This window comes from Providencia sp. PROV200 (assembly GCF_049901995.1).
GTDB classification, from domain to species: Bacteria; Pseudomonadota; Gammaproteobacteria; order Enterobacterales; family Enterobacteriaceae; genus Providencia; species Providencia rettgeri_E.
The window spans coordinates 3,451,817-3,567,159 of sequence record NZ_CP096307.1; the positions used below are offsets into that span (position 1 = coordinate 3,451,817).

112 protein-coding genes, 1 tRNA gene, 1 other RNA gene and 6 pseudogenes (2 of these 120 running past the window's edge) are annotated in these 115,343 nt (G+C 42.4%); 55 read left to right on the top strand and 65 right to left on the bottom strand.

Features of this window, described 5'->3' with window-relative positions:
* Together dnaG and rpoD are read left to right on the top strand one after the other, a co-directional pair.
* A protein-coding gene (gene dnaG / locus M1E86_RS15770) for a DNA primase (protein ID WP_213913065.1) crosses the window boundary here: on the top strand, positions 1-808 show its 3' end. 938 nt of this gene lie to the left of the window's left edge; 808 of the gene's 1,746 nt are visible here — the last part of the coding sequence; its start codon lies beyond the left edge, outside the window; the stop codon is at positions 806-808.
* Between the two features lie 105 nt (positions 809-913).
* Complete coding sequence (rpoD, locus tag M1E86_RS15775) at positions 914-2,842, top strand: RNA polymerase sigma factor RpoD (RefSeq protein WP_272679647.1); 1,929 nt, start codon at positions 914-916, stop codon at positions 2,840-2,842.
* Positions 2,843-2,912: 70 nt separating this feature from the next.
* Here the strand turns inward: rpoD and M1E86_RS15780 are convergent, their stop codons facing one another.
* Both M1E86_RS15780 and M1E86_RS15785 read right to left on the bottom strand, forming a co-directional pair.
* Complete coding sequence (locus M1E86_RS15780) at positions 2,913-3,305, bottom strand: hypothetical protein (protein WP_213913067.1); 393 nt, start codon at positions 3,303-3,305, stop codon at positions 2,913-2,915.
* Positions 3,306-4,637 (bottom strand): MFS transporter, encoded by a 1,332-nt coding sequence (locus tag M1E86_RS15785; RefSeq protein ID WP_213913068.1) that lies wholly within the window; start codon positions 4,635-4,637, stop codon positions 3,306-3,308.
* Between the two features lie 99 nt (positions 4,638-4,736).
* Between M1E86_RS15785 and M1E86_RS15790 the strand changes: the two genes are divergently transcribed.
* Complete coding sequence (locus tag M1E86_RS15790; protein WP_125890352.1) at positions 4,737-5,636, top strand: LysR family transcriptional regulator; 900 nt, start codon at positions 4,737-4,739, stop codon at positions 5,634-5,636.
* A 112-nt stretch (positions 5,637-5,748) separates the two neighbouring features.
* Here M1E86_RS15790 and M1E86_RS15795 read toward each other — a convergent pair whose 3' ends face one another.
* The 8 genes from M1E86_RS15795 to M1E86_RS15830 all read right to left on the bottom strand — a co-directional run bounded on the left by M1E86_RS15795 (position 5,749) and on the right by M1E86_RS15830 (position 14,091).
* Positions 5,749-6,048 (bottom strand): HdeA/HdeB family chaperone, encoded by a 300-nt coding sequence (locus M1E86_RS15795; protein ID WP_125890353.1) that lies wholly within the window; start codon positions 6,046-6,048, stop codon positions 5,749-5,751.
* 420 nt (positions 6,049-6,468) lie between these two features.
* Positions 6,469-7,569 (bottom strand): ABC transporter substrate-binding protein, encoded by a 1,101-nt coding sequence (locus tag M1E86_RS15800; RefSeq protein WP_213913069.1) that lies wholly within the window; start codon positions 7,567-7,569, stop codon positions 6,469-6,471.
* 83 nt (positions 7,570-7,652) lie between these two features.
* Positions 7,653-9,854 carry a TonB-dependent siderophore receptor gene (locus tag M1E86_RS15805; protein WP_213913070.1) on the bottom strand — a complete coding sequence of 734 codons (2,202 nt, stop codon included), beginning with the start codon at positions 9,852-9,854 and terminating at the stop codon, positions 7,653-7,655.
* Positions 9,855-10,067: 213 nt separating this feature from the next.
* Complete coding sequence (locus M1E86_RS15810) at positions 10,068-10,838, bottom strand: class I SAM-dependent methyltransferase (RefSeq protein WP_213913071.1); 771 nt, start codon at positions 10,836-10,838, stop codon at positions 10,068-10,070.
* Positions 10,839-10,851: 13 nt separating this feature from the next.
* Positions 10,852-11,217 (bottom strand): cupin domain-containing protein, encoded by a 366-nt coding sequence (locus tag M1E86_RS15815; protein ID WP_102137856.1) that lies wholly within the window; start codon positions 11,215-11,217, stop codon positions 10,852-10,854.
* Between the two features lie 36 nt (positions 11,218-11,253).
* The gene (locus tag M1E86_RS15820) at positions 11,254-11,994 is read right to left on the bottom strand and encodes an ABC transporter ATP-binding protein (protein ID WP_213913072.1); all 741 of its coding nucleotides are present in this window, start codon (positions 11,992-11,994) and stop codon (positions 11,254-11,256) included.
* On the bottom strand, positions 11,991-13,010 hold the full coding sequence (locus tag M1E86_RS15825; RefSeq protein ID WP_213913073.1) for a FecCD family ABC transporter permease: 1,020 nt from the start codon (positions 13,008-13,010) through the stop codon (positions 11,991-11,993). The genes M1E86_RS15820 and M1E86_RS15825 overlap by 4 nt, the downstream gene beginning before the upstream one ends.
* Positions 13,003-14,091 carry an ABC transporter substrate-binding protein gene (locus M1E86_RS15830; protein WP_319862170.1) on the bottom strand — a complete coding sequence of 363 codons (1,089 nt, stop codon included), beginning with the start codon at positions 14,089-14,091 and terminating at the stop codon, positions 13,003-13,005. The genes M1E86_RS15825 and M1E86_RS15830 overlap by 8 nt, the downstream gene beginning before the upstream one ends.
* Positions 14,092-14,186: 95 nt before the next feature.
* Here M1E86_RS15830 and M1E86_RS15835 point away from each other — a divergent pair, with 95 nt between their 5' ends.
* Positions 14,187-14,903 (top strand): Crp/Fnr family transcriptional regulator, encoded by a 717-nt coding sequence (locus tag M1E86_RS15835; RefSeq protein ID WP_213913075.1) that lies wholly within the window; start codon positions 14,187-14,189, stop codon positions 14,901-14,903.
* 39 nt (positions 14,904-14,942) lie between these two features.
* Here the strand turns inward: M1E86_RS15835 and M1E86_RS15840 are convergent, their stop codons facing one another.
* The 7 genes from M1E86_RS15840 to M1E86_RS15870 form a co-directional block, all read right to left on the bottom strand.
* Entirely contained in the window at positions 14,943-17,000 is a 2,058-nt protein-coding gene (locus M1E86_RS15840; RefSeq protein ID WP_319862173.1) for a TonB-dependent receptor family protein, read from the bottom strand.
* 195 nt (positions 17,001-17,195) lie between these two features.
* Entirely contained in the window at positions 17,196-17,795 is a 600-nt protein-coding gene (locus tag M1E86_RS15845) for an ATP-binding cassette domain-containing protein (protein ID WP_213913129.1), read from the bottom strand.
* A gap of 14 nt (positions 17,796-17,809) precedes the next feature.
* Positions 17,810-18,586 carry an ATP-binding cassette domain-containing protein gene (locus M1E86_RS15850; RefSeq protein WP_213913077.1) on the bottom strand — a complete coding sequence of 259 codons (777 nt, stop codon included), beginning with the start codon at positions 18,584-18,586 and terminating at the stop codon, positions 17,810-17,812.
* A complete protein-coding gene (locus M1E86_RS15855) occupies positions 18,580-19,392 on the bottom strand; it encodes an ABC transporter permease (RefSeq protein ID WP_125890365.1) in 813 nt (270 codons plus the stop codon). Before M1E86_RS15855 ends, M1E86_RS15850 begins: the two co-directional genes overlap by 7 nt.
* Positions 19,389-20,357, bottom strand: coding sequence for an ABC transporter permease (locus M1E86_RS15860; protein WP_125890366.1), 969 nt, complete (start codon positions 20,355-20,357; stop codon positions 19,389-19,391). The genes M1E86_RS15855 and M1E86_RS15860 overlap by 4 nt, the downstream gene beginning before the upstream one ends.
* Complete coding sequence (locus M1E86_RS15865; protein ID WP_285316157.1) at positions 20,357-21,901, bottom strand: ABC transporter substrate-binding protein; 1,545 nt, start codon at positions 21,899-21,901, stop codon at positions 20,357-20,359. Before M1E86_RS15865 ends, M1E86_RS15860 begins: the two co-directional genes overlap by 1 nt.
* Before the next feature lie 249 nt (positions 21,902-22,150).
* Positions 22,151-23,008 carry an AraC family transcriptional regulator gene (locus M1E86_RS15870; protein WP_248466993.1) on the bottom strand — a complete coding sequence of 286 codons (858 nt, stop codon included), beginning with the start codon at positions 23,006-23,008 and terminating at the stop codon, positions 22,151-22,153.
* A gap of 447 nt (positions 23,009-23,455) precedes the next feature.
* On the opposite strand from M1E86_RS15870, the gene M1E86_RS15875 reads away from it, so the two are divergent.
* The 7 genes from M1E86_RS15875 to ureG are packed head-to-tail and all read left to right on the top strand — an operon-like array spanning position 23,456 to position 28,472.
* On the top strand, positions 23,456-24,292 hold the full coding sequence (locus M1E86_RS15875) for an urease accessory protein UreD (protein ID WP_125890369.1): 837 nt from the start codon (positions 23,456-23,458) through the stop codon (positions 24,290-24,292).
* Positions 24,293-24,312: 20 nt separating this feature from the next.
* Positions 24,313-24,615, top strand: coding sequence for an urease subunit gamma (locus tag M1E86_RS15880; protein ID WP_004908484.1), 303 nt, complete (start codon positions 24,313-24,315; stop codon positions 24,613-24,615).
* Positions 24,616-24,623: 8 nt separating this feature from the next.
* Positions 24,624-24,953, top strand: a complete 330-nt coding sequence (locus M1E86_RS15885) for an urease subunit beta (RefSeq protein WP_213913079.1) — start codon at positions 24,624-24,626, stop codon at positions 24,951-24,953.
* Positions 24,950-26,653, top strand: a complete 1,704-nt coding sequence (gene ureC, locus M1E86_RS15890) for an urease subunit alpha (protein WP_102137871.1) — start codon at positions 24,950-24,952, stop codon at positions 26,651-26,653. The genes M1E86_RS15885 and ureC overlap by 4 nt, the downstream gene beginning before the upstream one ends.
* A gap of 22 nt (positions 26,654-26,675) precedes the next feature.
* The gene (gene ureE, locus M1E86_RS15895; RefSeq protein WP_213913080.1) at positions 26,676-27,158 is read left to right on the top strand and encodes an urease accessory protein UreE; all 483 of its coding nucleotides are present in this window, start codon (positions 26,676-26,678) and stop codon (positions 27,156-27,158) included.
* A gap of 21 nt (positions 27,159-27,179) precedes the next feature.
* Complete coding sequence (locus M1E86_RS15900) at positions 27,180-27,845, top strand: urease accessory protein UreF (RefSeq protein ID WP_213913081.1); 666 nt, start codon at positions 27,180-27,182, stop codon at positions 27,843-27,845.
* A gap of 9 nt (positions 27,846-27,854) precedes the next feature.
* The gene (gene ureG / locus M1E86_RS15905; protein WP_125890373.1) at positions 27,855-28,472 is read left to right on the top strand and encodes an urease accessory protein UreG; all 618 of its coding nucleotides are present in this window, start codon (positions 27,855-27,857) and stop codon (positions 28,470-28,472) included.
* A 44-nt stretch (positions 28,473-28,516) separates the two neighbouring features.
* Here the strand turns inward: ureG and hypE are convergent, their stop codons facing one another.
* The 12 genes from hypE to hypF form a co-directional block, all read right to left on the bottom strand.
* Entirely contained in the window at positions 28,517-29,533 is a 1,017-nt protein-coding gene (gene hypE / locus M1E86_RS15910) for a hydrogenase expression/formation protein HypE (protein WP_426099153.1), read from the bottom strand.
* Positions 29,534-30,646, bottom strand: coding sequence for a hydrogenase formation protein HypD (gene hypD, locus M1E86_RS15915; protein ID WP_426099154.1), 1,113 nt, complete (start codon positions 30,644-30,646; stop codon positions 29,534-29,536). It abuts the gene before it with no gap.
* Positions 30,630-30,926 carry a hydrogenase maturation factor HybG gene (hybG, locus tag M1E86_RS15920; RefSeq protein WP_125890717.1) on the bottom strand — a complete coding sequence of 99 codons (297 nt, stop codon included), beginning with the start codon at positions 30,924-30,926 and terminating at the stop codon, positions 30,630-30,632. Before hybG ends, hypD begins: the two co-directional genes overlap by 17 nt.
* The gene (hypB, locus tag M1E86_RS15925; protein ID WP_213913084.1) at positions 30,917-31,915 is read right to left on the bottom strand and encodes a hydrogenase nickel incorporation protein HypB; all 999 of its coding nucleotides are present in this window, start codon (positions 31,913-31,915) and stop codon (positions 30,917-30,919) included. The genes hybG and hypB overlap by 10 nt, the downstream gene beginning before the upstream one ends.
* Positions 31,916-32,005: 90 nt before the next feature.
* Positions 32,006-32,347, bottom strand: a complete 342-nt coding sequence (hypA, locus tag M1E86_RS15930) for a hydrogenase maturation nickel metallochaperone HypA (RefSeq protein WP_102137877.1) — start codon at positions 32,345-32,347, stop codon at positions 32,006-32,008.
* Complete coding sequence (gene hybE, locus M1E86_RS15935; protein ID WP_213913085.1) at positions 32,340-32,831, bottom strand: hydrogenase-2 assembly chaperone; 492 nt, start codon at positions 32,829-32,831, stop codon at positions 32,340-32,342. The genes hypA and hybE overlap by 8 nt, the downstream gene beginning before the upstream one ends.
* Positions 32,824-33,318 (bottom strand): HyaD/HybD family hydrogenase maturation endopeptidase, encoded by a 495-nt coding sequence (locus M1E86_RS15940; RefSeq protein ID WP_213913086.1) that lies wholly within the window; start codon positions 33,316-33,318, stop codon positions 32,824-32,826. The genes hybE and M1E86_RS15940 overlap by 8 nt, the downstream gene beginning before the upstream one ends.
* The gene (hybC, locus tag M1E86_RS15945; protein WP_125890380.1) at positions 33,318-35,021 is read right to left on the bottom strand and encodes a hydrogenase 2 large subunit; all 1,704 of its coding nucleotides are present in this window, start codon (positions 35,019-35,021) and stop codon (positions 33,318-33,320) included. Before hybC ends, M1E86_RS15940 begins: the two co-directional genes overlap by 1 nt.
* Positions 35,018-36,205 (bottom strand): Ni/Fe-hydrogenase cytochrome b subunit, encoded by a 1,188-nt coding sequence (gene hybB, locus M1E86_RS15950; protein WP_213913087.1) that lies wholly within the window; start codon positions 36,203-36,205, stop codon positions 35,018-35,020. Before hybB ends, hybC begins: the two co-directional genes overlap by 4 nt.
* Entirely contained in the window at positions 36,189-37,175 is a 987-nt protein-coding gene (gene hybA, locus M1E86_RS15955; RefSeq protein ID WP_213913088.1) for a hydrogenase 2 operon protein HybA, read from the bottom strand. The genes hybB and hybA overlap by 17 nt, the downstream gene beginning before the upstream one ends.
* 2 nt (positions 37,176-37,177) lie before the next feature.
* Positions 37,178-38,296, bottom strand: coding sequence for a hydrogenase 2 small subunit (hybO, locus tag M1E86_RS15960; RefSeq protein WP_213913089.1), 1,119 nt, complete (start codon positions 38,294-38,296; stop codon positions 37,178-37,180).
* A gap of 590 nt (positions 38,297-38,886) precedes the next feature.
* On the bottom strand, positions 38,887-41,181 hold the full coding sequence (gene hypF / locus M1E86_RS15965; protein ID WP_213913090.1) for a carbamoyltransferase HypF: 2,295 nt from the start codon (positions 41,179-41,181) through the stop codon (positions 38,887-38,889).
* A 215-nt stretch (positions 41,182-41,396) separates the two neighbouring features.
* Between hypF and M1E86_RS15970 the strand changes: the two are divergent.
* Positions 41,397-42,511, top strand: a pseudogene (locus M1E86_RS15970) (IS3 family transposase).
* An 11-nt stretch (positions 42,512-42,522) separates the two neighbouring features.
* On the opposite strand, the gene M1E86_RS15975 reads toward M1E86_RS15970, so the two are convergent.
* A complete protein-coding gene (locus tag M1E86_RS15975; RefSeq protein ID WP_213913091.1) occupies positions 42,523-42,678 on the bottom strand; it encodes a hypothetical protein in 156 nt (51 codons plus the stop codon).
* A 540-nt stretch (positions 42,679-43,218) separates the two neighbouring features.
* Between M1E86_RS15975 and M1E86_RS15980 the strand changes: the two genes are divergently transcribed.
* From M1E86_RS15980 to M1E86_RS16000, 5 genes and pseudogenes are all read left to right on the top strand, one after another.
* Positions 43,219-44,445, top strand: a complete 1,227-nt coding sequence (locus M1E86_RS15980; RefSeq protein WP_213913092.1) for an MFS transporter — start codon at positions 43,219-43,221, stop codon at positions 44,443-44,445.
* Between the two features lie 96 nt (positions 44,446-44,541).
* A pseudogene (locus M1E86_RS15985) lies at positions 44,542-45,006 on the top strand (GTPase family protein); the annotation flags it as partial.
* 91 nt (positions 45,007-45,097) lie between these two features.
* Positions 45,098-45,564: pseudogene (locus tag M1E86_RS15990) on the top strand (antirestriction protein).
* Positions 45,485-45,778 (top strand): annotated as a pseudogene (locus tag M1E86_RS15995) (DUF932 domain-containing protein); the annotation flags it as partial. The pseudogenes M1E86_RS15990 and M1E86_RS15995, both read left to right, overlap by 80 nt.
* Positions 45,756-46,037, top strand: coding sequence for a hypothetical protein (locus M1E86_RS16000; RefSeq protein WP_213913093.1), 282 nt, complete (start codon positions 45,756-45,758; stop codon positions 46,035-46,037). The pseudogene M1E86_RS15995 and the gene M1E86_RS16000, both read left to right, overlap by 23 nt.
* Before the next feature lie 109 nt (positions 46,038-46,146).
* Here the strand turns inward: M1E86_RS16000 and M1E86_RS16005 are convergent.
* Positions 46,147-46,223, bottom strand: a tRNA-Ile gene (locus M1E86_RS16005).
* A gap of 359 nt (positions 46,224-46,582) precedes the next feature.
* Between M1E86_RS16005 and M1E86_RS16010 the strand changes: the two genes are divergently transcribed.
* Positions 46,583-47,656 (top strand): NAD(P)H-dependent amine dehydrogenase family protein, encoded by a 1,074-nt coding sequence (locus M1E86_RS16010; protein WP_125890387.1) that lies wholly within the window; start codon positions 46,583-46,585, stop codon positions 47,654-47,656.
* A 45-nt stretch (positions 47,657-47,701) separates the two neighbouring features.
* Here M1E86_RS16010 and M1E86_RS16015 read toward each other — a convergent pair whose 3' ends face one another.
* Positions 47,702-48,298, bottom strand: coding sequence for a GNAT family N-acetyltransferase (locus M1E86_RS16015; RefSeq protein WP_125890718.1), 597 nt, complete (start codon positions 48,296-48,298; stop codon positions 47,702-47,704).
* 222 nt (positions 48,299-48,520) lie between these two features.
* Between M1E86_RS16015 and M1E86_RS16020 the strand changes: the two genes are divergently transcribed.
* Positions 48,521-50,542 (top strand): NADPH-dependent 2,4-dienoyl-CoA reductase, encoded by a 2,022-nt coding sequence (locus M1E86_RS16020; protein WP_213913094.1) that lies wholly within the window; start codon positions 48,521-48,523, stop codon positions 50,540-50,542.
* Between the two features lie 105 nt (positions 50,543-50,647).
* On the opposite strand, the gene sstT is transcribed toward M1E86_RS16020, so the two are convergent.
* Positions 50,648-51,901: a serine/threonine transporter SstT gene (gene sstT, locus M1E86_RS16025; protein WP_426099155.1), complete on the bottom strand. Its 1,254-nt coding sequence runs from the start codon at positions 51,899-51,901 to the stop codon at positions 50,648-50,650.
* A 263-nt stretch (positions 51,902-52,164) separates the two neighbouring features.
* Complete coding sequence (locus M1E86_RS16030; protein WP_125890390.1) at positions 52,165-53,124, bottom strand: TerC family protein; 960 nt, start codon at positions 53,122-53,124, stop codon at positions 52,165-52,167.
* A 615-nt stretch (positions 53,125-53,739) separates the two neighbouring features.
* Between M1E86_RS16030 and M1E86_RS16035 the strand changes: the two are divergent.
* The 5 genes and pseudogenes from M1E86_RS16035 to M1E86_RS16055 all read left to right on the top strand — a co-directional run.
* Positions 53,740-54,406 (top strand): annotated as a pseudogene (locus tag M1E86_RS16035) (DedA family protein).
* Positions 54,407-54,642: 236 nt separating this feature from the next.
* The gene (locus M1E86_RS16040) at positions 54,643-54,948 is read left to right on the top strand and encodes a DUF883 family protein (protein WP_125890393.1); all 306 of its coding nucleotides are present in this window, start codon (positions 54,643-54,645) and stop codon (positions 54,946-54,948) included.
* 6 nt (positions 54,949-54,954) lie between these two features.
* Positions 54,955-55,362 carry a phage holin family protein gene (locus M1E86_RS16045; RefSeq protein ID WP_213913095.1) on the top strand — a complete coding sequence of 136 codons (408 nt, stop codon included), beginning with the start codon at positions 54,955-54,957 and terminating at the stop codon, positions 55,360-55,362.
* On the top strand, positions 55,349-55,648 hold the full coding sequence (locus M1E86_RS16050; protein WP_125890395.1) for a YqjK-like family protein: 300 nt from the start codon (positions 55,349-55,351) through the stop codon (positions 55,646-55,648). The genes M1E86_RS16045 and M1E86_RS16050 overlap by 14 nt, the downstream gene beginning before the upstream one ends.
* A gap of 238 nt (positions 55,649-55,886) precedes the next feature.
* Positions 55,887-56,273 (top strand): annotated as a pseudogene (locus M1E86_RS16055) (DoxX family protein); the annotation flags it as partial.
* A 306-nt stretch (positions 56,274-56,579) separates the two neighbouring features.
* On the opposite strand, the gene M1E86_RS16060 reads toward M1E86_RS16055, so the two are convergent.
* On the bottom strand, positions 56,580-57,473 hold the full coding sequence (locus tag M1E86_RS16060) for a LysR family transcriptional regulator (RefSeq protein ID WP_125890397.1): 894 nt from the start codon (positions 57,471-57,473) through the stop codon (positions 56,580-56,582).
* Between the two features lie 123 nt (positions 57,474-57,596).
* Between M1E86_RS16060 and M1E86_RS16065 the strand changes: the two genes are divergently transcribed.
* The 10 genes from M1E86_RS16065 (at position 57,597) to dagF (ending at position 66,666) form a co-directional block, all read left to right on the top strand.
* Positions 57,597-58,298, top strand: coding sequence for a pirin family protein (locus M1E86_RS16065; RefSeq protein WP_125890398.1), 702 nt, complete (start codon positions 57,597-57,599; stop codon positions 58,296-58,298).
* A 141-nt stretch (positions 58,299-58,439) separates the two neighbouring features.
* Positions 58,440-60,410 carry a BglG family transcription antiterminator gene (locus M1E86_RS16070; protein WP_125890399.1) on the top strand — a complete coding sequence of 657 codons (1,971 nt, stop codon included), beginning with the start codon at positions 58,440-58,442 and terminating at the stop codon, positions 60,408-60,410.
* Between the two features lie 482 nt (positions 60,411-60,892).
* Entirely contained in the window at positions 60,893-61,231 is a 339-nt protein-coding gene (locus tag M1E86_RS16075; RefSeq protein WP_125890400.1) for a transcriptional antiterminator, read from the top strand.
* A gap of 32 nt (positions 61,232-61,263) precedes the next feature.
* Positions 61,264-61,629: an SFCGS family glycine-rich protein gene (locus M1E86_RS16080; RefSeq protein ID WP_004258177.1), complete on the top strand. Its 366-nt coding sequence runs from the start codon at positions 61,264-61,266 to the stop codon at positions 61,627-61,629.
* Positions 61,629-61,925, top strand: coding sequence for a DUF4312 family protein (locus M1E86_RS16085; protein ID WP_004258180.1), 297 nt, complete (start codon positions 61,629-61,631; stop codon positions 61,923-61,925). Before M1E86_RS16080 ends, M1E86_RS16085 begins: the two co-directional genes overlap by 1 nt.
* A gap of 26 nt (positions 61,926-61,951) precedes the next feature.
* On the top strand, positions 61,952-62,743 hold the full coding sequence (locus M1E86_RS16090) for a DUF4311 domain-containing protein (RefSeq protein WP_125890401.1): 792 nt from the start codon (positions 61,952-61,954) through the stop codon (positions 62,741-62,743).
* A 2-nt stretch (positions 62,744-62,745) separates the two neighbouring features.
* Positions 62,746-63,396, top strand: coding sequence for a DUF4310 family protein (locus tag M1E86_RS16095; RefSeq protein ID WP_004258187.1), 651 nt, complete (start codon positions 62,746-62,748; stop codon positions 63,394-63,396).
* A 289-nt stretch (positions 63,397-63,685) separates the two neighbouring features.
* The gene (locus M1E86_RS16100) at positions 63,686-64,828 is read left to right on the top strand and encodes an amidohydrolase/deacetylase family metallohydrolase (RefSeq protein ID WP_213913097.1); all 1,143 of its coding nucleotides are present in this window, start codon (positions 63,686-63,688) and stop codon (positions 64,826-64,828) included.
* Positions 64,812-65,924, top strand: a complete 1,113-nt coding sequence (locus M1E86_RS16105; protein ID WP_125890403.1) for a DgaE family pyridoxal phosphate-dependent ammonia lyase — start codon at positions 64,812-64,814, stop codon at positions 65,922-65,924. The genes M1E86_RS16100 and M1E86_RS16105 overlap by 17 nt, the downstream gene beginning before the upstream one ends.
* A 1-nt stretch (position 65,925) precedes the next feature.
* On the top strand, positions 65,926-66,666 hold the full coding sequence (gene dagF / locus M1E86_RS16110) for a 2-dehydro-3-deoxy-phosphogluconate aldolase (RefSeq protein WP_125890404.1): 741 nt from the start codon (positions 65,926-65,928) through the stop codon (positions 66,664-66,666).
* A gap of 126 nt (positions 66,667-66,792) precedes the next feature.
* Here dagF and M1E86_RS16115 read toward each other — a convergent pair whose 3' ends face one another.
* From M1E86_RS16115 to rsmI, 3 genes are all read right to left on the bottom strand, one after another.
* A complete protein-coding gene (locus M1E86_RS16115; protein ID WP_426099156.1) occupies positions 66,793-67,869 on the bottom strand; it encodes a 4Fe-4S binding protein in 1,077 nt (358 codons plus the stop codon).
* Between the two features lie 297 nt (positions 67,870-68,166).
* Positions 68,167-68,540, bottom strand: an RNA gene (rnpB, locus tag M1E86_RS16120) — RNase P RNA component class A.
* 94 nt (positions 68,541-68,634) lie between these two features.
* Positions 68,635-69,507 carry a 16S rRNA (cytidine(1402)-2'-O)-methyltransferase gene (gene rsmI, locus M1E86_RS16125; protein ID WP_125890406.1) on the bottom strand — a complete coding sequence of 291 codons (873 nt, stop codon included), beginning with the start codon at positions 69,505-69,507 and terminating at the stop codon, positions 68,635-68,637.
* A 61-nt stretch (positions 69,508-69,568) separates the two neighbouring features.
* On the opposite strand from rsmI, the gene M1E86_RS16130 reads away from it, so the two are divergent.
* From M1E86_RS16130 to dolP, 4 genes are all read left to right on the top strand, one after another.
* Positions 69,569-71,296, top strand: a complete 1,728-nt coding sequence (locus tag M1E86_RS16130) for a penicillin-binding protein activator (RefSeq protein ID WP_125890407.1) — start codon at positions 69,569-69,571, stop codon at positions 71,294-71,296.
* A gap of 39 nt (positions 71,297-71,335) precedes the next feature.
* On the top strand, positions 71,336-71,716 hold the full coding sequence (locus tag M1E86_RS16135; RefSeq protein WP_125890408.1) for a YraN family protein: 381 nt from the start codon (positions 71,336-71,338) through the stop codon (positions 71,714-71,716).
* Positions 71,717-71,831: 115 nt separating this feature from the next.
* Positions 71,832-72,422, top strand: a complete 591-nt coding sequence (diaA, locus tag M1E86_RS16140; RefSeq protein ID WP_004908326.1) for a DnaA initiator-associating protein DiaA — start codon at positions 71,832-71,834, stop codon at positions 72,420-72,422.
* A gap of 9 nt (positions 72,423-72,431) precedes the next feature.
* Positions 72,432-73,007: a division/outer membrane stress-associated lipid-binding lipoprotein gene (dolP, locus tag M1E86_RS16145; RefSeq protein WP_125890409.1), complete on the top strand. Its 576-nt coding sequence runs from the start codon at positions 72,432-72,434 to the stop codon at positions 73,005-73,007.
* Positions 73,008-73,070: 63 nt separating this feature from the next.
* On the opposite strand, the gene mtgA is transcribed toward dolP, so the two are convergent.
* The 3 genes from mtgA to arcB form a co-directional block, all read right to left on the bottom strand.
* Positions 73,071-73,793, bottom strand: a complete 723-nt coding sequence (mtgA, locus tag M1E86_RS16150; RefSeq protein WP_426099157.1) for a monofunctional biosynthetic peptidoglycan transglycosylase — start codon at positions 73,791-73,793, stop codon at positions 73,071-73,073.
* A gap of 8 nt (positions 73,794-73,801) precedes the next feature.
* Positions 73,802-74,452: an isoprenoid biosynthesis glyoxalase ElbB gene (gene elbB, locus M1E86_RS16155; protein ID WP_125890411.1), complete on the bottom strand. Its 651-nt coding sequence runs from the start codon at positions 74,450-74,452 to the stop codon at positions 73,802-73,804.
* Positions 74,453-74,684: 232 nt separating this feature from the next.
* The gene (gene arcB / locus M1E86_RS16160) at positions 74,685-77,030 is read right to left on the bottom strand and encodes an aerobic respiration two-component sensor histidine kinase ArcB (protein WP_213913099.1); all 2,346 of its coding nucleotides are present in this window, start codon (positions 77,028-77,030) and stop codon (positions 74,685-74,687) included.
* A gap of 300 nt (positions 77,031-77,330) precedes the next feature.
* On the opposite strand from arcB, the gene M1E86_RS16165 reads away from it, so the two are divergent.
* Positions 77,331-78,737, top strand: coding sequence for an FAD-dependent oxidoreductase (locus M1E86_RS16165; RefSeq protein ID WP_213913100.1), 1,407 nt, complete (start codon positions 77,331-77,333; stop codon positions 78,735-78,737).
* 84 nt (positions 78,738-78,821) lie between these two features.
* Here the strand turns inward: M1E86_RS16165 and sspB are convergent, their stop codons facing one another.
* From sspB to zapE, 5 genes are all read right to left on the bottom strand, one after another.
* Positions 78,822-79,316: a ClpXP protease specificity-enhancing factor gene (gene sspB, locus M1E86_RS16170; RefSeq protein ID WP_213913101.1), complete on the bottom strand. Its 495-nt coding sequence runs from the start codon at positions 79,314-79,316 to the stop codon at positions 78,822-78,824.
* Between the two features lie 4 nt (positions 79,317-79,320).
* Positions 79,321-79,962, bottom strand: a complete 642-nt coding sequence (gene sspA, locus M1E86_RS16175) for a stringent starvation protein SspA (RefSeq protein WP_125890415.1) — start codon at positions 79,960-79,962, stop codon at positions 79,321-79,323.
* A gap of 541 nt (positions 79,963-80,503) precedes the next feature.
* Positions 80,504-80,896, bottom strand: coding sequence for a 30S ribosomal protein S9 (gene rpsI, locus M1E86_RS16180; RefSeq protein WP_004258235.1), 393 nt, complete (start codon positions 80,894-80,896; stop codon positions 80,504-80,506).
* A 14-nt stretch (positions 80,897-80,910) separates the two neighbouring features.
* Complete coding sequence (gene rplM / locus M1E86_RS16185; protein WP_004258237.1) at positions 80,911-81,339, bottom strand: 50S ribosomal protein L13; 429 nt, start codon at positions 81,337-81,339, stop codon at positions 80,911-80,913.
* 306 nt (positions 81,340-81,645) lie between these two features.
* Complete coding sequence (gene zapE / locus M1E86_RS16190) at positions 81,646-82,776, bottom strand: cell division protein ZapE (RefSeq protein ID WP_125890416.1); 1,131 nt, start codon at positions 82,774-82,776, stop codon at positions 81,646-81,648.
* 347 nt (positions 82,777-83,123) lie between these two features.
* On the opposite strand from zapE, the gene zapG reads away from it, so the two are divergent.
* From zapG to degS, 3 genes are all read left to right on the top strand, one after another.
* Entirely contained in the window at positions 83,124-83,528 is a 405-nt protein-coding gene (zapG, locus tag M1E86_RS16195; RefSeq protein ID WP_125890417.1) for a Z-ring associated protein ZapG, read from the top strand.
* A 377-nt stretch (positions 83,529-83,905) separates the two neighbouring features.
* Positions 83,906-85,300, top strand: coding sequence for a Do family serine endopeptidase (locus tag M1E86_RS16200; protein ID WP_125890418.1), 1,395 nt, complete (start codon positions 83,906-83,908; stop codon positions 85,298-85,300).
* Positions 85,301-85,414: 114 nt separating this feature from the next.
* A complete protein-coding gene (gene degS, locus M1E86_RS16205) occupies positions 85,415-86,479 on the top strand; it encodes an outer membrane-stress sensor serine endopeptidase DegS (RefSeq protein WP_125890419.1) in 1,065 nt (354 codons plus the stop codon).
* A gap of 109 nt (positions 86,480-86,588) precedes the next feature.
* On the opposite strand, the gene murA is transcribed toward degS, so the two are convergent.
* The 7 genes from murA to mlaF form a co-directional block, all read right to left on the bottom strand.
* The gene (gene murA, locus M1E86_RS16210) at positions 86,589-87,851 is read right to left on the bottom strand and encodes a UDP-N-acetylglucosamine 1-carboxyvinyltransferase (RefSeq protein WP_213913102.1); all 1,263 of its coding nucleotides are present in this window, start codon (positions 87,849-87,851) and stop codon (positions 86,589-86,591) included.
* Positions 87,852-87,903: 52 nt separating this feature from the next.
* Positions 87,904-88,158 carry a BolA family iron metabolism protein IbaG gene (gene ibaG / locus M1E86_RS16215; protein WP_125890421.1) on the bottom strand — a complete coding sequence of 85 codons (255 nt, stop codon included), beginning with the start codon at positions 88,156-88,158 and terminating at the stop codon, positions 87,904-87,906.
* A gap of 222 nt (positions 88,159-88,380) precedes the next feature.
* Positions 88,381-88,671, bottom strand: coding sequence for a lipid asymmetry maintenance protein MlaB (mlaB, locus tag M1E86_RS16220; protein ID WP_125890422.1), 291 nt, complete (start codon positions 88,669-88,671; stop codon positions 88,381-88,383).
* A 1-nt stretch (position 88,672) separates the two neighbouring features.
* Positions 88,673-89,302 carry a phospholipid-binding protein MlaC gene (mlaC, locus tag M1E86_RS16225; RefSeq protein ID WP_125890423.1) on the bottom strand — a complete coding sequence of 210 codons (630 nt, stop codon included), beginning with the start codon at positions 89,300-89,302 and terminating at the stop codon, positions 88,673-88,675.
* 35 nt (positions 89,303-89,337) lie between these two features.
* The gene (gene mlaD, locus M1E86_RS16230) at positions 89,338-89,841 is read right to left on the bottom strand and encodes an outer membrane lipid asymmetry maintenance protein MlaD (RefSeq protein WP_102137924.1); all 504 of its coding nucleotides are present in this window, start codon (positions 89,839-89,841) and stop codon (positions 89,338-89,340) included.
* Positions 89,842-89,844: 3 nt separating this feature from the next.
* Positions 89,845-90,627, bottom strand: coding sequence for a lipid asymmetry maintenance ABC transporter permease subunit MlaE (gene mlaE / locus M1E86_RS16235; RefSeq protein ID WP_102137925.1), 783 nt, complete (start codon positions 90,625-90,627; stop codon positions 89,845-89,847).
* 6 nt (positions 90,628-90,633) lie between these two features.
* The gene (gene mlaF / locus M1E86_RS16240) at positions 90,634-91,437 is read right to left on the bottom strand and encodes a phospholipid ABC transporter ATP-binding protein MlaF (RefSeq protein ID WP_125890424.1); all 804 of its coding nucleotides are present in this window, start codon (positions 91,435-91,437) and stop codon (positions 90,634-90,636) included.
* Positions 91,438-91,913: 476 nt separating this feature from the next.
* Here mlaF and kdsD point away from each other — a divergent pair, with 476 nt between their 5' ends.
* The 11 genes from kdsD (at position 91,914) to rnk (ending at position 99,547) form a co-directional block, all read left to right on the top strand.
* On the top strand, positions 91,914-92,882 hold the full coding sequence (gene kdsD, locus M1E86_RS16245; protein WP_185746828.1) for an arabinose-5-phosphate isomerase KdsD: 969 nt from the start codon (positions 91,914-91,916) through the stop codon (positions 92,880-92,882).
* Positions 92,883-92,896: 14 nt separating this feature from the next.
* Positions 92,897-93,457: a 3-deoxy-manno-octulosonate-8-phosphatase KdsC gene (kdsC, locus tag M1E86_RS16250; RefSeq protein WP_102137928.1), complete on the top strand. Its 561-nt coding sequence runs from the start codon at positions 92,897-92,899 to the stop codon at positions 93,455-93,457.
* Positions 93,458-93,473: 16 nt separating this feature from the next.
* Positions 93,474-94,049, top strand: coding sequence for an LPS export ABC transporter periplasmic protein LptC (lptC, locus tag M1E86_RS16255; protein ID WP_125890427.1), 576 nt, complete (start codon positions 93,474-93,476; stop codon positions 94,047-94,049).
* 1 nt (position 94,050) lies between these two features.
* Positions 94,051-94,611: a lipopolysaccharide ABC transporter substrate-binding protein LptA gene (gene lptA / locus M1E86_RS16260; protein ID WP_125890428.1), complete on the top strand. Its 561-nt coding sequence runs from the start codon at positions 94,051-94,053 to the stop codon at positions 94,609-94,611.
* Positions 94,612-94,616: 5 nt separating this feature from the next.
* On the top strand, positions 94,617-95,342 hold the full coding sequence (lptB, locus tag M1E86_RS16265; protein ID WP_125890429.1) for an LPS export ABC transporter ATP-binding protein: 726 nt from the start codon (positions 94,617-94,619) through the stop codon (positions 95,340-95,342).
* A 42-nt stretch (positions 95,343-95,384) separates the two neighbouring features.
* Positions 95,385-96,830 (top strand): RNA polymerase factor sigma-54, encoded by a 1,446-nt coding sequence (gene rpoN, locus M1E86_RS16270; RefSeq protein WP_213913103.1) that lies wholly within the window; start codon positions 95,385-95,387, stop codon positions 96,828-96,830.
* Positions 96,831-96,852: 22 nt separating this feature from the next.
* Complete coding sequence (gene hpf, locus M1E86_RS16275) at positions 96,853-97,140, top strand: ribosome hibernation promoting factor (protein ID WP_125890431.1); 288 nt, start codon at positions 96,853-96,855, stop codon at positions 97,138-97,140.
* 92 nt (positions 97,141-97,232) lie between these two features.
* Entirely contained in the window at positions 97,233-97,700 is a 468-nt protein-coding gene (ptsN, locus tag M1E86_RS16280) for a PTS IIA-like nitrogen regulatory protein PtsN (RefSeq protein WP_125890432.1), read from the top strand.
* A gap of 116 nt (positions 97,701-97,816) precedes the next feature.
* Positions 97,817-98,668 (top strand): RNase adapter RapZ, encoded by an 852-nt coding sequence (gene rapZ, locus M1E86_RS16285; protein WP_125890433.1) that lies wholly within the window; start codon positions 97,817-97,819, stop codon positions 98,666-98,668.
* A 7-nt stretch (positions 98,669-98,675) separates the two neighbouring features.
* A complete protein-coding gene (gene npr / locus M1E86_RS16290; RefSeq protein WP_125890434.1) occupies positions 98,676-98,948 on the top strand; it encodes a PTS phosphocarrier protein NPr in 273 nt (90 codons plus the stop codon).
* Positions 98,949-99,136: 188 nt separating this feature from the next.
* Positions 99,137-99,547 (top strand): nucleoside diphosphate kinase regulator, encoded by a 411-nt coding sequence (gene rnk, locus M1E86_RS16295; protein ID WP_125890435.1) that lies wholly within the window; start codon positions 99,137-99,139, stop codon positions 99,545-99,547.
* 133 nt (positions 99,548-99,680) lie between these two features.
* Here the strand turns inward: rnk and pmbA are convergent, their stop codons facing one another.
* Positions 99,681-101,021 carry a metalloprotease PmbA gene (gene pmbA / locus M1E86_RS16300; RefSeq protein ID WP_213913104.1) on the bottom strand — a complete coding sequence of 447 codons (1,341 nt, stop codon included), beginning with the start codon at positions 101,019-101,021 and terminating at the stop codon, positions 99,681-99,683.
* 185 nt (positions 101,022-101,206) lie between these two features.
* Here pmbA and yjgA point away from each other — a divergent pair, with 185 nt between their 5' ends.
* Positions 101,207-101,752 carry a ribosome biogenesis factor YjgA gene (yjgA, locus tag M1E86_RS16305; RefSeq protein WP_004258329.1) on the top strand — a complete coding sequence of 182 codons (546 nt, stop codon included), beginning with the start codon at positions 101,207-101,209 and terminating at the stop codon, positions 101,750-101,752.
* A 71-nt stretch (positions 101,753-101,823) separates the two neighbouring features.
* Here the strand turns inward: yjgA and M1E86_RS16310 are convergent, their stop codons facing one another.
* The 11 genes from M1E86_RS16310 to M1E86_RS16360 all read right to left on the bottom strand — a co-directional run bounded on the left by M1E86_RS16310 (position 101,824) and on the right by M1E86_RS16360 (position 114,200).
* On the bottom strand, positions 101,824-102,411 hold the full coding sequence (locus tag M1E86_RS16310; protein WP_213913105.1) for an RBBP9/YdeN family alpha/beta hydrolase: 588 nt from the start codon (positions 102,409-102,411) through the stop codon (positions 101,824-101,826).
* A 60-nt stretch (positions 102,412-102,471) separates the two neighbouring features.
* Positions 102,472-102,759 (bottom strand): barstar family protein, encoded by a 288-nt coding sequence (locus tag M1E86_RS16315; RefSeq protein WP_125890438.1) that lies wholly within the window; start codon positions 102,757-102,759, stop codon positions 102,472-102,474.
* A gap of 12 nt (positions 102,760-102,771) precedes the next feature.
* Positions 102,772-103,260 (bottom strand): ribonuclease domain-containing protein, encoded by a 489-nt coding sequence (locus M1E86_RS16320; protein ID WP_125890439.1) that lies wholly within the window; start codon positions 103,258-103,260, stop codon positions 102,772-102,774.
* 111 nt (positions 103,261-103,371) lie between these two features.
* Positions 103,372-104,817: a metalloprotease TldD gene (gene tldD / locus M1E86_RS16325; RefSeq protein WP_213913106.1), complete on the bottom strand. Its 1,446-nt coding sequence runs from the start codon at positions 104,815-104,817 to the stop codon at positions 103,372-103,374.
* A 5-nt stretch (positions 104,818-104,822) separates the two neighbouring features.
* Positions 104,823-105,674 (bottom strand): deaminated glutathione amidase, encoded by an 852-nt coding sequence (nit1, locus tag M1E86_RS16330; protein WP_125890441.1) that lies wholly within the window; start codon positions 105,672-105,674, stop codon positions 104,823-104,825.
* Positions 105,674-109,465, bottom strand: coding sequence for an AsmA2 domain-containing protein YhdP (gene yhdP, locus M1E86_RS16335; protein WP_319862219.1), 3,792 nt, complete (start codon positions 109,463-109,465; stop codon positions 105,674-105,676). The genes nit1 and yhdP overlap by 1 nt, the downstream gene beginning before the upstream one ends.
* A 14-nt stretch (positions 109,466-109,479) precedes the next feature.
* Positions 109,480-110,949, bottom strand: coding sequence for a ribonuclease G (gene rng, locus M1E86_RS16340; protein WP_125890443.1), 1,470 nt, complete (start codon positions 110,947-110,949; stop codon positions 109,480-109,482).
* The gene (locus M1E86_RS16345) at positions 110,946-111,533 is read right to left on the bottom strand and encodes a Maf family protein (RefSeq protein WP_125890444.1); all 588 of its coding nucleotides are present in this window, start codon (positions 111,531-111,533) and stop codon (positions 110,946-110,948) included. Before M1E86_RS16345 ends, rng begins: the two co-directional genes overlap by 4 nt.
* Before the next feature lie 35 nt (positions 111,534-111,568).
* The gene (mreD, locus tag M1E86_RS16350; protein ID WP_115167923.1) at positions 111,569-112,057 is read right to left on the bottom strand and encodes a rod shape-determining protein MreD; all 489 of its coding nucleotides are present in this window, start codon (positions 112,055-112,057) and stop codon (positions 111,569-111,571) included.
* A 44-nt stretch (positions 112,058-112,101) separates the two neighbouring features.
* Complete coding sequence (gene mreC / locus M1E86_RS16355) at positions 112,102-113,070, bottom strand: rod shape-determining protein MreC (protein WP_125890445.1); 969 nt, start codon at positions 113,068-113,070, stop codon at positions 112,102-112,104.
* 86 nt (positions 113,071-113,156) lie between these two features.
* Positions 113,157-114,200, bottom strand: coding sequence for a rod shape-determining protein (locus M1E86_RS16360; RefSeq protein WP_004908213.1), 1,044 nt, complete (start codon positions 114,198-114,200; stop codon positions 113,157-113,159).
* A 603-nt stretch (positions 114,201-114,803) separates the two neighbouring features.
* Between M1E86_RS16360 and M1E86_RS16365 the strand changes: the two genes are divergently transcribed.
* Positions 114,804-115,343, top strand: partial view of an oxidoreductase gene (locus M1E86_RS16365; RefSeq protein ID WP_125890446.1) — the 5' portion only. 441 nt of this gene lie beyond the right edge of the window; the window shows 540 of its 981 coding nt (coding positions 1-540); it begins with the start codon at positions 114,804-114,806; its stop codon lies beyond the right edge, outside the window.

A 115,343-nucleotide genomic window follows, 5' to 3' on the forward strand; every position in this document is an offset into this window, starting at 1 on the left:
AGGCCGAGAAGCGGCTTGGCGGGCACTGGAAACAGCACTTCCCTATCTAACGGATGGTCGCCAATTGCGCTTTATGTTTTTACCTGATGGTGAAGACCCGGATTCATTAGTGCGTAAAGAAGGCAAAGAGACTTTTGAGCAACGCATGAAAGATGCTCAAACCCTTTCCTCCTTTTTATTTGATTCACTTGTTCCTCAGGTGGATTTAAAAACGCAAGAAGGGAAAGCAAAATTTAGTAAATTAGCTATCCCTTTGATTAAACAAATACCTGGTGAAACATTGCGCCTTTATATGGCTCAAGAGCTAGGAAATTTTATTGGTATACCGGATATTTCTCAAGTTCTTGCTATGATTGATAGAGAGAATACAGAACAAGTTAACTATCAGGCGCCCAAATTAAAACCAACCACAATGCGAATACTTATCGCACTGTTGGTACAGAATCCGAACTTTTCGGAACTTGTTCCCTCATTAGAGGGGATCGCCCATATTCAAATGCCGGGGCTTTCTCTATTTCAGGAACTGGTTGATGTTTGCCGTTCTACCCCCGGAATGTCGACTGGGCAGTTGCTAGAGCGTTATCGTGATAATAAATTTTCGAAACAGCTTGAAAAACTCGCAACATGGAACGATATAGAAATAGAGGAGATAGCGGAAAATACCTTTATAGATGCGTTAAACCATCTATTTAATAGCGCACTCGACGAACGTTTTGACTATTTGATAGCAAAAGAACGAACTGAAGGGCTGACCCCAGAAGAGCGCGAAGAAGTCCGCTTAATCACTCTTTCAAGAGTGAAAACATAATCTAACCCAAAACAGAATTAGTATTTTAAACGGCTTAAGTGCCGATAAACACAAGGCAAATGCCTGTAAATGCTACGAGAATAAAGGGCGTAGCGAATAATAAATATTCCCTTTGTATGTTCTTGTTGGCCGAATGTTTCGCCGACCGACACCAATTTAAATACTCAGAAGTGTGGATACCGTCTTATGGAGCAAAACCCGCAGTCGCAGCTTAAGCTACTCGTAACCAAGGGTAAAGAGCAAGGTTACTTAACCTATGCCGAGGTCAATGACCATCTGCCGGAAGATATCGTCGATTCAGACCAAATTGAAGATATCATTCAGATGATTAATGACATGGGCATCCAGGTCATGGAAGAAGCACCTGATGCCGATGATTTAATTTTGGCTGAAAATACTTCCGATACTGATGAAGATGCAGCAGAAGCCGCTGCACAAGTGCTGTCCAGTGTTGAAAGTGAAATCGGCCGCACGACCGACCCTGTCCGCATGTATATGCGTGAAATGGGCACCGTCGAGCTTCTCACACGAGAAGGCGAAATCGACATTGCAAAACGTATCGAGGATGGTATTAATCAGGTTCAGTGCTCTGTTGCTGAATATCCTGAAGCTATTACCTATCTCCTTGAGCAATATGACCGTGTTGAAGCAGGAGAAAGCCGTTTATCTGATTTAATCACCGGCTTTGTTGACCCTAACGCGGAAGAAGATCTCGCACCAACAGCAACTCACGTTGGCTCTGAATTACCACAAGCAGAGCTTGATAAAGACGATGACGAAGACGAAGAAGATGAAGACGCCGATGACAGCGATGACGATAACAGCATCGATCCTGAATTAGCGCGTCAAAAATTCTCTGATCTCCGTGAGCAATATGAAAAAACGCGTCAACATATTAAACAATATGGTCGTAGTGATGCGAAAACGGCTGCCGCTATTGAGCAGCTTTCCGAAGTATTTAAAGAGTTCCGTTTAGTTCCTAAGCAATTTGACTATTTGGTCAATAACATGCGTGAAATGATGGACAGAGTTCGCTTACAAGAGCGTACCATCATGAAACTGTGTGTTGAACAATGTAAGATGCCGAAGAAAAACTTCATTACTTTATTTAGTGGTAATGAGACCAGCGAAACTTGGTTAACTGCTGCAAAAGCAATGAACAAGCCTTGGTCAGAAAAACTACTTGAAGTTGAAGAAGAAATTCTGCGTTGCCTACAAAGACTGCGTCAAATTGAAGAAGAAACGGGTCTGACAATTGAACAAGTTAAAGATATCAACCGTCGTATGTCTATCGGTGAAGCGAAAGCACGCCGTGCGAAGAAAGAGATGGTTGAAGCAAACTTACGTCTGGTTATTTCTATCGCTAAGAAATACACCAACCGTGGCTTGCAGTTCCTTGACCTGATTCAAGAAGGTAACATCGGTCTGATGAAAGCCGTTGATAAGTTTGAATATCGCCGTGGTTATAAGTTCTCAACTTATGCAACTTGGTGGATCCGTCAGGCTATCACGCGTTCAATTGCTGACCAAGCACGTACTATTCGTATCCCGGTTCACATGATTGAAACTATCAATAAACTGAACCGTATCTCTCGCCAAATGCTGCAAGAAATGGGCCGTGAGCCATCGCCAGAAGAACTGGCAGAACGCATGCTAATGCCGGAAGATAAAATTCGTAAAGTCCTGAAGATTGCTAAAGAACCAATCTCTATGGAAACCCCTATCGGTGATGATGAAGATTCACATTTAGGTGATTTTATTGAAGATACCACTTTAGAGCTGCCTTTAGACTCTGCAACGTCAGAAAGCTTACGCTCAGCGACTCACGAGGTGTTAGCTGGCTTAACCGCTCGTGAAGCTAAAGTGTTACGTATGCGTTTTGGTATCGACATGAATACTGACCACACCCTTGAGGAAGTCGGTAAACAGTTTGATGTTACCCGTGAGCGTATCCGTCAGATCGAAGCGAAAGCGTTACGTAAATTACGTCACCCAAGCCGCTCAGAAGTTCTGCGCAGCTTCCTTGACGAATAATTGATTTATTTATATCTAAAAACACCTGCTCCGGCAGGTGTTTTTTTATGGTCACTAAAACCATGGAAAGCTACACTACCGGTGTTTCATGCAAATAAACCCAAACACACTTTTCGGGTTCGACCCTGATACATGCAGTCGAAATTCTTAACGACTCAATACCATTTATTTGCTGTTTTTCTTGATACTGAACCCAGCAATAGCCATTGTCTTCGCGCAATGGAATCAGATTAATACACTCTGTAGAAAATGATGTTCTAGCCCCGACATTCTGACTGAATAGCTGAGTCACTTCATTTAACCCAATACAATGGCCCTGAGTTGTAACCATTTTGAAGTGCTCATCGAAACTGGCTAATAGAGGAGCCAAACTTTTATCACCATTTCTCCCCATAAAAACATTCTCAATTAAGACATGTACGTCCACAACGCTTTGCAGCGCGCTTTCCATTGTTTCACTCATTTATTTTTCCTTGATCACTGAAATTAATGAAAGTAACCCGAGTATTGATGCGATAAGAAACGTATATTGATAGCGTAATAAATCACTCGAAAAAGTCGTTAGGCTAAATATAGAAATAAATATGACAGCGCCAACACTAAATGCGACTTGTCGATTAATATTCCACAATACGCTCCCTTGAAGTAAATCTTTGTCTTTGAAGTCCATCAGCGAGCTAATTTGTGCAGTATTGGCGCTCAATCCACCACCCATCCCCATCAATAAATAAGCGATTATTAATAAATAGAGCTGACTTGAAGATGAAACCCAATAAAGCAGAAAAATACCAAGGCTATGTAATGTAATACCAATAATAAATAATTGTTTTTTCCCTATCTGCAAATAAAGGCGCCCACCAGTTACCATTGAAACTACCGCCCCCAATGCATATAGCACCATAAATAATCCTGTTTGTGCTGCGCTGAATCCTATATTCTCTTGTAGATTAAAAATATTCAGTAAATTAACTCCCGTAAAAATACCGGGAACAGCATAGTAAACAATAAAAGCGTTACGCAAATTGGTGTTATTCAATAATTGAAAATTTAAAATAGGTTCTCGACATTTTTTGGCATATTTAAGATAAATAACAAATACGAGAGCTGAAGTAGCAAAACTCACCAAAGCCAATAATAAATTGTGATAGTCATTATAAAAAGAGAATGATAATAATAAGCTTAATAAACTTAAACTTACCATTATTAGCCCCAAAATATCTGGCTTTTCTCTTATTGCTTTCCCATCATTTTTTATCCAAACCCAGGCAAGTACGGCCGTTAGCAATGAAAAAGGTAAATTAGCATAAAAAACCCAATGCCAAGATAAAGAATCAATAATTAAACCACCAATGGCAGGTGAGAATGCAGGCGCAATTAACGCGACTGTCATAATCAATGTTGATATACGCTGACGATCATTATTTGGAAATAATGCAAAAACGAGTGCCTGACCGACAGGAATTAATAACCCTCCCGCGGCTCCTTGGATAAAACGCCAAAAAATTAAACTATAAATTGAATCACTGCTCCCACTGAACCAAGCTGCAACAGAAAAAAGCAACATGGAATAGCAAAGTAGCTTTTGATTACCTAGCCTGCCTGCTAGCCATAAACTGATGGGCATCACCAGCACTAAACCTAAAATATAGCCATTGGCAACCCAAGCAACTTGAGATTGGCTCGCTGAAAATGACGATGCAATATCAGGTAATGCTATCGCCGACATAAAAATATTAATACAATCAATAAAGAAACCGAGTAAAAATACTGTGGCAATTTTGTATCGATAAGTCATGGACTTCCTCCGGCGGCAAAGAATAGATTTAAGTACTTTCTTTGTCGATATAAGGGAGGTAACATGATTGTTTAATAAAAAAGAACAATCGCCACCATTATGCAAAAAAATCTCAAAAAGATTATCAGCTTTCTACAAGTTGTTGACTCCGGTTCATTCACGAAAGCCGCAGATATTTTAGGGCTAAGCCGCTCTATGGTTAGTGTGGATATCAAACAATTAGAAACTCAGCTCAATGTGAGCTTGCTGACACGAAATACGCGGAATATTGCATTAACAGAAGTGGGAAAACATTTCTATGACGACTTTAAACGTATTCAAAGTCAAATAGATGAAGCTTTCGAAAAAAGCCAAAATTTAGGCACTAATATTGTAGGTTTGCTGCGCTTTTCATCAACGAGTGAGTTTGGCCAACGTTTTATTTTGCCACTACTGCCTGAATTTTGCCGCCTTTATCCTAAGCTAAGGTTACAGTATTCATTTAACTCATCCTTAGATGACCTTATCACAGAGAAACTCGATTTATCTATTCGGTTAGGTAATTTAAAAAATTCATCCCATAAAATGAAAAAACTGGGTGAATATGAAATTTACTTAGTTGCCACCCCTGAATTTCTAAAAAAACACCCAATCAAACAACTCACTGATTTAGCAAATGTTCCATGGATTAACCATGCGTTATTAAACTGGCAAGATCCGCAATATTTTTTACAGAACGCAAAAAATGAAAAATATTACTTACCTCTAATTAAAAACCAATACGAGTCTAATTCTGCCGCCGTTATTCACCATATGGTGTTAGCCTCATTAGGTATTGCAATATGCCCAGCTTGGATGGTTGATGATGACTTGCGGTATGAACGCTTAGTACATGTATTACCTGAATACCGTTTGCCGAAACAAAATATTCAATTACTTTACCCAAGTACTTTTGTTTTACCGGCTAAGACCCGTGCTTTTATTGATTACTTAGCAGATAAATTAGCGGTAAAGAAATAAAAATAGGTCGGTTCAATGTTTCTAAAATAGAGATTTCTAATCTACCACAGTATAATAGCCATTTTCCTAATCGGAAATGGCTATTATGCCCTCCATGGCATAATAGTTTGCTTTATTTCTTAGATGCTAAATAATCTTGTAGAGTGCCTTCCGGTTTTTTCTTACAAAACTCAACAATCTGAGGGACTTCAGCAACACTTTGCTCTGTTAGTGAAACATAATCTCCACCTTTAAATTGCGTTTCTTGGTTTGTTACCCATAACGCAATAGGTGCCCAGCTTTGAGGATCTAAATTAATAAATTGCTGACAAGTCATATTCTCAGGTGTAACCGTATTTTTGTCTGCTGCCATTGAGTTAAATGAAATTGTAGATACAGCAAATAATACGCTAGATATAATAACCTTTCTCATTTTGAACTCCATTGGAAATTTTAAATATAGGATTATGTAGCCATCTATTATTAGCATATTATTTATATAAATTATATATTCTAATTTTGATGATTAATTTCATACTGAGTTAAACATTTTAATAATGAACATTAAAAATAATCAGCTATAAATAAAAACAAAATAAGACCATCAATAAATGATTTATTTTATGTGAAATCCACTTATAAAAGTGCCTATAAATATTTAGTTATACTATTTTCACCTCCATCTCTACAATGTCTTTTATTGGCTCATTTATACAAAAGAAATACGGACCAGTTAGATATAAAAATTATATCTAACTGATTAAAAATTTTAATTTTAAATGAGTATCTACGATAATAAAATATGATTTACCATCTTGATACTTATACTTCAAAAAACGCAGGATGACTCTGTTTATAAACTCACCCAAAACACGCCAGTTTCTCGGATCTCTGTAAATTGATTTTGGAATTCGACTAAGTTTTGTTCTGGATTTAATGCGCTAAATCGTTCTGGATGCATAAATTTAGCCATAGCTTCAATGGCAAATATATTCATCGGATTGTTGTAAAAATTATGGTAAATCGCCATAACGCGCTTTTCTTTAACTGCCGTTAATGATGAGATCCCTTGTCTATCCATTAATACTGATAACTGCTTCTGCACGTTAGCTTTATTTGCATTATATCCTAAGCTTACTGCGAGCGAGCGACGATTAAAGTTGTGCCAATCGGCGCCTGTCAGTAAATAATATTCTGGGTTTAATGTAATAATATTCTCAATGGAACTTTCAGCCCCTTTCGCAGGGAAGCTATCTGCAACAAGATTATTTCCGCCTGCTAGGGCCGCTAAAGAACCGTAACCTGAACGACCATAAAGTTGACAACAACTATCCGTAAATAACCCTGCATTCGCTTCAATCAAGACAGTTGGAAATGGTTGAGATAATTGGCTTTCAATCGCATCTAATTTTTCGTGGTACAGCTTTGCAAATCGTTCCGCTCTTTCTTGTGTTCCTAATAACTCACCTAATAATAAAATACTTTTTGGCGTGTTTTTCGCGATATCCATTCGAAAATCAATAAAAATGACTTGGATACCAGCTGCTTCAAGTTGCGGTAAAATTTGGCTATCACGCATCGCGCCATAATTAGCCTTATGCATAATTACCACATCAGGCATTAGCTCGATCAGTTTTTCAACTTGGAGGCCGGCTTCACGAGTTTTCTTTAACGTTGGAATTTGGCCTAATTCAGGCAACACACTGAAATAAGCTTGTTTTAAATCTGGTGCGTACTGTGTAAGTGAATCACTCCAACCCGCAATACTGGATATCCCTCTTTTACCCGCAGCAATATCCACGGACAAAATATCACGGCTATCCACCAGAAATAACTTTTCAACGGGAAGATTAACGGTGACTTCACGGCCTTGTAAGTCAGTGATCACCGTCGGCGTTTTTGCCTGTGCCCAAAGACTTAATATGCACAATAATCCTGTGAGAAATAATTTCATGGAAAATCTTTTACCTTAAATTTAAAGAGGTTGCTATGAATAAAGCCACTGTGAAGTGGCTTATTTTTGACTAAAACATCCAACTAGAACGTCACACTGTAATTCAGAGCAAAGGTTCGACCACGGCCTTTATAATCGTACAGGTTTGCAGCACCGTATTTAGGGCTATATAAGCTTTGTGCTCGTTGCCCCCAAATTGTGGAGTAATTTTTATCCAGTAAGTTTTCAACTGCAAAACTGACTTTACCCACTGGCAACATATAACTTCCTAATAAATCAACGGTATTATAGCCATCAAGTTTCTTACCAGCCGCATCCGTTAAATTGAACGTTTGTTGGCTTTGTAAGCGTAGTGCCCAATCATTCGGTTCCCAACCAATATAAGCATTCACTTTTGACGGGCTCGCGAAGTCAACACTCCATTTTTCCCAGCTACCATCCACTTTAGTTTCTGATTTTTGTAGATTGAAATTACTTCCTACACTCCAATCTGAATCAGCAAAGAAGTAATCCACCGCGCCTTCAACCCCATAAATACGGCGTTTATCGGTTTTCATATAGATGCTCATGTCATCTTTATTAATGCCGTAGCTTCTATCAGATAATGAATAATAGGTAGCAACTTGCGTGCGCAGGTTTTCCCCTGTATAGCGCCATCCTAACTCAAAGGAATTAACCTTGATTCCTTTTACCTTGGTATCATTAATGTTAACACTTTTATTTAGATGATAGTGGCCATTGGCATCTGGAGTCTTCGCATAGTCACCAGTTCCGTAATACTTAGCAATATCAGGAATTTCAAAACCTTGAGAGAAATTAAACCATGTTTGTTGCTCTTCGGTTAGGTTAACCAGCAGCCCTGCGTTAAACAGTAAGTTGTTGTAATCCGTTTTCCCACCCGGTACTGCATCGGCTGATTTACCTTTGCCGTTAGCAATGGCTTCTTGCTGTGCATAACCAATAAAATCATCCACTTTATTTTCTGTGTACTGATAACGCACACCACCGCTTAATGTGAACATTGGCGTAATGTCATAACTACTTTGTAAAAATGTCGCCATATTCGTCGTGGTATAGCTTGGATAGCGGCCAATTTGGAAAGCTTTAGTTAAGTCCATTCCCCCGGATTCTTTCGCTTTATCTAAATCAAAAAACATTTGGTTCGCGCGAAATTGCTCATGCTCTGCATCCACACCATAAGTTAACGTTAATTCATCGATAGGTTGGCTATTGAACGTCAGCTTGGTTCCATAAAAATTGGTTTTTTGATCCGATGAGCTGATACTTGTAACATCTTTGCCAGTCAGAGTTGGGAAGGGATAAAACTTTTGTGATTCATCACGATAATAAACCTGTGCAACAAAATCCTGCCCAAATACATCTGCATTTGAATATTGTAAATTGAGCAAATTACGCTCAGTTCCCGGCAAACGGTCAGAACTTAATTTACTGCTGTTATAAGCTTCACCTTGCCCTTTAACCGCGGAAAAATTTTTTCCTAAATAGAGGCCGTGTTTACCATCAGACTCACTTTTATAATGCTGATAAACAGCTTGAACCTGTTGTTTTTCATCGATTTTGATAGTGCCTGACGCCATCACATCCAAGCGATCAGAAAATTGTAACCCTGTTTGGGTATTATCGATATTAATCGCATTACCTTTACCATCATACCAACCACCATAGCGTTGATAAGCAACAGAAACACGTCCGTGAGCATTCTCATTACCACCACTTACTGCTGCAGCAATATTTTCATCGTGATCTTTACCATTGTTAAAGCCTGTTTTTCCACCTAATTGCAGGGAAACTTGTTTTTCTTCTTGGCCTTTTTTCGTCACAATATTAATCAAGCCGCCGCTGCTACCGCCACCGTACATCGCCGTAGCACCTGAAATAACTTCGATATGGTTAATATTAAAAGGATCGATGGAATCTAATTGGCGACTATCACTACGAGAAGAGTTAAGGCGTACCCCATCCACCATCACAATCATTGAACGGCCACGCATATTCATGCCATAGTTTGTCCGCCCTTGGCCGCTGACACTCATTCCTGGAATAAGCTGCGCTAAAATATCTTTTAACTCTTTTCCACCTTCAGCTTGCTGTTCAATTTCAGCATTATCAATCACCCATGTGGTTTGTGCCATTTCTGAAACTGATTTATACCCACGCGTAGCGGATACGGTTATGGATTCTTCTTTTTTATCAGCAGCAAATACGGAGGGAGAAAAAAAGGGTAGAAAGCAAGGGGAGATAATAAATAAATGCTTTATTTTCATTAAATTAAACCTTTACATTATTAAAATCGCTGTTATTGATTATAAAAATAAATCACAATATATAATTAAATTACTGTTTATTATTTTATCAAATAATTATTAACAACAGTAACTAAGAATCAAGATAAATATAAGAATTATTATTATTAACAGCAAGAAATGAAAGGTTATTCAGTACTAATCACGCATCCTTGCGCAAAGTTTTCCTATTAATTACTTCACACTAACGACAGCGATATAATTCAATTTCCCACGATTTTGCCGAAAATGACGGAACATACGCAAAAATTGGGGGCGATTTTCTTTTTTCAGTGCATTACGGACAATCTTTAGTGCACCGAAAACGCCCTCATCGTAAATCAGCCCTTTTGGGGATAATAATGTCATTGGCCCGGTGTGAGAGAGCACTTGCTGGAAACCCGCTTGTTGAAATAATTCCACCCATTGTGTCTCAGGTAATGGCTGCGCTTTGACATTAATTGCCTGCTGCATTTGAGAAACCACATTTTGTACCGCTTGGGCATCCTTAAATGCAATATCGTGGGTTAATAGACAGCCCCCCGGTTTTAGTACTCGATAATACTCCTGCAATAACTTCGCTTTCGCTTTATCACCGTACATGGTCAGCATGGCTTCATTAATGACCACATCAAAGCTGTTATCTTCAAATGGTAATTTTGATGCATCCGCCATTTGGATTGTCACTAAATCGGTTAACCCTTTATTCGCCACATTTTTTTGTGCCTGAGCGAGCGCCTGCTTATCCATATCAATACCCGTAATATGGCAATGAAATTGGGAGGCTATTTCAATGGCGGTGGTTCCCATATTACAGGCTACTTCAAGGACTTGGCTGTTCTTATGTAACCCTGATTGGCTAAGTAGCCACTCAGTAGCTTCTTTTCCCCCTGGGCGTAGACGTTTTTTCCCCAAGCGCGCTAAAAATTTGTGCCCGGCTTCATGGGCGGTAAATGATTGGTCCATTCGCTCCTCCAAGCTAGTGTGTACAAGCCGTTTCAGGCTCACGTAACATAACTAACAACATTTTTGCGGGCTCTAGCGCATCTACCGCATGAGGAATATTAGCGGGCATTCTGACGATTTCCCCCGGTTTAGCCATCACAGGCTTTCCTTCGATGGTGAGTTGTAAACTCCCTTCAACAACCATTACAATAGCGTCAAAAGGGGCGCTGTGTTCAGATAGCGCTTGGCCTTTATCAAAAGCAAATAAGGTGATATTTCCCCCGCCATTCTTCGCTAATACACGGCTAGCAATCCCCTGTTCAGTATAATTAATTAACTGGTTGATAATCAGCGCTTCTGCGGGTGTAATCGTGTTACTGCTTACTGTGTTATTGCTCATCGTTTAATATTCCTTAATTCAATCGTTTTCATTCAGTTATCTAAATAGCGGAATAACCCCTTGGGTCTGCCGGCCTTGATAATCCATTGGCGTAATTGCAACGGGTAATTGGTACAGCTGTGACAGGTTTTTTTCCGTTAAAATGTGTTCAGTTTCACCAAATAAACAACCGCTGCCGTTAAATAACAACAGTGAATAATCAGCAATATGCAGCGCATGTTGTGGATAATGACTCGTAAACAAGATAGTCATTCCGCGGTGTATGGCTAAGTCACGTAATACGCTGAGCACACTGTCTTGGTTGGCGAGATCCAATGCGGATGTCGGTTCGTCAAGGATCAGGATTTCTGGTTCACTGGCTAATGCTCTCGCAATCATGACCATCTGTTTTTCTCCGCCACTGAGGCAGTTAAAAGGCTGGTCCGCAAACTTGCTTATGCCTAAGTACGCTAAGCACTGCTCTACAATTTGGTGATCTTTTTCATTAGGTGAGGCATACCAAGGCAAATGACGAATACGCCCGAGACTCACCATTGTGCGAACAGAGTAATGAAACAGTGAACCACTAAGCTGTGGAACATAAGCCACCGGTGCATTCAATAAAATATTGCCCGTTGCCCCTTTTTGTAAGCCGAGTAAGAGCTTTAATAAGGTTGTTTTACCACGGCCATTTGGCCCTAAGATTGCGCCAATACTGCCTTTTGGTTGCCGAAAACTTAAGTTGGTAAATAATTGGCGTTGGGCAATGTTGAAATTAAGGTGTTCAACTTGGATCATAAATCGGCCACCTTTTTATTTAATGTGTGGATAAGTAACGCAAAAATGGGGGCGCCGATCAGGGCGGTGATCACACTCAATGGAATTTCTGCATTGGTCATACTGCGTGCGAAAGTGTCAACAGCCACCATATAAATCCCACCAATGACGGCACTGGCAGGCAGTAATATTCGGTGGTCATGCCCTACTATTAATCGTGCAATATGGGGAACAATTAGCCCTACCCAGCCAATAGTGCCGGATACCGCTACTGTCGCACTGGTGATCAAAGTAACGCTGAGTAACACCGCCCAACGGGTTCTATTGATTTTCATCCCTAAGGCTTGTGCATTTTCTTCCCCAAGGGACAGCACATTGATACGAAAACGCAGCGCAAAAATAACCAAAACACAGACCAGCACAACCGGAAAAACAATATTGAGTTTGAGGTAAGACGCACTGGCAAAGCTGCCCATAAGCCAAAAAACAATGGTTTGTAACGTGTTGTTTGGGTCTGCAAAATAGGTAATTAACGAAATTAATGCAGCAAAAAAAGCATTAATAATGACTCCAGCAAGGATCAACATTAATAGCTGGCTGCCTTGGCGATTCAAACCAAGTAAAAAAACCAGTACGATAGCCAACAACCCACCGATGAAAGCGAATGAAATGGTGATAACTAAAGAGGAAAATAATAAAATGGCTAAAGCCCCGCCGAGTGCGGCCCCTGATGAAACACCAATAATTTGTGGCCCAACTAATGGGTTACGGAAAATACCCTGCAAAGCCGCCCCCGCAACGGCTAACCCCGCCCCTGCTGTACCGGCTATCAGAACACGGGGTAAACGTACACTCAGTACAACATTTTGTTCTGTACGACTATAGTCCCCCATCATTTCGTTACCCAAAATGGTGTCATAGAGAATATGCCAAACCGCGGAAAACGAAACTGGGTAGCGGCCACAGCTGAGTGCCAAAACGAAAGTCAACAATAGGCAAATAGCGAAAACAAGCCAAAGATATTGGGGCCTACGCATGCGGTTTCCCCATTAAAGAAAGATAGTGTTGGCTGTTTTTGTTCATCTCCATTTGTAATATGCCGTCTATTTGCTCATCCGAAACGTCATAACCATAAAGTTGCTGATATCGCAGGCGAATTTCTTCCCTCAATGGCATTTTCATCGTTTCTGAGTGAAAAATCATCGATAACCATTGCCAGTAGAGTGGGGTTTCTTGGTTTGGTGCATCCCAGATAAAACCACCAATGGGGAGCTTATACACGCGCTGGTTTTTCACTGCGGTGACTTCACTTAACATAGGATTACGATAAACGTCAGCTGGCGATAACCCCTCTTCGAAATTACCCAACAGAATAATGTCAGGATCCCAAACCAGAATTTGCTCAATATTAAGGGTTCTTGGCCCAGTTAGGTCACGATTTAAACTCACCCCTCCCGCCAGAGCAAAATCCGCATTGTTGTGCGATGTTGAACCAAACGTTTGAATGCTTTGATTAAAATGTGAAAGATATAAAACTCGTGGCTGTTCAGATTCAGGAATTTTAGCGGTGGTTGCCGAGAGCGTATCGACAACTTGTTGACGCCACTGGATCATTTTTTGTGCTTTATCATTATGGCCAAGTGTTTGCCCCATTAAACGGATCCACTCTTGCGTATAGCTTTCTTGCCCATAATCGAGTGTTGCGACTGTCAACCCCGCATCTCGCATTGGTGAGATAATGTCATCCCCTCGGTGTCCCCATTGCCATACCAGATCGGGCTCGACATTAAGTAACGCTTCAATATTTGGCGTGAAATTGTTCCCCACAACATTTGAATTCACCTGTAAAACTGGCGAAAACATTTGGCTTAGCATGCCATCCCGAGCGGCAACCTTTGCAAAAGGGTGCATTCCGACTAATTTTTCACTGCTTTCATCCAGACCAACTAACATCGAAGCGGCAGGGATCGGGATCACGACAATACGTTTTGCAGGGGCTGACAAATGAATTTCATCACCCGACATATCTTTGAAATCAACGGCTTGTGATGCACTTGCATTGGTCATCCCACCAATAGTTAGAAAAACAGCGGCGAGTCTAAAAGCATTATTTATCATAGGGTTATTCAGCTCTCTGCTAACATCTCAATTGATAATGTGTATGATTATCATTTATACTTAGGCCATTCTAAGACGACGTAAGAGGATGACCTATGACATTTGTCAAAAACGTTTTCCCCCATACACAATCGCTCAATGCCCTAAAATCGTGCTTGCTATTTAATGGGGTGGAAGATGAAAAACTGGCATTGCTGCTGGAAAATTGTGGCCATATTCGCTTTAAAAGCGGTGAAATTCTGAATCATGAAGGGGAGCCATTCAAACATTGCCCCCTAATGATAAGCGGGCAAATCGAGGTGTACCGCCACACTTATCTGGGCGAGGAAAAAATTTTCGGTTTATTTTGCACAGGGGAAATCGTTGCCATCGCCGCGGTTTTTATGCCGCACAATCGCTATCCGATGAGTTTACGAGCGAAAACCGACGGTGAAGCCTTGCTACTCGATAAACGCGATATTCTGCGGTTTTGCCATGCTTGCCCACAGATTATGGAAAAATTACTCATGCGTTTTAGTAGCAAACTGTATGAAAACATTAACCATATCGATTGGCTAACCTCAAGCTCTGCTGAACAACGATTAGCCGCTTATATCCTTGATTTAAAACACAAGCAATTGACTTCAAATATTATTTTGCCTTTATCACGAGGCCAGCTCGCGGCTAAATTAGGCATACGTTACGAAACACTCAGCCGGTTGGTTTCTGGCTGGCGGCAAAAAGGGTTTATTGATATCGAAAAAGACACTGTGCATATCCATAATGAAAACTACTTAACGCAATTATCTATTTCTGCACAGCGTCCATTTTAGGCATAACGCATTAACCAAGATTAATGCGTTTATTTATTATTAGAAATTATAGGTTACGCCACCATTCACATTAAACCCCATACCGGGGAATAAGGTACTGTCTTTTGCGGTGACAGTTTGGTTAGCAACCGATGTTGTCGCATAACGTTCATCCGTTAAATTATCCATCGACAAATACACAGACCACTGTTCTGTTGGCTTATAACTGCCTTTAAGTCCCAGAACGGCATAATGTTTACGTTTTTGAATATCAAGGTTGTTTTGGTGGTCAACTGCCATATCGGTTGGCGCCCAATGAATATTCGGTCCAACACTCCAGTCCCCAATTTCATATAACACCTCGGCAGCGACAATATTGCGTGGAATACCCGCGATATAGTTGCCATTATATTCTCCGCCCATAAAGCGAAAATCGTTATAAGTCCAAGAAACTCGGTAATTAATATCTCCCGGCCCTGCGCCAACGCGTCCCGCAAGCCCTGCTTCTAAGCCTTGATGGCGCGTTTTCGCGGCATAATTAAACACGCCCACAACAGTCCCCGCACTGTCATAAGTGGTGATATACTCATCTTTAATTTGGCTACGATACAGCGCTAAGTTCCATTTCAACCCATCCGTGACATCCCCTTCCCCTCCAATTTCATAAGTGATGGCTTTTTGTGGTGAAAGTTTCGTCAATTTTCCATTACTGGAGTTAATAATTTCCCAAAATGTCGCTGGTTCTTCACTCGCACTGATATTGGCAAAGTAGCGCTGACTTTCTGTTGGGCGCCAAATAACACCCGCTTTTGGTGTCCAAAATGTCCAACTTTGGTCTAACGACAAATGGCTTTGCCGTTTTTCCACATCACGGCGTGCATGCGTGCCTTTGACATCTAAATTAACTGTCACGGTTGGCGTAATATGTAAATCCACCCCAACACTGCCGTAGAGGTTTTCAGCTCGCCCGTCATATTTGCCTATTTTTGTTTTGTCTGCGGGTGTCCCTTTACGATTTTGCATTAATTCGGTTTGTAGGGTCATTTGATCCCAAGCAAGTGCCGTGCGGTAAGTAACGGGTTCAGTCTCAATATTGTAGGTAAATTGCAGTCCTTCACTGTGGCTGCGACTAAAGCGGTAGTATGCGGGGGTGATAAAATTATCATGGGTACGAATGTGCCAAACTCCTGCGCCAATCGCTTGGTTATCCACTTGCCAGTCAGAGCGGTTAGCCACTCGCAATTGCTCAACATTACGGTGTGGGTCACGCAACCATACCATCGGGTACACATCCGTTGGGTTATTATTTAGTACCTCTTCAGAAACTGGCCCCGCAACGTCAAAGCGAAAGTCTGTCCAGCTCAACCAAGTTCGGTTTTCAAAGTTATCGGTCACATAGCCAAAGTTGCTGCGTAACGTTTTACGTTGGGAAGCGGAGTGCTTGCGATAACCATCAAAATGGTCATAAGTGAAATTAACACGGCCATCAAATACCCCATCGTCAGAAACACCGCCGAAAGCAGTTTGTAACCCTTCACGCCCATGGGAGCCATACTCATAGCGTAGGCGGCCTTGTTCATTTCTGCCTGTGTAAGAAAGGACGTCGAGCTCACCACCGAGGCTGTTGCTTTGTGGGTTTAGGCTATTTGCACCACGGCGCACACTCACCATCCGCGCATCACGCATTTCTAAGGTACTGATATGAAAACTGCCATCTGCATCCGTTGCAGGTAAACCATCTTGGAGCAGCAACACACCACGGGCAAGCGGTGCACTTTGCACGCCTGAGCCACGAATATTCAAACGTGGCTGGTCAATCCCCCCAAAGAAATTTTGGATAACCAACCCTGGCTGGTAATCAAGAGCATCTTGTAAGGTCGCAAGGCGAGTCTCTTTTTCGATAACCACTAAATTTGTTCCGCCTGCCACTTTTTCGAGTTTATCTTTTTCTTGCTGTTCACTCGGTACCAAGCGGCTTTGCCCTGTTGAAGACGTGACGATCAGTTTATCTGCTGTTACTGCTGGTGCAGCGAACACAATTGGTGTCGCCAAAGATCCGATGCCTAAAGTGAGTGCAATACAATGCGCCAATTGGTGCCGTTTTAAACGATAAGACATATATTCACCCCAATAATAGTAATGGTTATCATTTTCATTTGAGGGATTTAAAATAGAGGATGGGAATTGATATCCCTATGACATTTGTCAAAAATGCCTAGAGTGAACTTCGTTTTCAGGCTAATCACACATGTAATTAGCCAAGTGGCACTTTAAGTTACTGTGGGTATCAAAGAATTAATAACCCATTTTATTTCATAGTAGTGTATTCGCAGTCCAAATACGGCTACACACTTTCTCTAATAACGCTTTGTTATGGCTAAAAATAACCATTGTTAGTGGTCGCTCTTCGGATAATTTCACTAACAACTGCCAAATCTCTTTTTGCAAATTAGCGTCTAATTGTGCGGTGACCTCATCGGCAATTAAAATTTTTGTTCGCGGGTCAAGGGCTCGCAGTAACGCAATTCGGGCGAGTTCACCACCGGATAACTCACTAGGTCGCCTTTCTAACCAAGTAGGTTTAATTGAAAACTGATCCAGCCAATCTGCATCCGGTTGCCATGCATCAGATAAGCTCGCCCCTACGGTACGGTATGGATTAAAACTTTTTTCAGGGTGCTGAGGGACTAATTGAACAGGACAATAACCCTGCTGAGGTAACGGTTTCCCTTCAAACAAAATGGTTCCTTGGGTTGCATGCTGCCACTGAGCGAATACTCGGCCTAACGTAGTTTTACCAAAACCACTGGGGGCAGAGATCCCAAGGCGTTCACCGCTAGTCAGTGACATGCTAAAGCCATCCCACAGCCGTCGGCCACCTTGTTCAATGCATAAATTATTTACTTGGAAAATAGGTTCAGTGATACTCATTTACTTGCCATAAATTGATGTTCTGGTAACGCATTCCACAACGACTGCAGCCATTGACCACCACCACCTTGTTGTAGCTTTTGGCTACTTAACACGTCTTCTAACGCTCCGTTACGCAATAAGGCAATACGGTCAGCAAAACGCACTGCCATGGACAAATCATGGGTGACCCATAAAACACCTCGGCCATCGTGGCAGAGCGATTTAATGTTTTCGAGTAGCTGCATGGCATGGTCATCATCCAGCCATGATGAAATTTCATCCGCTAAAATATATTGCGCGCGCGAGAGTGTCGCACTACTGGCGAGTACCCGTTTAGCCATTCCACCGGATAACTGGTTTGGGTAGCTATCTACCAATGAGCCTTGCAGATTATATTGCTGTAAATGCCGTGCGACATCGTGCATTTTAATATGCTGCCCACTTAACACAGCGGCACGTTCTAATTGTGGGCCGATACGAATTAACGGATTAAGCGCATTAACCCCTTGAGGGATATAACATAATGCGTTTCCACGATGCTGAGCTTTGTTTTGTTCAGTCAGCTTTTTACCATTAAGGTGAATACCGCCACGACAGCGCATATTATGGGGAAGCAACCCCAAAACGCTCTGTAATAACAAGCTCTTACCTTCTCCGCTCCCACCTACCAATGCAACCATCTCACCGGGCTGAATATCCAATGAAATCCCTTGCAGTAACGGCGACCAACGTTTACGCCCTAACCAACGAAATTGCGCGACATCCACGGTGAGATTATCAAGACTCAACATACGGCCCCCTTCAACCATAACTGTTGTAAGGCTTTGGCGAATTGGTCAAATAATAACACTAACCCAACTAAAGCAACGCCAGGGAAGACCACCAGCCACCACGCTCCTGTGCTGAGATAACGCAATGCATCAGACAATAAAATGCCCAGTGAGGGCTCATGGGGCGATAAACCAAAACCTAAAAAACTTAATGCTGCGCTGTGTAATACTGCGTGGGGAAACATTAATAACGTCCCGACCATCCATTGCGGCAAAATCATGGGTAAATAGTGATAGCGCCAGCGATAAAATGCACTGTTACCAATACGTTGAGATAACATAATGTAATCTGACTGGCTAACTCGTTGTAACTCCGAACGTAAAATTAAGGCGAGTTTTGGCCAATGCGTTAGTGCAACCGCCCAAATAACCCCCATTTTTCCGCCTCCCAACGTGAAACAAATCAATACCAGCAATAAAAGATGGGGTAATGCCAACATGGCATCAATAATACCACGTACCATATAGTCCATGGCTTTGCTTATTGAAGATAATCCGGCCATAACAAGCGCAATAAAACCACTGGTAATGGCCGCCATAAGGCCGATTTGCAAGCTGGTTGCCACACCTTGAAAAGTTCTGGCAAATAAATCACGCCCTAAATTATCTGTCCCAAATAGATGTGCCCACGACGGTGGCAATCGCCTATCGAGTAAATTCATTTCAATATCATTGAGGGAGAGACCAAACGCATAGATACTGACGATGACCAATAAAAGCAATGAGAAAGCTAACTTAAGCAAAGCACGATTCGGGTTATATGTCATGACGACCTCATCACTCCCTTATTCACTTTTTTTAGCAAGCTGTCGGCTATCGTATTGCTAAAAAATATTAGCGCAGCACATAACATCACGATCCCCATCAACAAGGGAATATCTCCACGTAACCCTGCATCAATCGTCGCCTGACCTAAGCCTGGATAGGCAAATACTTTTTCTGCTAATAATGCCCCACTCAATAATTCACCAATAGAAGCAAACTGCAAACAAATTGCGGGGGTGATGGCATGCTTTAGGACATGAAAGCCTATCATCGACCAGCCTTTATCTCCTTGGGCTTGTGCATAATGAATAAATTCACTGCTCATCACCTCAACCACTTTGGCACGTGTATGCAATGCGATATTGCCGACGCCTAACATACCCAACGCAATGACAGGTAAAACCAGATGATGAAGTTTTTGTGAAAATGTTGCCGTTTGCTCATCCAAGCCTATCGGCCAAGCACAGCATATCGGCGCCCACTGTAATGTCACCGCAAACAGAGACAACAACAGTAAACCCACCCAAAAAACAGGAATTGAAGCAAGTAAATAGCATAACGTTGAAATAAGTTTGTCTGGCCAGCGGTTTAAATAACGCCCCGCGACCAAACCCAACGCAAAACCAACAACGCCAGAGAACAGCCAAGAGCTAATAAGTAGGGCTAAAGAAGGCACAAGGCGGTCAGCAATCACTTGAATTACTGGGGTATTATAGAGCATGGAATAGCCCAAATCCCCCTGTAAGACTTGTGAAAACCAGCGCCAGAACTGAACCCACAGTGGTTGGTCAAGCCCCCATCGAGCAGCAATGAGCGCATATTGCTCAGGGGGTACGTGCAGTAAGTCATTGCCGATATAGGCTTTTATTGGGTCGATAGGCGAGTAACTCAGCAGGATAAAAATTCCTGCTGCCGTTACGGTTAATAAACAAATAAATCGCAATAAAAGCCCAAGTGCGGTTCGCATTACTGACAGGTCCACGCCCATTCATCGACATTATTTAACACTGACCAAGAGCCGTGAATTTCAGGGGCACTGGTGCCTAAATCAACACAATTATTCAGTAAATAAATATGTTGCAGGTTCATCAACCAAGCCCATGGGGCATCACCTTTAATACCCACCCCCGTGTTACCGTTCCAATCCACTTGTTGCCATAACGGGATCGCTGCGTCTTGGTCAGCTTGCGCTAACGCTTTTTCAATCAATTGATCGACTTCAGCATTTTTATAATAACCCGGGTTGTAAAAGCCAACACCCGCAGCCTTGCTGCTGTAATTATGGACAATCTCCATCGGGTCTAAGCTTCCCCAACCAAACAGTGTTGGATTCGCATGCATATTGAGTTCAACGGTTTCCCAGCTCCCCGATTTTAAATCCATTTCGATACCAATGGGTTTTAAACTTGAACGGATTGCCTGAGCAAGGTCTCGACGTGTGGTATCACCACTGGCATACCATAAGGTTAGCTTAGCCACTTTACCGTCTTTTTCCCTTAAGCCATCTTTGTTTAGCGTCCACCCTGCCTCTTCTAAAATGGATTTCGCTTTCTCAAGATCGCCATCTTTAAAAGCAGAGTCTGGGTTATTCCATGGCAGCCCTGCAACACCGGTATAAGCTGGCACCGCAAAGCCTTCCAATACGGATCCTGCTAATAGTTTACGGTCAAGTGCATAGTTAATCGCTTTACGGACAGCAACATCTGAAGTGATGTCGTTACCAATAGGGTTACCTTGGGCATCTTTACTGCCCGCAGGTGGAATTGGGAAAGAGATACCGCGATTTTCCACACTATAGCGTTCAACCAATTTCATATTTTTCACATTATTGGCATTTGCCGCTACCGCAGCGGGAATACGGACGATTTCCAGTTGATTGCTTTGTGCCGCAGCAAAGGCCGCATCTTCATCAAGGAAAACAAAGACCATTTTACCAAAATCATTTTTTGGCCCTGCATAATATGGATTTTGCTCAACAATCAGTTGCTGCCCCGGTTGGAATGCGACTAAACGGTAAGGGCCTGCACCAATCGGGTTATGTGCGTAGGTTTTCGCATCATATTTATCGGCACAAACAATTCCTAACGAGCCTAATACATTCACAAAAGTACTTTGTGGGGAAGATAACGTGATTTTTACGGTGAGAGGGTCGATTTCCTCTGCTTTGGCAAAGTTGCCCATGTCCACCTTGCCGCCACTGGCTGCGGCATTGTTATAGGTAAAAACCACATCTTTGGCGGTTAATGGTGAGCCATCGGAAAATTTTAAGCCTTTTTTCAGTTTGAGCGTCCATTGTTTACCATCGGCATTATGTTCATAGCTTTCAAGCATATAGCTATGCCATGAAAGATCCGCTTTTTGTTTCAGTAATGGGCTATGCAACAGTAAATAACTACCGTGGCTCCACCCAAGCATTGGGTCAAAACCTTCAGTGGGCTCTGAGCCAATGGCTAAACGTAAGGTTTGTGACTGAGCAGGCTCTACCGCTTGTGCTTGCAGTGTAAGCCCCATCAGGCACACGGCTGCAACGATATTTTTAATCATACATCCCTCTATAGACAGGTTTTATTTTTTATTTCAAATCATCAATGTCGTTATTGTCATTGATGCCGCTATCGGTGAGATATTCACTATGTGTAAGGTAGCAAATATGAGTTATATTAAATTTAACGTCCTGATTGCTAGGCGCTATATCAAGAGAACCTCGAATTTAATCAAGAAACGGTAAAAATTGAGCCCCTGTTTGACCTGCCTTAACAATTACCCATCAATTTCTTTGTCAAATTCAATCGGGTTAGAGTGCAAGGACAAATTGGTAATAAAATTCGGGTCGTTCGACTGCCTTGATTGCAACCGAAATTGAGAAGGCGTCATATTATATTTTCGCTTAAAGACATCACAAAAATAAGCATTGCTTCCAAAACCGCAGCGGTGACTAATTTGAAAAACAGAATAATTTGAAAAGGTTAAAAAATTCAGCGCCATTCCCATTCGCACATCGAGTAGTAATTGGCGAAAAGACACCCCTTCACGGCTCAAATGACGGCGTAAAGTGGATGGCGTGGTAAATAACGCTTTCGCGACATCCTCTAAGTGCCATTTTTTTTGCGGTTCTTGAGTGATCAAATGGGTAATCGCTTGATTTTTCGGCTCATCATAATTGAAGCGAAAAAGATTTAGAATATCGATACCATCTTGATATATCGCCATTAAAATAAAATATAGGCTCTGTCTCATTAGCAATGCTTCTTGGGACTCACTCTGTTTTTTTAATGGTAAGCATTGTTTTAATAAACTAAAGTTATCTCTCACGGTTTCTGGGGGAGACACATGGTAAATGGGTTGGTGGCTAGTCAGAGGCGCACCCGACTTCATTAAGGTCTTCAGTAATAAAAATACCGGTTGTAATTCATCTGCCGACATCGACAATGTGTGCAATTCAAGCGGCTGCTTCACGGTATTACACACAATATTGCAAGAAACTTGACTATATTTAGGAATAATTAAGGTGACATCGCTTTCAATTTCAATGGATTGACCGTTGATCACAACATTTCCTTTCGCGCCCGTCAGCATGGCTATCATCGCATTTTCAATATAAAACGCTTTTAACACCATTTGGCTTTCCGAAAGAAAAAATTTATATTCCATAATCTCTATAAACTGCCGTTAATGTCAGAATGACTTCCCAAGAAAAGGGATTGTTGAATCGATATAAAGTCACGTCGTAAAACATCTCAACCCCATATCAGTGCGGCTGAGAATATAGTCCTGTTACGCTGAAATCGCAATATAGATATACGCTCATTTTTTACTGTTATTTTGATGGTTGTTATATTTTCTAAATAAAATGCTGTTTAATTGAAAGGCAATTTTCGATATAAGGTGTAGAATCGCGCGGCAGACACATGCAGCCGATAACGCTGCATAATAATAATGATTTTGGTATTCACTCACACCCTACCCTACTTGCATTAGCTTTTACATCATAAGTACCCAATTTTTGTTAGGGGTATAGCTAAACATGTTCGCGTATTTTTAGTTGACTAAGTTGCAGGAGAAAGTATGTCTGATTTTTCAGGATCAGGCTGGTTAGCTGAAATCTTTTTACGATATGAACTAAAACGTGGCGTCACCCGCTTAACGGATAAACAACATATCGGCCCTTTAATGGTTCAGCGGTCATTCTACCCCGAGCAAGGCATTGCACACACGTATTTACTTCATCCACCCGGTGGCGTTGTCGGGGGGGATAAACTTCTTATCAATATTGATGTTCAACCACATGCCCATGCGTTATTGACCACGCCTGGAGCAACAAAATTTTATCGCAGTGCGGGCGGTGTTGCGCGGCAAGTACAAACCTTAACGGTGGCACCTAATGGGTTCTTAGAATGGTTGCCTCAAGAAAACATTTTTTTCCCTGAGGCGCAAGTTCACATAGAGACCCATGTGCGGATCACCAGTTCATCAAAATTTATCGGCTGGGAAATCCAGTGTTTAGGCCGCCCTGTATTAAACGAACAATTCGACAACGGCAATATTCGGGGGCGCTTGCAGTTTTATATTGATGACAAGCTCACCTTGGCGGAATCTATCTTTATCAATGGTTCTCAAAAACAATCGGCCGTCATGCGTGAGTTTCCCATGTTCGGCTCTTTATATATCTACCCCGCCAGCGATGAATTGAAAGCAGAACTTCAAGATAGCTTAGCCTGTTTTTTCTCTACCGATGTTAGGCCGCTTGAGTATGGGCTAACTGATGTGGACGGTATTTTAGTTTTGCGGCTATTAGGCTCTCAAACCGAGCCAATAATGGCCTGTTTTGCCCATATTTGGCAGGCAACAAGACAATACTGGTTAGGTTATTGTCCTGAGCCACCGCGTATTTGGGCAACGTAAACGTTTTTTAGGAGCAAAAAATGGAATTAACCCCAAGAGAAAAAGACAAATTATTACTTTTTACGGCAGGTCTCGTCGCAGAAAGACGCTTAGCCCGTGGATTAAAGCTCAATTACCCTGAGGCCGTCGCGCTAATCAGTTGTGCGATTATGGAAGGCGCCCGTGATGGTAAAACGGTTGCCCAGTTAATGAGCGAAGGTCGAACCGTGTTAACAGCAGAGCAGGTCATGGAGGGGGTGCCAGAAATGATCAAAGACATCCAAGTGGAATGTACATTTCCTGATGGCACAAAGTTGGTTTCTATCCACGACCCAATTGTATAGGTGGCAACATGATCCCCGGTGAAATTAAAGTCAATCAAGATTTAGGTGACATCGAACTCAATGCAGGTCGAGAAACCCAAATAATCCTCGTTGCAAATACAGGCGACCGCCCGATACAAATTGGCTCTCACTACCATTTTTACGAAGCAAACGAAGCGCTAAAATTTGCACGTGAAGGCACGCTTGGGTTTCGTTTAAACATCCCAGCGGGAATGGCTGTTCGTTTTGAGCCCGGACAGAGTCGCACTGTTGAGTTAGTCGCATTTAGCGGTAAAAGAGAAATTTACGGTTTCCATGGCAAGATCATGGGAAAATTAGAGAGTGAGAAATCATCATGAAAACCATCTCACGGCAAGCCTATGCGGATATGTTTGGCCCAACAACGGGTGACCGCCTACGCTTAGCAGACACAGAATTATTTTTAGAAATTGAAAAAGATTTTACGACTTATGGTGAAGAGGTCAAATTTGGTGGCGGTAAGGTCATTCGTGACGGTATGGGACAAAGCCAAGTAACCAGCGACCAATGCGTTGATGTGATAATCACCAACGCCATTATTCTCGACCATTGGGGCATTGTTAAAGCCGATATTGGCATTAAAAATGGCCGCATTGCGGGTATTGGTAAAGCTGGCAACCCTGACGTGCAGCCGAATGTCGATATCGTGATTGGCCCCGGTACTGAAGTGGTTGCAGGCGAAGGTAAAATTATCACCGCGGGTGGTGTTGATACCCATATTCACTTTATTTGCCCACAACAAGCTGAAGAAGGCTTAGTGTCTGGCGTCACCACCTTTATTGGTGGAGGAACCGGCCCTGTCGCAGGCACCAATGCCACGACCGTCACGCCGGGTATTTGGAATATGTACCGCATGTTACAAGCCGTGGACGAGCTGCCGATTAATGTCGGTTTGTTTGGCAAAGGCTGCGTGAGTAAACCCGAGGCTATCCGCGAACAAATTGAAGCGGGAGCTATCGGATTGAAAATCCACGAAGACTGGGGTGCGACCCCGATGGCTATCCATAACTGCTTGAATGTGGCTGATGAAATGGATGTCCAAGTCGCCATCCACTCCGATACATTAAACGAAGGCGGTTTTTATGAAGAAACCGTAAAAGCCATCGCTGGGCGCGTGATCCACGTGTTCCACACCGAAGGTGCTGGTGGCGGCCATGCCCCTGATGTGATCAAATCGGTGGGCGAGCCCAATATTCTGCCTGCGTCAACTAACCCAACCATGCCATACACCATTAATACCGTTGATGAGCATTTGGATATGTTGATGGTTTGCCACCACTTAGACCCATCTATTCCTGAAGATGTGGCTTTTGCTGAGTCCCGTATTCGCCGTGAAACCATCGCCGCTGAAGATATTTTGCATGATATGGGCGCCATTTCAGTCATGTCTTCGGACTCACAAGCCATGGGGCGTGTTGGTGAAGTGATTACTCGTACTTGGCAATGCGCTCATAAAATGAAATTACAGCGCGGAACTTTAGAAGGCGATACACCAGAAAACGACAATAACCGCATCAAACGTTACGTGGCAAAATACACCATTAACCCCGCTATCGCCCACGGCATTGCCCATGAGGTTGGGTCAATTGGAAAAGGAAAACTCGCGGATATCGTCTTGTGGGATCCCGCCTTTTTTGGCATTAAGCCTGCCTTGATCATGAAAGGCGGCATGGTCGCTTATGCCCCTATGGGAGATATCAACGCGGCTATCCCAACGCCTCAACCTGTGCACTACCGCCCAATGTTTGGCACATTAGGTAAAGCCAAATACCAAACGTCGATGATTTTTATGTCGAAAGCGGGTATTGATGCCGGCGTGCCTGAAAAACTCGGTTTACAGAGCAAAATTGGTCGTGTGGAAGGCTGCCGAAATATTAGTAAGGCATCCATGATCCACAATAGTTATGTGCCACATATTGAGCTGGATCCGCAGACTTACATCGTAAAAGCCGATGGTATTCCATTAGTTTGTGAACCTGCGATTGAGCTGCCAATGGCACAGCGTTACTTTTTATTCTGACCCCCGACGAAAGAGCCAGAACATGAAAAAATTCATTAAAATTATAGATAGCCACCAAGCATCACACACCGAGTTATCCTTGTGTTTGACTATGGATGAGCGCACAAAGAGCCGCTTAAAAGTCACCTTGAGCGACGGTCAAGAAGCGGGGCTATTTTTGCCGCGCGGAACCATCCTGAAGGAAGGCGACGTTTTATCTACTGAAGACGGTGAGCTAGTCACCATCGAAGCGGCGAAAGAGCAAGTTTCTACCGTTTACAGCGATGACGCTCTGTTGCTTGCCCGTGTTTGTTATCACTTAGGTAACCGTCACGTTCCACTGCAAATCGAAGCTGGCTGGTGTCGTTACTTCCATGACCATGTCCTAGATGATATGGCACGAGGGCTTGGCGCGACCGTCAGTGTGGGTTTGGAAAAATACCAACCAGAACCGGGGGCTTATGGTGGTTCATCCGGTGGGCATCACCACCATCATCACGATCATGATGACCATCATCACCATTAATTATATTTGGGAAGTTTATCCATGTTAGCGGATTTACGTTTATATCAATTAGTCAGCCCGTCTTTGCCTGTTGGGTCATTTACCTATTCCCAAGGCTTAGAGTGGGCCATTGAAAAAGGCTGGGTAACCACGCCTGAAACGCTAGCAAGCTGGTTAACAGCGCAAATGACCCATGCGATTGCGACATTGGAACTCCCTGTTTTACGGCAAATTCACGCCCACTTATTAAGTGCTGATATGGAAAAAGTCTCCTATTGGTGTGAATTTATCATTGCCAGCCGTGAAACCAAGGAACTGCGGTTAGAGGAGCGCCAACGAGGGATTGCTTTTGCCCGCTTGCTGCCTCAACTGGGTATTGAGCTTGATACAACCACATTGACCTGCGTTAAACAAACGCAGCTTATGGCGTTTGCCCTTGCCGCAGTCAATTGGAATATTAATATCGACAAACTCTGTAACGCCTATGCATGGGGCTGGCTGGAAAACACCGTGATGTCGGGTGTTAAACTCATTCCACTCGGCCAAAGTGCGGGGCAACATATTTTGTTCACCCTAACCGAGCGCATTCCTACCATTGTCTCGCAATCGGCCACATGGCCTTTAGAAGATATTGGCAGTTTTACACCTGCACAAATTATTGCCAGTAGTCGGCATGAAACCCAATACACACGACTTTTTCGTTCATGAGAAAATGCTATGCAAGAATATAATCAACCCTTAAGAATTGGTGTCGGTGGGCCGGTCGGCTCAGGGAAAACCGCATTATTAGAAGTGTTATGTAAAGCCATGCGCGACACTTACCAAATTGCTGTTGTCACCAATGATATTTATACCCAAGAAGATGCCAAAATTTTAACCCGTGCCGAAGCATTAGATGCAGACCGCATTATTGGTGTTGAAACTGGCGGCTGCCCTCACACAGCTATTCGTGAAGATGCATCAATGAACTTAGCGGCAGTTGAAGAACTGGCCATGCGCCACAAAAACCTTGATATCGTCTTTGTGGAAAGCGGCGGCGATAACCTGAGCGCAACCTTTAGCCCAGAGCTGGCTGATTTAACCATTTATGTGATTGATGTCGCTGAAGGGGAAAAAATCCCACGTAAAGGCGGCCCGGGTATTACCCATTCCGATTTACTGGTGATTAACAAAATTGACCTTGCACCCTATGTCGGGGCTTCATTAGAAGTGATGGAAGCCGATACCGCAAGAATGCGCCCAGTCAAACCCTATGTTTTCACTAACTTGAAGAAACAAGTCGGCTTAGAAACCATTATCGAGTTTATTATCGATAAAGGCATGTTAAGGCGTTAATAAATTTGAGCGCCCTATAGGTTTTATCTATAGGGCATTTTCAATTAACAAATACGTGGCAAAGGCTCGCTGTGAGGTAAATCTAATAACCTTGATGTCCCGAAGATCCCAACTAATCTGACTTGTTTCTGTTCGGTGACACAACCAATCGTAGTCGCATCTTTCCCTAATGGGTGCTGGTGTAGTGCAGCAAGCACCGCATTTTCCGCTTCAGGTTTCACCACAATCACTAATTTGCCTTCATTGGCAAAGTTTAACGGCTCTAAACCTAATAGTTCGCACACGCCCCTAACTGCTGAAGAGACAGGTAAATCCCCCTCATTTATCGCTATCCCGCAGCCACTTGCCTGCGCAAACTCATGTAAAATAGCCGTCACGCCCCCTCGGGTCGCATCACGTAAAGCACGAACGCCATCAATTTCACGTAACGGAGCGATTAAAGGTGTTAATACCGCACAATCACTGCAAAGCTCTGCTTCTAATCCGAGTTGTTCACGCAGGTTTAAGATAGTCGCGCCGTGGTCACCCAACGTACCGCTAACAATCACTTTATCCCCCGCTTGAATGTGCTGAGCCCCCCACTGAATATGGGGCGGGATCACGCCAATACCCGCGGTATTGATAAAGATTTTGTCTGCCGCACCGCGCTGTACCACTTTGGTATCGCCTGTCACAATAGCCACGCCAGCCGCTGCTGCTGTTGCAGCCATCGACTCGACAATCATTTGTAATTCAGACAGCGGAAAACCTTCTTCCAAAATAAAACCGCAGGACAAATATTTTGGAATAGCCCCACTGACGGCTACATCATTGACCGTGCCGCATACCGCCAGTTTGCCAATATTACCACCCGGGAAAAAAATCGGGTCGATGACATAACTGTCGGTACTGAATGCTAAGCGGTCGCCCAATGCGGTCATTTCAGCCAGTGCTAGCCGAGCTTGGTCTTCCCGCTCATTCAACGCTGGGTTAGCAAATGCTTGCAAGAACAACTGTTCAATCAATTGCTGCATGGCCTGCCCACCACTACCACGTGCCATCGTCACCACATGATTACTCATTTATACCTCCCGACGATATTGGTAATAAGCTGCACAGGCGCCTTCAGAAGAAACCATTAGTGCGCCAAAAGCGGTTTGTGGCGTACAACGGCGCCCAAACAACGTACATTCGTTAGGTTTACAGCGCCCGGTTAACACCTCTCCACAACGTGCTTGCGGGTCATCCGCCACTTTATGGGGTTGTACCTGAAAACGTCTCTCTGCATCAAAAAACTGATAATCTTCAGTTAATTGAACCCCTGAACCTGCTATTTCCCCCAGCCCGCGCCATTCACTGGTTTGTTTAAGTTCAAAAACTTCCTCTAACGCCTTCAGTGCCAATACGTTACCGTTATCGGCCACAACACGTTTATATTGGTTTTCTACCTCACAACGGCCATCAGCGATTTGGTCAACTAGCATGGCTAACGACTGCAAAATATCTAAGGGTTCGAACCCTGTGACCACCAAGGGTTTATGAAAGTCTTCGGTAATAAATTGGTAGGGATGCGCCCCGATCACCATACTCACGTGTCCCGGTGCTAAAAAGCCGTCAATGCGGACATCCGGCTGTTCTAGTAAGCTTTTTAACGTTGGGATAATGGTAATGTGCTGGCAAAATACACTAAAATTTGCTAATTGGCGGCGTTTCGCTTGCTGCAAGGTGATTGCCGTGCTTGGCATGGTGGTTTCAAAGCCTAAACCAAAGAAAACCACTTGCCGATGAGGGTGCTGCTCTGCTAATGCCAAGGCATCTAGCGGTGAATAAACGATACGGACATCTGCCCCATTGTGTTTGGCGTCAAGTAAAGAGCCCTTTTCTCCCGGCACACGCATTGCATCGCCATAAGTACAAAAGATAACCTCTGGGCGCTGCGCTATTTCGATACAGCCATCAATTCGCCCCATTGGCAAAACGCACACAGGGCAACCGGGCCCATGAACAAATTCAATTTCGGCGGGTAATAGCTGGTCAATACCAAATTTAAAAATCGCGTGGGTATGGCCTCCACACACTTCCATGAGTTGTAATGGGCGCCGTTTTGCTTGGGGTATTTCATTCACCCGTTGATGAATACGCGCTAATAGCGCTTTTGCAAGAACAGGGTCGCGAAATTCATCGACGTACTGCATCTGTTGCTCCTGCATTTAAACCACTAAAATCGCTGACCTCGTGGTCTAGCTGGCTCATCGCGGTTAACGCATCCAAAGTGGATTGCGCTTCTTCTTCATTGATGATGCTCATGGCAAACCCGACGTGTACCAGTACCCATTGGCCTAATAAATCTGCGGTTTCTCCTTCACAAATGAGGCCAATATTCACATCGCGTTTTACACCACAAACATCCACTTGAGCGAGTTGGTGAATGTCTTCACCAACGGCAACTATTTTGCCCGGAATACCTAAGCACATAGCTGTGTCTCCAACCATGCCAGCCAGGCATCCATCCCTTCGCCGCATGTCGCAGACACTTGGATAACTTGGATATTGGGATTCACCTGTTTGGCATTCGCAATACAGGCTTCAACATCAAAATGTAGATAAGGCAATAAATCAATTTTATTCAGCAACATGATATCTGCTGCCGCAAACATATGTGGGTATTTGAGGGGTTTATCTTCCCCTTCCGTGACCGACAGCACCGCCACTTTATGGCGCTCGCCCAAATCAAAGCTAGCAGGGCACACAAGATTCCCCACATTTTCAATAAATAACAAGCTGTTATCTGCTAACTCTAAACGTGCTGTTGCATCGTGCACCATTTGTGCATCTAGGTGACAGCCTTTTCCTGTATTCACTTGAATCGCAGGCACACCCGTTTCGCGGATCCGCTGTGCATCATTGGTGGTTTGTTGGTCACCTTCAATCACTGCGCAATTGATTTTGTCACGCAGCCTTAACAGCGTTTCCGTTAATAAGGTGGTTTTTCCCGAACCCGGGCTAGAAACGAGATTTAGCGCTAAAATATTCTTCTGGTTAAAATCGTTACGGTTATGCTCTGCCAGATGGTTATTTTTATCTAACACATCCATTTCAATTTGTAGCATGCGTTTCTGGCTGATCCCCGGTGCATGTGTACCTGCTTCACCGTGGCCATAATCAAGGTCATGGTGCTCTCCAGCCGGTTTAAAACTTGCCTCAGCGGTTTGGTAAATATGTTTGTGCTTATGTTTGTGTTTATGCTTTTTAGACTTGCTTTCAGCAGGTGCGGGCTCATATTGGTGATAATGGTTGTGGACATCACCATGATGATAGTAATGGTGATGAATAATCACGGTTTGCCCATGAGGTTCATGATCATGATGATGGTCGTGACCGTGATGGTGGTCGTGAGCATGACCGTGATGGTCATCACCCTCGATTTTGCGTTCTCCCGATGCACATCCACAAGTACTGCACATAAGTTTCACTCCCAACAGCTAAATTGTTAAATTAGATTAATACATAATCCATAGAGTCTGGTTGATACACCTCAAGCTCACCTCAAAAAGCTATTCCACTTCCAACTCTTTGATGCGTAAACTCTCCCCACTTTCCACTTTCAGGTTCAACCCCTGACAGCATGGACAAACTGATTGATGGCTGTCTATTTCCACTATTTCACTGCAATCCCAACACCATGCTTGTGCAGGCTGGTAAATGATGTGAAGTTGGCAGCCTTCTGCAACCGTACCACGGCAAACGACGTCAAAACTGAAGCGAAAGGCACTCTCTTCGACACAAGAGAGCGCACCGATTTCAAGCCAAACAGCAGTGACTCGGTTAACTGCATTTTTTTTCGCCTGCTGTTCAATAATTTCTATCGTACTTTGGCATAACGAAACTTCATGCATCCTGCCCCCTTAAGTGGCGGGTAAACAATGCTCTGCGTTCAGGTGCTTGAGGAATATTTGGGTCACTTACTGGAAGCGATAACAATATTCGCTGGCAATCATCCGTTAGGTGAATACCTTGTTCTGGTGTCATTTTCTTTTCTAATGGCGACATTAATGAACACGCAAAATATTGGGTTAAACCGTCTAATTCACCCACGGTATAGGTCATTTCACCATAGGGGAGGATTAACCCAACCTTGTCACCGACCACGCGACGAGACCAGTATTGTTCAGGCCCCGGTAGAATAATCGCACTGAGCATCCATGGCGTGATCACCGCGCCAACCCACTGCCCTTCAAACAGGGCAAACTCACTGGCGTGCACAGGCATAGTCGGATGCAAAAATGACAAATCATGCATCGATTGTTCAGCAACTCGCGTAAATGCGGCCTCAACTAGAGGCCGAGGGTTAGTGTCATAACCTAAGATGTCATCAGGCATGCAAACTCTCTTCTTTCGCTATGATTTCCAAGCCTTCGCTTCGCAAAACCTCAATAACCTTTTGTAACGCAGATTCTAAAGCGGCCTGCCCGGTTGCCGTCAAGCCGATATGCGGCTCGAGGGACTCAGGTACAACGCCAACTAATGTTAGCCGCTGTGGGAATTCATCGGTTAAATGCAAAGCGGATAGCACATCTGATAAACCGAGTTGATGCGGTGAGATTTTACGCGTAAACAGTGCAGGAACTTCGTCATCGCGCAAGACTAAAATCGAGCCAGCCTGCTGGCTTGATAACACGACATCGGCAATGATCAAATGGTCTCTATCTGCCATCGGGCCAATCAGTTCCATTCCTGCGGTTCCACCATCTAGCACTTCCACGCATTCAGGCAGGTGATAGCGCTGCTCTAAAGCCTCTACGATGCGTACCCCAACGCCTTCATCGCTCAGCAAAATATTGCCAACACCCAAGACTAAAATACGCATTACAGCACCTTAACCTTAGTGACTTCACCACCTTCAGGATCAACAATGTGCACTGCACAAGACATACAAGGGTCAAATGAGTGAATGGTTCGCACCACTTCAAGGGGTTTAGCGGGGTCAGCTATAGGGGTTCCTACCAATGCTTGCTCATAAGGTCCTGGTTCATCATTAAAATTACGCGGACCTGAGTTCCAAGTGGATGGCACTACCGCTTGATAATTTTCAATTTTACCGTCTTTGATCACAACCCAGTGCGACAATAAACCACGTGGGACTTCCCCAAAACCTACCCCTTTAATCGTGGCATTTTCAGGGAAATGTGGTTTCACAAACGTGGTGTAATCGCCTTTTCCTATGTTATCGACCAGCGCTTGCCATTGAATAGACAGAGTTTCATTCAGCACACAGCAGCGAACGCTACGACCGATAATTCGACCCAATGTGGAATGCAATTGATCCACACTAATCGTATTGCCCGTCAGTGTTTGGTACAGGTTTACTACATCATTAAAGTGTTTTTCTGTCGGTTCATGTTTGGCGGCTAATTTACACAACAAGTCAGCAAGCGGCCCAACCTCGACGGTTTTATCATAAAAAGTTGGGGCTTTTACCCATGAATATTTACCGTCATCATCCCAGCCGGTGTAATCTGGGTTGGTGGTGCCTTCCCATGGAGCCTGTGGCTCATTTTCTTTGTACCATGCATGTTTGCTACTTTCTTTGATGCCGTTGATCAAATACTCATCCATATGGCTCGTAATGGGGCGATAAGTACTAAAATCGCTGTTTTCCAAATAGCCACCCGGTAAGAGGAAACTTCCGTTTTTACCGTCCATTGGCATTTCAGGCATACACATGTAATGTTTCGCGCCTTGACCGACTTCGAGCCATTCAGGGTAGCCCGCGGCAATCACTGCTGCGTCAATCTTATACACTTGCTCAATAAAATCCCCTAAACGGTCAATAAAGGATTTCACATACATCAAACGTTCAAGGTTCAGAACCCCGACACCATCAAGGTTAATAGGGTTTGCCACACCACCAACTGCAAGGTTTTGAATATGCGGTGTTTTCCCGCCTAATAACGCCACAATACGGTTAGCATCTCGCTGACATTCAAGGGCTTGTAAATAGTGGGCCACGGCAATTAAGTTTACCTCAGGCGACAGCTTCATCGCTGGGTGCCCCCAATACCCATTAGCAAAAATACCCAATTGCCCACTGGCAACCAATTTTTTAATTTTATCTTGAACTCGCGTGAATTCTTCTGGGCTATTCAATGGCCACGTCGAAACGCCTTTCAAGATTTCTGCTGCTTTATTTGGGTCTGCATTCAGTGCAGAGGTGATATCCACCCAATCTAATGCAGATAATTGATAAAAATGGACTATGTGGTCTTGAATGGTGTGCGCGGCTAAAATCATATTACGGATATACTGCGCATTCACTGGCACATCAATATTTAAAGCACTTTCAATAGTGCGTACCGACACAATACCGTGCACCGTGGTACAAACCCCACAAATGCGCTGCATAATCATCCAGGCATCACGGGGGTCTTTCCCTTTGACTATCTCTTCCATACCACGCCACATCGTGCCTGAAGCCCAAGCCTTGGTGACTTTTCCATCTTCAATTTCACAATCAATGCGTAAGTGACCTTCGATACGAGTGACTGGGTCTATTGTTATACGTTGGCTCATGCTTTACCTCGGGCCTCTGAATGGCTCATCGTTGTTTTTTTCAATGCTGGAATAACAGGTAATAAGCGGATCAATAAGATATAAGCGCATACCTCTATTGCCACAAAACCTATTGAAATTAAAAGCTCTTCTGTTGTTGGGAAGTAGTCGTATCCGCCCCCAGGGTTAAATGCAACGAGGGAATAGTTCATCCGCCACATAGCCGCACCAATCAATATGCTTAAACCACTTATATATAACCACCGAGAATCATTTCTCAGTGATGGCATACGGAAAATAACCAATGGGAAAACCATTAATGCGGTTTCTATCCAGAACATCATGGCGTAGAAATCGGTATTGAAGATATGGTGCAACTTGTCCCGATAAATTAGTTCACCGAAACGGCAGACCAAGAACAGCACTAACAATACCTGCAAGATCCGAGTGATACGAACAAACAGTGGCCGTTCATCAGCGCCTTGCCCCCGCAACGCGGCTTGGAGCAATGACCCTTCGAAAATCACGATGGAAAAGCCCATAATGAATGCAGTCAGTAATGAGAGTAGTGGCAGCATTTCATAACTTTGCCAAATAGGGTGGACTTTATACCCCGCCGAAATCATCAATGAACCCATTGATGATTGGTGCATCATTGGCAGTAATGCGCCAAGAGCAATAATAAAGAACATCGCTTTATTCAGACGTTTTAACGAAACCTTCCAACCAAAGCGCTCACACAGTGCGGGGGCAAACTCTAATGCCATCACCCCGATATAAATCGTCATACACACTGCGGTTTCGAACAGCACCGAATTGGTGTTAAAGAAACCGGGGATGTAAAAGTAAGGCAAGTTCCAGTAGCGGCCTACGTCAATAGTGATGGACAAACCACCGAGAGAGTAACCGAACAAGCTGGCTAATAATGCGGGGCGCACTAACGGATGATATTCACCGCGGTTAAATACGTACACCGCCCAAGCCAGTGCCCAACCGCCACAAGCAAAACCGGTACCAATTAGTAAGTCAAAAGCAATCCAAATCCCCCAAGGATAGCCACCATTTAGGTCAGAAACTGAGCCCAAACCGAAGACCAAGCGTTTAACAATCAAGATGACACAAATCAGCACCAATGGCCCAAAGACCATGATTGGCCAACTGACTAAACGCCCGCCTAGCGGCTGCTCTTTATGATGCGTCGTCATTTGAGTCATCTCCTTCGTGTTTATCATTTTTAGTATTGCGGTACACCAAGAAACTCAACCCTGCCAACGCTGCAAGCGGCAATACCATCCCTTTATAAAGTGTGTGCTGCACATATTCAGAACGCGCCCCTGTGGACAACTGTTCTAACTCAGGTAGCCCAAGATTTTGATATGGCACACCAGAAAGAACAATAACTTGTGTACCACCGCCTTCAAGTTCGCCATAAATATGGGACTCATATTTCGGCACTTTAATCACATTCGGGTCATTGCTGTGTAAGGTTTGACGTGGATAACCGTACTCATCACCGACTTTGAGTGTTAGACGCTTTTTCGCTTCTGCGAGTAATTCTTCCCGCGTCCCAAAAATTACTGCGCCCGTTGGGCAAACTTCGACACAACCCGGCAAACCACCCTTGTCTAAGCGTTCGACACCTTTTTGGTTACATAACTCGCATTTATGAATTGCACCAAATTTGTCATCGTAGGCATATTTCGGGATATTAAATGGACACGCCACCATGCAATAGCGGCAACCGGTACATACGCTAGCATCGTAATGAACAATGCCGGTTTTTGGGTCTTTTTTCAGCGCTTGTACTGGGCAAACCGACACACAATTAGGGTCAACACAGTGCATACATTGCTTTTTAATGTAGGCATAGCCATCTTTTTCTTGGTCTTTATGAACACCTGTTCCACTGCTCCAAACCTGAATAATATTGTTGGTATAAGGGGTGAGTTTGTCATTATTTGACCAAGTTTGTTCCCCGACCGGGTTACGTTCTGGGTGGTTAATATCTTGGCATTTTGTCACGCACGCCTGGCACCCAATACACAGGGTCGAGTCATACAGCATCCCCAAAGAATTAGGGATCGGCGGGCGGTTTTCGGGCCCCGCCAAACTGGGGGAACTTCCCGCAAGTAATGCTCCCCCCGCGGAGAGTTTCAGAAAATTTCGTCTATTCACGGTTATTCTCCCCGTGAGTCAGTATCTTGTTGGCGTTTTTGACGGCCTAGTTCACGTACCGCCATCACGCTGACTCCAGCCACTAACCCGACAACACCACCAATTAACCCCACAGCTGTAGATGAAATTTGGCCACCTTCGCGGTTATTCACATCCGGTTTATCCACACGTGGTGTTGGGTTTTCAACACTTGCTAGTTGGTGGATAGCTTTATGGAACCCTACATTTTCTTCATTACAGCCATAACAAGGGTGACCAATTGCCACAGGCCAGACACCGCCAACATCACAGAATTGCAATGTGGAGCAGTTACCGTACGTTTCAGGTCCCTTACAACCTAAATGGTATAAACACCAACCTTCACGATGACCATCATCACCGAACTCTTTTGCGAAGCGGCCCGCATCAAAATGAGGACGACGCTCACAGTGTTCATGAATTAAACGACCGTACGCGAACATTGGGCGATTTTTACTATCCAGTTTTGGTGGGCGATTAAACGTAATTAAGTGCGCGACTGTCGCAAGGAAGTTATGTGGATTAGGTGGGCAACCAGGAATATTGATAACTGTTTTGTCTTTAATGACTTGATCTAAACCCACGGCTCCTGTTGGGTTATCACCTGCAGCAGCGACGCCCCCCCACGAAGCACAAGAACCAATCGCAATCACGGCCGCAGCGTTTTCAGCCACTTCACGAATATGCTCAACAATCGGTTTACCTGCAACCATGCAGTAAATACCACCATCTTTCAATGGGATAGATCCATCAACAACTAAAACATATTTCCCTTTATATTTCTCCATCGCATTATGTTTATTTTGTTCAACTTGCTCACCAAAGGCGGCAGACAGCACCTCGTGGTATTCCAATGAAATGGTATCGAGAATTAAATTCTCCAAGGTCGGGTGGGTAGAACACAGTAAAGATTCCGTACACCCCGTACACTCTTGGGCACCAATCCAAATGACCGGTGGTCGTGCTGGGTCACTAATAGATTCAGCAATTTGGGCGGCAGCCTTCCCACTTAACCCCATTGTTGCTGCCAGTGCTGTACATAACTTCATAAAATCACGGCGATTAATACCATGAGAAGAAATAATAGAGTTATCTCCTATCATTCTTTTTTCCTATTATTATGGGTGGCTTAGAACCTATTCATTAGGCAAATTCTGTTTATTATCTTAAGGTTATAGATACTACAAAGCCCTGTGTACAAATGATGCACACACCTTTGGCTTGTATTTGTCTATTTAAAAAGTAAACAAAACCAAGTCTAATGAAATAAATTCTTATTTAATTAACCTGATGCATAAATATAAAATAGGATCCTATTCCTACCGCTCCTAAATCATTTGATCTTCATCAAGAGGCAATAAGAAATTTTCTTTTTTTTATATATTTGCTAGAAAAATCGATTCAGTAAACGGTATTTAAAAATGAGGAAAAATATAAATAAACCAATTTTATTTTCAATAATGCGTTATATATCACATTACCATAAATAAAAAATACATTTATTTTCATTGCGATACCTTGATTTGTAATTTCAATTTAATTAATTAAGCGAAATATGAGTATTAATAAAAATCAATATATTAATATAGTAAATAACATGCTGAATAAGAATCAATATCAACGAAGTAATATAGGAAATTAAAATAATAAACTGTAAAAAGATAGTTAGATATACAACCGTGTTAATATAATATTATTCGTCAATATCAATATTAGGTCTTAACAACGCAGAAGCAATAGTAACTTGTCCGAGTGATAATCCACCATCTCCCATGGGAAATTGTTTTGCATATAACACATCGAACTCAGGTAGATTATTTACGATTAGCTCTCTCAACAATTGGTTATGGATCACGCCACCTGACAAAACAATTTGCTTAGTACCATATTGCTTCGCGGATTTTCTTGCGAGCTCAGTAAAACCTTGCGCTAATGCCACATGAAAGGCATGTGCCCGTTGTGGTTTAGGCGCACAGTACGCCATCCACTGTTGCCAAAATGTATGTAAATCCAATTGTTGCCCCACTAATGGTATAGTGACCGGATGTACGCTCACGGGTGATTTCATGGCAATCGCTTCCAGTTGGCAAGCCGCCTCCCCTTCCCAACGAGTTTGTGCTGTGCAAATACCTAACGCTGCAGCAACCGCATCAAAAAGCCGCCCAGAGGATGAAGCCGTTGGGCTATTTATCCCTTTTTCAATTGCCTTTTGTAACCCCTGCCAAGGAAATGACATTAAATCAGCGGCGCACTCTTGCTCTTGCCACTGGGGAACAAATTGCAAACAATGTGCGAGGAGATTACGCCATGGTTGCCGAGAAGCTAGCTCTCCGCCCGGCAGTGCAACTGGGGGCAAACCGCCAAGATATTGACTGGATTTATAATCCACCAATAAACATTCACCTCCCCATAGACGGTGGTCAGCGCCATACCCTAATCCATCGAGAGCTAACCCGATGACTTTGCTCCCGTTTAGCGGCAAACCATGTTCAGCCATTACCGCAGCAATATGTGCATGATGATGCTGCACTTTTATCAATGGGATCCGTAATTGCTGTGATAACGCCTCGCCATAGCGCGTACTTACATAATTCGGATGCATATCAGAGACTATAGCGGTTGGCGTAAAACGATAAATAGATTCAAATAATGTAATAGCTGACTGATATTGCTCAAAAATATCTATATCATCAAGGTCGCCTAGGTGTTGACTCATGACTGCACTTTTATCTCGCAATAAACAAAAGGTATTTTTAAGATCTGCCCCTAAAGCCAGTATTGATGGGGAATGCTCAAATCCTTTAGGCAAGTCAATCGCATCAGGGACATAGCCCCGTGCACGGCGGAGCATTTCCGCTTGTCCATCATGATAACGCACCAATGAGTCATCCGCGCGTTGGACAATATCGCGGTTATGAGTGAGCCAAACATCCGCGATATTCACTAAATCAGCCAATGCAGCTTGCTCGCTCAACACAGGGGGCTTCCCTGATGCATTTCCTGACGTCATCACTAATGGGCGATTAACTTGTGCCATCAATAGGTGTTGCAATGGGTTAGAAGGCAACATAACACCGATTTCCGCTAGATTTGGTGCAATATATTGGCTTAATACAGGATTTTTCCAATTTTTAATCAATACAATCGGAGCGGCAGGGCTTTTTAATAATGCACGTAAGCCATCACTCAGCGGCATATTGTGCTGCTCTAACCAATTCAGTGATGGGATCATCACCGCCAGTGGCTTAGTTGGGCGGCATTTACGAACACGCAAAGCCTCTACCGCCTCATCACTGCTTGCATCACAAGCAAGATGAAAACCGCCAATCCCTTTAATAGCAACAATTTTTCCTGCCAATAATTGCTGAGCTGCCAAGAGTAATGCGTTCTCATTATTTGCAATCGTTTTTCCTGATGGGTCGCACAATTTAATTTCAGGGCCACACACCGCACAGGCATTAGGTTGTGCGTGAAAACGCCTATCTGCGGGAGATTGATATTCTTCTAAGCAATCAGAACACAACGGAAAATCAGCCATTGCAGTATTGGGTCTGTCATAAGGCATACGACGAATAATCGTGAAACGCGGGCCGCAATGCGTGCAGTTTGTGAACGGGTAATGAAAACGTCGATTAGATGGGGTAAAAAGCTCTTGTTGGCATGCATCACAAGTGGCAGCATCTGGGATGACTTGGGTGTCCATTTTGCCTTCACCACTACGGCGGATCGTAAATGCAATTGGTAATGTATCCCATTGAAAAGGTTGTGATTCAATACTTTCTATAAGGGCTAACGGCGGGCAGTGTTGGTACAATAACTGAATAAATTCAGTAGGTTCTGAACCAGTACATAAGCGAACCAGCACGCCTTCGCCATCATTACAGACATCACCTAAAAGTTGGTATTGATGTGCTAATTGCCAAACATAGGGGCGAAACCCCACACCTTGCACTTTCCCCTTGATGCGTAACTGTATGCCACCTTTCACTGAAATCCCCTCTTACCACTATGAGGCTATTTTCACGCTAAAACATAAAAAAAACTTCACTTGAGATCAAAAAAAGTTGTGGAAGTGCCGTTGACAGGCCCAACTTTCACTCATTAATTATGCTAAATAAGATTAAATATCAATAGGTAATCCCCCCTAAAATTAATCGAGTTCATAAGTAGAATTTTCTCTTACAATAAACTCAGGAGAAAGTGATGAAAAAAACAACTTTTACTGATGCTCAAATCATTTCTATTTTAAAGCAAGCTGAACACGGCGTTCCTGTTGCTCAACTCTGCCGAGAACATGGTATGGGGAACTCCACTTTTTATAAAAGGCGGGCAAAATATGGTAGCATGGACTCCTCTTTAATGACGAAAATGAAAGCGTTGGAAGAAGAAAACCGACGGCTTAAAAAAATGTATGCTGAAGAGAGGCTTAAGGCTGAAGTGATCCAAGAAGCCATGGCAAAAAAGAGGTAAAGGCTTCTGAGCGTCGATATTTAGCCCAAGAAGCCGTTAAGCAAAATCGGATGAATATTGCTCAGGCTTGCCGTACCTTTTGTGTGAGTGAAAGCTGCTACCGATATCATTCCATTTTATCCGATAAAAATGCAGTGATTGCCGAGCAATTGATTGAGCTAACACAGAAATAACGAAATTGGGGCTTTGGCTTATGCTTCTTGTATTTTTGCAATGTGAAAGGCTATAAATGGAATCACAAGCGGGTTTATCGTATTTATTGTGAGTTATCTCTTAACTTGCGTATCAAGCCGCATAAGCGACTTAAACGAGAAAAGCCGGAAGCATTAAGCGTACCTAGAAATATCAATGAATGTTGGTCAATGGCCTTTATACATGACCAACTTTCAGATGGGCGTAGCTGTCGCCTTTTTAATTTCCTTGATGATTTTAACCGGGAAGGATTAACGATTGATGTTGATTTTTCATTGCCAGCTGAACGAGTCATCCGCTCGTTAAATCAAATTATCGAGTGGCGAGGAAAACCCCATCGTATACGTAGTGACAACGGACCTGAATATATCAGTCACAAGCTGGCTCACTGGGCGGTACAAAATGAGATAACATTATGCTTTATCCAACCTGGAAATCCGCAGCAGAATGCTTATATAGAGCGTTTTAATCGCACGATGAGGTATGATTGGTTAAGCCATTATCTTTACGATGACATTCAGGAATTACAAGATAAGGCGACGCAGTGGTTATGGACTTATAATCACGAGCGGCCTAACATGGGGCTTGGTGGTATAACACCTGTGCAAAAGTTAAACCAACAACAAATTCAAAATTCTACTGCTAATCTCCATTAAAAAAGGGAGGATTACCGTAACTCATCACGATAAATCCATTCACTTTTTTCTCTCTGTAGTGAAAGTAGCGAATTAATTCTCATATATTTTTCGTAATCATTTTTACCGTCTCCCTGTAGCAGAGACGTTGTAAAATTTTTTTCTTGATTTGTTTTTTTCTGTTGCATGATAGCTTCTTCCATATTCCATACAATACGATGAAAGCCAAGGATTGATTAGATACTTTAACCTTTAACAAACCAATCTAATTACGTTAACAAAATATTAATACAATTTTAAATAACGTTAATTTGATAAATTTTGAATTTTTAATGCAGCTAAAATCTTATAATCAATATTAAAAACTCATTTAAATGATTGAATAACAATAGCCCTTAATTGAATTAATTGAACACGCCCTCCATAAACACACAAAAAAAACATATCCAACTGAATTATAATAAATATATATATCAAAACAAAAGAAGGTAGCCGCGGAAGTTGTAACTAACAGAAAGAAATACTTATTAACGTATATGTAGTAGCAAAACGATTAAAATAATAAGTGATTTCACCAAGTTAAACCGAATGAATACACCAATTACATTAAATATATTAATGTTTCAGTTGACTGTATGTTAAAATTTTGTTTTAGTATTTTTAGCTAATTTCTTCATATTCAACCAAACAGACTTTTATACAATCTTTACTTAGTAGCCGGAGAAACAGTGTTCAAATCTTATAAGAATATATTGCAGATCCCAGGCGTTAAAGGTTTATTATTTGCCAGTACTATCTCACGATTACCGCAGGCAATGCTCAGTATCGGAATAATCACCATGCTAGTCCAGCAAACAGGAAGCTACTGGCTAGCAGGGGCTATAGCGGGAACATTTTCATTCTCTTGTGCTGTATTTGACCCACAAATTTCAAAGTTGGTTGACCGCCATGGCCAACGTAAAATATTACCAATAGTCACTATCTTTAGCGTGGCAATGTTACTTGCTTTAATAATTACATCTTGTTATCAACCGTGGTCTTGGGTTTTATTCATATTCTCAGCACTTGCTGGCATTCGCCCCCCAATGACTGCAATGGTTCGAGCTAGATGGGCATTTCTTTTCCGCGGTCAACCGCTGCTAAAATCAGCATTCTCCCTAGATTCAGTTGTAGCTGAAATTATTTTTATTGTGGGCCCCCCACTAGCAATTTATTTAAGCACTAGCTTCCACTCAGTAGCGGGCCCGCTGGTCGCTACTATTTTTCTATGCACAGGTGTGTTGCTCTTTCTTCTGCAACACAAAACTGAACCCGCTCTTGTACAAAAAAAAGAGGTTCAGCAAGACTCTGCACTGAAAACACCTGGCATACTAATCATTGTTTTTGCTTTAGTTGCAATGGGAATCATTGGCGGTGCAATTGATGTTGCTGTCGTTGCTTTTTCTAATGCACATCAATCTCCCAATGCTGCCAGCTTAATTATTGCTCTATACGCGCTTGGAGCTGTATTTGGAGGATTAGTTTTTGGTGCATGGAAAACTCATTTGGAAATTGAGAATCAGTTTTTATATATCACTTTACTAATGATGCTCACTAGCATGATGCCTTTGTTCGTCAATACACTTCCTGCGTTGGGGCTTGCGATTTTTATTATCGGGTTAACAATCGCACCGACAATGATTATTGCCATGGATATTGGTTCCTCTTTACTTCCTCAATCAAGACTCACTGAGGGGCTAGCTTGGATGTCAACAGGTATAACGACAGGAGTGGCCTCTGGAGGGGCATTAGCGGGCATCATTATTGATCATTACGATATCAGTCACGCATTTCTACTTATATTATTAGCGGGTGTCGCTATCGCCACCATCAGTATGCTAGGTTTTGCGAGGCTGAAGCATTATCTGACACACGCTCGCACTCGACATCTAAACAACGTCCGTGATATCTCTTGAATTAGGCACAAATCAGTACTGGTCAACTACTCCATCGAATGTTAATACTAAATTGATACCTATGCTTTATCAGCATGTCACTTGTTGGAGCTCTGTACCGAGCAATGCGGTTATCAACCAAGCCGCTTTCTATTTGTGTTGAACCAAGCCGACAAGATAGAGCCCTGCCGCCAGTGGGATGAACAGTGCCACCAGCCATCTCCTGAACAAGCGGTTAACTTAGAATTGAAGCAACAAGCTGTGATAACAGCATTTAAACCGCACCATCCAGTGATGACGGTTTCTGCGGCAGAAGGTTTTCAGCTCACTGAATTAGCAGAGCAATTAATACAGGCGTTACCAGCACAAGCTAGTAGTGGGGTAGCTAGGCAACTAAGCAGCACTTACCGAACGCAATCGGTGGAGAACACTGCACGTAACGATTTTGGGCAATGTATCAGTGATATTGTGGATATCTTAATCGATATCATTCCCTTACCACCACTGATAAAACATACGATCAGCACTGTCAAAAACAGCATCGTCTCCGTCGCTAAATCCCTGTGGAGCCTGTTCTTTTAGCTTCTTAAATTAATGCAACATTGATGACATCTAGCGCCAGTCCTTAACGGGATTGGCGCTTTTTTATTTCTTTTTATTGGAGTTCCAATTTATGAATAACGCAACTGAATCCGCTATTGCAATGACACTCGTTCCCGATGAGCAACGCCTTGATTTTTGGTTCAACCATTTTGGTACAGTAAAAGGCTGGGCCACCTTTGAAGTGGTGGTCTTCACCACGATGGGGCAGTTTTGTGATGAATATCATGGCGGTTACTGGGAGTACGGGATGCTCAGTAATGGCGGTGCCTTTATCTACCCCGATATCAACGCAGACACATTAACCCTATTCAACATGCACAACAGCAATGAAGCCACGGTGAGTCAAGAAGCGGCAGGCATTGGGTGTGTCTTATCCTGTACAGCATCAGGTCATTCCAAATAGAAAGCGAAGTGATGTGTGACCGCTTTTATCAACTCCGTGACTACGCTTCACAACATCCCAACCATTACCTTGTTAGACAGCCTGCAAAAGGAAGGCTTTTATCCATTCTTTGCTTGCCAAACACGGGTACGTGATGTCAGCCGTCGAGAGCATACAAAGCACATGTTACGACTTCGGCGACATGACCAAATTACGGGGAGCCAAGTCCCTGAAATTATTTTGCTCAATAGCCATGATGGCTCCAGCAGCTACCAAATGTTACCGGGATTATTTCGTCAAGTTTGCGCTAATGTGCTGATTTACTTCGATGTATTGGGGGAAGTGCGTGTACTTCATAAAGTGGATGTGGATCGATAAACTGAATAATCACACTCTACTGATTACTGACGATAATATACTGACTGATCCACAGTATGGCGTAGAATTTATCAATGACTATTGGGTCGTCAATACAAAAACGAATAGAAGCCAATACATTTATTTGGATTACAATACGGGCATTGTCAATTTTTCCAAAAATGATGCAGGTGTACTGGTAATTTCTAGGGAAGACGAAACCGATCGTATCATGTCTGATGAAGAGGTCAGCATGGATGTGTTGAATTAGGTAACTTGAGCCATTCTGCCCCAAAATCTTACCTGACCCATTACCTGACCCAAAGTCAGGTAAAAACAAAAAGGAGTTAGATGATTAACACCTAACTCCTTGATAAATTTGGTGGCCCCTGCTGGACTTGAACCAGCGACCAATCGATTATGAGTCGACTGCTCTAACCAACTGAGCTAAGGGGCCAAAGTGGAGAGGATTATACGTGTAGTTTTAGCTTAGGTCTAGTGTTTCGAAACCGTATGATGAAATTGTGTTCAACCTAGTTACCCTTCTTATAATTCAATGCGATAGCATGGGCAATTACTATCATTCGAGCGTCGTTTTTTGCAATTTTAATGAGCCCTACTATTTTTTATTTAAATCACGTTCTCGCACTTTATCTATATTTAACTCTCACCAATATCAAATTAACAATAAAAACAACATCATAATTGCAATCAATTTTATTAAAAATTCTTTATTCAAATAATTGATATAGAACAATATTTTTTACATTCAAATCTCACAATATGGTCTATAGATAATTCGCATATAGGACAATAATGATGAAAAAAGTACGTGCAGTTCAATATGGTTGCGGAAAAATGGGTAAATTTTTGATCCGTTACTTGCAAGAGCATGGTGCTGAAGTTGTGGCGGCTTTTGATATCAATGAAGCCGTTATTGGCAAAGATATAGGTGAAATTGCAGGAACGACGCCAACAGGGGTAAAAGTCCAGCCGCTACATGAAGCAGATAAAACTCTCGCGGCATTAAAACCTGATGTTGGCATCATCGCCACATTAAGTACCATGGCGGATTTAGAAGATGCATTCTCCCTATTTGCTCGTCATGGTGTAAACGCCATTTCAACCGGAGAAGAAGCCCTTTACCCATGGAATTCATCACCTGAAATTACACAAAAGCTTGATGCATTAGCCAAAGAAAATAACTGTACCCTGGCGGGCAGTGGTTACCCTGATATGTATTGGGGTGTCTTAATCGATACCTTAGCAGGCTCCATGCACAAATTGGTGAAGATTAAAGGTTCAAGCTGCTATAACGTTGAAGATTACGGTATTGCTTTAGCCATTGGCCATGGTGCAGGCTTAACCGTTGATGAATTCGATAAGCAAATCGGCAACTATAATGATTTACCTTATGAAGTGATTTCACAAAAAATTGAAAGCGGTGAATATGCACCACCGTATATGTGGACCCAAAACGGCTGGCTATGTAGCCGCCTTGGGCTAACGATCACCAGCCAAACTCAGCGCTGTGTGCCACAAATTGCTCAGCAAGATATTTACTCCGAAACGCTCAAAATGACTGTTAAAAAAGGGGATGTCTTAGGCTTATCTGCAGTGGTGATCACCGAAACCGCAGAAGGGATTACCCTAGAAACAGAGTGTATTGGGAAAATCTTAACAGCGGATGAGTGTGATAAAAATAGCTGGCAGTTAATTGGCGAACCCGACACCTCAATTGAGGTGAATAACCCAGCAACCGTAGAATTAACTTGTGCAAATTTAGTGAACCGCATCCCTGCACTGATTAATAGCCCCGCAGGCTATATCACAACAGAGAAAATGCCTAATAATGTGTTTATGACCAAACCAATGCATGAGTATTTATAGCTAACATTGCCCACCTTTCGGTGGGCTTTTTGCCGACACCTAACTTTAGCGCGGCTTTACCATTTGCCATTCTAAATGGCGCTTAATCGCTGGCCATTCTGACTCGATGATACTGTAAATACAGCTATCACGCAGTTCACCCGTTTTAGTTTTCATATGATTGCGAAGGACACCATCGAGTTTTGCCCCTAAACGTTCAATGGCACGGCGACTTTGGCTATTTAAAAAATGCGTACGAAACTCCACTGCAACGCAGTCTAATTCCTCAAAGGCATGTTTTAACAGCAAATATTTAGCCTCTGTATTTAATGCGGTACGCTGCACCTCCACCCCATACCACGTGGCGCCAATTTCAACCCGTCTTACCGCATGGTCTACACGGTTATAAGACGTAATACCAACTGGTTTATCGCTTCGTTTATCGATCACCACAAAAGGTAAGCATTCCTTTTTCTGGAAATTTTCCAGGCGTTTTTCCACATCTTGAGAGAAATGTTCAGGCTCAGGCACTAAGGCATACCACAAATTATGCAGCCCATCTCGCCGAATAATATCTGCCAGTTCGACATCATATTGGTGAGATAGAGGTTCAAGGCGAACGCATTCACCTTCTAAAATAATAGGTTGGCAAATCTCTTTCATCATCGTTTCCCCATATCGTTCTTTATGCTGTATGCCTCTTTTTTAATCTCTTTTTATGACATAAAAACCAAAAAACACCTATTTTTTTATGACACTCAGCTATTTAACCGAAAACATATGATAAAAATCACAAAATTTTAACATCTTTACCAAATTATCCCTTCATTAGGCTACAGTTAACTCATCTGACCTGTTAATAAAATCCCGAATGGGAGTATAATAATGAGCAATTTCCCACACCTTTTTGCCCCACTTGATTTAGGCCATACCGTCCTAAAAAATCGCATCTTGATGGGCTCAATGCATACTGGGCTTGAAGAGCACCCACAAGGCAGTGAGCGGCTAGCACATTTTTATCGCCTACGCGCTGAAAATGGTGTCAGCCTCATCATTACCGGTGGTATCGCCCCCAATCCAGAAGGGGCACTTACCGCTCATGGCGCGGTATTAAACGATAAAAACCAGCTTTCATTTCATCGACAAATCACAGATGCTGTCCATCAAGCAGATGGTAAAATCGCCTTACAAATCTTGCATGCAGGGCGTTATGGGCTGCACCCTAAATTAGTTGCGCCAAGCTCAATTCAAGCAGAAATTATTCCTTTCGCCCCCCGAGAGCTCTCAACTGGTGAAGTTGAAAAAACGATTGATGACTTCGTGACAACCGCCAAGCTAGCTCAGCAAGCTGGGTATGATGGTGTTGAAATTATGGGTTCCGAAGGTTATTTAATTAACCAATTCATTACCAAGCGCACCAACCATAGAACTGATGAATGGGGTGGGAGTTACATAAACCGAATTCGCTTTCCCATTGAAATCGTGCGACAAATAAGGGAAGCCGTTGGGGAGAACTTTATCATTATTTATCGACTTTCCATGTTGGATTTAGTCGAAGAAGGCTCAACATGGGAAGAGGTTGAATTTCTTGCCAAACAAATTGAAAACGTAGGTGCCAGTATGATCAACACCGGTATTGGTTGGCACGAAGCTCGAGTACCGACGATAGCAACACAAGTTCCCCGTAGTGCATTTAGTTGGGTTACGCAAAAATTAATGGGAAAAGTGAATATTCCGCTGATAACCACAAATCGCATCAATGACCCCTTTGTTGCAGAACATATTATTGCCAATCATCAAGCAGATATGGTTTCAATGGCCCGGCCGTTTCTTGCCGATGAAGCGTTTGTTCGTAAAGCCGCAGAAAATCGAGCAGATGAAATCAACACCTGCATTGGCTGTAATCAAGCCTGTCTCGACCTTATCTTTAGTGGCAAGCTCGCCAGCTGTTTGGTTAACCCACAAGCCGTTAGGGAAATGGATTACCCCAATGAAAAAGCGCCACAGAGTAAATCTGTCGCAATTGTTGGCGCAGGGCCTGCTGGGTTATCTTGTGCAATTTACGCGGCAAAGCGTGGGCACCGAGTCACTTTGTTTGAAAAATCTAACCATATAGGTGGTCAATTTAACCTCGCTAAACAGATACCCGGCAAAGAAGAATTCCATGAAACCATCCGTTACTTTTGCCGCCAATTACAATTATTGAATGTTGATGTACGCCTTGAACAACAAGCTGATGTTGACTGTTTATCGGGATTTGATGAGGTCATTATTGCAACAGGCGTCGTCCCACGAAAAATCCAGCTCGAAGGGATTGACCATCATAAGGTCATTTCTTATATCGATGTCATCACCAAACAACGTTCCGTGGGGAAAAGCGCCGCCATTATTGGGGCTGGGGGGATTGGGTTTGATGTTGCTGAACTGCTAACCCAAGAAGGAAAAAGTAGCAGTTTAGATTCATCACTATTTAATAAAGAGTGGAATATTGATACCTCGATCCATTCAAAAGGTGGTGTATTTCCCCCACAAAAAACCCCGATAGCATCAGCTCGCCAATTGTATTTATTACAGCGGAAAAACAGTAAAGTGGGAGCAGGCCTCGGTAAAACAACCGGTTGGGTACATCGTTTATCACTAATGAAACGCGGTGTTCAAATGCTAAATGGCGTGGAATACATGCGAGTTGATGACGAAGGGCTCCATATTCGCTATCAAGATAAAACACAGTGCCTGCCCGTTGATAATGTCATTTTGTGTGCAGGGCAAGAGCCTTACTGCCCATTAAAAACACAACTAGCAGAACACGGGATCAACGCCCATGTGATTGGCGGTGCGGATGTTGCCGCAGAACTGGATGCACGCCGAGCAATTGAGCAAGGGATGAAAATTGCGTATCAGCTTTAATTTTTCTGCTCCGTTGTTCGGGATTTTCGCTAGGTTTTATCACATATTCAAAAATAAAGGCAGAGATTGCTTTCACAGTCCCTGCCCTTTCTTTGGTTCACACAATTAATCACGATGAGATAACAGCGCTTCCGCGTTAGCCAGTTTTTCGTCTTCCGCTAAGCACACAGCCGCAGTAAATAACACATCGGTTGAAGAGTTAAGCGCTGTCTCAGCTGAATCTTGTAATACGCCAATCATCACCCCAACCGCGACCACTTGCATCGCAATTTCATTTGAAATACCAAACATATTACAAGCCAATGGGATCAGCAACAGTGAGCCACCTGCAACCCCAGAGGCCCCACAAGCGCATACTGCAGCAACCACGCTTAATAATAGTGCCGTTGGGATATCCACTGGTACACCTAAAGTGTGCACAGCGGCTAGCGTCAATACCGTAATTGTTACCGCAGCGCCTGCCATATTGATGGTTGCACCTAATGGAATAGAAACAGAATAGGTATCTTCGTGTAAATTCATACGACGACACATCCCCATATTTACAGGGATATTCGCTGCTGAACTACGTGTAAAGAATGCAGTTACCCCGCTTTCACGTAAGCAAGCTAAAACTAATGGATATGGGTTGCGTTTCATTTTCCAATAAACAATCAGTGGGTTAACAATAAAAGCAACGACCAACATACAGCCAATTAAAACAGCGAGAACGTGGATATAACCTTTTAAGGTTTCAAAGCCAGTCGTTGCGATAGTGGAAGCAACTAAGCCAAAAATCCCTAAAGGCGCTAAGCGGATCACAACACGTACCAGCTGTGTTACCGCATTAGAAAAATCATGAACTAAATTTTTTGTGGTTTCATTTGCATGGCGCAATGCAATACCCAACCCAATCGCCCACGCTAAAATACCAATATAATTGCCCTTAATCAGTGCATCGATAGGGTTCGAAAATATATTGATTAGCAAACCTTTTAACACTTCAGCAATATTTCCCGGTGGATTTAGCTGTGTATCACCGACCACTAACACTAAATTTGATGGAAATAGAAAAGAACCAATAACGGCGACAACCGCGGCAAAAAATGTTCCCAAAATATACAAGACCAGTATAGGTTTGATATTGGTTTTTTGACCTTGACGGTGGTTAGCAATAGATGACATCACTAACACCCATACTAATACAGGCGCAACAGCCTTTAATGCACTAACGAATAAATCCCCTAACAACCCGACATTTTTTGCAGCAGATGGCCATAACCATGCAAGCAAAATACCTGCTATCAAGCCAACCAGTATCTGCTTGACTAGACTACCTTGGCTAATAACTCGCCATAACCCTGTTTTATTTGTATCCATAATAGACCTATATTATTTATCTTTATTAGGAATTAAATGTGTTTGCACAGCAAGTATAAGGAATAATAGTCGCCTGAAAAGGCAATTATTCAAAATATACACAATGATTGACTTTGTTTAACAAACATTTTACATAACTGTGATCTCAATAGAGTTTTGTTTCTTATAGTAGAATGGTATGACTAAAATGGTTGAGTGTTTTCAGAGGGTTAAAAAAAATCCCCTGCTTCACAGCAGAGGATTTAAAAAATGAAAAAGGTAAATTAATTTTTTGCTTCATTACGTTTATTAACAATGGCATTAATAACCAGCGTTATAACTAAGATTGACGCAATCACGCCCAATGAAATTGGTGTTGGGATGTGGAAAATATCAATCAATAGCATTTTTATACCGATAAAGCTTAAAATCACCGCTAAACCGTATTTTAACATTGAGAATTTCTCAGCAACTCCAGACAACAAGAAATACATGGCACGTAGGCCTAAAATAGCAAATAAATTCGATGTTAAAACAATGAATGGGTCAGTTGTTACCGCAAAAATAGCGGGTATGCTGTCCACTGCAAATATCACATCACTAATTTCAACTAAGATCAGGACTAAAATAAGTGGGGTCGCAAATAAAACGCCATTACGTTTAATGAAGAATTTTTCACCATGCAATTCATCTGTCATACGTAAATGAGAACGAACCCATTTGACTAACGGTTTATCGGTAATTGGCGAATCATCTTCTTTAGCAAAAGCCATTTTCAAACCCGTAAATAGCAAGAACAAGCCAAATACATATAAAATCCAGCTAAATTGCGTGACTAACCAACTACCTGCAAAAATCATAATCGTACGAAGTACGATAGCGCCTAATACTCCATAGACCAACACTCGACGTTGTAAATTGGCTGGGATCGCGAAATAACTAAATAACATTAACCAAACGAATACGTTATCAACAGCTAATGCTTTTTCCAATAAATAACCCGTTAAGAACGCCATGGTTTGGCTGTCGGCAAACTCACGCCCCACGTTCTCATTAAGATACCACCAAAAGCCTGCTGCAAAGAGCAGTGAAAGAGTTACCCACACAATACTCCAAGCCGCAGCTTGTTTCATCGACATTGCTTGGCCCTTGTGTTTCCCTTGCCAGAACAAATCAATGAGCAACATAAGTAAAATAATAACGGCAAAACTACCCCATAAAATCGGGTTACCAACTGAGTGCATTTTCCTTTCCCTTAAAAAACAAAAAACGGCTGATATCCAGAAGACATCAGCCGCTTAAAATTCGTTAACCACAAGTGATTTCTTTAGGTTGTAAATTATGAGCAAACCTCGCCTTCTGGCAAGGTCTCACTTACAACACAAACACCCAGAAAATAGGGAACTGTGGTGCTCGGCTACCGGGTGTAATGTGTACACCGTAATGACGATAAACCGACAAGAAGAAGTTACTCCCCTTTGCTATGGCGATAAGATACGGTAAATAGTCTTAAAATGCAATAATTAGCCGTTATTGTTTTATCGTTATTTTCTTACATTAAAAGATAAATTAACCAGTATATTTAGTATACCTTACGTAAAAAAACAGGTTAAATGCCATTTTTAAGCACTTTACATCGTTACATACCACACGATAAATTGTAAAAATAAGCCAAAACTTAAATGAATTCTAAAAATAAGCTTAAAATTTGCTGTTTAGTTATTTTCTGTTTTGTTAAAGTGAGCGTGCTTTACACTAACAGCCTGAGGAAACACTACTTTCACTTTGGCATTCACTTAATCCATTTCTCCCTGCCCAACAACAAGTTTGTTGTTGTTATTGCCGTTTAGGAAACATTAATGGAATTAGTTAGAGAACTTTTTTTCGCCCTTTGGCACCAAGATTATGTCACCCTATCTAACCCTGCGTTAGTGTTCGATTTACTTCATGCTGTTTGCTATCTTGTTTCTTGAAAACGGGGTATTGCCTGCAGCGTTTTTACCTGGCGATAGCTTATTGATTTTAGTTGGTGTACTCATTGCTAAAGGCACATTAAGTTATCCGCTCACTATCGTAATTTTAACCGCTGGTGCTAGTTTAGGCTGTTGGGTAGGTTATATACAAGGCCGATGGCTGGGGAACACACGAATTGTTAAAGGCTGGCTTGAGCACCTACCTGAACACTACCACCAACGCGCTTATGGTTTATTCCACCGTCATGGCCTCGCTGCACTACTCATTGGCCGTTTTTTAGCGTTTGTCAGAACCCTACTGCCAACTATTGCAGGACTTGCAGGCTTGCAAAATGGTCGTTTCCAAGTATTTAATTGGTTAAGTGGCTTACTGTGGGTGTTAATTTTGACTGCGATTGGTTATGGCTTTGGTAAAAGCCCGATTTTCCTACAATATGAACATCATATTATGAATATATTGATGTTGATCCCTGTAGGGCTACTGATCCTTGGCCTAATTGGTAGCATTGCCGTTGTCGTCAAGAAAAAGTTTTCAAGTAAAAAAGCAAATTAATCCTCCGTGCGGGAACGCCCTGTTCCCGCATTTTCATTTTTACTTAATTTTACCTCTCAATGTTTCGGTTCATCACGATAAAGCTAATTCACTGAAAATAAAAATATTTACCTTAATACTATTTTTTACATTTTTTCTGAACCCACCATTTATTATTGAATAAGTCATTGCACTTAATGTAAAAACGGTTATTGTTAATACAGTAAAGTTTCTTTTCTATTGATAGGAGGTTCTATATGTCATCAAGTCATTCATCAGAAGACCTACGCGCAGAACTCAAAGCGTTAGCTGACTCTCTTGAAGCCGTATTGAATGATACGGGCGAGAAATCGAAAGAAGAGATTGAAAGCTTGAAATCCAAAGCGAAAGACGCACTTTGCTCATCTCGCGCTAAACTCGGTCAAACGACTGAAAGGATCACTGAACAAACAAAAGAAATTGCGGGTCGTGCAGACAACTATGTCAAAGAAAACCCATGGACTGGTATTGGTATCGGTGCTGCGGTTGGTGTGGTTCTTGGCGTACTTCTCGCGAAACGTTAATTGCTTATGGAACAAAATCAACAACGTCAGGGCCCCGGTAAAGGGGTCCTTGAAATACTACAACGCATTGCCAGTATCACCGTTAATATCGTTGAAACTCGCCTTCAGCTCATTGCCGTTGAGCTCGAAGAAGAAAAAGTTAATTTTATCCAGTTGCTGTTGTTAGTTGGGCTAGCGCTTCTTTTTACTGCTTTTGGCCTAATGTGTCTAATTGGACTCATTTTTTGGTCTGTAGACCCTGTTTACCGCTATCAAGCACTGGCTATTACAACAGGGTGCTTGGTTCTACTCGCCATTGTCTTCGCCATTTGGGCTCTCAAAAAAGCGAAAAAATCTACCTTATTGAGCTCCACGCGGGAGCAACTAAGCCAAGATGCAAGTGCATTAGCAGGTAAGGATAATGACCAAAAATAGACGCCAATTACTTGCCGCAAAAAAACAGCGATTACTCAACAGAATTGAGCAGCAACGGAATGACCTTGCTGCAAGTTCTGAAGATTGGCTTCATGTGACGGCCCCTTATGACCGTACATGGAAAACCTTGGTTACCTTCCGCCCTTTATTTATTGCGGCAACAGGCCTGCTTTCAATTTATTCACTGAAAAGACCACAGCGCATACTCCAATTAGGGAAAAAAGCCTTCACCATGTGGGGTATAGCAAGAACAATTCAAAGTACGATCAATGCAGGAAAGAAATAGTTTCAATTAAAATCAATATGTTAAATTAAACCTCTTCAATTTAGCTAGTTCCCTCTACATCTACATTCAATTTTTTTGACCATCATTGTTAATAAGCTTTGCTTTTTATTGAATAAGCAAATGACTACTATAAGCCCATCAAATGTTTTCTTACCTATTTGTGCTGAAAACAACACTACAAATCGATATATATCACAAAAAAATTATATTTAATGGCTTATTAGTCTGGAGAATTTCAATGAAAAATTTAGAAAATGGTGCGGTATTGTTAGCTCGCATTATGATGCCGGTTCTGTTCATTGTCGCTGGGTATGGAAAACTGGGAGATGCATACGCAGGAACACAACAATACATGCAAGCGATGGGTGTTCCAGGCTTTTTATTACCTTTAACCATTTTATTAGAACTTGGTGGCGGTTTAGCTATTCTGTTCGGTTTCTTAACTCGAACTGTTGCCCTATTTACTGCAGGCTTTACCGTATTAACGGCGCTACTGTTCCATATCGACTTTAGCGTGGCACCAAACAGCTTAATGTTTATGAAAAACTTTACTATTGCTGGGGGCTTCTTACTCTTAGCAGTAACCGGCCCAGGGAAATTTAGTATTGACCATTTATTAAATAAAAATGGTAACTCCGATTTCATTATCACCCTTATTGATTTAGTTTCATTTATCCGTCCAATTTATACCTCCTTCGGGAGGTATTTTTTTGTCTAAAATAAAGGTATTAAATCAGTTGAAGAGAAAATCACTTAGATGGGGCATTTTCAGTTATTGTTTTAGGAGCTGCATAATCAAACACACTCGTAAACTCTAAATAGTTTGAGTTGTAGGTAGGTGGCAAATTGAGTCATCCCGTGAGCATACATAAGTATGTGACTCGGGTGACTCAATGAAGCCAACACCCCTACGGCTCAAAATATAACGAGTTTACACTCTAAATAATTTTGGGATCTCTCGGAGACACCACGACTTAGCCTCCCCCATACTATCTCTACGCCACGCCATAATAATATTCGTCTCATGGCTATACTCTGCACCAACCACCTTCAAACGCCCTTCACGAATATCTTGTTCAACTATGGGGTACGGCATTGTCGCAACACCCAGGCCTGCCAATAACGCGTTGTGTTTATCTTCAATCGTCGACACCGTTAATCGTTGCTGCTTATCCAACAACTGCACCGTTATCACGGGTCGCTCACGTGCGGTATCAGCCACGGCGATCCCACGGTACTTCACTCGAGTCGCATCAGATAACGGTTCAGGCTCTTGATGGATGGGATGATCTGGACTCGCTACGTAAATATGGTTAATGGTATATAACGATTTAGAGTTAATCTCTGAAGATGACCGGAAATGCATATCAGGGGCAATCACGATATCCGCTTTACCGCTTTCAAGTCGCTCCCATGCCCCCGCTAAGACCTCAGTAATCAAAGATAACTGGGTTTCTGACTTTTCCGCCAATCGTTCCACCAGCGGAAAAAGAGAATGAGCAGGAACTAACGCTTCGCACACAATGGTTAAATGTGTTTCCCATCCTTTGGCAAGGGCCTCTGCGTCAGATGTTAGCTTATCAGCGGCTTCAAGTAGGATCCGACCTCTATCAAGTAGCATCCTACCGACATTAGTAAACTTAGTTCTATGCCCTGAACGGTCAAATAAAATGACATCAAGCTCTTCTTCTAATTTTTGCATGGTATAGCTCAGCGCAGAAGGGACTCTCCCCAACTCTTCAGCGGCTGCAGCAAAACTACCACGGCGATCGATTGCATCCATAACTCTTAATGATTCAAGCGTTAATGCTCTCTCTTTACTCATGAAGCTTCTCTTTCAGGAAATTTGAACAAGGGAAACAGATTAACTGGCTAACAATTCAACGTCCAGCTATTTATTATAACAATAGATTATTAACTTATTTATTTTTGATGGGGGGTAACCATTATGATGATACTGAGACCCGCTAATCATTGCGGCAAAGCTGATTATGGTTGGCTACAAGCGCGTTATTCCTTTTCATTTGGCCATTATTTTGACCCAGACTTTATGGGTTTTAAAACACTCAGAGTGCTAAATCAAGAAGTTATCGCGCCACAAAATGCATTACAGCCAAGAACCTACCCACATGTCGATATCTTAAATATCATATTAAAAGGGCATGCGGAGTATCGTGATAGCTCAGGTAATACTATCCAAGCGAATGAAGGGGAATGTGTGCGTTTTTCACCGCGCCCAGATCTCAGTTACAGTGAACAAAATGTGTGCCCCAAAACACCGCTAACACGTTTACAGCTCTGGCTCAATGCTTGCCCACAGCTAGAATCGTTACCTTTGCAAAAAATAACCATTAATGAAAATGAGAACAGACTGATCGCATCTCCTGACGGGGAGCAACAAAGTATTCAATTACGTCAACAAATTTGGATCACCCAAATTCATTTGGCAGCCAATGAATCATTAGTGATAACGCTAAAAGGAAGAAACTCATTCCTTCAATCTATACATGGTGGAGCAACATTGCGTACACCAAAAGGCGAGCAGTTAGGAATGAATTGCAATGACGGGGCGTTTATCCAAGACGATAATCAAGTCATCATTAGTGCAGATAAACCGTTTAGAGGTCTATTAATCGACCTTGGGGAATAAAAACCAGTCCCTTCCAGCTATAACAGCATGAAATTTGCGAACAGATCCGCAAATTTCATGATTTACATATCCTACATATTGACATGCTTGTGTTAGAGTCCTGCCATTAGCGAGCAAAAAATACGTGACTTTCTTGCTCAAATGCTTTTTTGTTTTGATTTTAAAGGTGTTTCCGTGGCTCTATTCACTCAACAGCGACATAATCAAATTTTTGCTCAAATTCTTAATGAGGTTGTGCCTCAAGACGAATTAGCAAAAAACTTTTCGGTTTCTACTCGAACGATTCGTTCTGATATCAATGAAATCAATGAATTGATACAGCCATATAGTGCACATATTGTGTATGAGCGAGGTCGTGGTTACCGGTTGAAAATTGAAGATGAAGCCCTATTTGCCACTTTTACGCAACAAAATGATGAAGACAGCCATATTCCTCGCACGAGCAAAGAGCGCATTGATGCCCTGCTATTAAAACTCTTAATGCTATCACTCCCCGTAAAACTTGATGATATCGCTGAAGAGTGGTTTATCAGCCGCGGTACATTACAGCAAGATATGGGCGCGGTACGAGAACAGCTCCAAAAATACCAAATTGCGTTAGAAAGCATTCCTCATCAAGGCATTCGTTTAAACGGTAGCGAGTGGGCGGTTCGCGCTTGTATGACCGAAACTTTATGGCGTCGTTATTCCGCACAGATAACGCCTGATTTATCCACTTTCCGTCCAGATTGCCTTGATAATTTAGACCTGACATACATCGATAAAGTTTTGCATAACAGTATGAATCGCTTTGATATTCGCATTAGTAATGAAGGGCATTTGTACTTGGTTTTTAATTGTGCAGTCACTATTTTACGCATCACTCGCGGACATGAACTCACCACCGCTGTCAAAGATGATGACAGTGAAGAAGCGATCCGCAAAGCCTGTGGTGAAATATCTAAAGGGTTAATCTACTTCCTTGGCAATGACTTGTCAGGCGCAGAGCTTAGCTATTTACATGACCAAATTATCGCCCAACGCATTAGTCACCAAGACTCAAGCACGCAAAAAAATGGAACGCATAATGAGCTATGCGAATATATTTTAAGTTATATTAATGAATTATATAATTATGATTTGCGTAACGATGAAAAGCTCAAAAAAGATCTCAATACGCATCTCGCTGCGTTGATCACTCGCTTGCAATACCATATTTCCACACCAAACCCATTACTTTCTGATATTAAACAATATTATCCTTTTGCTTATGATGTCACACTGAGCGCGTTGACCAGTGCCAGCAAGCAGTTACTCCCTCATCCTATTAGCGAGGACGAGTTAGGTTATTTAGCGGTGCATATCGGTGTCAGTCTTGAAAGAAATTATGGCGCTGGCTCTATTCGCCAAACGGAAGTACTGGTGGTAACAGATGCTGGAAACTCCACGTTTCGCGTGGTTGAATCTAAAATCATGCGTGAATTTCCACAACTCAAATTTAGCCGAGGGTTAACGCTACAAGAGTATGAGTCCTTGGATGAAGTCTCTGAAGATTTCGTCATTACCACGGTGCGAATTTCAGAGAAAAACAAACCTGTCATTAAAATCGCGCCTTTTCCAACCCCCTATCAGCTAGAGCAAGTTGGCCGCCTAGCGATGGTTGACCAAACTCGCCCTTATATTATCGAGCGTTTTTTTGATGAACGGTTCTTCATGGTCATCAATGAAAAAATTAGCCAAGAAGAACTCTTTCAAATGGTTTGCCACAAATTACAGCAAGAAGGTTATGTCACACCCGATTTTTACCCTTCACTGCAAGAGCGTGAATCAATTGTGTCCACTTTGCTTGGGGAAGGCATTGCATTGCCCCACTCTTTAGGACTACTCGCCAATAAAACGGTAGTTGCAACCGTTGTCGCCCCCAAAGGCATTGAGTGGAATAAAGAAACCAAAGAGAACGCTTATGTCATTTTCTTACTGGCAATTAGCAAAACAGACTATGAAGAAGCAATGGCTATTTATGATTTATTCGTTACCTTTGTAAAAGAAAAAACGACTCGTCGCTTAGTCAGCGTCAAAAATTTCAATGAATTCCAAGTGATAGCTAAAGATAGCTTAGCGCGTATTCTTTAATTTGATAGCAACTTCCACTTTGTAGTGGAAAAGAGGGAGTTGCTAATTTTTACGTGATCCTAGCCACAACTCTCGCAAATATTTCCCTATCCTAAACGATCTGTTTTACACACAAAACGACTAAGTGGAAGCAATTACAACTAATATAAAATAATTTCCATTTATAATTTCCACTTTCTTTTCCAGTTCATTTTTTTGTTTCCATTTTGTAGTTAAAAAAATAATCAATTGATAAATAACATATTTTATTCACGCTATTGTTATTTTTATCCTTTTTAGAGAGTTGATTGATGTCAATTTTTCCACTTAACTTCCAAATAGAACAAAAAATACACCAAATATACACTCTTTAGCTTCCAAACAATTTCCACTTACAAGTGGAAATTCCCTGCCTGCAAAAAATACGAATAAGCGTCTAATGTATAAGACATGAAGAAACAGAGTAGTCTAACTTGCAATATTACTTTGGATTTTAAATAGTTATGAGTGAATCAGTTGTCGTTTTTAAAATGTTAGAACATAACCTTGATATTGATGAGGTGACACAAAAACTGCTAGCAGTGATTACTGACTGGCTCAAGCAGGAGGGCTGCTACACCACAGATGTACAACAACAAATGTTGGAGTCTCATTTACGTGCCATGGTTGGTAGAGCAAAAACGGGTGAAGCCTTACCAGAGGTCGATATCAGCTTATTCGATGAAATTTCTGAACATTCGATAGCGCTCGCACAACGGGTTGTTGACACACTTCCCGGTTTAGCACCTGAAGAGACCTATTTACTCTCTGTTCACTTTGAAGTCGCACGTTCAAATGATTAATTACTAATTTTGTAGGATTTGGAGAATATTTTATGAAACAGATCGTTGTTGTTATCGGTGACCGTTTAGGTAAAGGCCAAAAAGTAGCTGCAGGTGTTGAAGCTGCGGGTGGTAAAGCGGTTGTTGTTCCGGGTGTCGCTGCTGACATGAAACTCGGTGATGTGATGAACGCAGAGCAAGCCGATTTGGGTATCTCATTTTGTGGTAGTGGTGGCGCTGGCGCAATCACAGCACAAACTAAATATGGCTATAAAGCTCGCTATGGGATGCGCTCTATTGAAGAGGGAGAAACCGCGATTGCAGATGGTTGCAACGTACTAGGTTTCGGTTTTATGGACAAGGAAGAGTTAGGCGAGCGCTTGGTAAAAGCATTCAATAAAAAATACGGCAACGCTTAATGAAAAAATCTATCGAAACGGTTGTGCGGGTTACAGGGCAAGGCGACACTAAGCAAAAAGCAATAGCTGACGCCTTAAATTCAATTCAAAAAACCGTACTGAAAAACAGCACAGACATCATCCTACGGATAGAACCAAAGGATGTTGAAGTGATTAGTGCTCACTCTCATTCGCGGACAGAAAAATTTCTCTTTCTCTTTTTGCCACGCAAACGTGAACATTTTCGTGTTGTACTCGACGTTTCGCTGGATGTCACTTTACTTTCTGTCAACGAAATACCATTTACAGAACAATAATAGCAATCAGGTCTGGAGTTAATTCCATGAGTGAAACTGCATCTTTTTTAGAAATATTGGGTATGTCCCTGATTATCGGTGGGCTTTGCGGCTTTGGCTTAGGCGCAGGGGCTGCGCGTATGTTCCACGCACCAACCGTACAAGGTATGGGGGCATTCCGTACATTGGGTGAGCTGAACGCGTGCGAAGGCGACCCAGCTTCTCACTTTTCTTTCGGCTTAGGGTTCTTCTTTAACGCATGGGCGTCGTCAGTTGCCGCAGGGGCATTTACACAAGACGTTGACCACCGCATCATCCCAAACTGGGGGGCCGCAGCGCTACTAACCAAAAACCGTAGCGTTGCTGACACACTGCATAACCCGAAAAAAATGGCTATCGCTTGTGCCATCATCGGGGCATTAGTAGTCGCCTTCTTAAACACCACCGCTTCTGCTGTTCCGGCTGCTCTGCAAACAACAGCCATTAATGTACTAGTGCCTGCCGCAAACTTGCTCGTTAACACAGTGATGCCTGTTATCTTCTGGTTAGCCGCGATGGATGCAGGCCGTCGTTCAGGTTTCTGGGCAACGCTATTTGGTGGTTGCGCCCAATTAATCATGGGGAATGCCATCCCTGGTTTAGTTTTAGGTATCTTGATTGGTAAAGGCGTTGATGACAACGGCTGGAACCGTATCACTCGCACAATGATGGTAACCGTCGTTCTACTGTTCGTTCTTAGCGGCTTCTTCCGTGAATTCGATCTGAAGATGATCACCTCTTTCAACCTAGATAAACCATTGTGGCTTGAATACGTCCACGGTCTGCTGAGCGGGAAATAATCATGACAACTGAAATTAACAAACAAGATTTTTGGTATGCAGAGTGGTCCTTCCCGATTTTTGTCGGGCTGTTATCCGCAGGGATCTTCGCAGGTACCCACATGTATGTCGTCTACGGCTTTGGGGCATTTAACGAAGTGGCGTTCGTTGCCATGTTACGTGCAGGGCTAGATACCGGCGTATATGGTGCGGTTGCCGCATTTGGTGCGAGTTTCCTATTTGCTCGGATTATCGAAGGCTCACTGGTGGGTATTTTAGATATTGGTGGCGCACTACAAACTGGTATTGGCCTCGGTGTTCCTGCCTTATTTTTAGCCGCGGGTTGGGATTTTTTAGTCACTAACTTTTGGATGTCGTTACTAACTGGCTTATTCCTTGGCGTATTAATCGGCTTACTGATTGTATTTGCACGTAAATTCACGATTGCTCAGGCTAACTCAACCTTTGGTGCTGACGTCATGATGGGCGCGGGTAATACCTCCGGCCGTTTCTTAGGCCCATTGATTATTTTAGCTGCGATGGCCGCATCTATTCCAATCGGAATTGGCTCTTTAATTGGCGCATTGATTTTCTATGTATGGCAAAAACCCGTTGCCGGCGGGGCAATTTTAGGGGCGATGTTGTTCGGTTATTTCTTCCCAATCGTCGCCTAACTCGTATCCTCCCGGAGCATCAGCTCCGGGTTACTGAATAACATCATTAAAAGCAGGCTCGAAATAGTTCAAAGAGTAGCGTAAGAGTAACCAATAACGCTGCGGTTGACATCATTTAGAATACGCACTTAAGCATACTCTAAATAATTCAAATTGCAGCTAGGCGGCAAACGACGATATCCCTAGGAGCATACACTAGTATGTGACTAGGGTAGCGGAAGTGCTGCCAACAACGCTGCGGTTTGAAGTATGACGAGTATGACGAGCACCGAATATAAAGAGGGCAACTATGTACTATTCTCTAATCATCAAGCAAGCTAAGCGTATCGATGGCACTATTATCGATATTCTCATCAAAGATGGAAAAATCGAAGCGGCAGGTCCTGAGTTAGCCTCCAACCAACAAGCTGACAAGATCATTGATCTCCAAGGTAAAACCTATGTCAGCGCCGGATGGATTGATTCTCATGCACACTGTTTTGTTGAGTCGCCTATCTACTTCGATGACCCTGATTTAGCAGGAGCTGCTGGCGGAGTTACCTCACTGGTTGATGCAGGTAGTGTCGGTGCTGATGATATAGATAAATTTTATCAGCTCACCCAGAAATCAAAAACGAATGTCTTTTCTCTACTGAATATTTCGCGTATTGGCATCATTGCACAAAATGAACTGTCCGATATGAACAACATCAATGAAACCTGCTTTCAAGACGCTATCGAACGCCACTCAGGCTTTGTCGTTGGTATGAAAGCCCGTATGAGTAAAAGCGTGGTGGGTGAAAATGGCATTGCCCCACTGGTTAAAGCCAAAGAAATGCAAAAAAAACATCACCTTCCACTCATGGTACACATTGGTAATAACCCACCTAATATCGATGAAGTCGCTGATTTACTGACGCGCGGCGATATCATCACTCACTGCTTTAACGGTAAGCCCAATAAAATTTTAGGTGAAGATGGCTACCTAAAACCATCAATTGCTCGCGCCTTAGCACGCGGTGTCATATTAGATGTTGGCCACGGCGGTGAAAGTTTCAGCTTTAAAGTTGCCGAACAAGCCATGCGTATCGGCACTTATCCTGACATTATCAGTTCAGATATTTACCAGCGCAACCGCGTTAATGGCCCAGTTTATAGTCTCGCTTTTGTAATGACTAAATTTCTGTGTATGGGTTTTAGTGCGGAACAAGTGCTTCGCTGTGTGACCGAAAAAGCGGCCGATTTCTTATCTTTGCCAGCGAAAGGGTATTTAAGACCAGGCTTTGATGCCGATATTACCCTTTTTGACCTCAAAGAAGAGCAAACTGAGCTCACTGATGCAGAAGGCGAACAGCGTATAGGCACACACCGCTTCGTACCGTTGGCCGCTATCGTTGGTGGAAAACACATTATTCATGCACAAGGTGAATCCGAACATGCAATCGATTTATGATAAGTATCAGTTAAAACACGTTATTAATGCTTCTGGCCGCATGACAATTCTGGGTGTTTCAACACCAACGCCAGAAGTTGTCGAACGTGTTGCTTACGGTCTAAATAATTACTTTGAAATTAAAGATTTAGTTAACAAAACTGGCGAATATATTGCGAGTTTATTAAACGTTGAAGCGGCAGTTGTTGTTTCCTGTGCATCTGCCGGTATTGCACAAGCTGTTGCAGCAGTGATTATAAAAGATGATGATGATTTACTGCTCAATTTGCATTCATCCGACAAAGTTGTTCCACGTGAAATTATTTTACCTAAAGGCCATAACGTTAACTTTGGAGCCCCTGTCGACACAATGGTGAGCTTAGGTGGTGGTAAAGTGGTAGAAGCGGGTTTTGCTAATGAGTGCAACGCAGCTCAATTAGCGGCAAAAATCACCCCCAATACCGCTGCTATTCTGTATATCAAATCGCACCATACCGTACAAAAAAGCATGCTAACGGTTGAACAAGCCGCCAAAGTGGCTCATGACCACCAGCTCCCCCTGATTGTTGATGCGGCCGCTGAAGAAGAACTCACGGCTTACTACCAAGCTGGTGGCGATATTGTGATTTACAGTGGCGCAAAAGCGATTGAAGGCCCAACAAGCGGCCTTGTTATCGGTAAAAAGCAGTATGTTGAATGGGTCAAACGCCAAAGCCAAGGTATTGGCCGCGCGATGAAAGTGGGTAAAGAAGGTATTTTAGGTCTGACACTCGCTATCGAACAGTACCTGACTGCAACAAAAGAAACTGGCGCAGAGATGGTCAATCGAATGAGTAAATTCATCAGCGATTTGAATGCAATTAAAGGTATCTCCGCGCAAGTTGTCTGGGATGCTGCAGGTCGTGATATCGCCCGCACCGAAATTAGCTTTGATGAAAAAACGATAGGCAAAACCACTTACCAAATTATGGCTGAATTAAAGCAAGGTGATACCGCGATTTACTTCCGCGAATACAAAGCCAACGAAGGAAAAGTGGAAGCTGACATTCGCAGTGTTAGCACTGAGCAACTTGATGTTATTTCACAGAATATTCGTTTGTTAGTAGAAGGAATTTAAAATGAAATTGTCACCAAATTTTTATCGTGACCGTGTGTGTTTAAACGTTCTGGCGGGCAGCCATCAAAATGCAAAAGATATCTATGCCGCCGCAGAAACCTTTGTTGTTGTTGGTGTTTTATCTAAAAATTACCCTGACTTAGAAAGCGCGATTGCGGATATGCGTATTTATGCCCAAGAAACGGATAATGCTTTATCGGTTGGTCTGGGTGCTGGCGATCCAAACCAATCAACCATGGTATCGTTGATTTCAAAAGAAGTGCAACCGCAGCACGTTAACCAAGTATTTACTGGCGCTCCAATTAGCCGTGCACTATTAGGCCAAAACGAAACCTTCGTGAATGCACTCATATCACCGACAGGAACAGTGGGTATGGTAAAAATTTCCACAGGCCCATTAAGTTCTCAAGCGCCAGAGGGCATTGTGCCGATTGAAACTGCCATTATGATGCTTAAAGACATGGGAGCTGATTCTGTTAAATTCTTTAATATGAAAGGGTTAACTTATATTGAAGAATATAAAGCCATTGCCAAAGCATGTGCTGAATTTGATTTTTCTTTAGAGCCTACAGGCGGTATTGATTTAGATAATTTTGCCGAAATATTGCAAATTGCCCTCGATGCAGGTGTGAAGAAAATCATTCCTCATATTTATAGTTCAATCATTGATAAAGAATCGGGCAATACTCGCCCAGAAGATGTGCGTCAATTATTGCAGATGGTTAAGCAAGCGGTTAATTGATGCAGTAGTAAGTCGTAAATAAGAAAATAAATATAAGCGAAACGTTATAATATAAGTCATTGTCACAATGACGAAACAACAAATCCCCCACTCATCAAGTGTGAGTGGGGGATTTTTTATTGTAAGTTAATGACCTATCATTCTTGCATTCGGTATAATATGAAACCAATAATTATCAGGCACTGGACTCCCCCAAACGCCAAAATACATAGCAATTCCAATCGTTATAAATAAAATTGCCAAAGTTAAAATGGCCATTATCATGCCCGATAACCGAAATTGACGTTTTTTTGTTGGCACTTGCAATGAAAAATCTAACGTTGATGCAACAGGGCAAGATTCAACGCACGTCATACATCCCGTACATTCCACCGTTCTTACCGTAATTAACTTATCGACAGGGATCCGTGACGGGCAATTTTTGGCACATTTTCCGCAATCAATACAACTTTCCACATTTCGCCGAATTTTAAATGGCGAAAATAACGAAAATAGCCCTAACAATGCACCATAAGGACATAAATAACGGCACCAAGCGTTACGAATAAACAAACTTGCCACCACTAAAACGACCACAGTAATAAGCGCAAACAAGCTAATATAACGAAAAAAATCCAACATTTTTACGTCAATAATGATCCCATAAGGGGACATCATAAAATATTGGATCATCTGCGCAGACATGGAAAATGCAATATAAAGAAAGAAACCTAATAACAAATATTTTAGGCCTCTTAAAGGGATATCGAGCCATTTAGGTAAACTGATTTGGTTTTGATAACGAAAGAGTTTTTCCCCTAACTTACCTGTGTACTCTGATATTGTGCCAATCGGGCACATCCATGAACAAAATGCTTTTTTGAACAGCAAGCTAATCATGATAAAAGAAACTAAAAGAAACATTGATGCCGCATGAATGACAGGAAAGCTGCCCGTTTCCAACGTATATTTTAAATTCATTAACCCAGCAATCGGCAGCCAGCCTTCAATCCCTCCCGGGCGAGGAAGATAAAGTGTTGCCCCACCCGTTTCGTAGTAACGAACCCAATAATAGAAAGTAATACCGATGTAAAGGTTAATTGCTAACAGTGTTATCTGTACAAATTTCCGCCAAGTTGACGCGTTCCGCCAATCATTCCAAGGAAGCTTTCCTCCTGTTGTACCGGGGCGGCGTTGGTACCTTACACGTGTTTTTTTTATCATGCCCAAAGATCTCTTTAACATGCATTTAAAATACCACTATTTTATTTACATATTCACAGAGCGCATTGATTTGCATCAGAGGGTTATGATCTTGATGATTTGATACTTTGATGCAGCGAATGGTGAAGACAAACAAGATAAGTATTTTGATATTAAATAAAAAGATTATGATTTTTTCTAAATAATTCGAGTTGTGCCACGGCGGCAAAATGAGGAAATCCCTAGGAGCATACACCAGTATGTGACTAGGGTTGACGAATGAAGCCAACACAGGCACAGCTTGAAGTATGACGAAAAAAAGGGAGTTGGCCGATAAGCCGGGTTCTGTCATGGACAACCATTCATCTAGGCCAGCACTTGCGCACTGGCTCCAGCAACCTACCCGAGTTCAATGCGGGCCGCACCATATGAACCCCTATTTGGTCTTGCTCCGGGTGGAGTTTACCGTGCCACGAACTGTTACCAGTCGCGCGGTGCGCTCTTACCGCACCCTTTCACCCTTACCTGATCCTGTAAACAGGCCATCGGCGGTTTGCTCTCTGTTGCACTAGTCGTAGGCTCGCGCCTCCCAGACGTTATCTGGCACCCTGCCCTATGGAGCCCGGACTTTCCTCCCCTCTACCCGTCTCCCGAAGGGACTACGATAAAGCAGCGGTTGTCTGGCCAACTCCGCGGCGAATTATAGGCACTTTACTGAGTCTTGTACAGACTCTAACGACTTTCATTTACCACTTATATAAATGAACTCTTCTATTTGCTCAATAATCATTCATCAGCTTGATTATCAAGCATCAATTTATACAACATATTTTTCTTGAGACCATAAATTTCAGCCGTGATTGCAGCCGCTTTTTTCGGTGGTAACTCTTTTTGCAACAAATTCAAGGTGCGAACTACGTCCGGTGAAATTGCAGAATCATCTTCAGGCTTCTTATACCCTTCAACAATTAACACCATTTCGCCGCGGTGACGATTCTCATCTTCTTTTACCCAAGCGAGCAACTCCCCTACGGGGCGGCCTTCAATGGACTCCCATGTTTTAGTGATTTCTCGCGCTAAAACAACATGGCGCTCCGGTCCCCAGACTTCCACCATATCTGCTAAACTGTCTAACAAACGGTGGGTTGATTCATAGAAAATCAGCGTGCGAGTTTCTTGTTCGAGTGATTGTAAAACATCTTTGCGACCTTTTGTTTTTGCGGGTAAAAATCCTTCATAACAAAAACGGTCTGAGGGCAAACCTGCGGCAGATAGCGCAGTAATAGCAGCACAAGGCCCCGGTAAAGGTACAACTCGAATACCCGCTTCGCGGCAACGATTGACGAGATGATAACCCGGATCATTAATTAAAGGTGTACCCGCATCGGAGACTAATGCGATACTATCGCCTTGTTGAAGTCGACTAATTAATTGATCTGCCTTTTGCTGTTCATTATGATCATGCAGAGCAAACAACCGTGCATTTATCGCAAAATTCTGTAATAGAATGCCTGAATGCCGAGTGTCCTCTGCAGCAATAAGGTCAACATGTTTAAGAACATCCAACGCGCGTTGCGTGATATCCCTCATATTACCAATTGGGGTAGGAACGATATACAGCGTGGATGCCATAACCACAGCTTGATTAGGTTGGTTCATTGTTTCATCCAAATAGCCGGTTTAAAATTAAGCAATTGAAAAATACACCATTGGATACAGTATGCGTCCTTCAATTTTTTTGCATTTGAAAAAAGGGTTAATGTGCACAGCGATGCTGTCCACATTTGCACTGTCAGGGTGCCAAATTGTCTCGGAATATTTTCCGTCAACCCAAAAAACACCTGAGCAAAGCACATCTGATAATGCTAGCCATTACCAAGCAATCATCGATGCTGCACAAGGTAAGCCTTCAATGGAGGCGATACGCGCCTACATTAGCCAGGAACCTTTATTAAAAACAGCCGCTGAGCGCCAAGCGAATATTGATGGGTTATGGCAGATGTTAACACAGTTAACGCCAGAACAAATTCATGGCGTTGGCGCCGATGAAAATATTCTCCAAGGCTGGATCGATCTTTTAGATATTTATCAAAACAACCGTGATGACGCCGATGCCTTACTCGCAGGCTATAACGACTGGAAAATGCGTTACTCCAATAACCCTGCGGTGACGACAACGCCGACTCTTTTGCAGCAAGCCATGATACCTCAAGTGGGTAAAACCCCTAAGATTGCTTTATTTTTACCCATGAGTGGCCAAGGGCAAGTATTTGGCCAAGCGATTATGCAAGGCTTTATGGATGCACAAAAAGGCCTGCCTGAAGGATCAACGCCTCAACCTACCGTAACACCACCCAGTAGTGGAAATGATGTCCTCGACCAAATTTATGAACAAGTCGCGGCAACAACAGGTAATGCCCCTACTGCTAGCGATAGCGATGTAGTAGCATCCGCTTTGCGTATCGATGCAGCCCCTGTGAACACCCAAAGCGTCAAGGTGTTTGATACGACAAACAAGCAAATGCCTGCGCTTATTGAGCAAGCAAAAAATGAAGGCTTTAATCTCATTGTTGGGCCATTACTAAAAAGCGATGTTCAAACCATTACCCAAATGGGCGCCCCTATTAGTGTACTCGCGCTCAATGAACTTGATGCGAACCAATTACAGCCTCGCCCAAATCTTTGCTATTTTTCATTATCACCAGAAGATGAAGCACAAAATGCAGCGGCTTACATGAAAGCTGAAGGCAAGCAAATGCCATTAGTATTAGTTCCCGCGAATGCTTTTGGTGATAGAATAGCCAAAGCCTTTGCCCAAGGGTGGCAAGAAAATGGGGGGGGAACCGTTTTAATGCAAACCTTTGGCTCCGTTCCTTCGTTAAAAGAATCAATTAATCGTGGGGCCGGTATCCGTATGACTGGAACGCCAGTGAATAACGGTACACTGCCGATAGATACACAATCAGTAGATACGCAATCGATAGAGCCACAATATATCGATTCAACCGGTGCGATTGACGGCGTTTATATTGTCGCTACTCGTGATGAGCTCACCTTAATCAAACCAATGATTGAAATGGCAATTAGCTCTCGTTCCCGCCCAGCCCTTTATACAAGTTCCCGTAGCAACCAAGCTGGTTCTGGTGCTGACTACCGATTTGAAATGGATGGCGTTAAATTTAGCGAAATCCCTTTACTCGCAGGTGCAAACAATAACTTACGTAAACAGGCCCAACAAACGCTGAATAATGATTACTCTTTATTTCGTTTATATGCCATGGGTATTGATGCATGGTCTTTAGCCAACAATTATGACAAGCTGCAACAATCTGGGCAATTTCGTATCAATGGTGCATCCGGGACCTTAAGCACAACACCAAACTGTGTGGTGTACCGTGAATTACCTTGGCTACAATTTAAACAAGGTCAAGTGGTTTCGGCGCAATAGGGCCATTCGATATTTCATTTTTTTTCAGACAAGGACGTCATGAAAATTATGCCAAAAGCCATACAATGGTTAACAGGCCGGTACTATGAGAACCGAGTGCTCGCTTTCTTGAAACAACAAGGATTAACATTTGTCGAACGTAATGCAAGGAACCGAGGTGGAGAAATCGACCTCATTATGCGAGATAATACAGGTTGGGTATTTGTTGAAGTTCGTTTTCGCAAAAATTGTGACTATGGCGATGCACTTTTATCAGTAAACTGGCACAAACGTCGAAAACTATTAGCGGCTGCCAAATTTTGGCTCGCACAAAGACAAGAAAGCTTTGAAACCAGCTCATGCCGTTTTGATATCTGTGCCATCACGGGAGACCAATTTGACTGGTTACAAAATGCATTCAACGAAAATGATGTTTATTAACAGATAAGATAGTCAGCTTTATACTCTGATCATGCAGTCAACAACGCTATAGTTCAAATATAATGGCAATGCACAAAATGATTTGAATTATATCGAGGCGACAAAGGAAAAACTCGTGCTAGACCGAATAAAAGTTTGCTTTACTGAAAGCATCCAAACTCAAATAGCAGCCGCTGAAGCGCTGCCTGATGCCATTTCTAGAGCCGCCATGATGATGGTTCAGTCTTTACTCAATGGCAACAAAATTTTATGTTGTGGTAATGGCGCTTCCGCTGCTACGGCACAACGCTTTGCGGCGAGTATGATCCATCGCTTTGAAACCGAGCGCCCTAGCTTACCCGCTTTAGCACTTAATACCGATAATGCCGTGTTAACTGCCATTTCGGGTAGTAAGCAACCTTCTGAAATTTATGCGAAACAAGTTAGAGCACTAGGTCAACATGGCGATGTTTTGATGGCAATTTCAACTCATGGTAATAGCAGTGATATTATTAAAGCTGTTGAAGCTGCAGTCACTAGAGACATGACAATTGTCGCCTTAACAGGCTATGACGGAGGGGAACTCGCGGGTTTACTTGGCCCCCAAGATGTTGAAATTCGCATTCCATCCCAACGAAGTGTTCGAATTCAAGAAGTTCATCTTCTTACTGTAAACTGTCTGTGTGACCTCATAGATAATACTCTTTTCCCACATCAGGACGATTAAGGAGACAAAATGCGATTAATACCAATTTTTGCCATAGTCATCAGTACTGTTCTATTACAAGGCTGTATAGGCGCTGCCGTCGTAGGTTCTGCGGCTGTTGCAACGAAAAGTGCCACGGACCCTCGTACTGTTGGCCAACAGGTTGACGATGGGACCTTAGAAGCTAGGGTTAGTGGACAACTAAACAAAGATAAGGATATTTCAGGTAAAGCCCGTATCATTGCAACCGCTTATAAAGGTAATGTGCTGTTAACTGGCCAAAGCCCTGATATGGCTTGGGCTGAACGAGCAAAACAAATAGCCTCTAATGTTGATGGCACCATCGCAGTTTATAATGAAGTCCGTAGTGGAGAACCCGTTGATTTGGGTACCGCGTCGAAAGACACTTGGTTAACAACCAAAGTTAAATCTAAAATCCTTGCTAGTGATAGCGTTAAGTCAGGTAGTGTAAAAGTCATTACTGAAAATGGTGAGGTTTTCTTACTAGGTGTACTAACAAGACAAGAAGGCGATGCAGCGGCCAAAATTGCAAGTGAAACAGATGGTGTTCGTCGAGTTACTACCGCTTTCACTTATCTTAATTAATCATAAACAATAATATATCGTTATAAAAACAAAAGCCGTGAGTGAAAAACCATGGCTTTTTTCTTATTCATCCATTAACTTATTTATTTTCAGATAATTCTTACCCCCCAGTAAGTGCATTTGATTCAAGATCCAAGCTTGCCTTTTGAGGACGTAAGAGGATGGGCTTTTTACGCTATATCTATGAGGATTAGGAAGAACCGCAGCTAATAGTGCAGCTTCACTCATCGAAAGCTTACTAGCAGGCTTATTAAAGAATTTATTTGCAGCCTCTTCAACCCCAAAAACCCCATCACCAAACTCAACTATATTGAGATAAACAGTCAAAACCCTTTTCTTTGACCACATCAACTCCATAATAGGAGTCATTACTACCTCTAACCCTTTTCTTAACCAACTTCTTCCATCCCATAACCATAGGTTTTTTACTGTTTGTTGTGAGATCGTTGAAGCCCCTCTGATTGTTTGTTTATTGCTCAAATTATGCTTGTAAGCTCGCTCGATTGCATCAAGGTCAAAACCCCAGTGATGAGGAAAATTTTGATCTTCTGCTGCAATTACAGCTAAATAAATATACGGAGAAATGTGATTTTCATCTACCCATTCCGAATGAGACACATAAGAAAAATTTAAGTTTATCCATGCGGTAATTTGCCGCTCAATCATCACTGCGGAAAAAGGCACTGGTATATATTTAAATAAGACGACTGAACAAATCCACACCACAAGTAATGAAAATGTGATCTTCTTTAACCAGTGCCATAATCTAGAAACAATAGTTCGCATTCAAATAATCACGCCATTTCCAATACTTTCTTAACGAGTTTATTAATACCTGTATTTGCCTCAGAAATTGATTGAGCAAGCATATAAGCAGGTGTTGTAACAACTCGGTTAACTTCATCAATTACAATGTCATCAACAGCACATTTAATATGTTTCCCGCCCATCATTTCTATTTGAGCAATCGTTTCACTATCATTGCCAATAGTTAGTACGACTGATGTATTTAACATTTTAGGGAGCATCACAGGTGCAATGCACATCAGCCCTAACGGCTTTTTTTGTTGGTGCATTTGGCGAACTAAACTTAATAGTTCTTTATTAATTACACACTCACTTCCTTTAACAGCGAAATCACATAAATTTTTTGCAGCACCAAAACCACCAGGAATTATGAGGGCATCTAGCTTTGAAGCATCAGCTGACGACAAAGGCGATATTTTACCACGTGTAATACGTGAAGACTCCTCCATTTGATTGCGTTTTTCTGCTTTAGATTCACCATTCATATGATTAATAACAGTAGGTTGCAGCTCATCAGGTGCGAAAAATTGAACTTCAGCATTATTTTGGCTCAAAGCCAGCATTGTTAGCACTGACTCATGGATCTCACTTCCATCAAAAACACCACAGCCACTTAAAATAACCGCAATTGATTTCATATCTTCCTCCATTTGTAGTAAATTATCTCTCAAGCACTAAGGCGCATAAACATCAATCTTCATCACAGATTTTAATGAATCTTGTAACAGATTCGCTAAATTTTGGTATCTTGATGTTGTTCCTTACAGTGATATACCGAATTTAATGATTTGCAAAAAACAAAAAGCACATGCAGATCAATGATTTCCCTGGTGTTGGCGCAGTATTCGCGCACCCCAACTTCGGTTGGGGTTATTTTTTTGTACGTTCATCAACCCAGTTTCTCAAAGTTTCTATATCTGCTTTCCAATCTTGTTTTAGTTCATCCACCCATTCCTGTACATTGTCCCACCATGCTGGTAAATCAGGAGACTGAATTTGTTGTGCTATTTTCTGTAAATTCTTTAAACCAACAGAGCCTGCTGCCCCTTTGATTTTATGGGCTTCCTCAACAATACCTTTTTGGTCTTTAGCCACCATGTTCGAGTCAAGAATAGCCAAATAGCCTGGAAGCATTTTTTCAAAGACATCTAGCCCATCATAAATAAGCTTAGGGCCAACTAATTCAATATACTGCTCTAGCATGTCGCAATCTAATATTGACTCATCAACACTTGAAGCATCACGGTCATTCGATACTTTTTCAAGTTGAGTCGATTGTTCCCCCCAAAATTGCTCAATAACTTGAGTCAATGCAGGGACGGATAATGGTTTACTCAATACACCATCCATACCTGCATCAAAGTATTCTTTTTTATCTTTGAGAACATTTGCAGTTAATGCAATTAATGGTGGTAAGTCTTGCTTATCATACTGCTGTTTTAGTTGCCTAGAGATATCTAAACCTGTCATATCAGGTAATTGAATATCCAATAAAACTAAATCATATTCACCAGGGGCAAACATTTCGAGGGCATCTTTACCATTCATTGCCACATCAACCGTATTGCCTAAATTTTCTAATACAGAGCAAGCAACGACGACATTCAGTTCAATATCTTCTACGAGTAGAATATGCAATGCTGGCAATGGGTAATCGTCTTCACTATCTTGCTGTTCAATAACATCATTTTCAACAACAGGCGCGGTAATGGATAACGTAAAAGTGGAACCTTGGCCTATTTCACTTTCAACTTGTATATCGCCTCCCATATTTTGTGCTAAACGACGAGATACAGAAAGCCCAATCCCCGTTCCCGTAGCCGGTTTACCACCAGCAGAATCTGTTACTTGATAATACATTGCAAAAATTTTATCTAGCTCGTCTTTCGGTATACCTATGCCGCTATCCTGAACTTTAAAAAACAATTTATTTTCAGCTTCTTGCCAAATACTAAGCTTCACTTCACCTTTCTGCGTGAACTTAACTGCATTGCCAATTAAATTCCATAAGACTTGCCGTAAACGAGTCCCATCGGTTAAAACCGTTTTGGGTAATGCAGGCGCAACATTCATGACAAATTTTAGCCCTTTTGGCTGCACCAATAACCCACTTAAATTCTCTAAGTCATTCACAAATTCAGATAATGTGATTGGCTGGTTATCTAACTGAACTTTACGGCGTTCAATTTTATCCATCTCAATAATATCATTGAATATATTACCCAATGTTACGGCACTGACATGGATCGTTTTTAAATAGCTAGATTGTTCCGAAGTTAAATCGGTGTCTAATAAAATTCGGCTCAAGCCAACGATGCCGTTAAGGGGTGTACGAAGCTCGTGGCTGATTGTAGAGATAAAGGTGGTTTTCTCCCTACTCGCGTTCTCTAACGCCTCCTGATAGCGTTTACGCTCTGTTATATCGCGCCCAAAGCCCATTAGACCATGTCGTTTGCCAACTCGGTCATAAAAAGGCACTTTACGGAGCTCAAAACAGGCTTTACGGCCATCTGGATATACCAGCCACTGTTCATATGTGAGAGAAACATTATGCCGAAAAACTTTTTCATCGGTTTCCATAACCTTGGAGGCAATTTCAACATCATAAATATCTAATGGCGTTAACCCAACTAAGTGTTTTTCACTTTTCCCAGTCAACAGTTCCATTGCTCGGTTACATCCCGAAAACTCATTATTTTCGTTGCGATAATAGACTAGGTCAGGTGAGGCATCTAAGAATGAACGAAGTAATACAGATTGCTGCTCAAGTTCAATTTGTGTCTGCTCACGGTATTTCATTTCTTGTTTTAATTGCTCAAGAAGCTCTAAGTGAGCGCGCTCAGCCTTTTCTCGTTCTAAGATTTCAAGGTTAAGCTGTTCAATATTTCCCTGAAGTTGAATGTTTAAATCCGCATCACGCTTTCGCATAACTTCAAGTTTATCAACCATTCGCGATAAACGCTGCCGAGATTCTTCAAGTTGCTCAACCACCACCGACAAAAAGTAGACGGCTAATGGAGTGATGATTAACCCAAAGAAAATTGACCCCACCATGTCGAGGCTATCTACATGCCCCCTTAAAAAAATTGTCACTGCCATTTGCATTATCATGGCAAGAACAACCAGTGCAGCTGCGAGTAACAGAGAAAAACGCACTAGACCGAGCTTCATCATTAAATCGACATAGTATTGCGCAAGGCCGCGAAGTACTTTCATAACCACCCCTTAGTTAAATTCTCTTTGAATCATATATCAAACAAGGCAGTTTCGGATGATTATTCACTCGAAATGTCGATCCCGCTCATTCAATAGCCATTTTTTACGATTAATGATAAAAAACAATCAGGTATTTTCTTTCTATTAGATAAAGTAAAAGTTCATTTTGGATAACTTTTAATCACAATTACATAAAAATCAAAATAATAGCACTATTGTTCCTTGGGTAAGGCCGCTAAAATCACAGTAAAATCCCAAGCTATCTCAAGTAAAATCAGACAAAATCCAGTAAGGAATACCATGAATTCAAATATTTTCGGTCACCAACGTCGCGAACCGCTCAAAAAAGCGTTGGAAATCCGCAAAATAGCGTTTACTGAAATCTATGAGCCCGATAATGCCGTTGATGTACAACAGCAAGCGAGCCGTTGTCTATCTTGTGGTAGCCCTTTTTGTGAATGGAAGTGCCCGTTACATAACCCAATATCAAAGTGGCTCAAGCTTGCTGCCGAAGGCAAAATACTTGAAGCGGCAGAATTATCCCACCATACCAATAGCTTACCTGAAATCTGTGGGCGTGTTTGCCCACAAGAAAAACTCTGCGAATTAGCCTGTGTACTTCATGATACAACAGGTTCCGTCACTATCGGTCATATTGAACGATATGTTAATGATACCGCCTTTGAGATGGGATGGCGCCCAACGCCTTCCCCTATTCGTGCAGTGAACAAGCGTGTCGCCATTGTTGGTGCAGGTCCTGCAGGTCTTTCTTGCGCGGATGTACTTATTCGAAATGGTGTAAATGTCGTCGTTTATGATAAACACCCTGAAATAGGGGGATTACTCACCTTTGGTATTCCTTCATTTAAGTTAGAAAAGAAGCTGATGATCCAACGACGAGAAATATTTACAGAAATGGGCATTCAGTTTCAATTGAACACCGAGGTAGGTACAGATATCTCTCTAGATGAGCTTCTTTGCAATTATGACGCTATTTTTATTGGCACTGGTACTTACCAAGCTATTCGAGGTAACTTGCCTAAAAAATCGATTCAGGGCGTTTTTGAATCACTCCCCTATCTAATCGCAAATACGCGTTATTTAATGCAGCTTCCTATTCCTAATGACGAGCCCTATATCAATTTACACTCAAAAAGCGTTATCGTATTAGGAGGTGGAGATACTGCGATGGATTGTGTCCGTAGCGCCATTCGCCAAGGAGCGAAACAAGTTAGTTGTCTCTATCGTAGAGATGAACAAAGTCTACCAGCCTCACGAAAAGAAGTTGCCAATGCATTAGATGAAGGCGCTCAGTTCCATTTTAATTTGCAAGTCACCCAGTTTGCCGTTAATGAACAACAGCAGCTTACAGGGGTTTACGCCACTCGCACACAGAATGGCAAATTAGAAAATGGTCGACATCAATTAGAACTCGTTGATGATTCAACCTTTTTTATAGAAGCCGATGCCGTAATTGTGGCTTATGGATTTGCACCTCACCAACAAGCTTGGCTAGATAACGCATTAGTCAGGCGTGATAAGTATGGCCATATTTTGGCAAACCGTAATAGTCCCATACCTTTTCAAACTTCCCATGAAAAAGTGTTTGCCGGTGGGGATATAATAAGAGGTTCAGATCTTGTTGTGACTGCGATTGCTGATGGGCGTAATGCTGCTGAAGGTATTTTGTTATTTCTAGGGGTTTAGTTAGCTATTTATATGAAATAGAAGGTATATAAAAACAGAGGGGGTCCCCCCTGTTTTTAATTTGCGACTAACCCGCCTAATGAGCTATTTTACAACTCTTAAAGAAGGCCTACCCTTTGGTGGTCGTGGTGGTTCATCCTCTGACGGCTCATGTGAATTTTCATCCACAAATTCAGCTTCATGAACTAAAGTAATGTTGTCTTCAGGTTCTTCAGCGTTCTCAAAACCTGTAGATAATTCTGCATCATAGGCAGCTTCAGGCTCAAACATCATTCCAGCACCATTTTCACGTGCATATACCGCCATAATTGCGGCCATAGGGACATAAACTTGACGCGGTATCCCACCAAAACGAGCATTAAAACGCACTTCATCATTGGTTATTTCAAAATTACCAACAGCTCTTGGCGCAACATTCAACACAATTTGCCCATCACGGGCAAACTCCATAGGAACGTTAACAGCAGGAACGGTGACATCAACCACCAAATGCGGAGTCATATCGTTATCAAGTAACCACTCGTAGTGGGCACGTAACAAATAAGGGCGACGTGGTGACATTGCTGTCATTTCCATCATTCTTTTAGCCTCTTGTAGACAAACGCATTTCGCGCTCAGATTCAGTCAACGATGCTAAGAATGCGTCACGAGCAAATACACGCTGCATATATAACTGCAAGTATTTGCTGCTAGATGGGTTCAATTCAATACCAAGTACGGGTAAACGCCATAATAGCGGCGCTAAATAGCAATCAACTAAACTGAATTCATCACTCATGAAGAATTCCATTTCAGCAAAAACAGGAGAAACAGCGATCAGTTCTTCAGACAGCTGACGACGGGCATTTGCGGCTTCTTGCGCACTACCATTCTCTATTTTACCCATTAATGAATACCAATCATTTTGAATACGGTGCATCAATTGGCGGCTAGTACCACGTGCAACAGGGTAAACTGGCATTAATGGTGGATGAGGAAAACGCTCATCAAGGTATTCCATGATAATGTGTGGGTCATAGAGAGTCAGATCACGGTCAACTAATGTTGGAACGCTCTGATATGGGTTGAGATCAATCAGATCCTGAGGCAGATGACCGGGTTCGACATGTTCAATTTCAACACTTACCCCTTTTTCAGCCAAAACGATACGTACCTGATGGCTAAAAATGTCAGTAGGGCCAGAGAACAATGTCATTACCGAACGTTTATTAGGAGCGACAGCCATTAAAACCTCCAAAATACAAAATGGACGAAATGTAATTAATTTTTAATTACCCATTACCCATTTTAAAATCCCCTGTGTTTAACTTTCATTTATCCATATTGAAAGTCAACACAACCCTCCCGCACAGTAAAGGCGAGAAATGTGAAATAAAAAAACAGGGACATATTCTAACAGATTTTGTACAACTTAGGGGGGCTACCTAGAGAAAATCATCGATTTATTTCATAAAAAATAAAGAAAAAGAAGAAGCTTAGAATTTAATTAACACAAAAACAAAAATAAAAGAACAAAAACCTTAAAGTTAACTCCATGGTTTGAACTGTATTCATAAAAAATATACGAATACTGTTAACTCATAATTACGTTTAATTTTAGATTATTATTTTCTCTTTAAATTATATATTCGTTCTTATATAAAGCATCATGATTCAACGCCGTTATTCTATCATTTAGAATAAAAATGTAAGTAAAACAATAGACAATAAAAAACCCGCCACTAAGACGGGTTTTTTCATCAATTTTATACCCAAAGGGTAATAAATTAACGTTTGGAGAACTGTGGACGACGACGTGCTTTGCGCAGACCCACTTTTTTACGTTCAACAGAACGCGCATCACGGGTAACGAAACCAGCTTTACGCAGATCAGAACGAAGAGTCTCATCATAAGCCATCAGTGCACGAGTAATACCGTGACGGATTGCGCCTGCCTGACCTGAAATACCACCACCTTTAACAGTGATGTACAGATCCAATTTTTCCAACATTTCAACCAATTCTAACGGCTGACGAACGACCATGCGCGCAGTTTCGCGACCAAAGTATTGTTCCAGTGTACGTTGATTGATTGTGATGTTACCGCTACCCGGCTTAATAAAGACACGAGCAGATGAGCTTTTGCGGCGACCAGTGCCGTAGTATTGATTTTCAGCCATTGCTATAATCCCGATTAAATGTCAAGAACTTGCGGTTGTTGAGCCGCGTGGTTGTGCTCATTACCTGCGTAAACTTTCAGTTTACGGTACATTGCACGACCCAGAGGTCCTTTTGGCAACATGCCTTTAACCGCGATTTCAAGCACACGCTCAGGACTGCGAGCAATCATTTCTTCGAAAGTTGCTTGCTTGATTCCACCTACATGGCCAGTGTGGCGATAGTAGATTTTGTCTTCGCGTTTATTGCCGGTAACAGCAATTTTTTCTGCATTCAGAACGATGATGTAATCACCAGTATCCACGTGCGGAGTGTATTCCGCTTTATGCTTACCGCGCAGACGGCTAGCAATTTCAGTTGCAAGACGGCCTAAAGTTTTGCCATCTGCATCAACAACGTACCAGTCGCGTTTTACGGTCTCTGGTTTAGCTGTAAAAGTTTTCATTAAAACTTACCCAATATTGAAGTTACACGTTGGTGAACACTCATGTTCATAAGCTTTCTGAGGTTCACACGACTCTTTGTCCAGTAAACCTACCCCTTCGAGCAGCCTAACTGGCATTTATGCGTTATTTTTTGGGAAATAAAAAACAACGCTGTAACGTGGGGTCGCAAGATTATAGAGAAGTCAGAAACAAAAATCGACCCCAAATGCATTTTTTTTACGTTTGTTCGAATAAACATCGCACTTTGTACTTAAATCATGCAATCCAGGTGACTTTTTGCTAACAACCCTGTTTGATTACTCACTTTAAGTTAGATGCGGTATTTTCAAGTACTCTTCACTTTGCATTTCTTGCAATCGAGACAAGCAACGCTGGTACTCAAAAGCCAAAAGTTGCCCTTGATAAAGCGACTCCATTGGCACTTCCGCGTTAATAACTAATTTAACTTTTCGTTCGTAAAACTCATCAATTAATGCCAAAAAACGACGTGCTGGGTTTTCATCTATTGTTCCCATCACGGGGACATTGTACAACAACACGGTGTGGTAGCAATTTGATAGATAAATATAATCATTTTGGCTACGAGGCTCTTCACACAACACTTTAAACTCGATGGCTAATACCCCTTCCGCTGCATGAATGGCTTGCATCTTACGATGATTAACCTCTAAAACGGGATGTTGCTCTCCTTTCTTACCAGCCAATTTAATGAAAATTTCATCCAAATGCTGGCGATTTTGAGAATTAATCGGAGATAAAAAAAGATGTGCTTGAGTTAAGGTCCTTAAGCGGTAATCAATGCCTGCATCGACATTCATCACATCACAGTATTTTTTAATTTGCTCAATAGCAGGTAAGAAACGCGCTCGCTGCAAACCGTTACGGTAGAGATTATCAGGGGGGATATTTGAAGTTGCGACCAGTGTGATCCCGCGAGCAAAGAGCCCTTCGAGCAAAGTGCCAAGGATCATAGCGTCGGTAATATCCGACACAAAAAACTCATCAAAACACAACACATCCGTTTGTTTTTTAAACTCATCTGCAATAATATCTAGCGGGTTCTCTTGGCCTTGCAATGCCATCAAATCTTCTTGTACTTTTTTCATAAACCGATGAAAATGCAAGCGAAGTTTACGAGTACCTGGCAAACTTTCGTAAAACATATCCATTAGCCAAGTCTTCCCACGACCAACGCCGCCCCACATATATAGTCCTTGTACGGGAATAATCGGCGCTGTTGACGTTTTGCCTAAAAGACGACTAAAGCGTTGCTTTAAACCTGAAGGCTTATCTTGTAAAGTGGAAAAATTGGCATCAACAAGCTGCTGATATATTTTATCCAAGCGTTCCACAGCAAGCTTTTGTACGTCATCTGGCTGATAGTTGCCATCAGCAAGCGCTTGTTGATAACGCATTGTAGGGGTCATCGGCGACATTAACTGAATAATCCTTAAAAATTTTTCGGTTTTTTTACCGTTATTTGATATACACTGCCTTTATTATAACCAGATTCAGTTATCATTTAACTTTCGGTTAACGAGCGCTATATAGAGTAAGGAAATTCGATTTAAGATTCCACTCTTAATAAGTTGTTGGCTAATTAAACCTATCGACTTCAAGGCTTGTAGATTTTTTCATCACTTAACTCGTCAGATGGCAATATGTTAAGACGCTTTACTTGACGCTTACATGCAACTTGAATTATTTAAGGTATAGTAACGGTAACAACACTAATTTCTGCGAACATTGAATCTGTGAACATTGAAGTAATGAAGGAGTCAGCATGACCTGGGAGTATGCATTAATCGGATTGATTGTGGGTTTTATCATCGGTGCATTAGTTGTGCGCTATGGCAACCCAAAGCTTCGCCAACAAAAAACAGCGCAAGCTGAGCTAGACAAAAAAAGTACTGAACTCGAAGAGTACCGTAAAGAACTTGTTAGCCATTTTGCCCGTAGCGCAGAATTATTGGATAAAATGGCACGCGATTACCGCCAGCTTTACCAACACATGGCACAAAGTTCGTCTGAATTAATGCCTGATATGCCAGAGCAAGACAACCCATTTAACTATCGTTTAACCGAATCTGAAGCAGATAACGACCAAGCGCCGGTTAAGATGCCACCAAGAGATTACTCAGATGGTGCTTCGGGTCTTTTCCGCCCTATCGAAGAGAAAGAAAAGTAAATTTTTATCTTTTATCACCAGTAAGCACCTTTTACTGGTGATTTACTATAAAACACACTAAATTTAATCACTTTCTGTGTGTCTTTCATTATTAAATTTTTATTTAATAATTCTGAACAAGATTTCCATCCAAATACAATTTAACAATTCATTTATCTACTGTATAGAAATTAAAGTTTCACTTAAAGCACGTGTAAATAGATGTAAAAGAGTAGATATTCGCTACCCGTCATGGGAACTTTTGCGCATAATCGGTAGTCATAGTCATCAGTAAAATTGAATCTGATACCAACCAATATTATATCAACGCATTGTGTTTCTTCTAAGTTGCATTCACAGTGAGTTAATAATTTATTCTTGAGAGAATCGACTGAATTATGAAAAGAAAAAACTTTTTTCTTACCGCAGTAGCAATGAGTTTAGGGTTATCTTTAGCGGCTATTCCTGCGGTTAGCAGTGCAGCATTGCCCGCCACTTTACCTGCTACAGCCCAAAGCCAGAACATGCCTAGCTTGGCCCCTATGCTTGAAAAAGTATTGCCTGCTGTAGTGAATATTCATGTGTCTGGTACCCGCGTACAGAGCCAACAAATTCCAGAAGAACTTAAATTCTTTTTTGGCCCAAATATACCACAGCAACAACAAAGCGTGCGTCCATTTGAAGGCTTAGGCTCTGGTGTCATTATTGACGCCCAGCAAGGTTATATTTTAACTAACAACCATGTCATTGATGGTGCTGACAAAATTCAAATTCAATTAAATGATGGTCGAGAAATTACAGTTAACTTAATTGGTAAAGACCCACAAACAGATATCGCCTTATTGAAAATAAGCAATGCAAAAGATATCAAAAATTTAACGGCTGTTAGTATTGCAGACTCTGACAAATTACGCGTTGGCGACTTCGCTGTCGCGGTGGGTAACCCATTTGGCCTAGGTCAAACAGCCACATCAGGGATTATCTCAGCATTAGGCCGTAGCGGTTTAAACCTTGAAGGGTTAGAAAACTTTATCCAAACCGATGCTTCCATTAACCGTGGTAACTCTGGTGGTGCACTCGTTAACTTAAATGGTGAATTAATCGGTATTAATACCGCTATTTTGGCACCAGGTGGCGGCAATATCGGTATCGGTTTTGCGATCCCAAGTAATATGGCTAAAAACCTGAGCGAGCAGTTAATTAAGCATGGTGAAGTCAAACGCGGGATCTTAGGTATAAAAGGTACTGAAATGAGCTCCGATATCGCTAAAGCATTTAATATTGATGCACAGCGCGGTGCTTTCGTGAGTGAAGTTTTACCTAAATCATCGGCGGCTAAAGCGGGTATTAAATCCGGTGATGTTTTAGTTTCTGTTGATGGTAAACGCATTAATAGCTTTGCTGAGCTAAGAGCCAAAATCGGTACCAGCCAAATCGGTAAAGAGATCACGATTGGTTTAATTCGCTCAGGCAAACCGATGGAAGTCAAAGTGGTTCTGGAGAACGACGAAGGCTCAACAACAAAAGCAGAAAAACTGAGTGAATCGTTATTAGGTGCAACAATTTCTAATGCAACCGTTAGCAACACTAAAGGTGTACAAGTAGACAGCGTAGCGCCAAAATCGCCAGCCGCAGCCATTGGCCTCGTAAAAGGTGATTTAATCTTTGGTGTCAATGACGCTCGTGTTGAGACTATTGAACAATTCCGTAAGATTATCGACGCTAAACCTCCGGTGTTAGCAATGAAAGTATTACGTGATGGCGAAACTTTATATTTACTGATGAGAAATTAATTCATCAAAAACCCTCTGAAAATCAATAAACGGGTACAGTATCACTCTGCTGTGCCCGTTTTTTTGTGTTATGCTCAGAACATGTTTAAGCGATAACTCAATATTTTATATCCTATGGTGAAAAAGCTAACTTTATCTGTCATGCTTGGCCTGTTGACTGCATTGATTATTATCGTTGCGGTTCCTTCTTTGCGCCCTCAAGGTTTAGCCGATTTACTATATGGTAAAACAAACAGTGAACCCGTCAGTTATAACAAAGCTGTACGCCGTGCTGCACCTGCAGTAGTCTATGTTTACAGCAGCTCAAAAGGGAGTTTTTCCCAGTCAGGACGTGAATTAAAATCCCTCGGTTCAGGTGTGATCATGAGCCAAAATGGCTACATTATCACCAATAAACATGTTGTTGATAACCCAGACCAAATCTTAGTGGCTTTACAAGATGGTGCTATTTTTGATGCCCTACTGGTTGGTTCTGATCCATTAACAGATCTCGCTGTACTGAGAATTGACGCTGATAACCTACCTGTCATTCCAATTAATACACAACGCGTCACTCATGTTGGTGATGTCGTACTTGCAATCGGTAACCCTTACAATATAGGTCAAACCGTTACTCAAGGGATTATCAGTGCAACCGGTCGCGTAGGGCTAAGTTCGACTCGCCGGCAAAATTTCCTGCAAACAGATGCTTCAATCAACTCGGGTAACTCTGGCGGGGCATTAATTAATACCGAAGGCGAGTTAGTTGGTATCAACACACTTTCTTTCACTGCAGGTCAAGGCATTAGCTCTGAAGGTTTAAGCTTTGCCATTCCCACCGCCCTTGCCACTAAGATCATGGATAAACTGATTCGTGATGGTCGAGTTATCCGTGGTTATATTGGTATTACAGCACGCGAATTGCCTCAAATAAGATCAAATCATAATAATATTAATCAAATACAAGGATTACGCGTTTTCCAGGTTGCCCCGGGCGGGCCAGCAGCCAAAGCGGGGATATTGCAAGGGGATATCATTTTATCCGTTGATGGCAAACCGGCCATTTCAGCCGCAGAAACCATGGACTTAGTCGCAGAAATCCGCCCTGGAAGCAAAACCGCAGTACAGATTTTACGAGATGGCGAAATTAAAAATATTGATGTGATTATCGAAGAAATTCCTGATGAGCAGGCAGGATAATCATTTTTAAACGGTCTTTCGTAAAAAAGGTTGTTCAATATCGAACAACCTTTTTTGATTTACCAAAAATAGATGAATGAAGCCAGCGCCTATTCACCTCATCAAAGCATTAATCATCTGAATGCACGCGCTGAATGTCTGCACCTAAGCCACATAGTTTATCTTCGATATGCTCATAACCACGGTCAATATGATAAATACGGTCAACGGTTGTTGTCCCTTCAGCAATACAGCCAGCAATAACTAAACTTGCAGAAGCACGTAAATCTGTTGCCATCACTTGTGCACTGGTTAATTTTTCAACTCCGTGACATAACACAGTATTACTTTCAATTTCAGCGTGAGCGCCCATACGGATTAGCTCAGGGATATGCATAAAACGGTTTTCAAAAATCGTTTCGGTGATCATACCAGCCCCATCAGCAACAAGATTAAGTAAACTAAACTGTGCTTGCATATCCGTTGGGAACCCTGGATGTGGTGCTGTACGTAATGTCACTGCTTTTGGACGCTGACCTTCCATATCTAAGCTAATCCAGTCATCACCGATTTCAATCTTAGCCCCTGCTTCACGTAGTTTAGCTAACACTGCATCGAGTGTATCTGGACGTGCATTGCGGCAGATGACTTTGCCGCGTGAAACCGCTGCAGCAATTAAAAATGTTCCCGTTTCAATACGGTCAGGCAGTACTTTATAAACTCCCCCACCTAAACGTTCAACACCATCTATAACAATACGGTCAGTACCTGCGCCTGTAATTTTTGCGCCAAGAGTATTTAAGAAGTTGGCGGTGTCTTCAATTTCAGGTTCACGTGCCGCATTCTCAATCGTTGTTGTGCCTTCAGCTAGCGTTGCAGCTGTCATAATAGAGACAGTCGCACCCACACTGACTTTATCCATTACGATATCCGCACCTTTCAAACGCCCATCGACTGTCGCTTTCACATAACCATCTTCCAGAACAATGTTGGCGCCTAATTGTTCTAAACCAGAGATATGTAAATCAACAGGACGAGCACCAATAGCACAGCCGCCAGGTAAAGAAACTTCACCATGACCAAAACGAGCAACCAATGGCGCCAAAGCCCAAATAGATGCACGCATAGTTTTAACGAGGTCATAAGGCGCACAGTATGTCGTTACAGTGCTTGCATCGACGTAAACTGAGCCATTGCGTTTTACTTTTGTACCTAGTTGATTCAATAATTTAATTGTTGTGTCAATGTCCCTCAAGTGAGGGACATTCTGTATTTCTACCGGCTCTTCAGCCAACAGAGCAGCGAACAGGATTGGTAATGCCGCATTTTTTGCGCCAGATATAGTGACCTCACCCTGTAAGCGGGTTGGTCCTTTAACTAAAAACTTATCCATTAAAGTATTCTCGTATGTCGAATTTTACAGTCTGTTCGCTTAGGTTTTGAAATCAAAAGCCACTAAGTTTACGATCGCGCTCCCATTGCGCAGGGGTGTACGCTTTAATAGACAGAGCATGAATGCGGTTATCCGCAATATACTCCATTAAAGGCGCATAAATTGCTTGCTGTTGCTTAACACGGCTCATACCGTCAAACATGTCACCGACAGCAATAACCTGAAAGTGGCTACCATCACCAGTAACAATAGCCTCATTCAGAGACAGTTTTTCCATCAATACTTGCTTAATTTCGTTGGTATCCATAATGACTCAATTTATTAATTATTTGTGATTTATAATTTTACTCTAAATAGTGAAAATTGCATGCATAGCGTACAGAAGCATCCCAATAAGAATACTTAGAGCTTAATCCTCTATCCTAAAGGATTAGGCCCAACACTTAAACCAAAGAAAACGCCTCTTGTGCCGAAAAGCACATAGAGGCGCTTATTTTTACATAACTTGACCCAACTTCGGATGTTTAACCTAATTGAGGATAATCGCTTGAACCCCATACAGTTCAATCAATGTATTTAAGTTATCGCTAACACCGGTAATATTCAGTGAACGGTTTTTAGCTTGGAATTCACTTTTTAAGCGAACTAGCATCGCTAACCCAGTTGAGTCCACGTGCTTAAGACCAGAAACATCTATATTTTCAACCTGTTCCAGCGATGAATTTTTTTTATCCCAAAACGACATTAACGAATCACGGTCTAATGTCCCAGTGAGATACAGTGTTGTTTCATTGACTTCCCATGCTAACAACTGACTCATATTACTTTGTCTCTTCTAAAGTAATTGGCGCTTTTGCACTGATTTCTAACTGTTTTGTTAAGCCATCGACACCCTGTTTACGTAGAATATCACCCCATTCATTTTGCTTAGTTGTGATCATGCTTACACCTTCTGCAATCATGTCGTAAGCTTGCCAATAACCTGTTTTGCTATTTTTGCGCCATTGAAAATCTAAACGTACAGGAGGACGGCCGTTAGTATCAATAATCGTTACACGGATAGCCACAATGTTTTTATCACCCAGAGGTTGCTCTGGAGCAATTTGATACGTTTGGCCATGATACATAGCCAATGCTTGGCCATAAACTTGCTCAAGGTAATCTTCAAACGCTTTGAAGTAAGCCTCGCGCTGGGCAGGGGTAGCCCCTTTATAATAGGTTCCTAGCACCAAAGCCCCTGCATATTTAACTTGTACATAAGGTAGTAATTCCTCACGAACAATTGTTCTGAGATACTCGGGGTCTTGCTTAATTTTGGGTTGCTCTGATTTCAAGCGGTTAAACGTTTTCGCCGCCGCTTCATCCATTAACTTATAAGGGTTGGTTTGGTCTACTGCCATGGCAAATGGCGCAATGGCCAACATAGCAACCATCATTAAACGTTTAAACATAATTCATTCCTTTATTCTTCAAAGGGAGCATCAAATTACTGTGCAGTTGACTCTGGCTCTGCACCTTGGCTATCACCACTTTTATATAAAAACTGGCCAATTAAGTCTTCTAATACCATCGCGGGCTTTGTATCTTCAAGGCGCCCGCCATTTTTTAAGATTGCGATACCTAACTCTTCGTCATCTGGGCCGATATTCATCGCAATATACTGTTCACCCAACAAACCTGATGTGCGAATTGACAGTGAACTCGAATCAGGGATATTGTCGTATTCACTCAATAAATCAATTTTCACTTCAGGAACATAATTTTTTTTATCTAATGTGATACTGGCAACTCGACCAATCACCACACCGCCCACTTTGATTGGAGAGCCTTCTTTTAAGCCACCAATATTTTCAAAAGATGCTGATATTTGATAGGTGGATTGGCTTCCTATCGATTTTAAATCAGCGACTTTTAAACACAAAAAGATAATTGCGGCAATCGCCAACAACATAAAACAACCAACCCATATTTCACTTTTTTTACTTTGCATGACTTAGTTCCCAAACATCAGTGCGGTAAGTACGAAATCCAGTCCTAAAACAGACAATGACGCATGCACAACGGTTCTTGTTGTAGCTTGGCTTATCCCTTCCGAAGTTGGGATGGCATCATAGCCATTAAATAATGCGATCCAAGTAACCGTGATGGCAAAGACTAAGCTTTTAATCACACAGTTGACTAAATCTAACCGCCAATCAATGGAAGATTGCATTGAAGCCCAGAAAAAGCCTTCATCAATACCCTTCCAGTCAACCCCAACTAATGCACCGCCTAAAATACCGACAGCAACAAAAATCAGAGATAACAATGGCATACTAATAAAACCGGCCCAAAAACGTGGGGCAATGACTCGCCTGAGGGGGTCAACGGCCATCATTTCAAGGCTAGAAATCTGTTCAGTGGCTTTCATTAAGCCAATTTCCGCGGTTAACGCAGAACCCGCTCGTCCGGCAAACAACAACGCAGTCACAACGGGGCCGAGTTCACGCAATAGTGAAAGCGCCACCATCATACCTAAGCTAGCTTCAGCACTAAACGTCGTGAGAACCAAGTAACCTTGTAACCCTAAAACCATCCCAATAAATAACCCAGAGACGGCAACGATCAGCAATGACTGCACACCAATGGCGTACAATTGCTTCATCAATAATGGCCATTGTTTACGAAACTCTGGTTTGCCAAGTAAGGCACGAAACAGCATGTAGCCTGCTCGACCAAACGCGGAAAATATATCAATCCATCGGCGTCCGAAGGCTGCAATCGCCTTTATTATCATCTTATTTTACCCTAATAAATCAGCTAGATAATCATTGGCGGGAAAACGGAATGGAACAGGCCCATCCGCAATACCATCAAGGAATTGTCGCACACGAGGGTCTTGGTTTTCACGCAATTCTTCACCCGTTCCCTGAGCAATGACATGCTGCTGCGCAACAATATAAGCATTATCTGCGATGCTCAATACCTCTGGAACATCATGGGAAACCACGACACAGGTGACACCCAGCGCCTGATTAAGCTCATCAATCAATTTAACCAAAACACCCATAGTAATCGGATCTTGACCAACAAAAGGCTCATCAAACATGATTAAATTTGGGTCTAGAGCGATAGCTCGCGCTAAAGCGGCCCGCCTAGCCATACCACCCGATAATTCAGATGGCATTAATTTGGCAGCGCCTCGCAAGCCAACCGCCTCTAATTTCATCATCACCGTCGTATGGATCAGCGATTCAGGCAGGTTAGTGTGCTCACGCAGCGGGAAAGCCACATTATTGAATACGTCCATGTCTGTGAATAGTGCTCCAGACTGGAACAGCATGCTCATCTTTTTACGAGACTGATACAGTTTTGAGCGTGATAGAGCCGGAATATTGTCACCATCAAACCAAATTTCACCTTCATTTGGCCGTAATTGCCCACCAATCAAGCGCAGTAATGTGGTTTTACCGATCCCTGACGGCCCCATAATTGCCGTAATTTTCCCACGAGGAACAGTCAGATTAATATTTTCAAATATTTTCCGATCTCCTCGAGTAAAGGACATGTTCCGTACTTCAATTAAGTTGTCTGTCTGTGCTTGCATTGTTAAATAACTCGTTATACACCACGCGTAAACATTTTTATCCCTTCAGATGTTACCGAAAGATAAACTGAAAATCGTCAAATATCACAACAAAATAGAATTTATAGTATTATAGCGTCGAAAATATGACTTTTAGTATTACAACTTTGTTTTTACCTAAATAATACAGAGAAAAAACAATATAATTTATTTATAGTCAGCAAAAGCTTTCGCGATTAACAGCAGATAGCTCTTAGAATGCTATAATTTACCTAGCTGAGGATACGCGAATTTGCATATCTATTTTTGGTTCAAGGTGCTAATGAAACCCTCTAATACAGATTAAATTCTACACCGAAGTGCCAAAAATACTTATAAAGTCTAAAGCTAACATTAAAAATAGCTTAACTGACAAAATACTTACTGATACCAAGTATTCGTTATACAATTTGATTTCGCTAATCCCATTAACTTGAAAGCTACGCATGGAACTAGAAATGTCAAACTTCGATTTTCAGAAAGTAGGTAAAGAAGTTCTCCATATCGAACACGAAGGTCTAAAAAACCTCGAACAATATATCAATACTGATTTTGACCGCGCTTGCCAGCTTATTTTTAACTGTGAAGGCAAAGTCGTCGTAATGGGAATGGGGAAATCGGGGCATATTGGTCGTAAAATTGCAGCCACACTAGCGAGCACAGGTACGCCATCATTTTTTGTTCACCCAGGAGAAGCTAGCCACGGTGACCTTGGGATGATTACGCATAAAGATGTTGTGTTAGCCATTTCGAATTCAGGGGAGTCAGGGGAAATTTTGGCCCTGCTTCCTGTTTTAAAAAGAATTAAGGTTCCCTTAATCTGCATGACTAATAACCCTGATAGTAATATGGGGAAATATGCTGATGTGCATTTGTGCATCAAGGTGCCTCAAGAAGCCTGCCCTTTGGGGCTCGCACCTACCACAAGTACAACTGCGACGCTTGTGATGGGGGATGCATTAGCGATTGCCTTATTAACTGCACGCGGTTTCACGGCGAATGATTTTGCGCTTTCGCATCCAGGTGGCGCACTTGGGCGCAAACTTTTACTCCTCGTTCGTGATTTAATGAATACGGGAGATGATATCCCCCATATTCCTAAAAGCGCGTCTTTACGTGAGGCACTCGTGGAGATTACCCGCAAAAAACTGGGGATGACGGTCATTTGTGATGATGACATGAATATTGAAGGTATTTTCACTGATGGGGATTTACGCCGTATCTTTGATATGGGTATCGACCTGAATAACGCTAAAATTGCTGATTTAATGACACCCGGTGGAATACGAGTATCGCCAACCATGTTAGCAGTCGAAGCGCTCAACTTAATGCAATCTCGACACGTGACTTCGTTACTGGTCGCAAATGATAACAAATTAGTTGGTGTATTACATATGCATGACCTGCTACAAGCAGGTGTTGTATAACATAAGGAAATACCATGACGTCTACCTTTTTGGAAACCTGCTATGGCCCTGTCGCCGATACTGTTTTAATCAAAGCAGAAAAAATCAAATTACTGATCTGCGATGTTGATGGTGTCATGTCCGATGGTTTGGTCTATATGGGAAATAATGGCGAAGAACTCAAAGCCTTTAATGTCCGTGACGGCTATGGAATACGTTGCTTATTAACGTCCGGTATTGAAGTCGCCATCATTACAGGAAGAAAAGCGAAGCTTCTTGAAGATAGAGCCCAAACATTAGGGATTACATATCTTTACCAAGGGCAAAGCGATAAGCTTTTGGCGTATCACGAACTGTTAGATACACTACAATTATCAGATGAAGAAATAGCTTATATTGGGGACGACCTGATTGACTGGCCTGTTATGGCCAAAGTCGGCTTATCCGTCGCCGTTGCTGATGCCCACCCTTTGCTATTACCGAAAGCGGATTATGTGACCCGTATTGGCGGCGGAAAAGGGGCAGTCCGCGAACTTTGTGACCTTATTTTGCTTTCTCAAGACAAACTAGAAGAAGCAAAAGGTTTATCAATATAACGAATAGATTGAATTCATGAGCAATGCGAAGAAGTGGTTAATCATTATTTTATCCTTAGTGGTATTAGGGCTTATCGGTTGGAATTTAGCAGGTAATGATTCCGACAGCGCAGAGGATAAAGTAATTAATGATGGGCAACCTAATTATCAAACTGATGATTCAGTGACTTTTGTCTATAATCCAACGGGTAATTTAGCGTATAAACTCGTTTCAGATAAAATAGATAACTACACTGAAGGGAAAATCACGTGGTTTTCGAAACCGGTTCTTACCACTTATAACGAAGCAGGTGAACCTACCTGGACGGTTAAGGCTTTCAAAGCAAGGTTAACGAACGATAGAATTCTCTATTTATACAGCGATGTTCAAGTTGATAGTTTAACTAAAGACTCGCAGATCCAACGAATTACAACTGAGAGTGCAGTTGTCAATTTGACAACACAAGACGTTTCATCTGATGATAAAGTGACCATTATTGGACAAGGTCTCAATTCTACTGGTATGAAAATGAAGGGAAACCTTCGTACAAGAACGGCTGAATTAATCGAAGATGTAAAAACTCATTATGTGTTACAACCAGAAGAGCATTAAAATGAATCAAGTAACTAAGAAACGTTTTATTCAAGGAGCTGTTGCCAGTGCAATTTTTGCTCTTAGCCTACCTGCGATGGCATTAAAAAGTGATACGCAGCAGCCAATGACGATTAATTCGGTCAAACAATCTCTTGATTTAGAAAAAAACGTCACCACCTTTACTGATGATGTTGTTATTAAACAAGGTTCTATTGATATCAGAGCCAATAAAGTGGTTGTAACACGTCCAAGTAGTGACTCGGATAAAATTGTGATTGAGGCCTTTGGTACCCCAGTTACTTTTTACCAATTACAGGATGATGGCAAGCCAATTAAAGGCCATGCCAGCAAAGCCCGTTATGAGGTCGATAAACAACTCGTCACCTTAACAGGCAATGCCTATCTTGAGCAATTAGACAGCAATATTCAGGGTGACAAAATTACCTATATTGTGCCAACGCAACAAATGGAAGCATTTAGTGATAAAGGCAAACGCGTCACTACCGTAATACTGCCAGCGCAATTGCAAGAAAAAGGCCCTGCAGCAAATAAAAATTCATCAGCAAGTAAGAGTAAATAACTGTTATGGCGACACTAACCGCTGAAAATCTAGCTAAAGCCTATAAAAAACGTAAGGTCGTTGAAGATGTCAGCCTGGAAGTTAAATCAGGTGAAATCGTTGGCTTGTTGGGACCAAACGGGGCCGGTAAAACAACGACTTTTTATATGGTTGTGGGTATTGTTCAGCGGGATGCTGGCAAAATTATGATTGATGGTGAAGATATCAGCCTTCTACCGTTGCATGAACGTGCACGCCGTGGAATAGGCTATCTTCCTCAAGAAGCCTCCATTTTCCGTCGTCTCAGTGTTTATGATAACCTAATGGCTGTATTAGAAATTCGTGAAGATTTAAATTCTCAGCAACGTAAAGATCGTGCTGAGGAACTGATGGAAGAATTTAGTATTACCCATCTTCGAGACAGCATGGGGCAATCTCTATCCGGTGGAGAACGTCGCCGTGTTGAAATTGCTAGAGCACTTGCCGCTAACCCAAAATTTATTTTATTAGACGAACCTTTTGCGGGTGTTGACCCTATTTCCGTCTTAGATATCAAAAAAATCATTCAGCACTTAAGGGATTATGGCCTCGGCGTTTTAATCACCGACCATAACGTGCGGGAAACCTTAGATGTGTGCGAAAGAGCCTATATTGTTAGCCAAGGACACTTAATTGCTCATGGGTCACCAACCATGATCTTAGAGAACGAACAAGTGAAACGTGTATACTTGGGTGAAGGTTTCCGGTTATAAACTGAGTATGTCGTTATTTTTTAGGGAGAATAAAACAGATTCATGAAGCAAAGTTTGCAGCTTAGAGTCAGTCAACAACTTGCAATGACCCCTCAATTGCAGCAAGCCATCCGCTTGTTGCAGCTGTCTACGCTTGAGCTTCAGCAAGAAATTCAACTTGCCTTGGAAACTAACCCACTTCTTGAGCAAGAAGAGTTAAATTCCGAGTCCGAATCTCTTGATTCCCTAAATGAAAGTGCCGATACCAGTGAGCTCGATACCAAAGATGCTCTCGAAAACCAAGATATGCCAGGTGAGCTCCCTTTAGATGCGGATTGGGATGAAATATATACGGCAGGCACGCCATCAGGGACCAGTAACGATTATAGTTTTGATGAACTCCCTGTTTATCAAGGTGAAACAACGCAAACATTGCAAGATTACCTGACGTGGCAAGCTGAGCTGACCCCTTTTACTGATACGGACAAGGCAATTGCCACCGCTATTATTGATTCAATAGATGATTCCGGTTATCTGACAACCGCAATTTCTGATATACATGAAGGGATTGATAACTCAGAGATTAGTATTGAGGAAGTCATTGCTGTTCTCAAACGTATTCAGCATTTCGACCCACTGGGTGTCGCAGCACAAGACTTAAAAGAGTGTCTATTAATTCAATTGTCACTCTACCCTGCGCAAACTGATGGGCTACAAGATGCAAAGCTCATTATTAGTAACCATATTGATTTACTGGCTAACCGTGATTTTCGCCAGTTAGCTAAATTAACTCGCTTAAAAGAAGATGCACTCAAAACCGCGATAGACCTGATTTTAACGTTAAATCCAAAGCCAGGCCAATCTATCAATACCGGGGAATCGGAATACGTCATTCCTGATGTTTTAGTGAAAAAAATCGCAGGGCACTGGCAAGTTGAGTTAAATACAGATAGCATCCCTAAACTAAGTATTAATAACCATTATGCTTCGATGTTACATAATTCAGCAAATGAAGATGATTCTCAATATATTCGGAGTCATCTGCAAGATGCAAAATGGTTGATTAAAAGCCTTGAGAGCCGCCACGAAACGCTATTAAAAGTTGCGACTTGTATTGTAGAACAGCAACAAGAATTCTTTGAGCTGGGAGAGGAGTACATGAAGCCAATGATACTAGCCGATATCGCCTATCAAGTGGACATGCATGAATCAACTATCTCACGAGTGACAACTCAAAAGTTTCTCCATAGCCCACGAGGCATTTTTGAGTTGAAATATTTTTTCTCCAGCCATGTTAATACGGACACAGGTGGCGAAGCCTCCTCAACCGCAATTCGAGCATTGGTGAAAAAACTGGTTGCTGCTGAAAACCCAGCAAAACCATTGAGTGACAGTAAATTGACGAGTATGCTGGCTGAACAAGGCATTCAAGTCGCTCGCAGAACTGTTGCTAAGTATCGAGAATCGTTATCCATTCCGCCCTCTAATCAGCGTAAACAGCTGGTTTAATTGATAAAATAAGGAAGATTGTATGGAATTTCAGATTACTGGACACAATATTGAACTTACTCCTGCATTGCGCGAGACTGTTGAGAAAAAACTCAAAAAATTGGAACAATTGTTTGATCGCATTAATGGTATCCAAGTTGTCTTGAAAGTTGAAAAAGTTCAACAAATTGCGGAAGCAACCGTGCAAGTCAATGGAGCGGATCTCCACGCCTCAGCGGAAGAAAACGATATGTACGCTGCTATAGATATACTCGTAGACAAGCTGTCGCGCCAATTAACCAAACATAAAGAAAAACTGAGACAACATTAATACATTGATGCGGCTTATTAATTAGCCGGATAATGTTTCAAACCAGATGGTGGGTACACCATCTGGTTTTGTAGTCCTAAGTGAACAATAAAATGAATAGTGATATAGAAATCCAGTTAAACGTTGTTTTATCATCAGCCTGTACACGTAATAATATTGTGTGCACCAGTAAAAAAAGAGCTTTAGAAATTATTAGTGAGCTGGCTGCCGTTGAATTGGAATTACCTGAAAATACGGTATTTGAAGCGTTATTAACCAGAGAAAAAGTTGGTACAACAGGCATTGGCGGTGGTATTGCTATTCCTCATGGAAAGCTGAACGAAGGTGAAAGCAGCCGTGCTGTCGGTGTCTTTTTACATTTAGAGGAGCCAATTGCGTTCGATGCAATTGATAATCAGCCTGTTGACTTGCTATTCGCGCTACTTGTGCCATCAGACCAATGTAAAACGCACTTGCATACATTGTCGCTTATCGCCAAAAAACTAGCCGATAAAACGCTCTGTAAACGCCTACGCAGTGCACAAAGTGACGAAGAGCTATACCGCATAATTATAGAATAGATAAATTATGTATCTTGCCATATGCAAATGATATTGTTATGGTTTCTAAGTAATATTATTTGGCAAATACTGCTTTTCAAGAAGCATATTATTAGGAAACAAAAGGGAGCAAGCTCATGGTGCTGATGATAGTCAGCGGCCGTTCCGGTTCGGGGAAATCCGTTGCCTTACGTGCGCTGGAAGATATGGGTTTCTATTGCGTAGATAACCTACCGGTTGTATTACTACCGGAGTTAGCGAATTCACTGGCTGATCGTAATATTTCAGCAGCAGTAAGCATCGACGTGCGTAATATGCCCGACAATCCAGAGATTTTCGAAGAAGCGATTGATAAATTACCTTCAGCCTTCTCTCCTCAGTTATTGTTTCTAGATGCCGATCGTAACACGCTTATTCGCCGTTACAGTGATACTCGTCGACTGCACCCACTTTCAAGTAAAAATCTTTCACTTGAGAGCGCGATAGATGAAGAAAATGAGCTACTTGAGCCTTTACGCTCTCGAGCTGATTTAGTTATCGATACTTCTGAAATGTCCGTTCACGAATTAGCTGAGATGCTAAGAACACGTTTGATGGGCAAACGTGAGCGTGAACTGACAATGGTGTTTGAATCCTTTGGCTTCAAACATGGTATTCCTATTGATGCAGATTATGTATTCGATGTGCGCTTTTTACCAAACCCGCACTGGGATCCAAAATTGCGCCCAATGACAGGCCTTGATAGACCCGTGGCTGCATTCTTAGATAGGCATACTGAAGTCCATAACTTCATTTACCAAACTCGTAGCTATTTAGAATTATGGTTACCGATGTTAGAAACCAATAACCGTAGCTACTTGACTGTCGCAATTGGCTGTACAGGGGGTAAACATCGTTCCGTGTATGTTGCTGAACAACTTGCCGACTATTTCCGTTCTCGTGGTAAAAATGTGCAATCACGCCACAGAACGCTGGAAAAACGCAAGTAACCCGTAAATGACAGTAAAAACAACTATAACGCTCAAAAATCGGCTTGGGATGCATGCACGACCTGCGATGTTACTCTATGATTTAGTTCAACAATTTAACTCAAGAGTTATTTTGCGGAATAATAACCAAATTGAGGCTGAGGCCGATAGCGTTATTGCGATGTTGATGTTAGACTCAGAACAAGGTAGTAATATTGATATTGAGGTTAGCGGCCCAGATGAAAATCAGGCATTATCCGCAATTATTAACCTGTTCGAAAGTGGGTTTGACGAAGAGTAGTCAATTCAAACCTAGCGATAAAAATATCAATCTGTATTTTTTACAAAGGTAGGCTTAGAGATCGTGATCCTGATCTCTTCCCTTTAAAGCGTATAGCGCCTAATATTTTAAACAAACTTATTTCTAGCGACACCCCCTACCTTATGGGTGGGGGGTGTTTGCTTTGTATGTCTCTATTGGAGTGTGGTATGAAAAAGCCAACAATTATTATCAATGATTTAGATGCTGAACGTTTAGATACACTGATGGAACAGCCGGCTTATGCGGGCACACCGGTTGCCGAAGCGCTCAATGATGAACTGGACCGTGCGGATATTCTGACCCCACAAGAAATGCCTGCTGATGTGGTCACGATGAACAGTACCGTTCGCTTTTTGGATTTAATCAGCAACGAAGAACGCACACGTACCTTAGTTTACCCTGCGTCACTGAAAGATAGCGCAGAGCAGCTGTCTGTTATGGCACCGATTGGTGCAGCCTTGTTGGGCTTGCATGTAAACGATGAAATCAGCTGGGAATTGCCAAACGGTGTTCAAACACGTGTTCGTGTACTGGAAATCGTTTATCAGCCAGAAGCGGCTGGTGAGTTCCACCGTTAATTTCGACAACGACTGGATTAAGGAAGGCTTAGCGAAAAAAGTTTTATTTAAAAAACTCAGGTAAGTCCTCTGACATATTCAGGCACTCAATTGAGTGCCTTTTTTGTTGCTTTTAAATGGACAAATAAGAAAACTACTCTCCCGCAATACTCATCTCTGGGATCAATACCGAACCACACTGAATATTACTACGAGTTTCAATATCATCAGCGATAGTGACCATATTCGCCCACATATCTTTTAAGTTACCCGCAATGGTAATTTCGCTCACAGGGTACTGAATTTCACCGTTTTCCACCCAAAAGCCTGAAGCACCACGTGAGTAATCCCCCGTAATACCGCTAACCCCTTGGCCCATTAACTCTGTAACGATTAGCCCTGTCCCCATTTGTTTCAGCAATGCATCGAAAGAAAGGCCTTGGCCTGCAATACGCCAATTATGGATGCCACCCGCGTGGCCTGTACTTTGCAAACCGAGCTTTCTTGCGGAATAACTGGTCATTAGCCACGTTTGTAGCACACCATTTTCAACAATATTGCGTTCACAGGTGCGGACACCTTCGCTATCAAAAGGAGATGACGCCAACCCGCCCATTAGATGGGGTTGCTCGTTGATGGTCAGCCAGCTTGGTAAAATTTGCTTTCCTAAGCTATCTAATAAGAAAGACGATTTGCGGTAAATACTGCTACCACTAATGGCACCGACTAAGTGACCGAATAGACCCGTAGCTACTTCTGCCGCAAAAATCACTGGGGCTTTCATCGTTGGCAATTTACGAGGTGACAAACGAGATAAGGTGCGACGAGCACACTCCTGCCCAACCCACTCAGGGGACTGCAATGCCTCTATGCTCCGGCCAATCGTATAAGCGTAATCACGCTCCATTTCACCATTTTGCTCAGCAATCACACAGCTCGACATCGAATAGCGGCTTGAACAGTAGCTTTGCAACATACCATGGGAGTTTCCAAACACACGCACACCGTAGTGCCCATTAAAGCTACCGCCTTCCGTATTCACAATGCGGGAGTCTGCATTTAGTGCCGACATTTCCGCAACCGACGCTAAACGGATCGCGGCTTCAGGAGAAAGTTCGCTCGCTTGGAACAAATTGAGGTCAGGTGCTTCAAAAGCCAGCAACGATTTGTCTGCCGGCCCTGCAAACGGGTCTTCTGAGGTGTAGTTAGCAATATCAATTGCCGCCTGAACTGTGCGCTCAATAGCTTCAGGACTTAAATCTGTAGAAGACGCACTGCCTTTACGTTGTTGATGATAAACGGTGATCCCTAGCGCTCCATCACTGTTAAACTCAACATTTTCAACTTCCCCTTGGCGGGTACTCACACTAATTCCAGTGCTTTTGTTTACTGCGACTTCCGCAGCATCACAACGTGTCTTGGCGAATTCTAATGCGTGCGCGACGGCTTCTTCGAGTTTTTTGCGTTGTTCGGTGACTTGTTCAGTTACACTCATGCTTTAGTCCAATCAAAAATGTGGGGGAAACGTGATTTTCTGCCCTAGCAAGCAAATGCTAGGTAGTCATAGAGGGGTTTTCCCAGTTACAATATATAATAGATGAATGTTAACACTCACAACACAGTAAATCATATTAATTACGCGTAATTAAACGACTGTGTTCGGTAAAAAGGAAAATCGATATGGCCAAACAGCCTGATGACTGGCTGGATGATATCCCAGCGCCGCAAGACGAAGAAGACGAGGAAATCATTTGGGTCAGTAAAAGCGAAATTAAACGCGATGCTGAGATCCTCAAAAAATTAGGGGCTGAGCTCGTAGATTTAAGTAAAAGTGAGTTAGAGCGCATCCCGTTAGATACTCAATTACTTGAAGCCATTGAACTTGCCCAAAAAATCAAACGTGAAGGCCGTCGTCGCCAATTGCAACTGATCGGTAAGTTATTACGTTCACGTGAAGTTGAGCCGATTACAGAGGCGTTGGATAAGCTTAAAAACCGTCACAACCAACAAGTGGTCATTTTACATAAACTGGAAGACTTACGTACCCGTTTATTAGATGGCGGTGATGAAGTCATTGAAGACGTGGTTGCCCTGTTCCCACAAACAGACAGGCAACAACTGCGAGCATTAGTCCGTAATGCTAAAAAAGAGCGTGAAGGTAACAAACCACCAAAAGCCTATCGACAAATCTTTCAATACTTGAAAGATCTCTCTGAAATGGCTTAATGAATTACCCCCTATGCTGCGGCTAGGGGATTTTTCTTGGTAAATGTACCTAGTATTCTTACCAGCCATAACTAACTAAAATGCGTTTTGATTGTATCAAGGAGTGTTTTAAATTCAGTGTAGCCTTCTCTATCAAGGAAATGACCGGCTGAGCCTTCAATAATAACCTGTGTTTTTAAGGCGTAAGCCAATGCTTTCGAAGACTCTGGTGATACAATCCCATCATTGGTTGATATAATCGATATTCGATTATTTGCTATCTGTATGAGCTCGTCATAATTCAATGGTTCAACTGTGTGGTGCTGTAATTCAGGCAATGTTTGCTGTTTTTCATCAAACCCTGATACCAATACATAACCCGCTACCGGCTGCCCTGCATTTTGAAGAAATCGTAATACGGTGACGCAACCTAAGCTATGGCCAATCAAAACCGTATTTTCATCAATATCAAAAGGCAAATGTTGTAAGCGCTGCTGCCACCTTTTAGGGTCTGGGGCTAATGAATCAGGCATGGTGGGCACGTTAACAAAAGCGCCTAAAGCTTCGAGCTCTGATTTCAACCATGGAAACCAGTTTTTTTCAGGGGATGCGGTATAGCCGTGAACAATCAGGAATTTTTTTTCTTTTAGCGGAAAAGCAGTACAGGTAACGTTATTCATCCTAAAGACCCCTATCAGCTCAGTTATCTTATTTAGACTTTACCATGAGTGATAGGAATATTAGTTAGAGCTTTTTGTTATATCTAAAGCAAAAATGAACTCTTCTTCCCACATATCTTGTGCGTCATTCATCACATCAATAACATCTGCGAATTGGATACGTTGTTCCGCAGTCATGTGTGAAAACGTGATAGTGACAGGTAACTCAATGCCTGCGGAAACCATGTCCCACAGGGCATCAAGATTGCGACCAAACCAGTCAGGAAGGGAAAATTGCCGAGCAAATTGGTCATAAAAATCATTCAATGAGTTTATCTGCCTGAAATCAAAGATCACCTGTTTGCTCATCACGGTTTTCCTTTAGTTGACTTGCGTAAAGCTCTTATAATGGTCATGCGTCACAAAAATCATCCCGTCCGATGAGTATAACAAGCGATCGGCTCCTCGGTGACCACAACGATAATTAATGTCTGCTTCAAACCATTGGCGCCCTTGTGCAATGGGTAACCCTTTCTCACGGTTAGAAAAACGGTCGCCGCCAATCGCTCTTCCTGGTAATACATCGCAAAGATTGCCTTTTTTCGCATCCCATCCTGCTTCGCGGGCTTGTTTCTTTGTCATATAGAAAGCGGGAAGTTTTTGGTATTTCTCCATAAAGCTGACCACATTATCTTGTGCGGTCAGTTTATCGATGGTTTGTGAGGTTTCTTTTGGCGCGACTGCTTCACGAGCCGGAGGGTTGTTCTGCGTGGCTGGGGCTTCTGGTGCCGTTTTATCGCCACCATTAAAATAAAGACTAATGACAATCAAAATAGCCATCAACACGACGGGTAAAATACGTTTATTCATAACACCTCAGTTTTTTGTGCTTTGCAGGCACACAAACGCCCTAGTCACAACATCTCCAAGAGTTTGTCACAAGGGCGAGCAAAGCCTAATTTATCTCAATCGCCGTGAAAATTACGCGGTACCACCAACGGTCAGTTTGTCCAATTTTAATGTAGGCTGCCCCACACCAACCGGCACACTTTGGCCTTCTTTACCACAAATACCAACGCCTTTATCAAGAGCCAAATCATTACCAACCATTGAAATCTGCTGCATAGCTTCAACACCGGAGCCGATTAACGTTGCCCCTTTCACAGGAGAAGTAATCTTACCTTTTTCAATCAGGTAAGCTTCTGATGTCGAAAATACAAATTTACCTGAGGTGATATCGACTTGACCACCACCAAAGTTTGGTGCATATATGCCTTTATCCACACTCGCGATAATTTCTTCTGGCGTTGATGTCCCTGCTAACATGTAGGTGTTGGTCATACGCGGCATAGGTAAGTGTGCATAAGATTCACGGCGTGCATTACCTGTTGGAGCAACTCCCATCAGGCGTGCATTCAGTTTATCTTGAATATAATTACGTAAAACACCATTTTCTATTAGGACGTTATACTGCCCAGGCACCCCTTCGTCATCAATAGCGAGAGAACCTCGACGGCCTGTAATCGTACCATCATCCACGACCGTACACAGTGGCGATGCCACTTGCTCACCAATTTGGCCTGAAAAAACAGAGGTACCGCGACGGTTAAAGTCACCTTCTAAACCATGGCCTACTGCTTCATGTAATAGAACCCCCGGCCAACCAGCGCCCAGCACAACTGGCATCATTCCAGCAGGCGCTGCGATCGCAGACAAGTTCACCAGCGCCATACGCACCGCTTCACGTGCATATTGCTCAGCAACTACTTGCCCTTGGTGAATTTCCAGGAAATATTCGTAACCATAACGGCCACCGCCACCACTCGCACCACGCTCGCGCTTGCCATCATGTTCCACCAGCACGCTGACCGATAAACGCACTAATGGGCGAATATCTGCCGCTAAAGTGCCGTCTGTTGCAGCGACTAACACTTGCTCATAAACACCGGTTAAGCTGGCATTGACTTCAATGACACGCGGGTCTTCTGCACGAGCAACTTGGTCAACACGATGCAGTAAATCAATCTTTTGTTCCCGCGATAAACTTTGCAGTGGGTCTGCTGCTGAATACAATTTTTTATATTCAACGTTAGTTAAAATTTGTGATTTACCAGTGCCTTGCTCATTCACAATACTGCGTGCAGCGGTTGCACTTTGTGTCAGCGCATGAAGTGAAATTTGGTCAGCATAAGCAAACCCGGTTTTTTCACCACTGATAGCTCTTACGCCAACACCTTGGTCGATATTATAAGAGCCATCTTTGATGATCCTATCTTCAAGTACCCACGACTCATGGAAACTCGATTGAAAGAACAGATCCGCGTAATCCAGATGGCGCTCAGATAACAAACCTAAAATGTCATACAGATTTTCTTGCCCAAGGCGGTTGGCGGCCAGCAAGTGTTCGCTGACAGAAACTAAACTCATATTCGTTACTCTTTGGTTTCTTTTTTAATCAATGATGTCAATTGCGGTCTAAAGCGGTTGTGTTTGACCACTTTGATTTGCTCACGCATGACACTTAAGCTGTCTGTTTTAATATTCAGTACCGTAGAAGCAACTGCATCCACGTTCTTTTTCATCACTTTACCCCAACCGTCAACGGCAAGGCTATGCCCCCACGTGCGACGCGTACCATGCACACCAACTTGAGCAGGCGCTAAAATATAGCATTGGTTTTCTATCGCACGAGCACGTAATAACGGTTCCCAATGCGCTTGGCCGGTGTAACGGGTAAATGCAGCAGGTACAGAGATAATTTCTGCGCCTTGCTCGCGTAATGCTTGGAATAAACCTGGAAAACGTAAATCATAGCAAATTGTCATGCCAAGGCGACCAACGGGTGTATCAACGACGGTAATATGTTCACCGCGTTGATAAATTACAGACTCGTTATAAGTGCCTTGCTCGTCTTCGATATTGACATCAAACATGTGAATTTTGTCGTAGCGCGCTTTAATATTTCCTTCAGAATCAAACAATAAGCTACTACTTGTAATACGCTCAGGATCTTCACGGCTAACCATTGGCATTGAACCAATTAAAATCCAAACATGATAACGTTTAGCCATTGCGCTAATCGCATTTTGCAAAGGGCCTTTTCCTTGCTCTTCTGCTTGTTTGCGATACGTTGCAGCATCCGCGAATAACAATGCGTTTTCAGGTGTCAGTACTAACTCAACGGTTTCGGGTAACTGTTTGATCTGCTGTTCGATTTGCGCCAAATTGTGTTTAGTATTATTTCCGCTACATAACTGCAAAAGTGCAACGTTGCCATTTTTCATTACTCTTGAGTCTCCTTAAGTTGACGTAATACTTCATCAATTTTCGGCTCGTCCAAACTACCTGTTACTCGGTAACGAATAACGGAAACTTTACTCCATAATGGACCGAGCACTTTTGTTGCTGCAAATACGGCAGCCCCAGCAAATGGATTTACCACAAACGCGGTTGCTACTCCTACTGTAGCAGATATTTCTGGTGTGATAACGGCTTCGACGTTAATTTGGCGTTTAACAAGGTCAATTTGACCATCAAATGAGATGTCTGCAACTAAGCCATCAACATAGGTATTTTTCGAAACCAACACACCATTTTTAATCGTCGCATCACCTTTAATCGAGTCAAAATCGAAGTCATTACTAAACGTGTCGCTAAAATCAAATCGTAGCTTACGTAACAAGGCATCAAAGCTGACTAGGCGCAATATTTGCCCTGCGCGGCCACCGCCCATTTGAGCAATCGCACCTTTACCCAATTTTGCAGACATTTTACCATTTAAAGAGGCAATATCGGGTGACCAAGGCAAGTTAGCCCAATTTAAATCAAATTCAATAGTATAAGGTGATTGGATAATCGGAACTAATATACCAAAATAGGCTGCTGTTTCGTCGAAAGCATCACCGGTTAATGAGCCTGCAACTTGAGTTTTATTGCCTTTTTCACTGTCCCAAATCGCATCTAACTTTAATTTCGTAACACTGTTATCTAACGTGCCATCAGTCAATTGCAATAATGTCCCTTTAGGTTTGATATTCGCGCTAATCTCACCCAATTTCTGCCCAGCAACCCAGCACTCTTTACAGTGCAACTGTAATTGCGGCCATTGGCTAAAATCAAATTGGCTTGTGGCGAGGTTATTAATTTCGGCGCTCGTGGAAGCGCTGGGATTGTAATACAAATAATCAATAGCGACCTGCCAAGGCTGTGAAGCAAATATTTGTAACGAACCTTTTAGGTTTTCACTATTGATACTGACTAATTGCTCAGCCTGTTGTAAGTCATAGGAAAAATTGACTGCATTCCATTGCTGCCCAGCGAGATAAATAGATGGAATATTGACCTCAAGCATGTCAGGTAAGCGAATATTCATACCGCCTTCACGGCTATGGGAAGACACTAGCAACCCAGCTAATTTCTCCCAGTTCATGTCGGTAATAGCAGGTAAATCAACGACAAAAGACGAGCCTTTAGGTAATTCAGGAATGCCATTACGCCATTGGGCAATATGGGCTTTTAATAAGCTTAAAGGCTTATCACTCAGCCCCCACTGCGAATTAAAACCAATGCGCTTGCCAATATCACCACCAACTTCCAACTGCTCTGTCGTCCCTTTCGCCTGAACGTTAATTTGCCCAAGTTCCGCTAATAGAGTGTTATCAATAGCGGGTAACTGACTTTTCAGTTGTTTTAACCCTGCGGTGATGCCTATTTGTAAGCCTACTGGCTCTTTTGCCGTATTTGGAATCGTGATAGCAACTTGGCTTTTCCAGTCAGTGGTTCCTGACACTTTTTGCTTAATCTCAGTAGGCAACATGGCCAATTTATTCACGGCCCAGTTTCCGTTAATATTCACATCCACTAAATAATTTTTTGCTTGGTCTGTGGTGGTGAAATCGACAGTAATCGGCTGTTCGAACCAATGACCCCGCAGGTTTTCCCCTCGTAGATCGCCATTGTTAAACTCAAAACTGCCCGTTAACGCAGAAATAGTGCTATCAATCGGCTGAATGTATAAATCATTTTGATTGAGATTGACCTTCCCTTTAGCAACAACGTCCTTACCCGCTACCAGTGGAATAGACAATCCCAACTGCCCATTAACGGCTCCCCCAATTTGTAACTCTTCAAGTGTATCGCCAATTGAGTGTTTCATCGGGGTATGCACAAAATATTGTTGGATTTGTTTTCCTGTTCCATGGATATCCGCATTGATATACAGCATTTCTTTCGTGTAATCAGGAATATCGGCATCAAGGTTAGTTGCGGTGGCATCGGCCAATTTCACGGCGGGTGCATGCATATATAGCCCTGCACGCCTGAAGTCTAAATCCATATCCAAGTTCAACAACGCAGGCCATTCACTGTCATATTCAAATGTGGCATCACGCAGAGGAACGTAAACTTGGAATTGCCCATCATTGTTATCATAAGGAAAATGAGCGGGGTCGCCTTTATAGACTAAAGTGGCGTTATCTACACTACCGGCGATAATCGCTTTCGTCAGGTAATCCGCCACATCTTGGCCCATTAACTTTTGGGGAAAATAACGCCATGCATCTCCCGCATCATCTAAACGAATTCCGGCAAGAATAGCGAGATCGGCATAATTTCCTTTTTTCGCTTTTGCGTAACGAAACTCACCATTGGCCCATAATGACGTTGCTTGTACCTCTAATGATGGGCTCCACAATTTAAATTCACTGTCATTATTGACCCAATGGAATTGGCCCGTTGCCGTCTTTATCGAAAAAGGGGCTTTAAATTCATCACGATAGTCCACTTCACTATCTTGTAAGCGGACCGTTGCACCACCACTTTGCATTCCGCCAATTAAAGCCCCCGAAAAATGGTTAACCGAAGGTAATTCTTTCCATTTTTTCCAGCTAACATTTTGCCAGTCCATGTTGAATTGTACGTTTTCAGGCAGATTTGGCGTGATATCAAGTGCAAATTCACTCACCAGCCCCGTTGGTTGGCGATGTTGCCAATCCTGTACCATTTCAGGGGTTAAAAAGGAAAATGTGGGTAACACTTCACTTAAACGTTCAAGTTCAATATCTTTTGCACGGATGCGCCAATGGTCATTATCCTGATATTTTTTGCTAGCAGGCAAATACAAGACCGAGACGCTCCCTTGTGGCCAAATAAATTCATTGGTTTTTAAGGTATCAAGCTCGGGAATATTAAATAACCACCCACTCCCCTGCCTTTTCATTCGCAAAAGCAAATCATTAACTTGTAAGTTTTGTGCTAATTTGCCCTCTCCCCAGTTAGCTTCCCCCTGCCGCAATTGAATAAGGCCGCTATCAATGCGGTGATTTCTCAGGGTTACCCAAGAAGACAGGCTAAAGTTGGCATCCCGTAATGACGTGTTATCCCGTAACCAGCGGCTAAGCCATGGCTGCATATCAATATTATCCGCTTGCAGATAAAAAATACCGTCGCTTAACACGCCATTTTTATCTGACACATCAAGCTTTACTTGCAGATAACCATGCTGTTTATTAATGGTTTCGAGGCTAACAAAGCCTTGAGCACGATGCCGTTCATTATCATTAAGCCACGAGAGTTCGGGCAAAATCAGCGTCGTTTTTTGTTCAGAAGGTGTGAGAAAGGTTAATCGGCTTTCTTTTAATACAAAATGGTCAAATTGCCGTAAAAATAGATCTTCAATGCCATCTAAAGACTCGCCTTTTGTTGAGTCTCCAAAACTAAAAGGGATTTTATAATCCACATTTAATTGATAAAAGGTTAAATCACGAAAACGCCAGCGTAGAGAAAACAACGAGCTCCAGATATCTAATTCAACCCTAATAGTATTCGCTGTGATATCGGTGGTTTGATTCTGTAAAACTACATCAGATAACGTCAGTACGGGGCCAAAAGATTGCCAAGCCCCTTTGATTTTACCAATTTGTACGGATACATCGGTCTTTCTTTCAACGTAATCAATCAGATCTTGCCGATAATTATCGATATTTGGCAGAAGAAAACGCAGCCCAGACAACACTAATGCGCACAGCAATAATATAACCGCAGTCGTCACCAGTGCTACACGTGGCAGTCGTCTCACTCATATCTCCTTTATTACATCATCACGACATCAAAACGTTCCTGACTGTAAAGTGGCTCAGTCTGAACTTTAACTTGCTTCCCAACAAAAATTTCAACTTCTGCAAGAGCGTGTGACTCATCCCCTTTAAGGACATCCACCACAGCTTGAGAGGCATAAACGAGGAACCTATCGGCATCTATCGTGCGGTGCACACGAACTATTTCACGTAAGATTTCATAACATACTGTTTCGACTGATTTAACAGTTCCACGTCCTTGGCAAGTTGGGCAGTCATCGCATAACACATGTTCTAAGCTTTCTCTTGTGCGCTTGCGCGTCATTTCGACTAAGCCTAGCTGCGAAAAACCATTAATGGTTGTTTTGACTTTATCTTTACTCAATGCCTGCTCTAATGATGCTAGCACACGACGACGATGTTCTGAGTCAGCCATGTCAATAAAATCAATAATAATAATACCGCCTAAGTTGCGCAAACGCAGCTGCCTTGCTATCGCTTGAGTGGCTTCGATATTGGTATTAAAGATGGTTTCTTCAAGGTTACGATGCCCAACAAATGCCCCTGTATTGATATCAATAGTTGTCATGGCTTCAGTTTGATCGATAATTAAGTAACCACCTGATTTCAACTCCACTTTTCGATCCATTGCTCGCTGAATTTCGTTTTCAACGTCAAACAAATCAAATATCGGCTGGTTTCCCTGATAGAGCTCGAGCTTAGCGGTCATTTCTGGCACATACTCTTCGATAAACTCTTGTAATTGAGTATAGGTCAAACGAGAGTCAACACGAATGCGGTCAAGGTGAGCGCCAGCAAAATCACGGATAATGCGGAAGGCAAGCGCTAATTCACCATAAATTTTTGTGCGAGTCACATTACGCTTTTTTCGTTCAATCACTTTCGCCCACAGGCGCTTTAAGAAAGCAGCATCCTGTTTAACTTCCTCTTCCCCGACCCCTTCTGCTGCCGTACGGATAATAAAACCGCCATTTTCATCACAATACTGTGAAACACAGGCTTTTAAGCGTTCTCTTTCATCTTCACTTTCGATACGTTGTGAGACGCCAACATGGGAAGCCCCTGGCATAAAGACCAAATAGCGAGAAGGAAGAGTAATGTCCGTAGTCAGGCGAGCGCCTTTAGTACCAAGAGGGTCCTTAACAACTTGGACGATTAAATCTTGTCCTTGTTTAACCAGTTCTGCAATATCCCTGACATGAAAGTTTTTCTGCTCATCTCCTGCAATACATTCCGTATGAGGCATAATGTCAGAAGCATGCAAAAAAGCCGCTTTATCTAGACCAATATCAACAAAGGCCGCCTGCATTCCCGGTAAGACACGGCTCACACGGCCTTTGTAAATATTCCCTACTAACCCTCTTTTTGCTTCTCGTTCAACATGAATTTCTTGTAATATCCCACCATCAATATAAGCAACACGCGTTTCAGATGGTGTAATGTTCACTAATAGTTCCGCTGTCATGACTTCCCCTTACCATCACTTAACGCTAAAAATCGCTGAATTAGCTCGTCTGTTTCAACCAGTGGTAAACCAACAACCCCATGATAGCTGCCATTAATCTTACGTATAAAACGCCCACCAATTCCTTGTATTCCATAAGCGCCTGCCTTATCCATTGGCTCACCTGACTGTATATAATCCTGTATTTCGAGCAAAGATAACTCGCGGAATGTCACATCTGTCACAATTAGTGACTGTATCGTCTGTTGACGGTTGGATAAGGCAATCGCCGTCATGACTTGATGGGTTCTTCCCGATAATGCACTTAGCATCGCTTCTGCGTGCTGGCTATCTTGCGGCTTTTCCAATATTTTGTCTGCAAGAACAACGATAGTATCAGCGCCCAAAACAGGCTGATTATTGGGTGCTATCGCAACACCAGCTAAAGATTTATCTCTTGCAAGACGCTGAACATAGTCTTGAGGCGTCTCCCCCTCCTGCCACTGTTCTTCTACCTCAGGACGTAAAATTTCAAAGGTATAATTAAGTTGCTGAACAAGTTCACGTCGACGGGGTGAGCCGGACGCAAGATAAATTAAACACATAAACTGAATTCCCAGTCAGACCGACAACTAGCACTCTAACATACTGAAAATTGCCGACGAATTTTACGTAAAAGCAAAAATAGCCATGGCCATAGAATACCATTCACTACGCTATTCCAAAATACTTGCGGGTGGAATAATACTTGTGATGATAGAAATTCAGCCCAAAAAACAGCAAGATCTTGAATGATAGTGAGTAACATAATCACCAACGCTTGCTGCCACAACGCCATATTGCGCAACAGCTGGTGTTTATAAGAGACGAGATAGCAAATAATACTAAAAGAGAGAGCATGCACTCCTAGCGCGGAGCCCTGAATGGAATCAACAATAATCCCTAAGATAAAGCTTGTGCCAACACTCACTCGGTGTGGTAATGCCATCACCCAATAAGTGAGGATCAACAGAAGCCATGATGGCCGGTAAAAGCTGAGTTGCTCCGGCCAAGGCATGACTTGTAAAATCAACGCAATAAAAAATGATAACCAAATGATGGCTCGGCCATTTCCACGATACTCATCCATGCTAATTTACTCCCTTGCCCATAACCATACTGTGTTTCCTCTACTTATGGTTGTGACGTCGGAGCCATTGATGGTGGCAATGGAGGCCCCTGAATTTCATTCGGGTTAGGTAATACTTGCGGCAACACTTTCATCAAGCGTTCATTTGCTGCACGATAAACTTCCGAAGGCTGTAGTGGCGTTTTAGGGTCGTTATCATTTCCCCATAATAACAGAAGATAACGCAAACGTTGTAATTCCGCACTCGGCTTCGCGCTAATGATAGTATAAGCGCGTTGTGTGTCATGTTTTACGGCTGATACCACCCCGACTGGATACCCTTCAGGGAAACGCCCCCCTAGTCCTGATGTGACAAGGACATCACCAACACGAATATCGGTATTTTCAGGTAACGGTTCTAATTGAATATCATCAGAACAGCCAGAACCCGCAGCAATAACACGAACATCATTACGTAATACCTGTACAGGCAAGGCATGAGCAGTATCACAAATTAACAAGACACGGCTATTAAAGTTACTCACCCCGACCACTTGGCCAACAACGCCTTTATCACTAATAACGGGCTGCCCTTCATACACACCTTCGTTACTGCCCTTGTCTATAACAACTTGGTCACGATAAGGTGTATTCGCCCCCGAAATCACTTGCGTGACCATCATGTGTTCATCTTGGCGAAGTGGCGAGCCAAGCAACTCCCTTAAGCGTGCATTTTCCTGCTTAAGTTGCTCTAAAAGTAAGTTGTCCGCTTTTTTCAGTAACAATTCTTGGCGTAATGCTTTGTTTTCAAATTGCAGTTGGTTTCTTGAAGAGAAACTTTCAGAGATATTATCGAGAAATTGCCGTGGGCCATTCGCTAAAAAATAGAATGGGCTAACCGCCGTGTCTAAATAGTTACGGACTTTATTGAAAGGCTCGAAACGATGGTCAATCACCACCAGTACAAGTGCAATGATTACCGCAAAAAAAATGCGTAACTGTAGGGATGGACCTCGCCTAAAAATTGGCTTCATGTGTGGCTAAGTTTCGCTAATGTCAGAGGAACAAAAAATAGTCAAAACAGTTGGAGAACTGTCCCCAACTGTTTCTAAAAGGCCATTTAGTCTTCGCTAAACAGGTCACCACCGTGCATATCAATCATTTCTAACGCTTTACCGCCACCACGAGCGACACACGTTAGCGGATCTTCAGCAACGATAACAGGGATACCCGTTTCTTCCATCAATAGGCGATCTAAATTACGAAGAAGCGCGCCACCACCGGTTAAGACCATACCGCGTTCTGAGATATCTGAAGCCAATTCAGGAGGGCACTGTTCAAGTGCTAGCATGACTGCGCTGACAATTCCTGTAAGCGGTTCTTGCAATGCTTCTAAAATTTCATTGGAGTTCATCTTAAATCCGCGAGGCACACCTTCTGCAAGGTTGCGACCGCGAACTTCGATCTCGTAGACTTCATCTGTTGGGAATGCAGAGCCAATCCCATGTTTAATGCGTTCGGCTGTCGCTTCACCGATGAGTGAGCCATAATTACGGCGTACATAGTTAATGATAGACTCATCGAAACGGTCACCACCAATACGCACAGATGAAGAGTAAACAACGCCATTTAGAGAAATAACAGCAACTTCTGTTGTACCACCACCGATATCAACAACCATTGAGCCCGTTGCTTCTGATACAGGTAGCCCAGCGCCAATCGCCGCTGCCATCGGTTCTTCAATTAAGAAGACTTCACGCGCGCCCGCACTTAATGCGGACTCGCGAATGGCTTTACGCTCAACTTGTGTTGCACCAACAGGGACACAAACAAGCACTCGCGGGCTTGGGCGTAAAAAACTGTTACTGTGAACTTGTTTGATGAAGTGCTGTAACATTTTTTCAGTCAAGAAGAAGTCAGCGATAACACCGTCTTTCATTGGCCTAATTGCCGAAATATTACCAGGTGTACGTCCCAGCATCTGCTTCGCTTCACCACCGACAGCAGCAACGCTTTTTGGCGATCCAGAGCGGTCTTGACGAATAGCAACTACAGAGGGTTCATTTAATTTTACGCCTTGTCCTTTGACATAAATAAGGGTATTGGCCGTACCCAAGTCAATAGACAGGTCATTAGAAAACATGCCACGAAATTTTTTAAACATAACGAAAGAGTTATCCTGCAAGCTGGGGACGAATTTAAACCCGTCTACTCTACCAACCACTTGAAGCGGCCTCAAGGCGTTAATGAGCGGCTTCTACAAATATGGTTAATTCATCTACTTTTCACGTACCGTACTGTACATGCTTCTTATATAAACGAAGCAGATAAAAACCCCAAAAATAGAGATTAATTGTATTTTTACCGACAGGATAAAATGATACAAAAAAATTTCTACTCTTTGGTTGTTATATACTCCATCTTTTTCTTCCCAGTGTGACAAGCTATTGGGGCAACAAGTTCAAATATTATTTAGTTCTTTTTATTATTGCTACACACTGGCTATTTCCAATACAAATTGGGTGAATTCGCTGAGTGTTCGCTCTATTATCTACCAGAAACGCGGCAAATTTATGTCGATATACAAAATGAATCCGTCAGGATGCGATATTTTGCATGATAAAAGCCTATTTATGCCAGAAAAAAATAAATTTTTACAAATTAATTACAATATTAATAGCTTAAATACTGTTACTACGTCAATGAAATGCACTCAAATTTTAGTAATTTTCAAAATACATATTTAATCATTATATAGGAGTGAAAGATGAAAGCTCTCGTCCTACAACAAACTGACGAAAAAATCGTCTCTAGCATTCAACCATTAACTACAGAAATGCTTCCAGCCGGAGATATTATAGTCGATATTCATTGGTCCACACTCAATTATAAAGATGGATTAGCCATTTGTGGAAAAGCAGGTGTTGTTCGCCAATATCCGATGGTACCTGGTATCGATTTTTCAGGTGTGATCCACCACAGTGAAGACCCGCGTTTTCAAATCGGCCAACATGTCCTATTGACTGGATGGGGAGTTGGTGAAACGCATTGGGGAGGCTTAGCCTCTCAAGCTAGAGTCCCAGCCAAATACTTAACGCCTCTTCCAGAAAATTTAACGTTAAAACAAGCGATGATAATTGGCACAGCTGGCTTTACCGCTATGCTCTGTGTAAATGCTCTAGAAGACGCGGGGGTGACACCAGATAAAGGTGAAATCATTGTGAGTGGAGCAAGTGGTGGTGTTGGCAGCACCGCGGTACAATTACTTACGTTATTAGGTTATGACGTTGTCGCGATTTCAGGTCGA

Bases quoted from the DNA above. Each gene is read 5' to 3' on its own strand.
- M1E86_RS15780 (WP_213913067.1), bottom strand. From the start codon at position 3,305: ATGAGTGAAACAATGGAAAGCGCGCTGCAAAGCGTTGTGGACGTACAT.
- M1E86_RS15785 (WP_213913068.1), bottom strand. From the start codon at position 4,637: ATGACTTATCGATACAAAATTGCCACAGTATTTTTACTCGGTTTCTTT.
- M1E86_RS15790 (WP_125890352.1), top strand. From the start codon at position 4,737: ATGCAAAAAAATCTCAAAAAGATTATCAGCTTTCTACAAGTTGTTGAC.
- M1E86_RS15795 (WP_125890353.1), bottom strand. From the start codon at position 6,048: ATGAGAAAGGTTATTATATCTAGCGTATTATTTGCTGTATCTACAATT.
- M1E86_RS15800 (WP_213913069.1), bottom strand. From the start codon at position 7,569: ATGAAATTATTTCTCACAGGATTATTGTGCATATTAAGTCTTTGGGCA.
- M1E86_RS15805 (WP_213913070.1), bottom strand. From the start codon at position 9,854: ATGAAAATAAAGCATTTATTTATTATCTCCCCTTGCTTTCTACCCTTT.
- M1E86_RS15810 (WP_213913071.1), bottom strand. From the start codon at position 10,838: ATGGACCAATCATTTACCGCCCATGAAGCCGGGCACAAATTTTTAGCG.
- M1E86_RS15815 (WP_102137856.1), bottom strand. From the start codon at position 11,217: ATGAGCAATAACACAGTAAGCAGTAACACGATTACACCCGCAGAAGCG.
- M1E86_RS15820 (WP_213913072.1), bottom strand. From the start codon at position 11,994: ATGATCCAAGTTGAACACCTTAATTTCAACATTGCCCAACGCCAATTA.
- M1E86_RS15825 (WP_213913073.1), bottom strand. From the start codon at position 13,010: ATGCGTAGGCCCCAATATCTTTGGCTTGTTTTCGCTATTTGCCTATTG.
- M1E86_RS15830 (WP_319862170.1), bottom strand. From the start codon at position 14,091: ATGATAAATAATGCTTTTAGACTCGCCGCTGTTTTTCTAACTATTGGT.
- M1E86_RS15835 (WP_213913075.1), top strand. From the start codon at position 14,187: ATGACATTTGTCAAAAACGTTTTCCCCCATACACAATCGCTCAATGCC.
- M1E86_RS15840 (WP_319862173.1), bottom strand. From the start codon at position 17,000: ATGTCTTATCGTTTAAAACGGCACCAATTGGCGCATTGTATTGCACTC.
- M1E86_RS15850 (WP_213913077.1), bottom strand. From the start codon at position 18,586: ATGTTGAGTCTTGATAATCTCACCGTGGATGTCGCGCAATTTCGTTGG.
- M1E86_RS15855 (WP_125890365.1), bottom strand. From the start codon at position 19,392: ATGACATATAACCCGAATCGTGCTTTGCTTAAGTTAGCTTTCTCATTG.
- M1E86_RS15860 (WP_125890366.1), bottom strand. From the start codon at position 20,357: ATGCGAACCGCACTTGGGCTTTTATTGCGATTTATTTGTTTATTAACC.
- M1E86_RS15865 (WP_285316157.1), bottom strand. From the start codon at position 21,901: ATGGGGCTTACACTGCAAGCACAAGCGGTAGAGCCTGCTCAGTCACAA.
- M1E86_RS15870 (WP_248466993.1), bottom strand. From the start codon at position 23,008: ATGGTGTTAAAAGCGTTTTATATTGAAAATGCGATGATAGCCATGCTG.
- M1E86_RS15875 (WP_125890369.1), top strand. From the start codon at position 23,456: ATGTCTGATTTTTCAGGATCAGGCTGGTTAGCTGAAATCTTTTTACGA.
- M1E86_RS15880 (WP_004908484.1), top strand. From the start codon at position 24,313: ATGGAATTAACCCCAAGAGAAAAAGACAAATTATTACTTTTTACGGCA.
- M1E86_RS15885 (WP_213913079.1), top strand. From the start codon at position 24,624: ATGATCCCCGGTGAAATTAAAGTCAATCAAGATTTAGGTGACATCGAA.
- ureC (WP_102137871.1), top strand. From the start codon at position 24,950: ATGAAAACCATCTCACGGCAAGCCTATGCGGATATGTTTGGCCCAACA.
- ureE (WP_213913080.1), top strand. From the start codon at position 26,676: ATGAAAAAATTCATTAAAATTATAGATAGCCACCAAGCATCACACACC.
- M1E86_RS15900 (WP_213913081.1), top strand. From the start codon at position 27,180: ATGTTAGCGGATTTACGTTTATATCAATTAGTCAGCCCGTCTTTGCCT.
- ureG (WP_125890373.1), top strand. From the start codon at position 27,855: ATGCAAGAATATAATCAACCCTTAAGAATTGGTGTCGGTGGGCCGGTC.
- hypE (WP_426099153.1), bottom strand. From the start codon at position 29,533: ATGAGTAATCATGTGGTGACGATGGCACGTGGTAGTGGTGGGCAGGCC.
- hypD (WP_426099154.1), bottom strand. From the start codon at position 30,646: ATGCAGTACGTCGATGAATTTCGCGACCCTGTTCTTGCAAAAGCGCTA.
- hybG (WP_125890717.1), bottom strand. From the start codon at position 30,926: ATGTGCTTAGGTATTCCGGGCAAAATAGTTGCCGTTGGTGAAGACATT.
- hypB (WP_213913084.1), bottom strand. From the start codon at position 31,915: ATGTGCAGTACTTGTGGATGTGCATCGGGAGAACGCAAAATCGAGGGT.
- hypA (WP_102137877.1), bottom strand. From the start codon at position 32,347: ATGCATGAAGTTTCGTTATGCCAAAGTACGATAGAAATTATTGAACAG.
- hybE (WP_213913085.1), bottom strand. From the start codon at position 32,831: ATGCCTGATGACATCTTAGGTTATGACACTAACCCTCGGCCTCTAGTT.
- M1E86_RS15940 (WP_213913086.1), bottom strand. From the start codon at position 33,318: ATGCGTATTTTAGTCTTGGGTGTTGGCAATATTTTGCTGAGCGATGAA.
- hybC (WP_125890380.1), bottom strand. From the start codon at position 35,021: ATGAGCCAACGTATAACAATAGACCCAGTCACTCGTATCGAAGGTCAC.
- hybB (WP_213913087.1), bottom strand. From the start codon at position 36,205: ATGACGACGCATCATAAAGAGCAGCCGCTAGGCGGGCGTTTAGTCAGT.
- hybO (WP_213913089.1), bottom strand. From the start codon at position 38,296: ATGATAGGAGATAACTCTATTATTTCTTCTCATGGTATTAATCGCCGT.
- M1E86_RS15975 (WP_213913091.1), bottom strand. From the start codon at position 42,678: ATGCAACAGAAAAAAACAAATCAAGAAAAAAATTTTACAACGTCTCTG.
- M1E86_RS16010 (WP_125890387.1), top strand. From the start codon at position 46,583: ATGATGAAAAAAGTACGTGCAGTTCAATATGGTTGCGGAAAAATGGGT.
- M1E86_RS16015 (WP_125890718.1), bottom strand. From the start codon at position 48,298: ATGAAAGAGATTTGCCAACCTATTATTTTAGAAGGTGAATGCGTTCGC.
- M1E86_RS16020 (WP_213913094.1), top strand. From the start codon at position 48,521: ATGAGCAATTTCCCACACCTTTTTGCCCCACTTGATTTAGGCCATACC.
- sstT (WP_426099155.1), bottom strand. From the start codon at position 51,901: ATGGATACAAATAAAACAGGGTTATGGCGAGTTATTAGCCAAGGTAGT.
- M1E86_RS16030 (WP_125890390.1), bottom strand. From the start codon at position 53,124: ATGCACTCAGTTGGTAACCCGATTTTATGGGGTAGTTTTGCCGTTATT.
- M1E86_RS16040 (WP_125890393.1), top strand. From the start codon at position 54,643: ATGTCATCAAGTCATTCATCAGAAGACCTACGCGCAGAACTCAAAGCG.
- M1E86_RS16045 (WP_213913095.1), top strand. From the start codon at position 54,955: ATGGAACAAAATCAACAACGTCAGGGCCCCGGTAAAGGGGTCCTTGAA.
- M1E86_RS16050 (WP_125890395.1), top strand. From the start codon at position 55,349: ATGACCAAAAATAGACGCCAATTACTTGCCGCAAAAAAACAGCGATTA.
- M1E86_RS16060 (WP_125890397.1), bottom strand. From the start codon at position 57,473: ATGAGTAAAGAGAGAGCATTAACGCTTGAATCATTAAGAGTTATGGAT.
- M1E86_RS16065 (WP_125890398.1), top strand. From the start codon at position 57,597: ATGATGATACTGAGACCCGCTAATCATTGCGGCAAAGCTGATTATGGT.
- M1E86_RS16070 (WP_125890399.1), top strand. From the start codon at position 58,440: ATGCTTTTTTGTTTTGATTTTAAAGGTGTTTCCGTGGCTCTATTCACT.
- M1E86_RS16075 (WP_125890400.1), top strand. From the start codon at position 60,893: ATGAGTGAATCAGTTGTCGTTTTTAAAATGTTAGAACATAACCTTGAT.
- M1E86_RS16080 (WP_004258177.1), top strand. From the start codon at position 61,264: ATGAAACAGATCGTTGTTGTTATCGGTGACCGTTTAGGTAAAGGCCAA.
- M1E86_RS16085 (WP_004258180.1), top strand. From the start codon at position 61,629: ATGAAAAAATCTATCGAAACGGTTGTGCGGGTTACAGGGCAAGGCGAC.
- M1E86_RS16090 (WP_125890401.1), top strand. From the start codon at position 61,952: ATGAGTGAAACTGCATCTTTTTTAGAAATATTGGGTATGTCCCTGATT.
- M1E86_RS16095 (WP_004258187.1), top strand. From the start codon at position 62,746: ATGACAACTGAAATTAACAAACAAGATTTTTGGTATGCAGAGTGGTCC.
- M1E86_RS16100 (WP_213913097.1), top strand. From the start codon at position 63,686: ATGTACTATTCTCTAATCATCAAGCAAGCTAAGCGTATCGATGGCACT.
- M1E86_RS16105 (WP_125890403.1), top strand. From the start codon at position 64,812: ATGCAATCGATTTATGATAAGTATCAGTTAAAACACGTTATTAATGCT.
- dagF (WP_125890404.1), top strand. From the start codon at position 65,926: ATGAAATTGTCACCAAATTTTTATCGTGACCGTGTGTGTTTAAACGTT.
- M1E86_RS16115 (WP_426099156.1), bottom strand. From the start codon at position 67,869: ATGATAAAAAAAACACGTGTAAGGTACCAACGCCGCCCCGGTACAACA.
- rsmI (WP_125890406.1), bottom strand. From the start codon at position 69,507: ATGAACCAACCTAATCAAGCTGTGGTTATGGCATCCACGCTGTATATC.
- M1E86_RS16130 (WP_125890407.1), top strand. From the start codon at position 69,569: ATGCGTCCTTCAATTTTTTTGCATTTGAAAAAAGGGTTAATGTGCACA.
- M1E86_RS16135 (WP_125890408.1), top strand. From the start codon at position 71,336: ATGAAAATTATGCCAAAAGCCATACAATGGTTAACAGGCCGGTACTAT.
- dolP (WP_125890409.1), top strand. From the start codon at position 72,432: ATGCGATTAATACCAATTTTTGCCATAGTCATCAGTACTGTTCTATTA.
- mtgA (WP_426099157.1), bottom strand. From the start codon at position 73,793: ATGCGAACTATTGTTTCTAGATTATGGCACTGGTTAAAGAAGATCACA.
- elbB (WP_125890411.1), bottom strand. From the start codon at position 74,452: ATGAAATCAATTGCGGTTATTTTAAGTGGCTGTGGTGTTTTTGATGGA.
- arcB (WP_213913099.1), bottom strand. From the start codon at position 77,030: ATGAAAGTACTTCGCGGCCTTGCGCAATACTATGTCGATTTAATGATG.
- M1E86_RS16165 (WP_213913100.1), top strand. From the start codon at position 77,331: ATGAATTCAAATATTTTCGGTCACCAACGTCGCGAACCGCTCAAAAAA.
- sspB (WP_213913101.1), bottom strand. From the start codon at position 79,316: ATGATGGAAATGACAGCAATGTCACCACGTCGCCCTTATTTGTTACGT.
- sspA (WP_125890415.1), bottom strand. From the start codon at position 79,962: ATGGCTGTCGCTCCTAATAAACGTTCGGTAATGACATTGTTCTCTGGC.
- rpsI (WP_004258235.1), bottom strand. From the start codon at position 80,896: ATGGCTGAAAATCAATACTACGGCACTGGTCGCCGCAAAAGCTCATCT.
- rplM (WP_004258237.1), bottom strand. From the start codon at position 81,339: ATGAAAACTTTTACAGCTAAACCAGAGACCGTAAAACGCGACTGGTAC.
- zapE (WP_125890416.1), bottom strand. From the start codon at position 82,776: ATGTCGCCGATGACCCCTACAATGCGTTATCAACAAGCGCTTGCTGAT.
- zapG (WP_125890417.1), top strand. From the start codon at position 83,124: ATGACCTGGGAGTATGCATTAATCGGATTGATTGTGGGTTTTATCATC.
- M1E86_RS16200 (WP_125890418.1), top strand. From the start codon at position 83,906: ATGAAAAGAAAAAACTTTTTTCTTACCGCAGTAGCAATGAGTTTAGGG.
- degS (WP_125890419.1), top strand. From the start codon at position 85,415: ATGGTGAAAAAGCTAACTTTATCTGTCATGCTTGGCCTGTTGACTGCA.
- murA (WP_213913102.1), bottom strand. From the start codon at position 87,851: ATGGATAAGTTTTTAGTTAAAGGACCAACCCGCTTACAGGGTGAGGTC.
- ibaG (WP_125890421.1), bottom strand. From the start codon at position 88,158: ATGGATACCAACGAAATTAAGCAAGTATTGATGGAAAAACTGTCTCTG.
- mlaB (WP_125890422.1), bottom strand. From the start codon at position 88,671: ATGAGTCAGTTGTTAGCATGGGAAGTCAATGAAACAACACTGTATCTC.
- mlaC (WP_125890423.1), bottom strand. From the start codon at position 89,302: ATGTTTAAACGTTTAATGATGGTTGCTATGTTGGCCATTGCGCCATTT.
- mlaD (WP_102137924.1), bottom strand. From the start codon at position 89,841: ATGCAAAGTAAAAAAAGTGAAATATGGGTTGGTTGTTTTATGTTGTTG.
- mlaE (WP_102137925.1), bottom strand. From the start codon at position 90,627: ATGATAATAAAGGCGATTGCAGCCTTCGGACGCCGATGGATTGATATA.
- mlaF (WP_125890424.1), bottom strand. From the start codon at position 91,437: ATGCAAGCACAGACAGACAACTTAATTGAAGTACGGAACATGTCCTTT.
- kdsD (WP_185746828.1), top strand. From the start codon at position 91,914: ATGTCAAACTTCGATTTTCAGAAAGTAGGTAAAGAAGTTCTCCATATC.
- kdsC (WP_102137928.1), top strand. From the start codon at position 92,897: ATGACGTCTACCTTTTTGGAAACCTGCTATGGCCCTGTCGCCGATACT.
- lptC (WP_125890427.1), top strand. From the start codon at position 93,474: ATGAGCAATGCGAAGAAGTGGTTAATCATTATTTTATCCTTAGTGGTA.
- lptA (WP_125890428.1), top strand. From the start codon at position 94,051: ATGAATCAAGTAACTAAGAAACGTTTTATTCAAGGAGCTGTTGCCAGT.
- lptB (WP_125890429.1), top strand. From the start codon at position 94,617: ATGGCGACACTAACCGCTGAAAATCTAGCTAAAGCCTATAAAAAACGT.
- rpoN (WP_213913103.1), top strand. From the start codon at position 95,385: ATGAAGCAAAGTTTGCAGCTTAGAGTCAGTCAACAACTTGCAATGACC.
- hpf (WP_125890431.1), top strand. From the start codon at position 96,853: ATGGAATTTCAGATTACTGGACACAATATTGAACTTACTCCTGCATTG.
- ptsN (WP_125890432.1), top strand. From the start codon at position 97,233: ATGAATAGTGATATAGAAATCCAGTTAAACGTTGTTTTATCATCAGCC.
- rapZ (WP_125890433.1), top strand. From the start codon at position 97,817: ATGGTGCTGATGATAGTCAGCGGCCGTTCCGGTTCGGGGAAATCCGTT.
- npr (WP_125890434.1), top strand. From the start codon at position 98,676: ATGACAGTAAAAACAACTATAACGCTCAAAAATCGGCTTGGGATGCAT.
- rnk (WP_125890435.1), top strand. From the start codon at position 99,137: ATGAAAAAGCCAACAATTATTATCAATGATTTAGATGCTGAACGTTTA.
- pmbA (WP_213913104.1), bottom strand. From the start codon at position 101,021: ATGAGTGTAACTGAACAAGTCACCGAACAACGCAAAAAACTCGAAGAA.
- yjgA (WP_004258329.1), top strand. From the start codon at position 101,207: ATGGCCAAACAGCCTGATGACTGGCTGGATGATATCCCAGCGCCGCAA.
- M1E86_RS16310 (WP_213913105.1), bottom strand. From the start codon at position 102,411: ATGAATAACGTTACCTGTACTGCTTTTCCGCTAAAAGAAAAAAAATTC.
- M1E86_RS16315 (WP_125890438.1), bottom strand. From the start codon at position 102,759: ATGAGCAAACAGGTGATCTTTGATTTCAGGCAGATAAACTCATTGAAT.
- M1E86_RS16320 (WP_125890439.1), bottom strand. From the start codon at position 103,260: ATGAATAAACGTATTTTACCCGTCGTGTTGATGGCTATTTTGATTGTC.
- tldD (WP_213913106.1), bottom strand. From the start codon at position 104,817: ATGAGTTTAGTTTCTGTCAGCGAACACTTGCTGGCCGCCAACCGCCTT.
- nit1 (WP_125890441.1), bottom strand. From the start codon at position 105,674: ATGAAAAATGGCAACGTTGCACTTTTGCAGTTATGTAGCGGAAATAAT.
- rng (WP_125890443.1), bottom strand. From the start codon at position 110,949: ATGACAGCGGAACTATTAGTGAACATTACACCATCTGAAACGCGTGTT.
- M1E86_RS16345 (WP_125890444.1), bottom strand. From the start codon at position 111,533: ATGTGTTTAATTTATCTTGCGTCCGGCTCACCCCGTCGACGTGAACTT.
- mreD (WP_115167923.1), bottom strand. From the start codon at position 112,057: ATGGATGAGTATCGTGGAAATGGCCGAGCCATCATTTGGTTATCATTT.
- mreC (WP_125890445.1), bottom strand. From the start codon at position 113,070: ATGAAGCCAATTTTTAGGCGAGGTCCATCCCTACAGTTACGCATTTTT.
- M1E86_RS16360 (WP_004908213.1), bottom strand. From the start codon at position 114,200: ATGTTTAAAAAATTTCGTGGCATGTTTTCTAATGACCTGTCTATTGAC.